General features: G+C 64.5%; 123 protein-coding genes and 2 tRNA genes. 73 read left to right on the top strand and 52 right to left on the bottom strand.

The genetic code is table 11. The annotated features are described in order from the left end of the window. Both H7828_RS18950 and H7828_RS18955 read right to left on the bottom strand, forming a co-directional pair. Positions 1-231, bottom strand: a 231-nt coding sequence (locus H7828_RS18950; protein ID WP_226782640.1) for a DUF1153 domain-containing protein, incomplete at its 3' end; no start/stop codon positions are given. Positions 232-502: 271 nt separating this feature from the next. After that, entirely contained in the window at positions 503-2,356 is a 1,854-nt protein-coding gene (locus tag H7828_RS18955; RefSeq protein WP_226782641.1) for an ATP-binding protein, read from the bottom strand. A gap of 487 nt (positions 2,357-2,843) precedes the next feature. Between H7828_RS18955 and H7828_RS18960 the strand changes: the two genes are divergently transcribed. After that, positions 2,844-3,746, top strand: a complete 903-nt coding sequence (locus H7828_RS18960; RefSeq protein ID WP_226782642.1) for a retron St85 family effector protein — start codon at positions 2,844-2,846, stop codon at positions 3,744-3,746. Beyond that, on the top strand, positions 3,736-4,668 hold the full coding sequence (locus H7828_RS18965) for a retron St85 family RNA-directed DNA polymerase (RefSeq protein ID WP_226782643.1): 933 nt from the start codon (positions 3,736-3,738) through the stop codon (positions 4,666-4,668). The genes H7828_RS18960 and H7828_RS18965 overlap by 11 nt, the downstream gene beginning before the upstream one ends. 80 nt (positions 4,669-4,748) lie before the next feature. Here H7828_RS18965 and H7828_RS18970 read toward each other — a convergent pair whose 3' ends face one another. Further along, complete coding sequence (locus H7828_RS18970; RefSeq protein WP_226782644.1) at positions 4,749-5,315, bottom strand: type IV secretion system protein; 567 nt, start codon at positions 5,313-5,315, stop codon at positions 4,749-4,751. Between the two features lie 147 nt (positions 5,316-5,462). Further along, positions 5,463-5,552, bottom strand: a tRNA-Ser gene (locus H7828_RS18975). 715 nt (positions 5,553-6,267) lie between these two features. Between H7828_RS18975 and H7828_RS18980 the strand changes: the two genes are divergently transcribed. From H7828_RS18980 to H7828_RS19025, 10 genes are all read left to right on the top strand, one after another. Then, positions 6,268-7,239, top strand: a complete 972-nt coding sequence (locus H7828_RS18980; protein WP_226782645.1) for an ABC transporter substrate-binding protein — start codon at positions 6,268-6,270, stop codon at positions 7,237-7,239. 72 nt (positions 7,240-7,311) lie between these two features. Continuing rightward, positions 7,312-8,277, top strand: coding sequence for an ABC transporter substrate-binding protein (locus tag H7828_RS18985; RefSeq protein ID WP_226782646.1), 966 nt, complete (start codon positions 7,312-7,314; stop codon positions 8,275-8,277). A gap of 111 nt (positions 8,278-8,388) precedes the next feature. Beyond that, the gene (locus tag H7828_RS18990) at positions 8,389-9,423 is read left to right on the top strand and encodes an ABC transporter permease (protein WP_226782647.1); all 1,035 of its coding nucleotides are present in this window, start codon (positions 8,389-8,391) and stop codon (positions 9,421-9,423) included. Positions 9,424-9,433: 10 nt separating this feature from the next. Continuing rightward, the gene (locus tag H7828_RS18995; protein WP_226782648.1) at positions 9,434-10,498 is read left to right on the top strand and encodes a quaternary amine ABC transporter ATP-binding protein; all 1,065 of its coding nucleotides are present in this window, start codon (positions 9,434-9,436) and stop codon (positions 10,496-10,498) included. A gap of 171 nt (positions 10,499-10,669) precedes the next feature. Continuing rightward, positions 10,670-11,401: a FadR/GntR family transcriptional regulator gene (locus tag H7828_RS19000; RefSeq protein ID WP_226782649.1), complete on the top strand. Its 732-nt coding sequence runs from the start codon at positions 10,670-10,672 to the stop codon at positions 11,399-11,401. Continuing rightward, positions 11,385-12,542, top strand: coding sequence for an aminotransferase class I/II-fold pyridoxal phosphate-dependent enzyme (locus H7828_RS19005; protein ID WP_226782650.1), 1,158 nt, complete (start codon positions 11,385-11,387; stop codon positions 12,540-12,542). The genes H7828_RS19000 and H7828_RS19005 overlap by 17 nt, the downstream gene beginning before the upstream one ends. 36 nt (positions 12,543-12,578) lie before the next feature. After that, positions 12,579-13,841 carry an ABC transporter substrate-binding protein gene (locus H7828_RS19010; RefSeq protein ID WP_226782651.1) on the top strand — a complete coding sequence of 421 codons (1,263 nt, stop codon included), beginning with the start codon at positions 12,579-12,581 and terminating at the stop codon, positions 13,839-13,841. Continuing rightward, the gene (locus tag H7828_RS19015) at positions 13,838-14,776 is read left to right on the top strand and encodes a carbohydrate ABC transporter permease (RefSeq protein WP_226782652.1); all 939 of its coding nucleotides are present in this window, start codon (positions 13,838-13,840) and stop codon (positions 14,774-14,776) included. The genes H7828_RS19010 and H7828_RS19015 overlap by 4 nt, the downstream gene beginning before the upstream one ends. 1 nt (position 14,777) lies before the next feature. Next, a complete protein-coding gene (locus H7828_RS19020) occupies positions 14,778-15,620 on the top strand; it encodes a carbohydrate ABC transporter permease (protein WP_226782653.1) in 843 nt (280 codons plus the stop codon). Between the two features lie 9 nt (positions 15,621-15,629). Then, positions 15,630-16,691 carry an ABC transporter ATP-binding protein gene (locus H7828_RS19025; protein WP_226782654.1) on the top strand — a complete coding sequence of 354 codons (1,062 nt, stop codon included), beginning with the start codon at positions 15,630-15,632 and terminating at the stop codon, positions 16,689-16,691. Positions 16,692-16,728: 37 nt separating this feature from the next. On the opposite strand, the gene H7828_RS19030 is transcribed toward H7828_RS19025, so the two are convergent. The 4 genes from H7828_RS19030 to H7828_RS19045 are packed head-to-tail and all read right to left on the bottom strand — an operon-like array spanning position 16,729 to position 20,504. Continuing rightward, positions 16,729-17,790: a D-TA family PLP-dependent enzyme gene (locus H7828_RS19030; RefSeq protein ID WP_226782655.1), complete on the bottom strand. Its 1,062-nt coding sequence runs from the start codon at positions 17,788-17,790 to the stop codon at positions 16,729-16,731. Further along, positions 17,791-18,684, bottom strand: coding sequence for a MurR/RpiR family transcriptional regulator (locus tag H7828_RS19035; RefSeq protein ID WP_226782656.1), 894 nt, complete (start codon positions 18,682-18,684; stop codon positions 17,791-17,793). Further along, on the bottom strand, positions 18,681-19,745 hold the full coding sequence (locus H7828_RS19040) for an ABC transporter ATP-binding protein (RefSeq protein ID WP_226782657.1): 1,065 nt from the start codon (positions 19,743-19,745) through the stop codon (positions 18,681-18,683). Before H7828_RS19040 ends, H7828_RS19035 begins: the two co-directional genes overlap by 4 nt. Then, on the bottom strand, positions 19,746-20,504 hold the full coding sequence (locus H7828_RS19045) for an SDR family oxidoreductase (protein WP_226782658.1): 759 nt from the start codon (positions 20,502-20,504) through the stop codon (positions 19,746-19,748). It lies immediately after the preceding gene. Positions 20,505-20,689: 185 nt separating this feature from the next. On the opposite strand from H7828_RS19045, the gene H7828_RS19050 reads away from it, so the two are divergent. The 6 genes from H7828_RS19050 to H7828_RS19075 are packed head-to-tail and all read left to right on the top strand — an operon-like array spanning position 20,690 to position 26,047. Further along, positions 20,690-21,919: an ABC transporter substrate-binding protein gene (locus H7828_RS19050; protein WP_226782659.1), complete on the top strand. Its 1,230-nt coding sequence runs from the start codon at positions 20,690-20,692 to the stop codon at positions 21,917-21,919. 47 nt (positions 21,920-21,966) lie between these two features. After that, on the top strand, positions 21,967-22,842 hold the full coding sequence (locus tag H7828_RS19055; RefSeq protein WP_226782660.1) for a carbohydrate ABC transporter permease: 876 nt from the start codon (positions 21,967-21,969) through the stop codon (positions 22,840-22,842). Further along, a complete protein-coding gene (locus H7828_RS19060) occupies positions 22,839-23,663 on the top strand; it encodes a carbohydrate ABC transporter permease (RefSeq protein ID WP_226782661.1) in 825 nt (274 codons plus the stop codon). Before H7828_RS19055 ends, H7828_RS19060 begins: the two co-directional genes overlap by 4 nt. Positions 23,664-23,682: 19 nt before the next feature. Further along, positions 23,683-24,045 carry a RidA family protein gene (locus H7828_RS19065; RefSeq protein ID WP_226782662.1) on the top strand — a complete coding sequence of 121 codons (363 nt, stop codon included), beginning with the start codon at positions 23,683-23,685 and terminating at the stop codon, positions 24,043-24,045. A gap of 4 nt (positions 24,046-24,049) precedes the next feature. Continuing rightward, positions 24,050-25,294: an amidohydrolase/deacetylase family metallohydrolase gene (locus H7828_RS19070; RefSeq protein WP_226782663.1), complete on the top strand. Its 1,245-nt coding sequence runs from the start codon at positions 24,050-24,052 to the stop codon at positions 25,292-25,294. A 21-nt stretch (positions 25,295-25,315) separates the two neighbouring features. Next, a complete protein-coding gene (locus H7828_RS19075) occupies positions 25,316-26,047 on the top strand; it encodes a heparan-alpha-glucosaminide N-acetyltransferase (RefSeq protein ID WP_226782664.1) in 732 nt (243 codons plus the stop codon). A gap of 10 nt (positions 26,048-26,057) precedes the next feature. Here the strand turns inward: H7828_RS19075 and H7828_RS19080 are convergent, their stop codons facing one another. Next, positions 26,058-26,741, bottom strand: coding sequence for a DUF938 domain-containing protein (locus H7828_RS19080; protein ID WP_226782665.1), 684 nt, complete (start codon positions 26,739-26,741; stop codon positions 26,058-26,060). Between the two features lie 22 nt (positions 26,742-26,763). Next, positions 26,764-27,315, bottom strand: a complete 552-nt coding sequence (infC, locus tag H7828_RS19085; RefSeq protein ID WP_226782666.1) for a translation initiation factor IF-3 — start codon at positions 27,313-27,315, stop codon at positions 26,764-26,766. A gap of 177 nt (positions 27,316-27,492) precedes the next feature. Here infC and H7828_RS19090 point away from each other — a divergent pair, with 177 nt between their 5' ends. Continuing rightward, the gene (locus tag H7828_RS19090) at positions 27,493-28,326 is read left to right on the top strand and encodes a hypothetical protein (RefSeq protein WP_226782667.1); all 834 of its coding nucleotides are present in this window, start codon (positions 27,493-27,495) and stop codon (positions 28,324-28,326) included. Positions 28,327-28,377: 51 nt separating this feature from the next. Here the strand turns inward: H7828_RS19090 and H7828_RS19095 are convergent, their stop codons facing one another. From H7828_RS19095 to cysG, 6 genes are all read right to left on the bottom strand, one after another. After that, positions 28,378-29,217, bottom strand: a complete 840-nt coding sequence (locus H7828_RS19095) for a ferredoxin--NADP reductase (RefSeq protein ID WP_226782668.1) — start codon at positions 29,215-29,217, stop codon at positions 28,378-28,380. Positions 29,218-29,294: 77 nt separating this feature from the next. Beyond that, positions 29,295-29,711, bottom strand: a complete 417-nt coding sequence (locus H7828_RS19100) for a DUF934 domain-containing protein (protein WP_226782669.1) — start codon at positions 29,709-29,711, stop codon at positions 29,295-29,297. Positions 29,712-29,785: 74 nt separating this feature from the next. After that, the gene (locus H7828_RS19105; protein ID WP_226782670.1) at positions 29,786-30,523 is read right to left on the bottom strand and encodes a phosphoadenylyl-sulfate reductase; all 738 of its coding nucleotides are present in this window, start codon (positions 30,521-30,523) and stop codon (positions 29,786-29,788) included. Continuing rightward, entirely contained in the window at positions 30,513-32,177 is a 1,665-nt protein-coding gene (locus H7828_RS19110) for a nitrite/sulfite reductase (protein ID WP_226782761.1), read from the bottom strand. The genes H7828_RS19105 and H7828_RS19110 overlap by 11 nt, the downstream gene beginning before the upstream one ends. Next, positions 32,177-32,476: a DUF2849 domain-containing protein gene (locus H7828_RS19115; RefSeq protein WP_226782671.1), complete on the bottom strand. Its 300-nt coding sequence runs from the start codon at positions 32,474-32,476 to the stop codon at positions 32,177-32,179. Before H7828_RS19115 ends, H7828_RS19110 begins: the two co-directional genes overlap by 1 nt. Next, positions 32,473-33,873, bottom strand: coding sequence for a siroheme synthase CysG (gene cysG / locus H7828_RS19120; RefSeq protein ID WP_226782672.1), 1,401 nt, complete (start codon positions 33,871-33,873; stop codon positions 32,473-32,475). Before cysG ends, H7828_RS19115 begins: the two co-directional genes overlap by 4 nt. 136 nt (positions 33,874-34,009) lie before the next feature. Here cysG and H7828_RS19125 point away from each other — a divergent pair, with 136 nt between their 5' ends. Continuing rightward, positions 34,010-34,471: an Lrp/AsnC family transcriptional regulator gene (locus tag H7828_RS19125; protein ID WP_226782673.1), complete on the top strand. Its 462-nt coding sequence runs from the start codon at positions 34,010-34,012 to the stop codon at positions 34,469-34,471. Between the two features lie 46 nt (positions 34,472-34,517). Here the strand turns inward: H7828_RS19125 and H7828_RS19130 are convergent, their stop codons facing one another. Beyond that, a complete protein-coding gene (locus tag H7828_RS19130) occupies positions 34,518-35,699 on the bottom strand; it encodes a cytochrome P450 (protein WP_226782674.1) in 1,182 nt (393 codons plus the stop codon). 97 nt (positions 35,700-35,796) lie between these two features. Between H7828_RS19130 and mnmH the strand changes: the two genes are divergently transcribed. Further along, a complete protein-coding gene (gene mnmH / locus H7828_RS19135; protein ID WP_226782675.1) occupies positions 35,797-36,855 on the top strand; it encodes a tRNA 2-selenouridine(34) synthase MnmH in 1,059 nt (352 codons plus the stop codon). Here the strand turns inward: mnmH and selD are convergent. The 3 genes from selD to H7828_RS19150 all read right to left on the bottom strand — a co-directional run bounded on the left by selD (position 36,842) and on the right by H7828_RS19150 (position 40,281). Continuing rightward, positions 36,842-39,034, bottom strand: coding sequence for a selenide, water dikinase SelD (gene selD / locus H7828_RS19140; protein ID WP_226782676.1), 2,193 nt, complete (start codon positions 39,032-39,034; stop codon positions 36,842-36,844). The genes mnmH and selD overlap by 14 nt on opposite strands. A 104-nt stretch (positions 39,035-39,138) precedes the next feature. After that, positions 39,139-39,579 (bottom strand): hypothetical protein, encoded by a 441-nt coding sequence (locus H7828_RS19145; protein WP_226782677.1) that lies wholly within the window; start codon positions 39,577-39,579, stop codon positions 39,139-39,141. Positions 39,580-39,660: 81 nt separating this feature from the next. Next, complete coding sequence (locus H7828_RS19150; RefSeq protein ID WP_226782678.1) at positions 39,661-40,281, bottom strand: TetR family transcriptional regulator C-terminal domain-containing protein; 621 nt, start codon at positions 40,279-40,281, stop codon at positions 39,661-39,663. A gap of 143 nt (positions 40,282-40,424) precedes the next feature. On the opposite strand from H7828_RS19150, the gene H7828_RS19155 reads away from it, so the two are divergent. From H7828_RS19155 to H7828_RS19190, 8 genes are all read left to right on the top strand, one after another. Next, a complete protein-coding gene (locus H7828_RS19155; protein ID WP_226782679.1) occupies positions 40,425-41,690 on the top strand; it encodes a Zn-dependent hydrolase in 1,266 nt (421 codons plus the stop codon). Positions 41,691-41,701: 11 nt separating this feature from the next. Further along, positions 41,702-41,953 (top strand): SH2 domain-containing protein, encoded by a 252-nt coding sequence (locus H7828_RS19160; RefSeq protein WP_226782680.1) that lies wholly within the window; start codon positions 41,702-41,704, stop codon positions 41,951-41,953. 99 nt (positions 41,954-42,052) lie between these two features. Beyond that, positions 42,053-43,510, top strand: a complete 1,458-nt coding sequence (gene hydA / locus H7828_RS19165) for a dihydropyrimidinase (protein ID WP_226782681.1) — start codon at positions 42,053-42,055, stop codon at positions 43,508-43,510. Continuing rightward, complete coding sequence (locus tag H7828_RS19170) at positions 43,510-44,298, top strand: ABC transporter ATP-binding protein (protein WP_226782682.1); 789 nt, start codon at positions 43,510-43,512, stop codon at positions 44,296-44,298. The genes hydA and H7828_RS19170 overlap by 1 nt, the downstream gene beginning before the upstream one ends. A 12-nt stretch (positions 44,299-44,310) precedes the next feature. Further along, positions 44,311-45,183, top strand: a complete 873-nt coding sequence (locus H7828_RS19175; protein WP_226782683.1) for an ABC transporter permease — start codon at positions 44,311-44,313, stop codon at positions 45,181-45,183. An 82-nt stretch (positions 45,184-45,265) separates the two neighbouring features. Continuing rightward, on the top strand, positions 45,266-46,198 hold the full coding sequence (locus tag H7828_RS19180; RefSeq protein ID WP_226782684.1) for an ABC transporter permease: 933 nt from the start codon (positions 45,266-45,268) through the stop codon (positions 46,196-46,198). 23 nt (positions 46,199-46,221) lie between these two features. Continuing rightward, positions 46,222-47,202 (top strand): ABC transporter substrate-binding protein, encoded by a 981-nt coding sequence (locus H7828_RS19185; protein ID WP_226782685.1) that lies wholly within the window; start codon positions 46,222-46,224, stop codon positions 47,200-47,202. Between the two features lie 116 nt (positions 47,203-47,318). After that, positions 47,319-47,996, top strand: a complete 678-nt coding sequence (locus H7828_RS19190) for a DUF2270 domain-containing protein (protein ID WP_226782686.1) — start codon at positions 47,319-47,321, stop codon at positions 47,994-47,996. Between the two features lie 32 nt (positions 47,997-48,028). On the opposite strand, the gene acs is transcribed toward H7828_RS19190, so the two are convergent. The 6 genes from acs to H7828_RS19220 all read right to left on the bottom strand — a co-directional run bounded on the left by acs (position 48,029) and on the right by H7828_RS19220 (position 55,366). After that, entirely contained in the window at positions 48,029-49,978 is a 1,950-nt protein-coding gene (acs, locus tag H7828_RS19195; RefSeq protein ID WP_226782687.1) for an acetate--CoA ligase, read from the bottom strand. Positions 49,979-50,003: 25 nt separating this feature from the next. Further along, a complete protein-coding gene (locus H7828_RS19200) occupies positions 50,004-50,753 on the bottom strand; it encodes an ABC transporter ATP-binding protein (protein ID WP_226782688.1) in 750 nt (249 codons plus the stop codon). 147 nt (positions 50,754-50,900) lie between these two features. Continuing rightward, positions 50,901-51,659 (bottom strand): ABC transporter ATP-binding protein, encoded by a 759-nt coding sequence (locus H7828_RS19205; RefSeq protein ID WP_226782689.1) that lies wholly within the window; start codon positions 51,657-51,659, stop codon positions 50,901-50,903. 10 nt (positions 51,660-51,669) lie between these two features. Continuing rightward, on the bottom strand, positions 51,670-52,866 hold the full coding sequence (locus H7828_RS19210) for a branched-chain amino acid ABC transporter permease (protein WP_226782690.1): 1,197 nt from the start codon (positions 52,864-52,866) through the stop codon (positions 51,670-51,672). Positions 52,867-52,869: 3 nt separating this feature from the next. Next, positions 52,870-53,901 carry a branched-chain amino acid ABC transporter permease gene (locus H7828_RS19215; protein ID WP_226782691.1) on the bottom strand — a complete coding sequence of 344 codons (1,032 nt, stop codon included), beginning with the start codon at positions 53,899-53,901 and terminating at the stop codon, positions 52,870-52,872. Between the two features lie 106 nt (positions 53,902-54,007). Next, the gene (locus H7828_RS19220; RefSeq protein ID WP_226782692.1) at positions 54,008-55,366 is read right to left on the bottom strand and encodes a substrate-binding protein; all 1,359 of its coding nucleotides are present in this window, start codon (positions 55,364-55,366) and stop codon (positions 54,008-54,010) included. Positions 55,367-55,580: 214 nt separating this feature from the next. Between H7828_RS19220 and H7828_RS19225 the strand changes: the two genes are divergently transcribed. From H7828_RS19225 to H7828_RS19245, 5 genes are all read left to right on the top strand, one after another. After that, entirely contained in the window at positions 55,581-56,861 is a 1,281-nt protein-coding gene (locus tag H7828_RS19225; protein ID WP_226782693.1) for a helix-turn-helix transcriptional regulator, read from the top strand. 112 nt (positions 56,862-56,973) lie between these two features. Next, positions 56,974-57,357 carry a response regulator transcription factor gene (locus H7828_RS19230; protein ID WP_226782694.1) on the top strand — a complete coding sequence of 128 codons (384 nt, stop codon included), beginning with the start codon at positions 56,974-56,976 and terminating at the stop codon, positions 57,355-57,357. Then, entirely contained in the window at positions 57,354-57,644 is a 291-nt protein-coding gene (locus tag H7828_RS19235; RefSeq protein ID WP_226782695.1) for a hypothetical protein, read from the top strand. Before H7828_RS19230 ends, H7828_RS19235 begins: the two co-directional genes overlap by 4 nt. Continuing rightward, entirely contained in the window at positions 57,644-60,337 is a 2,694-nt protein-coding gene (locus tag H7828_RS19240; protein WP_226782696.1) for an ATP-binding protein, read from the top strand. The genes H7828_RS19235 and H7828_RS19240 overlap by 1 nt, the downstream gene beginning before the upstream one ends. 146 nt (positions 60,338-60,483) lie before the next feature. Continuing rightward, positions 60,484-61,362 carry a FliM/FliN family flagellar motor switch protein gene (locus H7828_RS19245; protein ID WP_226782697.1) on the top strand — a complete coding sequence of 293 codons (879 nt, stop codon included), beginning with the start codon at positions 60,484-60,486 and terminating at the stop codon, positions 61,360-61,362. A gap of 31 nt (positions 61,363-61,393) precedes the next feature. Here H7828_RS19245 and H7828_RS19250 read toward each other — a convergent pair whose 3' ends face one another. Genes H7828_RS19250 through H7828_RS19265 form a run of 4 tightly spaced genes read right to left on the bottom strand, consistent with a single transcriptional unit; the run spans position 61,394 to position 63,553 of the window. Continuing rightward, positions 61,394-61,819: a protein tyrosine phosphatase family protein gene (locus H7828_RS19250; RefSeq protein WP_226782698.1), complete on the bottom strand. Its 426-nt coding sequence runs from the start codon at positions 61,817-61,819 to the stop codon at positions 61,394-61,396. 8 nt (positions 61,820-61,827) lie between these two features. Further along, positions 61,828-62,259 (bottom strand): DUF6691 family protein, encoded by a 432-nt coding sequence (locus H7828_RS19255; RefSeq protein WP_226782699.1) that lies wholly within the window; start codon positions 62,257-62,259, stop codon positions 61,828-61,830. Continuing rightward, positions 62,259-62,684 carry a YeeE/YedE family protein gene (locus H7828_RS19260; protein WP_226782700.1) on the bottom strand — a complete coding sequence of 142 codons (426 nt, stop codon included), beginning with the start codon at positions 62,682-62,684 and terminating at the stop codon, positions 62,259-62,261. Before H7828_RS19260 ends, H7828_RS19255 begins: the two co-directional genes overlap by 1 nt. Before the next feature lie 8 nt (positions 62,685-62,692). Beyond that, entirely contained in the window at positions 62,693-63,553 is an 861-nt protein-coding gene (locus tag H7828_RS19265; protein WP_226782701.1) for an MBL fold metallo-hydrolase, read from the bottom strand. Positions 63,554-63,643: 90 nt separating this feature from the next. On the opposite strand from H7828_RS19265, the gene H7828_RS19270 reads away from it, so the two are divergent. Then, entirely contained in the window at positions 63,644-63,955 is a 312-nt protein-coding gene (locus tag H7828_RS19270; protein WP_226782702.1) for an ArsR/SmtB family transcription factor, read from the top strand. Between the two features lie 128 nt (positions 63,956-64,083). Next, positions 64,084-64,281 carry a hypothetical protein gene (locus H7828_RS19275; protein ID WP_226782703.1) on the top strand — a complete coding sequence of 66 codons (198 nt, stop codon included), beginning with the start codon at positions 64,084-64,086 and terminating at the stop codon, positions 64,279-64,281. Positions 64,282-64,286: 5 nt separating this feature from the next. On the opposite strand, the gene H7828_RS19280 is transcribed toward H7828_RS19275, so the two are convergent. Next, positions 64,287-65,522 carry an acyl-CoA dehydrogenase family protein gene (locus tag H7828_RS19280; protein WP_226782704.1) on the bottom strand — a complete coding sequence of 412 codons (1,236 nt, stop codon included), beginning with the start codon at positions 65,520-65,522 and terminating at the stop codon, positions 64,287-64,289. Here H7828_RS19280 and H7828_RS19285 point away from each other — a divergent pair, their 5' ends adjacent. Then, positions 65,523-66,656, top strand: a complete 1,134-nt coding sequence (locus tag H7828_RS19285) for a phosphotransferase (RefSeq protein ID WP_226782705.1) — start codon at positions 65,523-65,525, stop codon at positions 66,654-66,656. It begins immediately after the preceding gene. Positions 66,657-66,659: 3 nt separating this feature from the next. Beyond that, entirely contained in the window at positions 66,660-68,684 is a 2,025-nt protein-coding gene (locus H7828_RS19290) for a 3-hydroxyacyl-CoA dehydrogenase NAD-binding domain-containing protein (protein ID WP_226782706.1), read from the top strand. Here H7828_RS19290 and H7828_RS19295 read toward each other — a convergent pair. After that, entirely contained in the window at positions 68,681-68,896 is a 216-nt protein-coding gene (locus H7828_RS19295) for a hypothetical protein (protein ID WP_226782707.1), read from the bottom strand. The genes H7828_RS19290 and H7828_RS19295 overlap by 4 nt on opposite strands. Before the next feature lie 135 nt (positions 68,897-69,031). Between H7828_RS19295 and H7828_RS19300 the strand changes: the two genes are divergently transcribed. Beyond that, positions 69,032-69,310 carry a DUF2312 domain-containing protein gene (locus H7828_RS19300; protein ID WP_226782708.1) on the top strand — a complete coding sequence of 93 codons (279 nt, stop codon included), beginning with the start codon at positions 69,032-69,034 and terminating at the stop codon, positions 69,308-69,310. Positions 69,311-69,361: 51 nt separating this feature from the next. Here H7828_RS19300 and H7828_RS19305 read toward each other — a convergent pair whose 3' ends face one another. After that, entirely contained in the window at positions 69,362-70,240 is an 879-nt protein-coding gene (locus H7828_RS19305) for a hypothetical protein (protein ID WP_226782709.1), read from the bottom strand. Positions 70,241-70,350: 110 nt separating this feature from the next. Here H7828_RS19305 and H7828_RS19310 point away from each other — a divergent pair, with 110 nt between their 5' ends. Next, positions 70,351-72,015, top strand: coding sequence for an ABC transporter permease (locus H7828_RS19310; protein ID WP_226782710.1), 1,665 nt, complete (start codon positions 70,351-70,353; stop codon positions 72,013-72,015). 52 nt (positions 72,016-72,067) lie between these two features. Here the strand turns inward: H7828_RS19310 and H7828_RS19315 are convergent, their stop codons facing one another. Both H7828_RS19315 and H7828_RS19320 read right to left on the bottom strand, forming a co-directional pair. Then, on the bottom strand, positions 72,068-72,535 hold the full coding sequence (locus H7828_RS19315) for a disulfide bond formation protein B (protein WP_226782711.1): 468 nt from the start codon (positions 72,533-72,535) through the stop codon (positions 72,068-72,070). Next, a complete protein-coding gene (locus tag H7828_RS19320; RefSeq protein ID WP_226782712.1) occupies positions 72,532-73,110 on the bottom strand; it encodes a YqaA family protein in 579 nt (192 codons plus the stop codon). Before H7828_RS19320 ends, H7828_RS19315 begins: the two co-directional genes overlap by 4 nt. A gap of 131 nt (positions 73,111-73,241) precedes the next feature. Here H7828_RS19320 and ypfJ point away from each other — a divergent pair, with 131 nt between their 5' ends. Both ypfJ and H7828_RS19330 read left to right on the top strand, forming a co-directional pair. Beyond that, positions 73,242-74,087 (top strand): KPN_02809 family neutral zinc metallopeptidase, encoded by an 846-nt coding sequence (gene ypfJ / locus H7828_RS19325; protein WP_226782713.1) that lies wholly within the window; start codon positions 73,242-73,244, stop codon positions 74,085-74,087. A 76-nt stretch (positions 74,088-74,163) separates the two neighbouring features. Beyond that, positions 74,164-74,247: transfer RNA gene (locus H7828_RS19330), tRNA-Leu, on the top strand. A 115-nt stretch (positions 74,248-74,362) separates the two neighbouring features. On the opposite strand, the gene H7828_RS22950 is transcribed toward H7828_RS19330, so the two are convergent. The 17 genes from H7828_RS22950 to H7828_RS19415 form a co-directional block, all read right to left on the bottom strand. Then, positions 74,363-75,382 (bottom strand): site-specific integrase, encoded by a 1,020-nt coding sequence (locus H7828_RS22950; RefSeq protein WP_226782714.1) that lies wholly within the window; start codon positions 75,380-75,382, stop codon positions 74,363-74,365. Further along, positions 75,379-75,585 (bottom strand): hypothetical protein, encoded by a 207-nt coding sequence (locus tag H7828_RS19340; RefSeq protein ID WP_226782715.1) that lies wholly within the window; start codon positions 75,583-75,585, stop codon positions 75,379-75,381. The genes H7828_RS22950 and H7828_RS19340 overlap by 4 nt, the downstream gene beginning before the upstream one ends. Before the next feature lie 38 nt (positions 75,586-75,623). Continuing rightward, positions 75,624-76,001: a hypothetical protein gene (locus H7828_RS19345; RefSeq protein WP_226782716.1), complete on the bottom strand. Its 378-nt coding sequence runs from the start codon at positions 75,999-76,001 to the stop codon at positions 75,624-75,626. After that, the gene (locus tag H7828_RS19350) at positions 75,998-76,402 is read right to left on the bottom strand and encodes a hypothetical protein (protein WP_226782717.1); all 405 of its coding nucleotides are present in this window, start codon (positions 76,400-76,402) and stop codon (positions 75,998-76,000) included. Before H7828_RS19350 ends, H7828_RS19345 begins: the two co-directional genes overlap by 4 nt. Then, positions 76,399-77,076, bottom strand: a complete 678-nt coding sequence (locus H7828_RS19355; RefSeq protein ID WP_226782718.1) for a hypothetical protein — start codon at positions 77,074-77,076, stop codon at positions 76,399-76,401. Before H7828_RS19355 ends, H7828_RS19350 begins: the two co-directional genes overlap by 4 nt. Next, positions 77,076-78,143 carry a phage Gp37/Gp68 family protein gene (locus tag H7828_RS19360; protein WP_226782719.1) on the bottom strand — a complete coding sequence of 356 codons (1,068 nt, stop codon included), beginning with the start codon at positions 78,141-78,143 and terminating at the stop codon, positions 77,076-77,078. Before H7828_RS19360 ends, H7828_RS19355 begins: the two co-directional genes overlap by 1 nt. A 209-nt stretch (positions 78,144-78,352) precedes the next feature. After that, entirely contained in the window at positions 78,353-78,502 is a 150-nt protein-coding gene (locus H7828_RS19365) for a hypothetical protein (RefSeq protein WP_226782720.1), read from the bottom strand. After that, the gene (locus H7828_RS19370; RefSeq protein ID WP_226782721.1) at positions 78,499-78,648 is read right to left on the bottom strand and encodes a hypothetical protein; all 150 of its coding nucleotides are present in this window, start codon (positions 78,646-78,648) and stop codon (positions 78,499-78,501) included. Before H7828_RS19370 ends, H7828_RS19365 begins: the two co-directional genes overlap by 4 nt. A gap of 5 nt (positions 78,649-78,653) precedes the next feature. Next, positions 78,654-78,920, bottom strand: coding sequence for a hypothetical protein (locus H7828_RS19375; protein WP_226782722.1), 267 nt, complete (start codon positions 78,918-78,920; stop codon positions 78,654-78,656). Between the two features lie 95 nt (positions 78,921-79,015). Beyond that, positions 79,016-79,450 (bottom strand): hypothetical protein, encoded by a 435-nt coding sequence (locus H7828_RS19380; RefSeq protein WP_226782723.1) that lies wholly within the window; start codon positions 79,448-79,450, stop codon positions 79,016-79,018. A 76-nt stretch (positions 79,451-79,526) separates the two neighbouring features. Further along, positions 79,527-79,781, bottom strand: coding sequence for a hypothetical protein (locus tag H7828_RS19385; RefSeq protein ID WP_226782724.1), 255 nt, complete (start codon positions 79,779-79,781; stop codon positions 79,527-79,529). Continuing rightward, positions 79,778-80,125: a hypothetical protein gene (locus H7828_RS19390; protein ID WP_226782725.1), complete on the bottom strand. Its 348-nt coding sequence runs from the start codon at positions 80,123-80,125 to the stop codon at positions 79,778-79,780. Before H7828_RS19390 ends, H7828_RS19385 begins: the two co-directional genes overlap by 4 nt. Continuing rightward, entirely contained in the window at positions 80,122-80,406 is a 285-nt protein-coding gene (locus tag H7828_RS19395; protein WP_226782726.1) for a hypothetical protein, read from the bottom strand. The genes H7828_RS19390 and H7828_RS19395 overlap by 4 nt, the downstream gene beginning before the upstream one ends. A gap of 292 nt (positions 80,407-80,698) precedes the next feature. Continuing rightward, entirely contained in the window at positions 80,699-81,046 is a 348-nt protein-coding gene (locus H7828_RS19400; RefSeq protein ID WP_226782727.1) for a hypothetical protein, read from the bottom strand. Beyond that, complete coding sequence (locus H7828_RS19405; protein ID WP_226782728.1) at positions 81,036-81,323, bottom strand: hypothetical protein; 288 nt, start codon at positions 81,321-81,323, stop codon at positions 81,036-81,038. Before H7828_RS19405 ends, H7828_RS19400 begins: the two co-directional genes overlap by 11 nt. A 37-nt stretch (positions 81,324-81,360) precedes the next feature. Beyond that, complete coding sequence (locus H7828_RS19410; protein ID WP_226782729.1) at positions 81,361-81,654, bottom strand: hypothetical protein; 294 nt, start codon at positions 81,652-81,654, stop codon at positions 81,361-81,363. Then, positions 81,645-82,349: a helix-turn-helix domain-containing protein gene (locus H7828_RS19415; protein ID WP_226782730.1), complete on the bottom strand. Its 705-nt coding sequence runs from the start codon at positions 82,347-82,349 to the stop codon at positions 81,645-81,647. The genes H7828_RS19410 and H7828_RS19415 overlap by 10 nt, the downstream gene beginning before the upstream one ends. A gap of 90 nt (positions 82,350-82,439) precedes the next feature. Between H7828_RS19415 and H7828_RS19420 the strand changes: the two genes are divergently transcribed. The 31 genes from H7828_RS19420 to H7828_RS19570 all read left to right on the top strand — a co-directional run. Continuing rightward, complete coding sequence (locus H7828_RS19420; RefSeq protein WP_226782731.1) at positions 82,440-82,652, top strand: hypothetical protein; 213 nt, start codon at positions 82,440-82,442, stop codon at positions 82,650-82,652. Between the two features lie 71 nt (positions 82,653-82,723). After that, on the top strand, positions 82,724-83,008 hold the full coding sequence (locus H7828_RS19425) for a hypothetical protein (protein ID WP_226782732.1): 285 nt from the start codon (positions 82,724-82,726) through the stop codon (positions 83,006-83,008). Between the two features lie 151 nt (positions 83,009-83,159). Further along, entirely contained in the window at positions 83,160-83,336 is a 177-nt protein-coding gene (locus tag H7828_RS19430; protein ID WP_226782733.1) for a hypothetical protein, read from the top strand. Beyond that, positions 83,333-83,506, top strand: a complete 174-nt coding sequence (locus tag H7828_RS19435) for a hypothetical protein (protein ID WP_226782734.1) — start codon at positions 83,333-83,335, stop codon at positions 83,504-83,506. Before H7828_RS19430 ends, H7828_RS19435 begins: the two co-directional genes overlap by 4 nt. Next, a complete protein-coding gene (locus H7828_RS19440) occupies positions 83,503-83,745 on the top strand; it encodes a hypothetical protein (RefSeq protein WP_226782735.1) in 243 nt (80 codons plus the stop codon). The genes H7828_RS19435 and H7828_RS19440 overlap by 4 nt, the downstream gene beginning before the upstream one ends. Continuing rightward, a complete protein-coding gene (locus tag H7828_RS19445) occupies positions 83,745-84,428 on the top strand; it encodes a helix-turn-helix domain-containing protein (protein WP_226782736.1) in 684 nt (227 codons plus the stop codon). Before H7828_RS19440 ends, H7828_RS19445 begins: the two co-directional genes overlap by 1 nt. After that, positions 84,425-85,111: a hypothetical protein gene (locus H7828_RS19450; protein WP_226782737.1), complete on the top strand. Its 687-nt coding sequence runs from the start codon at positions 84,425-84,427 to the stop codon at positions 85,109-85,111. Before H7828_RS19445 ends, H7828_RS19450 begins: the two co-directional genes overlap by 4 nt. Positions 85,112-85,371: 260 nt before the next feature. Then, complete coding sequence (locus H7828_RS19455) at positions 85,372-85,668, top strand: hypothetical protein (RefSeq protein ID WP_226782738.1); 297 nt, start codon at positions 85,372-85,374, stop codon at positions 85,666-85,668. Between the two features lie 225 nt (positions 85,669-85,893). Next, the gene (locus tag H7828_RS19460) at positions 85,894-86,532 is read left to right on the top strand and encodes a hypothetical protein (protein WP_226782739.1); all 639 of its coding nucleotides are present in this window, start codon (positions 85,894-85,896) and stop codon (positions 86,530-86,532) included. A 183-nt stretch (positions 86,533-86,715) separates the two neighbouring features. After that, on the top strand, positions 86,716-87,312 hold the full coding sequence (locus tag H7828_RS19465) for a hypothetical protein (protein WP_226782740.1): 597 nt from the start codon (positions 86,716-86,718) through the stop codon (positions 87,310-87,312). A 5-nt stretch (positions 87,313-87,317) separates the two neighbouring features. Next, a complete protein-coding gene (locus H7828_RS19470) occupies positions 87,318-87,929 on the top strand; it encodes a transcription termination/antitermination NusG family protein (RefSeq protein ID WP_226782762.1) in 612 nt (203 codons plus the stop codon). Positions 87,930-88,163: 234 nt separating this feature from the next. Further along, positions 88,164-88,517: an HNH endonuclease gene (locus H7828_RS19475; RefSeq protein WP_226782741.1), complete on the top strand. Its 354-nt coding sequence runs from the start codon at positions 88,164-88,166 to the stop codon at positions 88,515-88,517. 94 nt (positions 88,518-88,611) lie between these two features. Then, positions 88,612-89,106, top strand: a complete 495-nt coding sequence (locus H7828_RS19480) for a resolvase (protein ID WP_226782742.1) — start codon at positions 88,612-88,614, stop codon at positions 89,104-89,106. After that, entirely contained in the window at positions 89,090-90,814 is a 1,725-nt protein-coding gene (locus H7828_RS19485) for a terminase large subunit (RefSeq protein WP_226782743.1), read from the top strand. The genes H7828_RS19480 and H7828_RS19485 overlap by 17 nt, the downstream gene beginning before the upstream one ends. After that, positions 90,814-92,124: a phage portal protein gene (locus H7828_RS19490; protein WP_226782744.1), complete on the top strand. Its 1,311-nt coding sequence runs from the start codon at positions 90,814-90,816 to the stop codon at positions 92,122-92,124. Before H7828_RS19485 ends, H7828_RS19490 begins: the two co-directional genes overlap by 1 nt. Continuing rightward, positions 92,114-93,034, top strand: a complete 921-nt coding sequence (locus tag H7828_RS19495; protein WP_226782745.1) for a S49 family peptidase — start codon at positions 92,114-92,116, stop codon at positions 93,032-93,034. The genes H7828_RS19490 and H7828_RS19495 overlap by 11 nt, the downstream gene beginning before the upstream one ends. Positions 93,035-93,553: 519 nt before the next feature. Continuing rightward, positions 93,554-94,831: a phage major capsid protein gene (locus H7828_RS19500; protein ID WP_226782746.1), complete on the top strand. Its 1,278-nt coding sequence runs from the start codon at positions 93,554-93,556 to the stop codon at positions 94,829-94,831. Positions 94,832-94,892: 61 nt separating this feature from the next. Further along, complete coding sequence (locus H7828_RS19505) at positions 94,893-95,354, top strand: hypothetical protein (RefSeq protein ID WP_226782747.1); 462 nt, start codon at positions 94,893-94,895, stop codon at positions 95,352-95,354. A 50-nt stretch (positions 95,355-95,404) separates the two neighbouring features. Then, positions 95,405-95,758, top strand: coding sequence for a hypothetical protein (locus H7828_RS19510; protein WP_226782748.1), 354 nt, complete (start codon positions 95,405-95,407; stop codon positions 95,756-95,758). 11 nt (positions 95,759-95,769) lie between these two features. Next, on the top strand, positions 95,770-96,336 hold the full coding sequence (locus tag H7828_RS19515; protein WP_226782749.1) for a head-tail connector protein: 567 nt from the start codon (positions 95,770-95,772) through the stop codon (positions 96,334-96,336). 2 nt (positions 96,337-96,338) lie between these two features. Next, positions 96,339-96,677: a phage head closure protein gene (locus H7828_RS19520; RefSeq protein WP_226782750.1), complete on the top strand. Its 339-nt coding sequence runs from the start codon at positions 96,339-96,341 to the stop codon at positions 96,675-96,677. A 50-nt stretch (positions 96,678-96,727) separates the two neighbouring features. Continuing rightward, the gene (locus tag H7828_RS19525) at positions 96,728-97,075 is read left to right on the top strand and encodes a hypothetical protein (RefSeq protein ID WP_226782751.1); all 348 of its coding nucleotides are present in this window, start codon (positions 96,728-96,730) and stop codon (positions 97,073-97,075) included. After that, positions 97,068-97,481 (top strand): DUF3168 domain-containing protein, encoded by a 414-nt coding sequence (locus tag H7828_RS19530; RefSeq protein ID WP_226782752.1) that lies wholly within the window; start codon positions 97,068-97,070, stop codon positions 97,479-97,481. The genes H7828_RS19525 and H7828_RS19530 overlap by 8 nt, the downstream gene beginning before the upstream one ends. 56 nt (positions 97,482-97,537) lie before the next feature. Continuing rightward, complete coding sequence (locus H7828_RS19535) at positions 97,538-97,984, top strand: phage major tail protein, TP901-1 family (protein WP_226782753.1); 447 nt, start codon at positions 97,538-97,540, stop codon at positions 97,982-97,984. Beyond that, on the top strand, positions 97,984-98,439 hold the full coding sequence (locus tag H7828_RS19540) for a GTA-gp10 family protein (protein WP_226782754.1): 456 nt from the start codon (positions 97,984-97,986) through the stop codon (positions 98,437-98,439). The genes H7828_RS19535 and H7828_RS19540 overlap by 1 nt, the downstream gene beginning before the upstream one ends. 105 nt (positions 98,440-98,544) lie before the next feature. After that, a complete protein-coding gene (locus H7828_RS19545; protein WP_226782755.1) occupies positions 98,545-100,890 on the top strand; it encodes a hypothetical protein in 2,346 nt (781 codons plus the stop codon). Continuing rightward, positions 100,890-101,585, top strand: coding sequence for a hypothetical protein (locus H7828_RS19550; RefSeq protein ID WP_226782756.1), 696 nt, complete (start codon positions 100,890-100,892; stop codon positions 101,583-101,585). Before H7828_RS19545 ends, H7828_RS19550 begins: the two co-directional genes overlap by 1 nt. Further along, positions 101,582-102,265, top strand: coding sequence for a hypothetical protein (locus H7828_RS19555; RefSeq protein WP_226782757.1), 684 nt, complete (start codon positions 101,582-101,584; stop codon positions 102,263-102,265). The genes H7828_RS19550 and H7828_RS19555 overlap by 4 nt, the downstream gene beginning before the upstream one ends. Then, positions 102,234-102,632, top strand: coding sequence for a DUF6950 family protein (locus H7828_RS19560; RefSeq protein ID WP_425354961.1), 399 nt, complete (start codon positions 102,234-102,236; stop codon positions 102,630-102,632). The genes H7828_RS19555 and H7828_RS19560 overlap by 32 nt, the downstream gene beginning before the upstream one ends. Beyond that, complete coding sequence (locus H7828_RS19565) at positions 102,629-104,890, top strand: phage tail protein (protein WP_226782759.1); 2,262 nt, start codon at positions 102,629-102,631, stop codon at positions 104,888-104,890. Before H7828_RS19560 ends, H7828_RS19565 begins: the two co-directional genes overlap by 4 nt. A 13-nt stretch (positions 104,891-104,903) precedes the next feature. Beyond that, positions 104,904-107,448, top strand: a 2,545-nt coding sequence (locus H7828_RS19570) for a sialate O-acetylesterase (RefSeq protein WP_226782760.1), incomplete at its 3' end; no start/stop codon positions are given.

Genomic DNA, 107,448 nt, shown 5'->3' on the forward strand with positions numbered 1-107,448 from the left:
GGCTTCCTGCAGGTCCCGGAGCTGCTTCTCGTATTGCTCGCGGATATCGAGCGGGTTGGCGCGCAGCGAGTTCTCCATGCCGCGCTTCGCTTCCTCGACCCAGCCCTCGATCTCGGAGGGCGTCAGGTCAAAGGACCGGCTCGCCTCCGACACGGTCGTCTTGCCTTGGATGATCTCGATGACGAGCGCCGTCTTACGCTTCGCCGTCCACCGTTTGATGCTGTCGTCCATCGTCATACTCATCGCTACGTTCTCCCTTGTAGCATGAGCAGGTTTTCACTGGGTCGATACATGCAAGTTCATCTACCAAATTCGCTATCTCAGGATTCTTGGGGCCGTACATTGGCCAATCATGCAGTTCATGGATGTCAGGGTGAGTAGGTGCTTTCACTGCTTCTATCCCTTAGAACAGCTTGGCCTGAACGATCTGCCGGTAAGTTTTCGTAATCTCGCACACCGATTTCTGATCTCTAAATTGAACCATTTAGAAAGATAAGTCTCACTATTGCAAACGATGACGCACAATTTCTGAGATATCCCTAAACCACCCAACTACCTCGCCCTCTGGATCAATTTCTTGCAGCATCGTGGAATCCATGGCCCTAGCAGCTTCAAGATTCAAACGCCGCTTAGCGCTTCCTTGCCCCATATCCAGAATGCCAGGCGTCTGCTTACTCGCATCGCTGACCAGTCTCGGGATATCATCGAAGTCAGAAACAGCGACATCCACCTGCAAGGCAGTCTGGATGGCAGTTCGGTGAATATAGTTTTCTGTTTCCCTCTTTCGCGTCAGTCTAGCGGTGTTTTCGTTGTCGCCGCCATTTACCTCGTCGACGTGGTCTTGATACTTCGGGTGATCATCAGGGCCACAATCTCGGTCAAAGATATGATATTCAACGCATCCGAGCGCTTGTAAATACTTCTTCGAAACCCAGTGCTTTAGGTCGGCTCCGCCCATAGGAACCACGGCGACATTCGGGGACGCCATCAAGTCTATGACATCAGCGTCCAAGTTGGAAACTGCTGGATATATGTTTTCAAAGAAGTTGACGTCATTCGGACCCTCAACCATCACCAATACAACGACTCTACTGTCAGGAAGAACGCCGAGCTCTGCGGCTATTCTATCTAAAAGAGGACCGGCATCCGCCCCGCCTTCATTTACCTCTTGGATGTCTGGGCAGGCACCGGCACCATCTTTTGTGACCAATTTTAACGACGCGGCGGGAAGATTTTGAGCTACCAGGGGCGAATGCGTGGTCAAAACTACCTGGGAGTTTCCAGCCATGGCCAAGCGTTTGAAGCTCTCTAAGAGAAGCCTCTGGTTTGCGGGGTGTTGGGAGCTTTCGGGCTCTTCAAATGCATATATGATACTTCGTCCATCCTCTGCGGCACGGCGCTCAGCCTCTGCGCGGAAGAAATTTAGTAGAACCAACCTTTTGGTCCCAGAACCTCGCTTGTTGAACGGAACATTACTGTCAGTTTTGAGTGTTGTCCGAAATCCATCCCACTTAGGGTGCCCGGAAACGTCTGGGGTCAGCCCAACTGCAAGGTCCGGCGCCATCTCCTGGAGCTTTTCCAAAGTCCGTGTCACCAGTGCAGTCGCCCTAGCTTCTACCTCTTGAACAATTCTCCCTATTTCCTCTTCCCTCTCGGCAATCGCTATTTTCGCTGCTGCAGCGAGCGGGTCACGAGCTTCGCTGTCCTGATCTGAGCTAGGCCGATCAACTTTGAAAAGGCAAAAATAGGGGATGTGTGATTTCAACTGATCCCAAATCTTTTTGGCGTCGTCTGTTGATATTGGAACCAATGCCGGTTGCATTGGTGCAGCGGCAAAATGGTCAAAGATTGCCCTCCGCCATGGAGGATTCTTGATGCGCTCCGCTGCGGGTATACTGTCTTCTAATCCGAGGTCGCGGCCGAGCTGTCTAAGCTGAGCTTGTTTCAGCAGTATCGGGTGATCAATCCCCTCAGCTTCGGGTGATTTTGTATCGATAAAAATCTCAGCAGTTTTTCCAGGGGTGTACACCTTGACCATGCGTAAAACAGGTTCGGCGCCTTCAATCTCCAATAAAAGGCGCTCGTCCTCGAGCGTTGTCTCGGAGGTCGCGTCTAAGGTGATCAAATCTGGGAAGTCTCGAAACTCAGCGGTAAGAGTGGCCTTCTCAAACCCGTCCAGAACACAAAGATCATCCTTGTGAAGCTTCTCAGAGCTAAAAAACAGCTCCAGCGCGTCCATCAGCGATGATTTCCCTGCATCATTTCGCCCCACAAAAGTGGTCAAATCTTCGAACTTTACTCGCCTCAGTTCTCGATAACCTCGGAAACCGGTGATTTCAAACGCCACTAACTTCATAATATCTCACTAAACTGGCCCTGGGTGCTGTGCAGGATGGACGGCTTACCCAACCAGTCAAGGCCAAAGTGAGGCGAACTCCTTGCCAGGGATTGCGTGCCGCTAACATCTCCTACGATGGGCCGGACGAGAATTATCAAGCTGGTGTGTCCTCGCTGTCCTGCGGGAAAAATTTTTCTGCTTGGTCTTCAATGCTCCCTGCCGCCTGGGCGACAACCGTTGTTACTGCGCAGGGGCATGGCATCTACTCGGTCGGCTCACGGCAGAACAGTAGCGAAAAAATCGTTGGCGACTCTGTACTTCCGTGCTAGTCGGTAGGCTCTCTTAGCTGGGTTCTAGCAAGCGAGAACTCTACGCCGGGTGTTTAGCCAGGCTGAATTGAATTGGACGCTTTCGGGCGCCGGCTTCGGCCTTCGAAGTCGAGCCCGGCTGCGCTCGGTCTCGACTTCGAAGGCCGAAGCCGGCCGCTTAAGTAAGGGAATGGAACTTGACGCACCCGATTATTGCAAAGGAACATGCTTCCTTGCGGAGTCGGGTGCTCAAGCTTCTAAAGGAAGGGTATCTTTACCCTGGCCGAAGCAATATTATATTTGTCTGCGGCGGCAATAATGCCGATCATATGCGGCCTCGGTTTACGGATTATTGCGTCAAGAATGAATCGGAATATTTACTTTTTCAGCCAGAGTACGCAATTGATTTTGCTCACTCACTCAGCGATGAACCATTCAACCTGAGTTCTTTTGAAAAAGTTATTGGGCAGCTATCTCTGGCGATTGTGATCTTCCCAGAAGCTCCAGGATCTTTCGCGGAGGCTGGCTTTTTCTCAGCATTTGAGGATCTTGCAGTAAAGAGCTTGCTTATACTGGATCAGGATCGCCTAGATCAAGATTCTTTTTTATCCATTGGTCCTGGCAAGCTTATCGGCGATAAAACTCGATACCATCCCCAGATTCAAATGAAGTATTCGTCGCCGGATTTCGCTCTGATCTTGAAGAGGATAACGGAGCGGGATAAAGTGTCGAGGAGGAAGAAGTTCCCCGACACGACATGGTCGAAGACTAGCTACTTTGATAAGTTTTCAATCGTTTACTGCATTTACAACATGCTTGAAGTGTCGACCATCGAGGATGTCTTTTATATTTGCAAAGGCCTGTTTTCTGGAAGATCGGACATCTCGCAAATACGAGAAATATCGTCCATCTTGCTCGGTGCTGGCCTCATTTTCTCGCACGGTGATGCGGGAGAGTTCTCCGCGACCGGGATTGATCGCATTAATTGCGCAACTCGAGATGGGTACAATGAGGAAAGAAACTCCATAAAAGTCGAAGTTCTTAGCCTTCTCACGGAGTCGGGCACGGTAACACTCGGAGACCCAAGCAATGTTGCGTGAAGTCTTGGCGGAAAAATCTGGAATATCTCCGAAGCGTTTGCAGTTTATACAAGAGAACGCCTCGAGGATGTATAAAGTCTACCCTATATCAAAGAGGGATGGGACTGACAGAATAATTTCGCAACCTACTCCCGAACTAAAAGCTCTTCAGAGATGGCTTTCCCGCGGAATCTTCCAGCGGTTACCCGTAAGTTCTTGCGCGATGGCGTACAAGAAGGGAGCGTCAATTCGGGAGAATGCGAAGGCGCACGTCAAAACGTCTTTTACCCTTCACTTGGATTTCGAGGACTTTTTCCCCTCATTCTCAACCGATCATATAATTCGATATCTTTCGGAGAATACCAAACTGAACTCGGACGATATTCAATTCTGTTCGGATGTGGTTTGCCGGCATGGACGACTTACGATTGGCGCCCCTTCTTCACCTGCTGTCACTAATGCCTTGATGCATTCATTCGATCTACAGGTTGATAGTTGGTGCAGTGGGAGGGGGCTTGTCTACACAAGGTATGCAGATGACATTAATATCTCATCTGCCGGCTCAGGGTCTTTGGGCGATGTGGAAGGATTTATATCTGCAACTGCCAAGGACTTTAAATATGCAAGCCTTACTATCAATGGAAAGAAAACGGCCTATTTGTCAAAAAAATACCGACGGTCGATTACAGGTATAAATGTCACTCCCGAGGGTTGCATATCCATCGGTCGAGCCAGAAAGCGCGAGATAAAGTCACTTGTTCATAGCTTCAAGCTGGGCAGCTTGGAGCCCGAACTGCTTTGGAAGCTAGGAGGCCTCATAGCTTTCGCGCACGATGTAGAGCCAGATTTCGTTGTTTCTCTAAAAAAGAAATATGGCTCGGCCACCGTGGAGGCCATCCTTCATCAGAAGACGCCGCGGGGTTTGCGGGGGCCGAAAGAATGAAGTTGAGTGAGCATCTTGCAAGTCGGCTAATTCGAACGGGTTGCCGGGGGGGGTAAAAATTGCGGCAGAGATGGTGGCCGTTAGAGTTTCTTTTCTCGACTCTTCAAGCGTTCCGCTCGTTCTATTCGGCGCTGCATGGTTGCTCCTGTACCGCTCCCTTGGCGCGTGCTCTGGGTTGCAGTTTGAGTATCTTTTTCGCTGAGCGTGGGCCTATCAACTGATTTCCTTTGGTGCGTTGCACTGGTGGCTGCGGAGCTCTGCCTCTGTGCGCTGCGCTGTGGCAAGGCCCGCTGAATGTTGCCAGTCACCGTAGATGCGGCCCAACCTGCTTGCAGGTTTCCGGATAGCATCGGTACGATAAACGGAATGGCGACAACCATAGCGAGAGATAGGATCACGACACCAAGGAACGGAACCATCTTGCCAGCCTTGTCGGCAGTGTCTACCGCCCCAAGATCACTGACCAAAAGTGTAACCAAGCCGAAGACCATCGAAAATACCCCGGCGATGACGACCGGGTAGAGGGCGAAGCTTGCCAGCGAGGATACCCAGCGGTGGAAGTAGTCCTTGGTCACGTCGAACATCGAACAAAGGATCATTATCGGCGCCAGGTCGAATCCATTCCCCAGCACTACTAGCTCAGACATTTCCATACCACCTTTCATACCACGCACCGAACAGAACCGAGCGCAATCGAAGTGAAACGAACGCAATCAACGAACGAGAATAAGCGCATAAGTCCATAGACTTATACGCTATCAAGCGCCCCAGAGCCATTCAATGAAAATGGTAGGTGGCGGAGACGAAGGGATTCGAACCCTCGAGACGGTTTCCCGCCTACTCCCTTAGCAGGGGAGCGCCTTCGACCACTCGGCCACGTCTCCGTCGACCCGTTTAGAGGGGAGGGGGAGGAGAGACAAGAGGAAAAACCGCCCGTTTTGTCCTTTGCGTCGGAGACCGGATCATTGGGCCGGTTCATCGTGATGGGCGTTGTGATGCCGGATGGACGGCGGTTGTGGATCGAGGTTGCCTTGGGGCGGCAATGCGGCCGCGGACGGCGCGCGCCGCACGTGTTGCGCATGCACGCCTTGGCGCGACCGGCAAGGAGCGGGCGTTTCGCGATGCCCGGGGTGAAAGGGCGTGTTTTGATCTCGTGCAACGCGCCGGCGACCGCCTGATACCTGACTTGATCGGAGACTGGCGGGCGGCCGGCACGGGTTCTGTCGTCGGACGGGATCGCCGATCAGGGCGTGCCGAGAGGACAAAATATCCGCCCTCGTACTGGCCGGGGCGGTGCGGGCCATGGTTGTCGCACGACAGGCGGGCGGGCAGGGTAGGGGCGCCGATCCTGACCGCGGGCCGCGTGGTTTCCGTAGGGGCAGGCCGGCATTCGGTTGCATTTGAGGGTCAACCTAGTAAGTTATCGCGAAAGCAACAGTCGAAGGGTGGCGTCATCTTTTTGTTCCGTACGATCAAAACACCGGTTCATTGTGGTCCTGCGAAGGGCAACCCGACGTTCTCCACCCGACCCGTGCTTTCCCGCTAGATCCCGAAAACCGGGATCGCGCCGAACCGATCCGAAGAACAGGAGTATACGACATGAAACGCTATATCGTGAGCGCGGCACTTGCTGCCGTCATCGCCCCCGGAGCCGCCCTGGCTGCGGATGACTGTGGTGAAATCACCATTGCCGAAATGAACTGGGCCTCGGCCGGGGTGGTTGTGGCCGTCTCGAACTTCCTGCTTGAGCAGGGCTATGGCTGCGACGTGACGATCGTTCCGTCCGACACGACGCCCGCCGTCACCTCGCTGTCCGAGAACAACGAACCCGATATCGTGCCCGAGATGTGGCCGAACTCGGCGGGCGACGCCTACAAGAAGATCAAGGCCGACGGCAAGATCGTCGAACTGACCAGCGTTCTTGATCCCGGCGGTGTCGAGGGTTGGTGGATTCCGACCTACCTTGCCGAAGAGCACCCCGAGTTGAAGACCATCGAGGGCGTGATGGCCAACCCCGAGCTGGTGGGCGGCATGTTCAACAACTGTCCCGATGGCTGGGGCTGCCGCATCGTCAACGACAACCTGATCCGCGCGATGGATCTGGAAGGGGCCGGCATCGAGGTGTTCAACCACGGTTCGGGCGAAACGCTGGCCACCTCCATGGCTTCGGCCGTCGAGAGCAAGGAACCCTGGTTCGGCTACTACTGGGGCCCGACGACCCCCCTGGGCAAGTTCGACATGACGAAGGTGAGCCTGGGTGAAGAGGATGAGGCGGCGCAGAAGGCCAACCAGAACGCCGATTCGCCCGATGCCGCCGTGACCGAATTTGCCACGGCCCCCGTTCTGACCGTCGTGACCAAGGATTTCCAGGAGGCCCATCCCGAGGTCGCCGATCTGATGTCGAACATCCAGTTCAAGACCGACGAGATGAGCGGGCTTCTGGCCTGGATGGACGAGAACAACGCCAGCAGCGAAGAGGCGGCCGTCTACTTCCTCCAGAACAACAAGGACGTCTGGAAGGAATGGCTGAACGATGACGCGCGCGAGAACCTCTCGGCGCTGTTGAAGTAAGACCAAGGGGGCAGAGCCGCGCCGGCTCTGCCCCGCCTCACCATGAAAACAAGAAACAAGAAGAGACATGGCATGAAAAAGACTGCTTTCGCGGCCCTGATCGGCGCCGCTCTTCCCACGGCATCGCTTGCTGATTGCGGCGACGTTTCCATCACCGAGATGACCTTTGCCTCGGCGATCATCACCACCGAAATTTCGACCTTCCTGATGGAGCAGGGGTATGGCTGCAACGTCACCCGTGTGCCCTCGGACACCATTCCGGCGCTGACGTCGCTGTCGGAGAACAACGAACCCGACATCGTGACCGAACTCTGGATCAACTCTGCCGGCAGCGGCTATGACAAGCTGAAGGACGAGGGCGTGATCGAGGACATGGCCGAGGTTCTTGATCCCGGCGGAGTCGAGGCATGGTGGATTCCGACCTACCTTGCCGAGGAACACCCCGAACTGAAGACCATCCAGGGCATCGTGGAAAACCCCGACCTGGTGGGCAACCGGTTCAACAACTGCCCCGATGGCGGCTGGGTCTGCGGCATCATCAACCGCAACATCGCCCGTTCCTACGGGCTTGAGGAGGCGGGGATCGAGATCTTCGATCACGGTTCGGGCGAAACCCTGGCTGCATCGCTGGCCTCGGCCTATGAGGCGCGCGAACCCTGGTTCGGCTATTACTGGGAACCGACGGCGATCATGGGCCGCTTCGACATGACCATGGTCGATATCGGCCCGGTCGACCTGGAGGCGCACGAGGCCAACCTTGACCCCGACGTGGTCGACCCCAAGCCAAGCGCCTATCCCCCGAGCCTGGTCTACACGGTGGCCACCACGGCCTTTACCGAACGCGAACCCGAAGTGGCCGAGCTGATCCGCAACATCAGCTTTCCCACCGACGAGATGAGCGCACTTCTGGCCTGGAAGGGCGAAAACAACGCCACGACCGAGGAAGCGGCGGTATATTTCCTTCAGAACAACAAGGACGTCTGGTCGAACTGGATCAGCGACGAGGCGCGCGAGCGTCTTGCCAACATTCTGAAGTAGAAGAGATGAAAATCAAGCAACGGCGCGGTGCGGAAGAATGCGCCGTGCCGTTGCGTTTTTAGTGCTGGAGATTTGACAGAGGGGCCATCAAGCGCCCCGAAAGAGGGACGGATGGCAACCTACGATTTCATATTCGACAACCTTGGCCTGCGCGATTGGTGCGGCGACGGTGGCGCTGATGGCGGACCGATGTCCATGGCCGACCTGATGAACCAGACAAGCGGCGAAGAGGCGACGGTTTCGGCCTGGGATACGCCCTTCCCGTCGCTGGACAACCTGCACGACGCCTGCGAGGCGATCCCGCAGTCGCGCGATCTGACCAGCGGGCTGGAGCGTGGATTTCTCGACATCAAGGACAGTCTGAAGGTGGTGGTCGATCCGCTGACCCAGCCGCTGAGCTGGGCGCTGAACGAAATGCTATGGCTGATGCAGTCGATCCCCTGGTGGATCATGATTCCGCTGCTGATGCTGATTTCCTACGCCGTGGGCCGGTCGCTGAAGCTGGTGGCGCTGGTCGCCATCTGTTTCGGATTTCTCGCCTTTGTCGATTACTATGACTACACCATGCAGACGCTGGCGATCATATTCGTCTGCGCCTTCATATGCGTTCTGTTCGGGGTGCCCATCGGCATCGCCATGTCGCGCAGCGACCGCACGCAGCGGGTGATGATCCCGATCCTCGACATGCTGCAGACCCTGCCGCCCTTCGTCTACCTGATCCCGCTGATCTTCCTGTTCTCGGTGACCGAGCCGAAACTCTACGGCATCGCGATCATTCTTTATGCCATCGTGCCGGTGATCCGCCTGACCGACTTGGGCATCCGCCTTGTCGATCAGGACGTGATCGAGGCGGCCGATGCCTTCGGCATGACCGACCGGCAAAAGCTGTTCGGCGTTCAGATTCCGCTGGCCTTGCCCAACATCATGGCCGGTGTGAACCAGACCATCATGATGAGCCTTGCCATGGTCGTCATCGCGTCGCTGGTCTCGGCGCCGGGGCTGGGCGTGCTGGTGCTGCGCGGTATCCGCAGTCTTGAACTGGGTGTCGGTCTGCTTTCGGGGCTGGGGATCGTGCTCTTGGCGATCATCCTTGACCGGGTGACCAAGGCGGCGCTTGCCCGCATCAACGCCAGCCAGTCGAAATAAGGGGACGGACATGACAAACGACATCAAGATCTCGATCCGCAACCTTTACAAGATCTTCGGCGACGATCCTCAGAACGCGCTGGAACATGTCCGTCAGGGCATGGGCAAGACTGAGCTTCTGGCCCAGCACAACCACGTTCTGGGCCTGAACGACATCAACGTCGACATGCCCGCCGGCAAGACGACGGTGATCATGGGGCTTTCGGGGTCGGGCAAATCGACCCTGATCCGCCACCTGAACCGCCTGATCGACCCGACAGCGGGCGAGGTGCTGGTGGATGGCGACGATATCCTGTCCTACAACGCCAAGCAGCTGCGCGACCTGCGCCAGCACCGCATGTCGATGGTGTTTCAGAAGTTCGCGCTGTTTCCGCACCGCACCGTTCTGGAGAACACCGGCCTGGCCCCCTCGGTCGAGGGCAAGGGCAAGTCGAAGTACGCCGACGAGGCGCGCAAGTGGCTGGCCCGCGTCGGGCTCGAGGGGCAGGACGACCAGTATCCTCACCAGCTTTCGGGCGGGATGCAGCAGCGGGTGGGCATCGCCCGGGCGCTGACCAGCAACTCGGACATCATGCTGATGGACGAGGCGTTCTCGGCGCTTGATCCGCTGATCCGCACCGACATGCAGAACCTGCTGATCGAATTGCAGGCCGAGTTGCAGAAAACCGTCGTCTTCATCACCCACGATCTGGACGAGGCCCTGAAGCTGGCCGATCACCTTGTGATCCTGAAGGACGGTTTCATCGTCCAGCAGGGCGAGCCGCAGCACATTCTGCTGAACCCGGCCGACCCCTACATCGAAGACTTCGTGGCCGACATCAACCGCGCCCGTGTGCTTCGCGTGCGGTCGGTGATGCGCAAGACCACGGATGCGGCAGGCGATGTCAGCGGCGAGGTCGATCACGACGATACGCTGGAATCGGTGATCGAAGCGTCGGGCGGTGACACCACCAACCGGTACCGCGTGATGAAGAACGGCGAACAGGTGGGCATGCTGGAGATGCTGGACCTGGTGCGCGCCCTGGTGCCCCAGGGCGGCTCGGGCGATCCTGAATCGGCCCGGCGCACCGGCTGATCCGCTCGGCAGACAAGCAAGACGACGAAAGGCCCCGCATCGGAATGGATGCGGGGCCTCTTCGTTTCCGAGGCTGCGGGGCGCCCGGAACTATGTCTGACAAAGTTGTGGAATTATGTCTGACATAACGCTAGCCTGATCCCGGGAATCGCCGGAAAGAAGGGGCGCGGGGTGCCGGATCAGGCTGTGACGGAAAAGACCAGGGCGCGCGGCAAGGCCGGCAAGGGCACGCACCCCAAGGACGTGACCGAGGCGCTGATCGCCCTGATCGACACGCTTCAGATCGGCGTGGGGGAAAGGCTCCCGCCCGAAATCTCGCTTGCGCAACGTCTGAACGTCGGCCGCTCGACCGTGCGCGAGGCGCTGAAGGCCTGGCAGAACATGGGCATCGTCGTGCGCAACAAGGGGGCTGGGACCACGCTGATGGTCGATGTCTCGCACTCGATCCACGTTCCGCTGACGCTGAAGCTCGAGGCTGAAAGCCTGCTGCGAACCCAGGGCGTGCGGATGCCGCTTGAGATCGAGGCGGTGCGCCTTGCCGCCATCAACGCCAGCGACGAACAGCGCCGCCGCATCGTCGATCTGGGCGAGGCGGTGATTGCCACCTGCGCCGCCGGCGAAGACTGGCGCGATGCCGATGCCGCCTTTCATGGCGCGATCCACGATGCCTCGGGCAATCCGCTGTTCGGGCAGTTGATCGCGCAGATCCAGATGGCCTTCCGCCAGGTTTACGAGGCGCCTCTGGGCCAGCCGCAACTGGGCGAGCGCAGCATTCCCATGCACCGCGACCTGGCCCGCGCCATAGCCGAGCGTGACACGGAAACCGCCGTGCGCGTTACCCGCGACATCATGAACATCGTCGAGACCGAAATCAGGACCGTCATCCATGGCACGCAATGCTGACCCGTCACTTGAAACCCTGCTGAGCATGCCCTTCGGGGGCGATGCCGGATCGGTGATGCCGCCGATCTATCAAAGCTCGTTGTTTACCTTCGACAATTACCAGGCTTTCGAAGACCGCATGTCGGGCGCATCCGACACGGCGCTTTACACCCGGGTGCAGAACCCCACCGTTGCCGCGTTCGAAGGGATGATGGTCAAGGCCGAAAAGGGCGCGGCGGCGGTCGGCTTTGCCTCGGGGATGGCAGCAATCTCGTCTACCGTGCTGGCCTTCGTGAAGCCGGGCGACAGGGTGGCCTGCGTCGAGCACGTCTATCCCGACGCCTATCGCCTTTTCGAACGGATGCTGCGCCCTTTTGGAATCTCGGTCGAATACCATTCCATCGCGGCCTTCGAGCAAGATCCCGACCTGCTGAAGGGCGTGACGCTGGCCTATCTGGAAAGCCCGAATTCGGTGATGTTCCAGCCGATGAACCTGCCGGCGGTGGCCGAACATGCGCGCCGCCACGGCACGCTGACCGTGATCGACAATTCCTGGGCCTCGCCCGCGTTCCAGAACCCGCTGGCCCTGGGCATCGACATCGTTGTGCATTCGGCGTCGAAATACATCTCGGGCCATTCCGATACGGTGGCCGGTGTGGCGGTGTCCAGCGCCGAACATATCGCCCGCATCCGCGATCTGACGCTGCCCCTGCTGGGGGGCAAGCTGGCGCCGTTCGAGGCTTGGCTGCTGATCCGCGGCCTGCGCACCCTGGGCGCGCGGATGCGCCAGCACGAGGCGACGGCGAACACCTTTGTCGACCGGCTGTCCGCCTTGCCGCAGGTCTTGCGCGTCAATTCGCCCGGGCCGAACGCGGTGCCGGGGCTGACCGGGCGTTCAGGCCTGATGTCGATCGAGATGCGCGAAGATGTGGATGTGCGCGTTCTCAGCGATGCACTGACCCACTTTGCCCTCGGCGTCAGCTGGGGGGGCTTTGAAAGCCTGATCCTGCCGGCCCGCGTGGGGCTGGCCCAGGCGGGCGAACAGAATTCCATGCAACGTTTCGGCGTCCCCTCAAACCTCGTGCGCATCAGCCTGGGGTTGGAGAACGCAGAAGATCTCTGGGCCGATTTCGAACAGGCCCTGAGCAAAAGCGCCGCCTGAAAACGGGCGGCACATCAAAACCAACAGGAGGTTCCCTTGAAAAAACTGTTTTACGGAATGACGGCGGCGGCGGCCCTGATGTCGTCCACCGCATGGGCCGACACGCAGCTGAAACTGGTCGAGGTCATCACAAGCCCCGAGCGTACCGAAACCCTTCAGGCCATGGTCGATAAATTCGAGGCGCAGAACGAAGGCGTCACGGTCGAAATCGTATCGCTTCCCTGGGGGCAGGCCTTCGAGAAGTTCGCCACCATGGTCGCGGGCGGCGATGAGCCCGACGTGGTGGAAATGCCCGACCGCTGGCTGGCGCTTTATGCCGGTGCGGGCAAGCTGATGAACCTTGAGGACAAGATCAAGGAGTGGGAGCACGGCGCCACCCTGACCCAGAAGTCGCTGGACATGGGGCGCTATGCCGGTGGCACCGCCTATGAAATTCCCTACGGCTTCTACCTGCGGGCGATGTTCTACAACAAGAAGCTGCTGGCCGAGGCCGGTGTCGACGGCCCGCCCGCGACCATGGAAGAGTTCATGGAAGCCTCGCGCAAGGTGTCGGAACTGCCGGGCAAGTCGGGCTATTGCCTGCGCGGCGGTCCCGGTGGTCTGAACGGCTGGATCATGATGGCCGCCACGATGAACGGCACCAACGAATTCTTCACCGAGGATGGCCAAAGCCGCCTGAACGAACCCGGCTCGGTCGAGGGCATCCAGTTCCTGATCGACATGTATCAGAAGGGCTATGCCCCCAAGGATTCGGTCAACTGGGGCTTCAACGAAATCGTCGCCGGTTTCTATTCGGGCACCTGCGCCTTCCTGGATCAGGACCCCGACGCCCTGATCGCCGTGGCCGAGCGCATGCCGGCCGAGGATTTCGCCGTCGCACCCATGCCCGTCGGCCCGGCCGGCAAGGCCTTTCCGACCATCGGCTATGCCGGCTGGTCGGTGTTCGAATCCTCCGAGCACAAGGACGCGGCCTGGGATCTGACGGCCTTCCTGTCGTCGCCCGAAAACAACAAGACCTGGGCCAAGCGGGTGGGTGTTATCCCGATTCACGAAGGTGCCGACCAGGACCCCTATTTCCAGACCGAGCAGTTCAGCGGCTGGTTCGAGGAACTGAACGGCGATGCCTATGTGCCCACCATCATGCCCACCTATCTTGAGCAATTCGGCTATTTCGCCGACTCCATCGCGCTGGAATCCAGCCAGGAGGCGCTGTTGGGCGACCGCTCTGCGCAGGATGTGGCCGATGAATGGGCCGCCTTCCTGACCGAGGAATACGCAAACTGGAAAGCCGCGCAGTGACCCTGCGCGCGCAACACGCACCTCTGCCCGGCAAGAAGGGCCGGGCAGAGGGCACCTTCTATTGGCGCTATGTCATGGAGCCGTGGTTGTACCTCTCGCCCGCGATCATCCTGATCGGTCTGGTGATGCTGGTCCCGCTGGCCATCGGCATCAGCTATTCGTTTCAGTCGATCGAGCTGCTGCGCCCGATGAACACCGGCTGGGTCGGGTTCGAGAATTACGGCGACCTGGTCGAGGACCGCAAGTTCTGGAAATCCCTGCGCAATACCCTGTGGTGGACCTTCGGTTCGGTCGGCTTCCAGTTCGCGCTTGGGCTGGGGTTGGCGCTGCTGCTGAACACGCAGTTCTACGGCAAACGCCTGATCCAGCCGCTGGTCTTCCTGCCCTGGGCCGTTCCCACGTTCCTGTCGGCGCTGACTTGGGCCTGGCTGTTCAACCCGGTGATCGGGCCGCTGCCCCACTGGCTGGCCGCCCTCGGGGTGCTGTCGGAACCCTACAACATCCTGGGCGATCCCGACCTGGCGATGTGGGGGCCGATTGCCGCCAACGTCTGGTACGGCGTGCCGTTCTTTGCCATCACCCTGCTGGCCGCGCTGCAATCCATCCCGGGCGAGCTTTACGAGGCCGCCGAGATCGACGGCGCCACCGGATGGCAGTGTTTCACCAAGATCACCCTACCGTTCCTGGCACCGATGATCGCCATCACCGTGATGCTGCGCACCATCTGGATCGCCAATTTCGCCGACCTGATCTTTGTCATGACAGGGGGCGGACCGGCCAATTCGACGCAGATCCTGTCATCCTACATCTTCACCACGGCGTTCCGCAAACTCGACTTCGGCTATGCCTCGACCATCGCGGTGGCGCTGTTGTTCTTCCTGCTCATCTTTGCCGCGATCCTTCTGGCGATCCGGCGCAAACTGGTGCGGATCTGACATGGCTGTACTTCGCAAACCCTCACCTTTGCGCGTGGCCGGAAAGTATGGCGCGCTGGCCTTCTACGTCGCCTTCGCGCTGTTCCCGCTCTATTGGCTGCTGAAGATCGCGCTGACGCCCGATCAGCTGATCTACAGCGAGGGAACAAAGCTCTGGCCGGGGGCGGCCACCTTGGAAAACTTCCGCATCGTGCTGTTCCAGTCCGATTTCCTGGCCTATTTCCGCAACTCGGTCTTCGTGTCGCTGACCACTGCGGCGGCCACGACCCTGATTGCGGCGGGGGCGGGATATGCCTTTTCGCGCTTCCACTTCCGTGGCAAACGGGCCCTGGTGGCGGTGATGCTGGTGACGCAGATGTTTCCGCTGCTGATGATCATCGCCCCGATCTACAAGATCGTGGCGGCCATCGGGCTGCTGAATTCTCTGACCAGCCTCATCATCGTCTATACCGCCTTCAACATCCCCTTCGCCACCTTCCTGATGCAGTCCTTCTTCGACGGCATCCCGAAAGACCTGGAAGAGGCGGCGATGATGGATGGCTGCACCCGGTTCCAGGCACTGCGCAAGGTGATCGTGCCGCTGACCCTGCCGGGGCTGGGCGCGACGCTGGGCTTTGTCTTCACCGCAGCCTGGAGCGAGCTTTTGTTCGCGCTGATGCTGATCAATTCCAACGACACGATGACCTTCCCGGTGGGTCTGTTGACCTTCGTGTCGAAATTCTCGGTCGATTGGGGGCAGATGATGGCGGCGGGCGTTCTTGCGCTGGTGCCAAGCTGTCTCTTCTTCGTGTTCATCCAACGGTATCTCGTCCAGGGGCTGACCTCGGGCGCGGTCAAGGGATAGGGGGCCGCCATGGCGCGTATCGCTCTGAAAGACGTTTACAAGAAATACGGCGCGGTCGAGGTTCTGCGCGACATCGACCTCGACATTGCCGATGGCGAATTCATCGTGCTGGTGGGGCCTTCGGGCTGTGGGAAATCCACGCTTCTGCGGATGATCGCGGGGCTGGAGCCGATCACCGGCGGCGAATTCACCATCGACGGCGAAAGGATGAACGAAATCGCCCCGCGCGACCGCGACATCGCCATGGTGTTTCAATCCTACGCGCTTTACCCGCATATGGACGTGGGGCGGAACATGGGGTTCTCCATGGAGATCCGCCGCTCTCCGGCCGCCGATCGGACCGAGCGGGTGGCAGGCGCGGCCCGCACCCTGGGGCTGGATCGTCTGCTTGATCGCCTGCCCAAGGCCCTGTCGGGGGGCCAGCGCCAGAGGGTGGCCATGGGGCGCGCGATCATCCGCGATCCGCGCGCCTTCCTCTTTGACGAACCGCTGTCCAACCTCGATGCCGCGCTACGGGTCGAAATGCGGCTTGAGATCGCGCGACTGCACCAGAGGCTGGCCGCGACGATGATCTATGTCACCCACGACCAGGTCGAGGCGCTAACGCTGGCCGACCGGATCGTCGTGCTGGAGGGCGGGATCATCCAGCAGGTCGGCACCCCGCTTGACCTATACGAACGTCCGGCGAACCGCTTTGTCGCACAGTTCATCGGCTCGCCCACCATGAACATCCTGCCTGCCGAACGGTCGGACAATGGCATTGCCATCAGGGGCGGCCCGACGCTGGATCTGCCGGGCATCGGCGGCACGGGCGAAGTGGCCAACCTTGGGGTGCGGCCCGAACATATCGACATCACGGCGCCGGGGCAGGGTGATCTGACCGGCGTTGCCGACGTGGTCGAACACCTCGGGTCGGATACGAACATCTATGTCGATGTGCAGGGGGTTGGCCCGGTGATGGTGCGCGCCCGTGGCAACGTGCCGGTGAAACCCCGTGAATCCGTGGGTCTGCGGCTGTTGCGCGAACATGCCCATGTCTTTGCCAGCGATGGCGTGGCGCTGCGGGCCTAGGGGGCGACCGGCCCCTTCGGGCCGGTCAGATCGCGGCTCAGCGCACCTTGCCGCGCGCTTCGATCGGCATCGCCTCGGGCGCCTGACCGTCGCGCAGGAACCACACCTCGTCAAACAGGTTCGAGATGATGCAGACGTGGTTCGGGATGACGCGCACCAGTTCGCCCACCCGGGGCGTTTCGCTGTCCTGTCCCAGGTCGATCACGCCGTGTTCCTCGCTTAGCGAGGTGATGATGGCGTCGGGGTATTCCACGATATGGCCATGGCCCGGCGCGGCGCAGGTATCGGCGGCCAGCGCCTTTGACCCGGCGTCGATCACCGCGCGCCGCCCCGTCGGGCGGCTGACCACGGTGGCCAGAACCGAGAGCGCGCAATCCTCCAGCGTGCCATGGCCAAAGCCCACCTGCATCCGGTCGGAATAGATATAGGTGCCGGGGCGGTATTCGGTCACCGTGGGAGCGTGGGGCCCGGAATAGAGGCTGGGCGTGCCGCCGCTGGTGATGGTGGGCGGGGCAAGGCCCGCTTCGCCCAGGGCGCGGGCCAGTTCGGCCAGCAGGGCCTCGGGCGCGGCGGGGTCGCCCTTGGGCGGATAGGTCATGATGCCCGCGAAATAGAGCCCCGGCGCCGCGGCGATCTGGCGGGCCAGCGCGACTGCCTCATCCGGGGTCTGGACGCCGCACCGCTGGGCGCCGGTTTCGCATTCGACAAACACCCTCAGCGGATGGGCGGAGTCGGTGAAGGCCCCGGCATAGCCTTCGATGGTGGCGGCGCTGTCGGCCACCACGGCAAGGGTGATCCGGTCGTGCAGGGCGCGCAGGCGCGCCAGCTTGCGTTCGCCGATGATGTTGTAGGTGATCAGGATGTCGCGCAGCCCCGCATCGGCCATCACCTCGGCCTCGCCGATCTTCTGGCAGTTGATCCCGATGGCCCCCAGCTCCTCGGCCTTCTTTGCGAAATAAGGAAGCTTGTGCGTCTTGATATGGGGGCGCAGGGCGAAGCCGTGCTTGTCGGCATGGGCCTGGGCGCGGGCAAGGTTGGCTTCGGCCTTGGCCACGTCGACAAGAACGGCCGGGGTGTCGGGCAGGGGATGTTGCGTCATTCAGTCACCTATGGGGTTCGCCGGATCGGTAATCTCGGTGGTTACAAGGCTGCGCCGCACCCGGCGCAGGGATTCAAGGGCCGTGGGGCCGATGGCCTCGGCGGTGGCCATGGCCAGCACGTCGATGCAGGCCAACAAGGCATAGCGCGACGACGAGGGCTTATAAAGGTTGTTGTCCTCTTCGAAGACCAGCGGCAGGTGGTGATCGGCGGCCTTCGCGATGGGTGTGTCGGGCGGGGCGACGGCGATGGTGGTTGCGCCGTACTGTCGGCCGATGGCCACGGCATCCAGCACCGAACGCACCCGCCCCGACAGCGAAAAGGCGACGATCACGGTGCGGTGGTCGGCGAGAGAGGCGCTCATCCTTTGCAATTGCGGATCGACATAGGCATTGGCCTGGAGGTTCAGCCGGAACAGCCGGTTCTGCAGCTCGGTCGCCGCCATCGACGACGAACCGCCCGTCCCATAGCTCATCACCTGGCGCGAGTGGGCGAGCTTTTCGGCCAGGGGCGCGATGTCAAGTTCGGCCAGGGCGAGGCTGATCAGGTCAAGGGCCGCGTGGGCGCGCGCGCAGATCGTCGTCAGGGTGGTGGCGGCACCGGCTGGAGGGCTTTCGGCGGGGCGCAGGTAGGCGCCGGTGATGGCCAGCGCCTGGGCCAGATGCGCCTTCATCTCGCGGCTGGAGCTGAACCCCAGCGCCCGCGACAGGCGCGAGACCGTCGGTTCGCTGACGCCGGCCTTCGCGGCCAGTGCGCCAGCGGTGGCATGGGTGGCGAATTGCAGATCGCCCATGATGGCATCGATCAGGCGCACTTCGGCCGCGTTGCCGTGTTCGGCCCGTGCCTTCAGTCGCCCGATGATATCGATCCGGGCATCTGCCTGATCGGGAGTCATGACGAAAGGCGTCCGCCATCCTTCCGCTCGAACACATGCAGCGCCTCGGGGTCGACCGACAGGCGCAGGGTGTCGCCGGGTTTCACGCTCAGCCGTTCACGGAACACGCAGCGCACGGTCTGACCCTCGATCGTGCCGTAAACGTGGGTTTCGGCGCCGGTGGGTTCGATCACGTCGATGGACAGGGTCAGGGGGCCGTCCGGGTCGATGCGGTGGCGCTCGGGGCGGATACCTACCTTCACCGGTTCGCGCTGCACGTTGCGCAGACGCGGGCAGGGCAGGGCGGCGCCACTGGCAAAGGTAAGGGAAGGGCCGTCAGGATCGTACTCGGCATCGAGAAAATCCATCGCGGGCGAACCCAGGAAACCGGCCACGAACATGTTGGCCGGCCGGTCGTAAAGTTCCAGCGGCGCGCCTTCCTGTTCGATCTTGCCGCCGTTCATCACCACGATCCGGTCGGCCATTGTCATCGCTTCGATCTGGTCGTGGGTGACATAGACGGTGGTGGTGCGGAACTTCTGGTGCAGGGCCTTGATTTCGGTGCGCATTTCAAGCCGCAGCTTGGCATCGAGGTTCGACAGCGGTTCGTCGAACAGAAATACTTGCGGATCGCGCACGATGGACCGGCCCATGGCGACCCTCTGGCGCTGACCGCCCGAAAGCTGGCCCGGCAACCGGTCAAGATAGGCGCCCAGGTTCACCACATCGGCGGCGCGGTCCACCTTCTGTTGCGTGGCATCGGGGCTTTCGCCGCGAATGCGCGGGCCAAAGCCGATGTTCTTGCCCACGTTCATGTGCGGAAACAGGGCATAGGATTGAAACACCATGGCGATGTCGCGCTTTTGCGGCGGTATCGCATTGGCGCGTGTGCCGCCGATCAGAAGGTCACCGGCGGAAATGTCCTCAAGCCCCGCGATCATCCGCAAGAGCGTGGACTTGCCACAGCCCGATGGTCCCACCAGCACGACGAATTCACCATCCGCCACCGAAAGGGAAATGTCGTTCAGAACCTTGAGCGCGCCATAGCTCTTGGAGATCCGGGCAAGTTCAAGCTGAGCCATTCAGGCCTCCAGTATCTTTTTCAGGAAGGGAAGGTTGCCCGCCGAGATCCCGCCATCGACGTTCAGCGTGGTTCCGGTGATCCCCCCGGCCAGGGGCGAGGCCAGGAAGGCGACGGCATTGGCCACCTCTTGCGGTGTCACCATGCGCCCCAGCGGGTAAAGTTCGCGGACCGATTCCAGCACGCGGGGGTTGTTTTCAATCCGGTGGGTCCAGGCGTTGGTGTGAACCGACCCCGGAATCACGGCGTTTGCGCGAATGCCGTGAATGCCTTCTTCCACCGCGATGGCGCGCATCCAGGCGTTGAGCCCGGCCTTGGCGGCCGAATAGGCCGGGTTGCCGTAATGGGCCAGCGCATTGACCGACGAGACGAAGACGAAGGCGCCGCCCGTCTTGCGCAGCGACGGCAGGAACAGGCGGCTGAGCGTTGCGGCGCCCGTCAGGTTCTGTGCCAGTTCGGTATCGAAGGCGGCATCGTCCACGTCGGCCATGGTTTCGGCCCTGGTGATGCCTGCGTTGCTGATGATCGCGGCGGGGGGCGGGCCATCGCGCAGGATGGCGCTGATCGCCTCGCCCATGGCGGCGCGGTCGGTCAGGTCGAAGACGCTGGGCCGGACATCCGGCAGGCTGGCCAACCCTTCGGCGTCGCGGTCACAGGCGACGATATCGGCGCCCAGCTCTTGAAATCGGGCGACAAGGGCCCGCCCGATGCCGCCAGCGGCGCCCGTTATAACGATAGTCTGCCCTGAAAAATCCAACATGCCCCGTCTTTCCGCAAGTCCCGCAACCCGTGGTCGCCGTTATCGGGAAGGTTGACAGCGCATATGAAAGTTGTCAACATTTCTGACCAGAGGCCGCTTAAAACTTGCCATACCTGAAATTTTCTTTCTTCAAGGTGCAGAAGGTGAGACAGGCTTCGACAACTGGTCCAACCCGGAGTTAACACATGAAAATGCCGACCCGTACCGCCGCCAGCGCCCTCGCGCTGATTCTCGGAACCGCCGGTTTCGCCGCCGCCGAGGACGTTCGCGTCACCGTGGCCGAATACAGCTCGCTCACCGGGCCGTATTTCGAAGAAGCCGCCGCCGCCTTCGAAGAGCAGAACCCTGATATCGACATCCAGATCGAAGTGGTGCCGTGGGATGTGCTGCTTCAGAAGCTGACGACCGACATCTCGGGCAACGCCAATGCGGACCTGTCGATCATCGGCACCCGCTGGCTGCTGGATTTCGTCGATTCCGGCATCGCGGCACCGCTTGATGAATTCATGGACGACGAATTCAAGGGCCGCTTCTTCGAGGCCTTCCTGTCGCCCTCGATGATGGACGGCAAGACCTACGGCCTGCCGGTGGCCGCCTCGGCGCGGGCGATGTATTACAACAAGGACCTGTTCGAACAGGCCGGCATCGAAACGCCCCCCAAAACCTGGGAAGAGCTGAGCGCCGCCGCCGAGAAGATCGCCGCCCTTGGCGATGAGACCTACGGCTTTGGCCTGCAGGGCAAGGAGATCGAGACCGACGTTTATTTCTACTACGGTTTCTGGTCGAACGGTGGCGAACTGATCGAGGAAGATGGCACCTCGGGCCTGGATACCCAGGCGGCCTATGACGCCGCGGCCATGTACAAGTCGATGATCGACAGCGGGCTGACCCAACCCGGCGTCACGTCATACAGCCGCGAGGACGTGCAGAACCTGTTCAAGCAGGGACGCGTCGGCATGATGATCACCGCGCCCTTCCTGGCCACCCAGATCGCCAACGAGGTGCCTGACCTGAACTATGGCGTCACGGCCATCCCCTCGGGCCCCGACGGTGCACGCGGCACCTATGGCGTGACCGACTCGATCATCATGTTCGAGAATTCCGAACATAAAGAGGCGGCCTGGAAGTTCCTCGACACGCTGTTCAGCCAGGAATGGCGTTCGCGCTTCACCGGCGGCGAAGGCTTCCTGCCCGTGCAGGGTGCCGTGGCCGATGAGCCGGCCTTTGCCGACAACGAGGTGCTGAAGGAATTCACCAACCTGCTGCCCGACGCCCGCTTTGCGCCGGTCATCCCGGGCTGGGAAGAAATCGCCGACATCACGTCTTCGGCCATCCAGACGATCTATCTGGGTGAGGGCGAGATCGAGCCGACGCTGAACGACGCGGCGGCCCGTATCAACGACATCCTTAAGTAAAGATTGGCGGCGGCGGTCCTTTCGGGGGCCGCCGCCGATCATTGCCCATGAAACGCTCAGCGCTGACAAACCCCTATATCCTGATCCTGCCGGGTGTTCTTCTGGCCGGGTTCATCGTGATCTGGCCGCTGGTGCAGATCACCGAGATCGCGGTAAGCGAGGTCAACCGCTTCGGCCAATTGCGTGGTTTCGCCGGCCTTGAGAATTTCGTCGCCGTCGTGACCGACCCGGCCTTTTTGGGGGCCTGCTGGCGCACCTTCATCTGGACCGTGGCCATCGTCGTCGGGTCGATCGCCGTGTCCATGCCCGTCGCGCTGATCCTGAACGAGGATTTCCATGGCCGCGGCATCGCGCGGATCATCATGATGCTGCCCTGGGCCGTGTCGCTGACCATGACGGCGATCATCTGGCGTTGGGCGCTGAACGGCGAAAGCGGGATGCTGAACTCGGCGCTCAAGGCGCTTGGCGTGATCGACACCAACATCCAGTGGCTGGCGCAAAGTTCGACCGCCTTTCCGATGCAGATCATGATCGGCATCCTTGTGACCATGCCCTTCACCACCACCATTTTCCTTGGCGGGCTGTCGTCGATCCCCGATGACCTGAACGAGGCGGCACAGCTTGAAGGCGCAAGCCCCTGGCAGGTGTTTCGCGAAATCACCCTGCCGCTGATGCGCCCCTTCCTGAACATCGCCGTGGTGATGAACACGATCTATGTGTTCAACTCCTTCCCCATCATCTGGGCCACCACCCAGGGCGGGCCGGCCAACAGCACCGACATTCTGGTCACGCACCTCTACAAGGTGGGGTTCCGGTTCGGCAAACTGGGGGATGCGGCCGCGCTGTCGCTGATGATGTTCGCGGCGCTGCTGGTGCTGACCCTGATCTATGTCCGCCTGGCCATGCGCGAGGACAAGTCATGACCCGCAAGATGCGCCGCACCATCTGGTCCTGGTTGGCCCTCTCGCCGCTGATCGTGCTGATCCTCTTTCCCTTCGCGGTCATGTTCATCACGGCCGTGAAGCCGGCGGAAGAGGCGCTGCAATCCACCTGGTGGCCCAGCACCTTCCAGTGGTCGAACTTCATCAAGATGTGGGGCAACACCAACTTCGGCCCCGCACTGTTCAACTCGGTCTATGTCGCCGTCGCCTCGACCCTGCTGGCCATGGTGGTTTCGGTGCCTGCCGCCTACGGACTCAGCCGGTATCGGTTCAAGGGGCGGGGGGCGGTTCAGCAGTTCCTGCTGGTCAGCCAGATGCTGTCGCCCATCGTGCTGGTGATCGGGCTGTTCCGCCTGGTGGCCTGGCTGGGGCTGCTGGATTCGGTGGAATCGGTGATCTTCGTCTATGCCGCCTTCGCCGTCGCCTTTTCGGTCTGGATGCTGCAAAGCTATTTCTCCACCATCCCCGCCGACCTGGAAGAGGCCGCCTGGATCGAGGGGGCGTCGCCCTGGCAGGCGCTGATCCGGGTTTTCCTGCCCCTGGCCCTCCCGGCAATGACGGTGACGGCGATCTTTTCGTTCATCAACGCCTGGAACGAATTCGTCATCGCCCTGACCATGCTGCGCAGCCAGGAAAGTTACACCCTGCCGATCCAGATTTTCTCGCTTGTTGCCGGGCGCTATACCATCGAATGGGAACTGGTGATGGCCGCGACCCTCGTGGCGACGGTGCCTGTGGCCGTTCTCTTTGCCTGGCTGCAACGCTATCTCATCCGGGGGCTTGCCCTCGGGGCCGTGAAATAACACTGAAAAAGGAAAGCCAATGACCAAGATCTGTTACGGAACCTCGCATGTGCCCCTGTCGCCCGCCGTTCGGGCCGGTGACTATGTCTATGTCTCGGGGCAGGTGCCCGTCGAGGATGGCAAGATCGTCGGCGACGACGTGGGCACCCAGACCCGCAAGGTTCTGGAGAACATCGGCAAGGTTCTGGAAACCGCCGGTTGCGAAATGTCGGACATCATCAAGACGACCGTCTGGCTGAAACATGCCGAGGATTTCAAGGAGTTCAACGCCGCCTACGCCGAATCCTTCCCTTCGGATCCGCCCGCCCGTTCCACCGCGGAAAGCCGGCTGATGATCGACATCCGCGTCGAGATCGAGGCCATCGCCTACAAACCGCTCTAGCACGATGACATTCGATCTACTGGTCCGGGGCGGTCGCCTGGTCGACCCGGCCACCGGCACCGATGGCCCGCGCGACATCGCCATCACCGGCGACAGGATCGCGGCCATCGACAGCGACATTCCATCCGACCGCGCCCGCAGGGTGATCGACGCCGGGGGGGCCATCGTCACCCCCGGGCTTATCGACATGCACAGCCATGTCTATTGGGGCGGCACGCCTCTTGGTGTCGATCCCGACCTGATCGCGGCGCAAAGCGGCACGACGACATTCGTTGATGCCGGAAGCGCGGGGGCGGGCAATTTCCTCGGGTTTCGCCGCCATGTGATCGAACGCAGCAAGGTGCGCATCATCGCTTACCTCAACATTTCGTTCGGGGGGATCTTCGGCTTCTCCAACAAGGTGATGGTGGGCGAATGCGGCGATCTTGCCCTTCTCGACCCGCGCGAGGCCGTAGCCTGCGGGCGCGATCACGCCGACATGATCGTCGGGGTCAAGGTGCGCTCTGGGCGGATTGCCGGGGGCAACAGCGGCATCGCGCCGGTGGATATCGCTGTCGAGGCGGCGGACCGCCTGCACCTGCCGGTCATGGCCCATATCGACGAACCGCCCCCCGGGCGGCTTGAGGTGCTGTCGCGGATGCGTCAGGGCGATGTTCTGACCCACTGCTGTCGTCCGTTCCCCAACTCGGCGCTTCTGGGCAATGGCCATATCCGGGGCGACATGTTCGCGGCCCGCGAAAGGGGCGTGCTGTTCGATCTGGGCCATGGCGCGGGGTCCTTCGATTTCAGCGTGGCGCAGAAGATGATCGCCGAGGGCTTCGTGCCCGACATGATCAGCAGCGATGTGCATCTGTTCAACATCCACGGCCCGGCCTTCGATCTGCTGGTCTGCATGTCGAAGATGATGGCGCTGGGGCTGTCCCTTGGCGATGCCCTGCGCGGCGCCACGGTTGGCCCGGCCAAGGCAATAGGCCGCCCCGAACTGGGAACGCTGGCGGTGGGCGGCCCGGCCGACGTGGCCGTGCTGCGCGAAAAGGCCGGCGATTGCCGCTTCCGCGATTCCACCGGTGCGCTGATGCAGGCCACAAGAATCCTTGTCTCGGACGGGATCGTCGCGGGCGGAACCTGGCAAGCGAACGAGGCGAAGACCTGTGATGCGCGCGACCTGTCCTCGGGGCCGTCGCCCCATGCCAACCACGCCGCGGCGCTGGCGGCACATTTCGGGCGGCCCTGCTGTGGCGGCGCCTGAAAACAGACCGGCCCTCACCGCGTGACAAAGGGGGCCGGTACACAGGCGCGCATTCCCGCCATCGACATCGCCCGTACCCTGGCGATCCTGGGGATGGTCGCCTTCCACTTTACCCGCGATCTCGAGATTTTCGGGCTAATCGCGCCCGGCACCACATTGCAGGGGGGCTGGGCGGCTTTCGCGCGTCTGGTGGCCGGATCGTTCCTGTTTCTGGTGGGGGTCAGCCTTGTCTTGGCCCATGGCAGGGGCATCCGCTGGCCGGTGTTCTGGCGCCGCTTCGCGATAGTGGCAGGCGCGGCGCTGGCCATCACCCTTGTCACGGCTGTCTTCGCGCCGGGGCAGTTCATCTATTTCGGCATCCTGCATGCCATCGCACTCAGCAGCGTGATTGCGCTGCCCTTCCTGCGCTGGCCGCCGATCTGGGCGGCGCTGGCAGGGGTGGGCCTTCTGGTTCTGCACCTGGCGGTCGATCCCGCGCCGTTCTCGACCCCCTGGCTGGGCTGGACGGGGCTAAGCGACAGGGTGCGCCCCGCGCTCGACTTTCTGCCCTTGCTACCCTGGCTGGCACCCTGTCTGCTGGGGGTTGCGGCGGGCCGCTGGGCCGTGCCGCTTCTGCCCCACCGCCATGCGCCCGCCACACCGATAACCCGCGCCCTGGCCTGGCCGGGCCGTCACAGCCTTGCGATCTACCTTCTGCATCAGCCGGTTCTGGTGGGGCTGCTGTGGGTGTTCGTTCAGCTTGCGGGCCGCTGAACACGCGGCGTCAGGCAGGCTTGCGGAACAGGATCAACTGGTTGTTGGCCGGCATGGCCACCTGGGCGGCCAGGGTCAGGCCGTGTTCGCCCGCAAGGCGGCGCAACGTGCCCACCTCGCGCAGGCCCCAATCGGGATTGTCGGCGCGCAGGCCGGCATCAAAGGCGGCATTGCCCGGGGCGGTGGGCTGTCCTTCCTCAAGGAAGGGGCCGTAGAAGATCAGCAATCCATCGGGCGCAAGAACGCTGGCCGATCCGGCGACGATCCCGCGCATCACCGCAGGCGGCGCAATGTGGATGACGTTCATCGACAGCACCGCCCGAAGCGGACCAAGGGCGCGCACCCCGGGCAGGGCGGCCCAATCCTCCCCGGCATCCAGCGCGATGGGCGCGCGTTCGGGCGCGCGCAGTTCCGCCGCCCAGGCCCGGGCCGAGGCGCGGTGCCCCCCGTCCGGGTCCGACGGCCACCAGGCCAGGCCCGGAAAGGCCAGGGCAAAGCCCGCCGCATGCTGCCCGGTGCCACAGCCGATCTCCAGAACCGCGCCACGGCACCCGGCAAGCCAGGGCACCAGCGCGGCCAGGACCGGCGGAAAATTCCGGGCGAAAACAGGGGAAAACAGCCGCCCGTCCGGTGCACTTGCGGCGTTGTCGGGGGAATAGCGCGCCGTGTGGCGCGAGGGGGGCGCGGCGGTCATGCCGCCGCACCCGGGTATCGTATCACTTGAGCGGACCAATCAGCATGACCATCTGGCGGCCTTCCATCTTCGGGAAGTTCTCGACCTTGCCGATTTCCTTGGTGTCTTCGGCCACCCGCTCCAGAAGCTCGCGGCCAAGGTTCTGGTGGGCCATCTCGCGGCCACGGAAACGCAGCGTGATCTTCACCTTGTCCCCGGCCTCGAGAAACTTGACCACGTTGCGCATCTTCACATCGTAATCGTGGGAATCGGTGTTCGGGCGGAACTTGATTTCCTTGATCTCGATGGTCTTCTGCTTCTTGCGGGCTTCGCTTTCACGTTTCTGCTGTTCGTACTTGAACTTGCCGAAATCCATGATCTTGACGACGGGCGGCGAAGCGTTGGGCGAAATCTCCACCAGGTCCAGCCCGGCAGCTTCGGCCAGGGCCATGCCGCGCTCGGGGCTGACAACACCGATGTTTTCACCTTCGGCCCCGATCAGCCGGATGTCGGAGCCCCGGATGCGTTCGTTGACACGAGGGCCGGTGTCACGCACGGGCGGGGCGTTATGAGGTCTGCGAGCGATGATGGTCATCCTTGTTCTGTTGCATATGGCGGAAAATAGCCGTCGCAGCCCCCCGGTTCAAGCCGCCATCGGCATATTGGGGGCGTTTGGCACATTTCTACTTGAGCGTGTCTATGGCATGGAACATACGGCAGGCCAAGCGGGTTCCCTCGCATTGAGCTGCCCGGAAATTCCAAGGAGACTGCAATGATCACTCGTCTGACAACCACCGCCGCGCTGGTTGCCATCGCCATGACCGTATCGGCCTGCCAAGAGGAAGAGACGCCCGAACCCGAAGAAACGGGCGCCGCCGTGGTCCAGCCCGACCCGCTCAAGGCCGAGAACGAAGCCGCCGAAGCCGAAAAGGCCGCGGCCGAGGCGCAGGCGAAAGAGAAGGAAGAGGCCGACAAGCTGGCCGCCGAGGAAGCCGCCCGCGCCGCCGCCGAAGAGGAAGAGCGCCTGGCAAAGGAAGAGAACGAGCGTCTCGCCGCCGAACTGGCCGCGAAGATGGCCGAAGAGGAAGCCGCACTGAAGGCCGAGCAGGAAGCCGCCATCGCCGCCGAGGACGAGGCGAAGATCGCCGCCGATGCCGAAAAGGCCGCGGCCGAGGCTGAAGCAGCCGCCGCTGCCGCCGAGGAAGCACAAGCCGAAGCCGAGGCTGCCGCGCCGGTCGAAACCGAAGCCGAGGCCGCCGAAGACGCGGCAAGCGAGGCACGCACCGCCGAAACCGCTCCGACCCCCGCCACCGAGGAAGCCGATACCGCATCGACGCAAGAGGCGCCGGCCGAAGAGGCAACGCAGGAAGCGGCAGCCGATACCGCGCCCGAGGGCGCCGAAGCCGCGACCGACGCGCCCCTGGCCCAGCTTCTGACCGTGGAGGGCTTTGACTACGAAGCCGTCAAGACGGCCATTGATGGTTCGCAACTGGGTGAGGCTGAAAAGGTCGCCCTCAAGGGCGGGTTGGACGGCGCGAAGAACAATCCCGCGCTGCTGAAGGCGATCCTCGATCAATTGCGCACCGCGCTTGGCGTCGAAGAATAAGCGCCGACAGAACAGGGGCCGTCGCGCAGATGCGCGGCGGCCCCATTTTTCTCAGCCGACGAAGGCCTTCTCGACCACGTATTCCGCCGGATCGCTGTTGGCCCCCTCGCGCAGGCCGAAGCCTTCGAGGATTTCTTTCATGTCGGTGTTCAGCCCCATCGACCCGCAAACCATCGCCCGGTCGGTCTGGGCCGACATGGGCATGATTCCCAGATCGGTGAAAATCTCGCCCGAGCGCAAAAGGTCGGTCACCCGGCCCATCTTCGCGCTCGTCTCGCGGGTGGTGGTTGGGTAATAGCGCAGCTTGTTCAGCGCATCGCCCAGAAGTTCCTGCATCATCTCGTCGGATTTCACCGTCTCGACCAGCTGCCGCCCGTACTCCAGTTCGGCCACATCGCGGCAGGTATGGGTGAGGATGATCTCGTCGTAATCCTCATAGGTCTGCGGTTCGCGGATCAGGCTGGCAAAGGGCGCGATCCCGGTGCCGGTGGAAAAGAACCACAGCCGCTTGCCCGGAAGCAGCGCATCATGCACCAGTGTGCCCACCGGCTTGGGGCGCAGGATGATCTGCTCGCCCGGCTGGATATGCTGCAACCGGCTGGTCAGCGGGCCGTCCTGCACCTTGATGGAATAGAACTCCAGCTCGTCGTCCCAGGCAGGGCTGGCGATGGAATAGGCCCGCAAAAGCGGCTTCTGGCGCCCGGTCTTGGGGTCAGGGTCGCCCATCAGCCCGATCATGACGAATTCGCCGGACCGGAACCGCAGGCTGGCCGGCCGGGTCACCCGAAAGGAAAACAGGCGGTCGGTCCAGTGCTTCACGCTGGTCACGGTCTGCGCATCGGGCAGGGTGGGGGTGGCTTTTTCGGTTGTCACGGTCACATGCTCGTTCATCGGCGTCAGACGGGCAGTTTCGCCCGCTCCTTCGTTAGCATTCAAATGATAGGGCGGAAACCCCGCTCTTGCGCGTTTCAGCCGCGCAGGCGCGCCTGGTAGTCGCTGTTTTGCCAGGCGGCCCGTGCCTGCCATTGCTCCACGGGCTGGCGCGCGGCAAGGGCACTGTCGATCTGCACCTCGTCAAAACCCGACCGCCGCGCCATGGCATATTGGTCGGCAATCACATGGCCCCGCGCCCGCAGCCGCCCCCGGTATCCCAGAAGCCGCAGCCGTCGCGCAATGGAAAAACCGCGCCCATCGGCAAAGCCCGGAAAATCGACCCGGATCAGCGAGATCCGCTCGAAAAGCCCCACCAGCGCGGCCGGATCGGCGTCGGGGCCAAGATCCACGGCAAAGCCCGCGTCATTGGCCGGAAGCGCCCCCAGCTCGCAATATCCCCCGGTCCAGTCGTCGGTCCCGAACCCGCTGTCGGTCACAATCACATCGCTCATACCTGCTCCGTTCCCCGGCTCTTTCTTGCCAAAAATACTCAAATCCCACCGCCGCGTCGGGCGATGCCGCCACTTCAGGCGCGCACCATCCGCCCATCGACGAAATGGATGCCGCATTCGTCCTTTGCCTTGCCGCGCCAGCGTCCGGCGCGTTCGTCCTCGCCGGGGGCGACACGGGTGGTGCAGGGCTTGCACCCGATCGAGCGGAACCCGTCCGCCACCAGAGGATGACGGGGCAGGCGATTGTTGACGATATAGTCCTGCACATCGTTGCGGTCCCAGTGGGCCAGGGGGTTCACCTTGATCCGCGCCGTGCCGTCCCCCTCGGCCTCGAAGAACTCCAGCGCCTGGCGCGTGGCCCCCTGATAGCGCTTGCGCCCGGTGATCCAGCCGTCGAAAGGCTCCAGCGCCCGCAACAGAGGCTCGGTCTTGCGCAGGGCACAGCAGGCGTCGGGGTTGGACTGATGCAGCATCGCCTCGCCGTCGCGCAGGAAGGTGCGGTCGCGGTCAGGGCGTTCGATCCGCACATCCGTCAGGCCCAGCGTTTCGCTCAGTTCGGCCTGATAGGCGAGGGTTTCATCGAACAGCATCTCGGTGTCGAGGAAGATCACCGGCACCGTGCGGTCGATCACGCTGAGCATATGCAGCAGGGCAACCGATTCCGCCCCGAAGGACGACACCATGGCGATGCGCCCCACCTGGGGGTCGCGCAGGGCATGTTCCAGAACCACGGTGGCCGCGTGATGGGCATGGCGGCGGTTCAACTCGGCAACCCGCTGCTCCAGCGGCGGCAGTGCAAATTCAAGCGGCATCGGCCCGAGCCTCCGGGTAAAGCGTGGCCTTGAACGGGCCAAGGCCCAGCCGCCGATAGCATTGCAGGAAGGTCTCGCCCGCATCCTCGCGCAGCTCGAGATAGCCCTTCACCAGTCGCTCGATGGCGGGCACGATCTCGTCCGCCGAAAATCCGGGACCGGCACGTTCGCCGATCACGGTGGTTTCGGTGCCGTCGCCGCCCAGGGTGATCTGGTAATTCTCCACCCCGGCGCGATCCAGCCCCAGGATGCCGATGTGGCCGACGTGGTGATGGCCGCAGGCGTTGATGCAGCCCGAGATCTTGATCTTCAGCGGCCCCACCTCGTGCTCCATCTTCAACTCGTCAAAGCGCAGGGCGATCTCCTGCGCGATGGGGATCGAACGCGCGGTGGCCAGGGCGCAGTAATCCATGCCGGGGCAGGCGATGATGTCGGAAATCAGCCCGATGTTCGCGGTGGCCAGGCCTGCGTCTTTCAGGGCGGCATGGACGGCGGGCAGATCGCCCATGGGCACATGCGGCAGGATCACGTTCTGTTCGTGGCTGATGCGCAGCTCGTCATAGCCATGGCGCTCGGCCAGGTCAGCCATGAGCCGCATCTGCGCCGATGTGGCGTCGCCCGGCGTGGCGCCGTGCTTCTTCAGGGAAATCGACACGATGGCATGATCGTCGCGCCGGTGCGCGGCCAGGTTGGTATCGGCCCAGGACCGGAACACTGGGTCACTGTTGCGCGCGGCCTCGAAAGCGTCGCGCGATGACGGACGGAAGGACGGAAGAGCGAATGACCTCTCGATCTCGCGCAGCATCCGCTGGTCGACACCGCTGAACTGCGGGCGGATCAGGGCGAAACGCTCGTTCACCTGGTCGCGGATCGCGTCGATGCCGTTCTCGTGGACGGTGATCTTGACCCGCGCCTTGTACTTGTTGTCGCGCCGGCCCAGCACGTTGTAGACGCTGACGATCGCCTCGCAATAGGGCAGCAGGTCGGCCGCGGGCAGGAAATCGGTCAGAACCTTGCCCACCATGGGCGTGCGGCCCAGGCCACCGCCGATGATCACCCGATACCCGATCTCGCCATCGCGCCGCAGGATCTGGATGCCGATGTCATGGCTGCGGATCACGGCACGGTCGGCCTCGGCGCCGGTGACGGCGATCTTGAACTTGCGGGGCAGGAACTGGAACTCGGGGTGGTCGGTCGACCACTGGCGCAGCAGTTCGGCCACCGGGCGCGGATCGGCCACCTCGTCGGCGGCGGCGCCGGCGAAATGGTCTGCCGTCACGTTGCGGATCGTGTTGCCGCTGGTCTGGATGGCGTGCATCCCGACATCGGCCAGGGCGTCCAGGATATCGGGCACGTCCTTCAGGGCGGGCCAGTTGTACTGGATGTTCTGGCGGGTGGTGAAGTGGCCATAGCCCTTGTCCCAGCGGTCGGCGATCATCGCCAACTGCCGCATCTTGCGCGAATCCAGCGTGCCATAGGGGATCGCCACCCGCAGCATGTAGGCATGAAGTTGCAGGTACAGCCCGTTCATCAGGCGCAGCGGGCGGAATTCATCCTCGGTCAGGCTGCCGTCGATCCGGCGTTCCACCTGGCCGCGGAACTGCGCCACGCGGCCACGCACGAAGGCTTCGTCGAAGTCGTTGTAGTGGTACATCATGCCACCTCCTGCTTGCCATGAGCATAGTTGCTGGGGCCGCGGGTGCGGAAGGCCTCGCGGAAATGCACCGGCTCGGGGCCGCGTTCGCCCGGTTTCGCATCGGCCAGGTAGGCGCCGACGGCGACCGAATCCTGGGACAGGGCGTGCAGCAGGCGCAACTGGCCATGGGCCTCGTCCTCGATCAGTTCGGCCTCGCGGATGTCGCGGGTCCAGCGGTCATCCTCGGTCAGCCAGATGGCATCGCCCTCGATCAGGGCATTGGCGGTGACGACCTTGGGGGTGAATTGGCGGCTCATAGGGCGGCCTCCTGTTTGGGCAGGGTTTGCAGGCTGGCCCGCGCCGCACGGGGCGCCAGGCCGAAAAGGGTCAGGGCGGGGCCGCTCAGCCCCGCGTTGGTCAGGGTCGGCTCAAGCTGGCCAAGGGTGGTGTCCAGAACGCGGGCATCGGGGCGCGAGGCATTCTCGACCACCGTCACCGGTGTCGCGGGGCTGGCGCCATGCATCAGAAGGCGCCCCTGGATGAACCGAGCCGCGCGCTTGCCCATATAGATCGCCGCCACCTCGCCGGGGCGGGCCAGTGCGGCCCAGTCGTGATCGGCAAAGCCCTGCATGTCGTGGCCGGTGATGAAGCGCACGGCACCGTTGCGCCCCCGCTTGGTCAGGCTTTGCCCGATCCCGGCGACAGCAGCGCTGGCGGCGGTGATGCCCGGCACCACCGACCAGTCCAGCCCGGCGGCATCGCAGGCCTCGATCTCTTCGTCCAGACGCCCGAATACGGTGGGATCGCCCGACTTCAGCCGCACCACATGGGCTCCTTCGCGGCCATGGGCGACGATCAGCGCGTTGATATCCTCCTGCGCCATCGCCTTGCCAAAGCCCTCCTTGCCGGCATCCAGCAGCACCGCCTCGCGGCGCGCCAGTTCCAGGATCTCGGGGGTGACCAGGCGGTCGTGGATCACCACGTCGGCCTCGTGCAGGGCGCGGCGGGCCTTCAGGGTCAGAAGCTCGGGGTCGCCCGGCCCGGCGCCGACGAATTCCACCCGCCCGGCCCGGGGGGCAGTGTTTAGGTGATCCTCCAGCAGGCCGTCCAGCGCGGGGCGCAGGGCAGGGGCGCCGCCTTCGGCCATGGCCCGGGGGCCGGCGTTGAAATAGTAATCCGACCAGAAGGCCCGGCGCCTGGCTCCGAAGGGCAGGGCATCGACGCGGGCACGAAACACCTTGCCGATCCGCGCCAGCGTTCCGAGCACCGAGGGCAGGCGATCTTCCAGATCCTTCTTGATCGCCCGTGCCAGAACGGGCGCGGCGCCCTCGGTGCCGATGGCCACCACCACCGGATCGCGGTCGACGATGGCGGGGGTGATGAAATCGCTGTCCTGAAGATTGTCGACCAAGTTGACCAGCGCGCCATCGCGCCGGGCCAGGGCCGACACGCGGGCATCCTCGGCGTCATCCTCGTTCGCCGCATAGAACAGCGCGGCACCGGCGGCATCCCCCGCCTGCATGGCGCGGGGCGTCAGCGCCAGCCGCCCGGCGGCGGCCCAGTCGCGGATTTCGGGGGCGGGATCGTCGCTGAAGACGGTGATCTGCGCCTCGGTCTTCAGAAGCAGGCGCAGCTTGGCCAGCGCGGCCTCACCCCCGCCCGACAGGGCGATCGGGCGGCCGGCGACGGCTAGAAAGATCGGAAAATGCTTCATGGCTCGGGCTCCGCTGTGTTGCCCTTGATGTAGAACATTGTTCCTGATTGGCGCCATATGTCGTTGCAAATAAGGACATATGTTCGTACTGTCAGCGAAAATATAACATCTGTTCGCAAAATCGGGGGAAAAGCGAATGTCTGTCCGTATCGACGAAATGGATCGGAAAATCCTTTCGGTCCTGCAACAGGATGCCAGCCAATCCCTTGACGATATCGCCCGTACCATCGGGTCGTCCAAGACGCCGGTCTGGAACCGAATCCGCAAGATGCGCGAGGCGGGGGTGATCGGGCAGTACAGCGTTCAGCTCGACGCCGAGGCGCTGGGGTTCGAGGCCTGTTTCTTCGTGCTGATCCGCACCTCCGAGCATGAGGCCGAATGGCAGGCGCGGTTCCTCTCGGCCCTGCGCGCCCGCCCCGAGGTGCAGGAGGCGCACCGCCTGGCGGGCGATATCGACTACATCCTGAAGGTGCGCGTCAAGAACGCCCGCGCCTATGACCTGTTCTACCAGGCGCTGATCTCGGAGGTGCGGATCCACAACGTCACCGCGCTCCTCTCCATGGAAGAGCTGAAATCGACGGCCATGCTGCCGCTGTAGCCGCCGGCATCATCTTTGGTCTTCAAATATCCACTGCGCAGGGCCGTCAGCCGGGCAGGACATCAAGGCGGCGCAATCCGTGGAAATGATAGATATTCCCGAACTGCGGCGCTCCCTCCAGCTTCAGCCCGGGGTGGCGCGCGAAAAGCGCTGCCAGCGCGATGCGCAGTTCCAGCCGCGCCAGCGGTGCCCCCACGCAGAAATGCGCCCCCGCCCCGAACGAGGTATGGGCCGGTCCGCTGCGGCCCGGGCGGAAGCTGTCGGGCTGGTCATAGACCGCAGGGTCGCGGTTGGCCGCCGCCAGAACACAGGCCACCTCGTCGCCGCGTTTGAAGGTATGGCCCTCAAGCGTCACGTCCTCATAGGCCCAGCGGGTAAAGATGTGCAGCGGCGGATCGAACCGCAGGATCTCCTCGACGGTCTTGTCGACCATCCCCGGCGCCAGCAGATCGGGCGAGGCACCCTGCTCCAGAAGGCATTTCACCCCGTTGCCCATGCTGTGCACCGTCGCCTCGTGGCCCGCGTTCAGCAGCAGGATGCAGGTGGTGATCAATTCGTCGGTGCTCAGCCGTTCACCGTCTTCCTCGGCGGCGATCAGGTGGGTGATCAGGTCGTCGGCGGGCCGGCTGCGGCGTTCCTTCACATAGTCGCGCAGGAAGGCCGAGAATTCGCGCGCGGCGGTGTTGGCGGCCACCTCCATCTCTTGCGTGCGCCCGGCCTGGTACATGCCCACCATGGCATTCGACCAGGCCAGAAGCTCGGGCGCCATGGAATCGGGCACGCCAAGAAGGCGGGCGATCACGATCACCGGCACCTGTTGGGCATAGGCGCCCAAAAGCTCGACCCTGTCGTCGAAGCCGTCGATCAGGGCGTGGCAAAGCTGCTCGATCTCGGGGGCCAGGGCGGCGATGCGGCGGCTGGTGAAGGCGCGCAGGACCAGACCGCGCAACCGGGTGTGGCGCGGCGCCTCAAGCTCCAGCATCGAATGCGCCTCGACCCCGTAAAAATCGGTGGTGTGGGAGGCGGGCGGCTTTGCCATTTCGCCCGGAACCTCGCGCCCCAGCCTGCGGTCACGCAACAGGGCGCTGACCGCCGCATGGCTGGTGGCGGCCACAAAGCCGTAATCGGCCCACCGAAACAGCCCGCCATCGGCGCGGGCCTGTTCGTAGAACGGATAGGGGTTCTGGACGAAGGCGGGATCGGTGGGCGATTGATGCAGCGTTTTCATGACGCTTTGCCTAATCCGAACACGGGCGCGCGGCAAGGCAAAGCGGCTTTGTGCAACTCGCCCTGTTCAGCCGCGGCGCTTGGCGCTAACAGGGGGCATGGTCTATGCAATCAACAGTTTTCAGGACTGCCTGTCGCACGGTTATGACACCGTGATCGACGTGCGCGCGCCTGCCGAATTTGCCGAAGATCACATGCCCGGCGCCATCAGCCTGCCGGTGCTGGACGATGCCGAACGCGCCCGCGTCGGCACCATCTACAAGCAGGACAATCCGTTTTCGGCCCGCAAGATCGGCGCGGCGCTGGTTGCCCGCAACGCCGCCCGCCACATCGAGGGGCCCCTGGCCCATCACGACGGGGGCTGGCGGCCTCTGGTCTATTGCTGGCGCGGCGGGCAGCGCAGCAATTCCTTCGCCTCGATTCTGGCGCAGATTGGCTGGCGGGTCGATGTTATCGACGGCGGCTATCGCAGTTTCCGGCGGGCGGTGAACGCGCTGTTGTATGAAACCCCGATGCCGGTGCAGGTGGTTCTGCTGGACGGCAACACCGGCACCGCCAAGACCGAGCTTTTGCACATGGTGGCGGCGCGGGGCGGGCAGATCCTGGACCTTGAGGGGCTGGCCAACCATCGCGGTTCGGTCTTCGGGGCGATGGGGCAGCAACCGGCGCAGAAGGCCTTTGAAACGGCGCTGGCCGAACGGATCAATGCGCTGGACCCGACGCGCCCGGTTCTGATCGAGGCCGAGTCGAGCAAGGTGGGCGCGCGCGTCGTGCCGCCGTCGCTTTGGGCGGCCATGCGCGCCGCGCCCCGCATCACCATCGAGGCGCCGGTGGATCAGCGCGCGCGCTACCTGGTGGCGGCCTATGGTGACGTGATCGCCGATGCCACGCGGCTGAACGGCGTGCTGGCGGCGCTGCGCCCGCATCAGGGCGCGGCGCGGATCGAACATTGGCAGGCGCTGGCCGGGTCGGGGGCCTATCTTGACCTGGCCGAGGAACTGATCCTTCATCACTATGATCCGCGCTATGGGCGCCAGCGGGGCGCGGCCGGGTTGCGCGGAACCGTCACGCCGGGCACGCTTGATCGCGAAGGGCTGAACCGCGCGGCCGACCGGATCGCCGCGCTGTTGATGCAGGAGCCTGTCAGCGCAGGCTGATATGGGGCGCGCCCTCGGTCATCTCTCCGATCCGCGCGGCGTGAAAGCCGCTTTCGCGCAGGTTTCGCACCACCTTTTCGGCCGTTTCGGGGGCCACCGCGGCCAGCAGCCCGCCTGCGGTCTGCGGATCGAACAGCAGGGCGGCCAGGGGCGCATCGCCATCCATGGTCATGCGCGCTGCAAGGGTGGCATTGCTGGCGTAGAGTGTCGACCGGTGGCCCGACTGCGACAGGGCCAGCGCGCCCTCCAGCAGGGGAATGCCGGACAGGTTCAGCCGCGCCGCAAGGCCCGCCGCATCGCAGATGCCCATCAGGTGTCCGGCCAGGCCAAATCCGGTCACATCCGTCATGGCATGGGCGGCTGACAGCATCTGCGCCGCGCCGAACTGCGATTGCGTCATCGCAGCGATGGCCCCGGCCACCCAGGGCCCCCGCGCCCCCAGCGCCATGTCGGCGGCCATGATCACGCCGGTGCCGATCGGCTTGGTGAGGATCAGGGCATCGCCGGGCTGCGCGCCCGAAAGGCGCACCGGGTTCTGCGCAAGCCCGGTGACGGTGAACCCGATGCTGAGCGCATCGCCGATCAGGGTGTGGCCGCCGACGATACTGGCCCCGGCTTCGGCCATGACGGCATCGGCGCCTGCCATGATCTCGGCCATCATCCTCTGGTGCAGGCTGGCGCTTGCGCGCGGCAGGATGATCGTCGCCAGGGCCGCCTGCGCGGTGGCGCCCATGGCAAAGACATCGCCCAGGGCATGGTTGGCGGCGATCCGCGCCATGACATGGGGATCATCGACCATCGCGCGCAGGTGATCGGTGCTGATCACCTGGTTCTGCCCGTTCATCGTCAGCACGGCGGCATCGTCCATGGGCGTCGTGCTGACATCGGCGCGGCTGCGCGGGGGCAGGGCGGCAAGCGCCTGGGCCAGGGTGTCGCGGCCCAGCTTCGATCCGCAGCCGCCGCACATGGGCTTGCCGCCTGCCAAGGCCTCGTCCACTCCGTCGGCGCGGGGGCTTGGCAGTTTCGGCGCGGTCATAGCCGGCAGATCGGCCAGCTTTTCCATGAATGCGCGGTCGATACGGTCTTTCCAGCGCCAGAGCAGCGCGCCTTCCAGCCGCAGGCCGAACTTGTCGGCCACGGCGCTGCGGTCTCCGGTCGAGATCAGCTTGAGGTAATCGCGCTGGGGGCGATAGCGGCGAAACGCGCCGCCCCCGACGGCGGCCCGCAGGTTGGCGGCCAGCACCGGCGCCTGGCGCACGGCGAAAACCCCGGCCTTGGGGCGCGGCGCGTGGTCCATGTGGGCGCAATCGCCCACCGCGAAGACCGATGCATCGCCGACACTGCGCAGGCTGTCATCGACGCGCACGAACCCCTCGTGCAGGGCAAGCCCGGTTTCGGCCAGCCATGCATGGGGTTTCGCACCCGCCGCCCCGACGACGAAACCGGCGGGCAGGACCGTGTCGCCTTCCAGGACGATCCCCACGTTCGTGATGCGCTTCACCTCAGTCCGTTCGTGCAGGGTGACGCCCATGGTGTCGAGCCGCTGGCGCAGGGCGCGCGCCGCACCCCGGCCGATGCCGCGCAGGGCGTCGGCGCTGTCCACGGCCCGGACCGGAACGGCCTGCCCTGCGGCCTTGCGCGCGCCATGGGCCATGGCCATGGCCAGCTCCACCCCCGCAACGCCTGCGCCGATCACCGCCAGCCCGGAGGCCGCCAACCCGGGCTCCTGCCGCAGCCTGTCCAGATGCGCGGCCCATGCGGTGGCGAACCGGCCCAGGGGTTTGGCGGGGATCGCGTGATCGTCGAACCCGGGCAGGGCGGGCATGTCGGAATGGATGCCGATGTCGATCGAGGCCACGTCGTAGGCGATCTGGCCGCGCCCGGTAATGGTGACGGTCTTTTCCGTGGTATCCATCGCCTCGGCCATCCCGAGGATGATCCGCGCGCCCGCGAACCGGGCCAGGCGCATGAGGTCGATCTCAAGCGTATCGCGCCCGTAGTGTCCGGCGACGAAACCGGGCAGCATGCCGGTATAGGGCGCGGTCGGGCCGGGGTTGATGACGGTCAGCCGCACACCGGGCAGCGGGTTCATTCCCCAGTTGCGCAAGACCAGAGCATGGGCATGGCCGCCCCCGATCAGCACGATGTCACGGGTCAGGGGAAGGGGCGGCATGTGCATGGCAGGAACTCGCTTTCGGGACGGCCCTTGGTTAAGGGCGCGCACCGCGAAAGGCGAGAGGCGACTGAATGGCCCACGCCGAATTGACCGTGGCGCCGGGCGGTTCAGGTCAGCATGTCGAGCCTTTCACGATCACGTTCTGCCACCGGCGCAACCACCGTCAGCCCGTGATAGAGGGGCGAAGACGGCGAAGCGCCATGGTTGCCGCTGTCATCGCGCGGGGTGGCCGGTGTGGTCACGGCCCAGATGTCAGCGCGCATCTTTTCCAGCGGAGTCTTGTCGAAGGTCGGGCGCGGCCCGGTCAGAACAGTCTCGGGCGTGTCGGGCCATACGGCCGCATCGGCGGGGTGCGAAGCTGTGGCGGCCGAGGTGCCATCGCCCGCCGCAGCGCCCAGAACCGGGCGCAGGGTCAGCGTGGGCGGCGCGCCCGAAGATGTGTGGCCCTCGACGACCTGACGCGCGCGCAGGGCGCTTTGGGCATCGGCGGCGGGTGGGGCTATGCCGGGCACATGGGGGCCGGCAAGGGGCGCAAGGGGCGGCAGCATCTGAAACCTCCTTCACGAAAGGCATATCAGGTCTCCCACCAAGGCTACGCCGCAAATCTTAACGGATCGTGAACCCCTGCGTCACCCCCGCGGCGTCAGGGCGCTGCGATAGAAGGCGGTCAGGAAATCCGCCGCCTCATCGAAATGGCCGTCGCCCTGCGGGCGAAGGATGCCGCGCACCTGCACGTCGAAATCGGCATAGTGCTGGGTCGTCGCCCAGATCGAGAAGATCAGGTGGCGCGGCTCGATCGGGGCCAACCGTCCGGCGGCCTGCCACTGCGCGATCAACGCCGACTTCTCCTCGACCAGGGCGCGCAGATCGCCTTCGATCTCGTCCATGATCCGGGGCGCGCCCTGAAGGATCTCGTTTGCGAACAGCCGGCTTTCGCGCGGGTAAAGCCGTGACATCTCAAGCTTTCGCAGGACATAGGCGACGATTTCGTCAATCGGGTCGCCGTCGCTGTCCAGCCGGCGCAGCGGATCGAGCCAGTTTGTCATCAGCCCCGCCAGAAGCGAGGCGTGGATCGCCTCTTTCGACGGAAAGTAATAAAGTAGGTTGGGCTTGGAGAGCCCGGCCCCCCGCGCGATCCGGTCCAAAGTCGCGCCGCGATAGCCCAGCGTCGAAAACACATCCAGCGCCGCCTCAAGGATGCGGGCGGTGTTTTCTTTCTGGATGCGCGTTTGCGAGGCAGGTGTGGGCATGAGGCAGGCAATTTCATCCGTTGGGCGGCATCGCGGGCGCAGGGGCGCGAATTCCTTGACTGCCTTGAAGGCTCTGCTAGCGTGATCCTGACCGGTTGGTCAAACTATTCCAAGCCACGCGCCGCAGAACAACAGGAGTCTCCATGCCCTCAACTGCCTCTGCCCCCGGTGACAACCTCGCGATCAACGGCCAGCGTCTTTGGGACAGTTTGATGGAAATGGCAAAGATCGGCCCCGGGGTGGCGGGGGGAAACAACCGCCAGACCCTGACCGACGAAGACGGTGAAGGCCGAGCCCTGTTCCAGAAGTGGTGTGAGGCGGCGGGCTGCACCATGGGGCTGGACCAGATGGGCAACATGTTCGCCCGCCGCGAGGGCGAGGACAGCGAGGCGCTGCCCGTCTACGTGGGCAGCCACCTGGATACCCAGCCCACCGGCGGCAAGTATGACGGGGTGCTGGGCGTTCTGGGCGGTCTGGAAATCATCCGCACGCTGAACGATCTGGGCATCCACACGAAGCACCCCATCGTCGTGACCAATTTCACCAACGAGGAAGGCACGCGCTTTGCCCCGGCAATGCTGGCCTCGGGTGTCTTTGCCGGCGTTCACACCCAGGACTGGGCCTATTCAAGAACCGACGCCAAGGGTTTGAAATTCGGTGATGAATTGCAGCGCATCGGCTGGCGGGGGGATGAGGAAACCGGCGCGCGCAAAATGCACGCCTTCTTCGAACTGCACATCGAACAGGGCCCCATCCTGGAAGCCGAGCAAAAACAGATCGGCGTCGTGACCCATGGCCAGGGGCTGAGCTGGACCCAGGTGACGATCACCGGCAAGGAAAGCCACACGGGATCAACCCCCATGCCCCTGCGCCGCAACGCGGGTCTGGCCATGGCGCGGGTGCTTGAACTGGTGGACGAAATCGCTTGGAGCCACAAGCCCCACGCCGTGGGTGCGGCCGGGCACATCGAGATTTTTCCCAACAGTCGTAACGTGATACCGGGCAAAGCCGTGTTCACGGTCGATCTGCGCTCGCCCGATCTGGCGGTGATCGAGGATATGGAGGAGCGGCTGAAGGAGGGCGCGCAGAAGATCTGTGACGACATGGGCCTTTCCGTTGAATTCGAGAAGGTGGGCGGTTTTGATCCGGTGGAATTCGACGCGGACTGCGTCGGCGCCGTGCGCCGCGCCGCCAAACGTCTTGGGCTGAGCCATATGGACCTGATCTCGGGCGCGGGCCATGATGCCTGCTGGATCAACCGCGTGGCGCCCGCGGCCATGGTGATGTGCCCCTGCGTTGACGGTCTGAGCCATAACGAAGCCGAGGAAATCTCGCAGGAATGGGCCGCTGCCGGGGCGAATGTCCTGTTTCATGCGGTGGTCGAAACGGCGGGGATAGTAGATCAATGAGAGGATGCAAGATGCTGAAGAATATCGGATTTATAGGATTGGGGCTGGCGTTGGCCGGCTGCGTTGAAACGGGGCCCGCCGTCGGTCCGCAGGGGCTGCGCGATGTGTCGCCCGCCGCCCTGGCCGCGCTGCCGCCGGGCATCGACCAGTCGTTCCTGATCCGCGATTCCAACGGCTGCTACGGCCTTGCCGTCGAAAAGACCGAGCCCCAGCGCGGCGTCGCGCTTCTGGATGCCAGCGGCAAGCAGGTCTGCGACGTCTGAATGCCGTCGGGTCGGAAAAAATAAAATAAAATAAAGAAAGGCGTTCGGTGGCAAAGTTCATTGGACGTCTCAAGATGCGGACAGGGAAAGGAACTTTCGATGCCATCCACGGTGATCAGGAACGGAACGGTGGTGACGGCCGATCTCAGCTATGAGGCTGATGTGCTTGTCGAAAACGGCGTGATCACCGGGATCGGCAAGGGGCTTTCGGGCGATACCGAACTGGATGCGACGGGATGCTACGTGATGCCCGGCGGCATCGATCCGCACACGCACCTGGAAATGCCCTTCATGGGCACTTATTCCGCCGATGATTTCGAATCCGGCACCCGTGCCGCGCTGGCCGGTGGCACGACCATGGTGGTGGATTTCGCGCTGCCCAGCCCGGGTCAGGGGCTGCTGGACGCGATCCAGATGTGGGACAACAAATCCACCCGGGCCAACTGCGACTACAGCTTCCACATGGCCATCACCTGGTGGAGCGAGCAGGTGTTCAACGAGATGGAAGCCGTAGTGCGCGACAAGGGCATCAATACTTTCAAGCACTTCATGGCCTACAAGGGCGCGCTGATGGTGAACGACGACGAGATGTTCGCGTCGTTCCAGCGCTGTGCCGAACTGGGCGCGATGCCGCTGGTACACGCCGAGAACGGCGATGTCGTGGCCGATCTTCAGGCGCGGCTTATGGCGACGGGCAACAACGGCCCCGAGGCGCACGCCTATTCCCGGCCCCCCGCGGTCGAGGGTGAGGCGACGAACCGCGCCATCATGATTGCCGACATGGCAGGCGTGCCGCTTTATGTCGTCCATACCTCCTGCGAGGAAAGCCACGAGGCGATCCGCCGTGCCCGCCAGCAGGGAAAAAGGGTTTATGGCGAACCGCTTATCCAGCACCTGACGCTGGATGACAGCGAATATACCCACCCCGATTGGGACCATGCCGCGCGCCGCGTCATGAGCCCGCCGTTCCGCAACAAGCAGCATCAGGACAGCCTCTGGGCCGGGCTGCAATCGGGGTCGCTTTCTGTGGTGGCCACCGATCATTGCGCCTTCACGACGGAACAGAAGCGCACCGGGGTGGGGGATTTCACCAAGATTCCCAATGGAACAGGTGGGTTGGAAGACAGGATGCCGATGCTCTGGACCCATGGGGTTGCCACCGGGCGTCTTACCATGAACGAATTCGTTGCCGTCACTTCAACGAACATCGCCAAGATATTGAATTGCTATCCGAAAAAGGGCGCGGTCCTTGTCGGGTCGGATGCCGATCTGGTGGTCTGGGATCCGAAGAAAAGCAAGACGATCAGCGCCGATAGTCAGCAATCCTCCATTGATTACAATGTCTTCGAGGGTAAAGATGTCACCGGGCTTCCGCGCTTTACGCTCAGTCGGGGCAAGGTGGTGGTGCACGACGGCGAGATCCGCACCGAAGAGGGCCACGGCAAGTTCGTCAAGCGTGATCCGCTGACGGCAGTGGGCAAGGCGCTTTCCACCTGGAAAGAACTGACCGCCCCCCGCAAGGTGGAACGTTCGGGCATTCCGGCAAGCGGCGTGTGATGGACGACCAGAACAAGGTTATCGCGGCCAGAAACCTGGACCTGGTGTTCCCGACATCGGACGGGGATGTGCACGCGCTGAGCAATGTCGATCTTGAGGTGAACAAGGGCGATTTCGTCAGTTTCATCGGGCCTTCGGGCTGTGGCAAGACGACCTTCCTGCGCTGCATCGCGGGGCTTGAAACGGCGACGGGCGGCACACTGTCCGTCAACGGGATGAGCCCGGAAGAGGCAAGGAATGCAAGGGCTTATGGCTATGTCTTCCAGGCGGCGGGGCTTTATCCCTGGCGTACCATCGGCAAGAACATTCAACTGCCGCTCGAGATCATGGGGTTTGACCGGGAAGAGCGCGAAAGCCGCATGAAGCGCGTTCTGCAACTTGTTGATCTGGAAGGATTCGACGGCAAATATCCCTGGCAGCTCAGCGGCGGGATGCAGCAGCGCGCGAGCATCGCCCGCGCCCTGGCCTTTGACGCCGATATCCTGCTGATGGACGAACCCTTCGGCGCTCTGGATGAAATCGTGCGCGACCATCTGAACGAACAACTGCTGAAGCTTTGGGCGCGGACCGAGAAGACGATCTGCTTTGTCACCCATTCGATCCCCGAGGCGGTCTATCTCAGCACCCGCATCGTGGTGATGAGCCCGCGACCGGGGCGGATCACCGAGGTGATCGAAAGCCCGCTGCCGCGCGACAGACCGCTGGATATCCGCGACAGCGCCGCCTTCATCGAGATCGCCCACCGCGTGCGCGAGGGCCTGCGCGCCGGGCATGGCGATGATGTCTGACCGGGGCGCGCCATGAGGTGGTTCAGGCTTCGCGCCGTTCCGGTGATCAGCGTGCTTCTGGCGCTGATCGTGGTTTGGTATGTCGCGGCCGTCTGGATGAACAGCCAATGGACGCTGGACCAGGCGGCGCGGGCCGAAACGACGCCCGGTTTCACCGAGATCGTCAAGGACACCATGGTGCAGGAGCGCCCGAAGCTGCCCGCACCCCATCAGGTCGCGGTGAGCTTTTACGACCTGGTGTTCGACAAGAAGGTCACCTCGAAACGCTCGCTGGTCTATCATGCCTGGGTGACGCTGAGCGCGACATTGTTCGGCTTTGCGATCGGCACCGGCCTTGGCATCGCGCTGGCGCTGGGGATCGTGCACAACCGCGCCATGGACATGAGCGTGATGCCCTGGGCCATCGCGAGCCAGACGATCCCGATCCTGGCCATCGCGCCGATGATCATCGTCGTCCTGAATTCCATCGGGATCACCGGATTGGTGCCCAAGGCCGTGATCAGCGCCTATCTGTCGTTCTTTCCGGTGGTCGTGGGCATGGTGGCGGGGCTGCGCAGCCCCGATGCGATGCAACTTGACCTGATGAAGACCTATAACGCCTCGGCCACTCAGGTCTTGTTCAAGTTGCGGCTGCCGGCCTCGATGCCATTTCTTTTCGCGTCGTTGAAGGTGGGGATCGCGGCGGCCCTGGTGGGGGCCGTGGTGGGCGAACTGCCGGTGCAGCAGGGGGGCCTCGGCGCGCGTCTGCTGGGCGGGTCCTATTACGGCCAGACGATCCAGATGTGGGCGGCGCTGTTCATGGCGGCGATCCTGGCGGCGGTGCTGGTGTTCATCGTGGCCCGGGTCGAGGCCGGGGTGCTGAAACGCATGGGGATGGCGCGATGACGCGGGCGGTGCAGGGGGGCGCTGCCCCCGTCGCCTGCGGCGACTCCCCCGGGATATTTGCAGACCAAAGATGGGGGCGAAGATGAGCGCCATCGATGACAGCGGCACAGGGGGAATGTCCGCACCGCGCTGGCGGCTTTTCGCGCCGATCCTTCTGATCCTCGCCGCCGGTGCGGTGAATTGGCGGGCCGGGGTGATCGTGGCGCTTTGGCTGCTGGCCTGGTCGATCAACCTGGTGCTGGCCCGTCGTGGCGGACAGGCGCGGCGCATACTGGTGCCGGTCATCTTCGGGCTGAGCGTCCTTCTGATCTGGGAACTGGCGGTGCGGTTCTTTGCCGTGCCCGGTGTCATCCTGCCGCCGCCCAGTGCGATTGCCGATCGTATTGCCGCCTCGCTTCCCATTCTCTGGGGCGATTTCGTGCAGACCGTCATCAAGGGCGCGCTGAGTGGCTATGTCATGGGCTGTGGTGCGGCGGTTGCGGTGGCGGTTCTGATCGACAGATCGCCGTTCCTGCAACGCGGGCTGTTGCCGGTGGCGAACTTTGCCGCCGCGCTGCCCATTGTCGGGACCGCGCCGATCCTGGTGATGTGGTTCGGCTTCGATTGGCACAGCAAGGCGGCGGTGGTGATCGTGATGGTGTTCTTCCCCATGCTGGTCAACACCATGGCCGGTCTGCAATCGGCCGAGGCGATGCAGCGCGACCTGATGCGCACCTATGGGGCCGGTTATTGGCAGACCCTGGTCAAGCTTCGCTTTCCCGCCGCCATGCCCTTCATGTTCAACGGGCTGAAGATCTGTACCACCCTGGCGCTGATCGGCGCTATCGTGGCCGAGTTCTTCGGTTCTCCGGTGCGGGGCATGGGGTTTCGCATCTCGACCGAGGTGGGGCGACTGGGCCTTGACATGGTCTGGGCGGAAATCACCGTCGCCGCCCTGGCCGGTTCGGCATTCTACGGGCTGGTGGCGATGATCGAACGGGGGGTGACCTTCTGGCACCCGTCGCAAAGGCGTTAACAATAATGAAAGGGGAGTTTGTCATGAAGAAACTGATCACGGGGGCGGTTGCCCTTGGGCTGGGCGGCAGCGCCGCCTGGGCCGAAGACCTGACGCTGCAACTGAAGTGGGTGACCCAGGCGCAATTCGGCGGCTATTATGTTGCTCTGGAAAAGGGCTTTTACGAGGATGAGGGGCTGAATGTCACGATCCGGCCCGGCGGCCCCGACATTGCCCCGACCCAGGTGATTGCCGGGGGTGGTGCCGATGTGGTGGTCGAATGGATGCCCGCCGCCCTTTCGGCCCGCGAGAAGGGCCTGCCGCTGGTCAATATCGCCCAGCCCTACAAAAGTTCGGGGATGATGCTGACCTGCCTGAAGGAAACCGGTGTCAAATCCCCCGAGGATTTCCCGGGCCGCACCCTTGGCGTCTGGTTCTTCGGCAACGAATTTCCCTTCCTGTCGTGGATGAGCCAGCTTGGCATCCCCACCGAGGGCGGCGAGGATGGGGTCGAGGTTCTGAAGCAGGGCTTCAACGTCGATCCGCTGTTGCAGAAGCAGGCCGACTGCATCTCGACCATGACTTACAATGAATACTGGCAGGTCATCGATGCCGGGATCACCGAAGATCAGCTGGTGACCTTCAAGTACGAGGACCAGGGCGTCGCGACGCTGGAAGACGGCCTTTATGTGCTGGAAGACCGCCTGGCCGACCCGGCCTTTAAGGAGACGCTGGCCAAGTTCGTGCGCGCCAGCATGAAGGGGTGGAAATACGCCGAGGAAAACAGCGACGAGGCGGCCGAGATCGTTCTGGAATACGACGAGACCGGTGCGCAGACCGAGAAGCACCAGAAGCGCATGATGTCGGAGGTGGCCAAGCTGACCGCCGGCAGCGACGGAACGCTGGACGAGGCCGACTATGAGCGGACGGTGCAATCGCTGTTGTCGGGCGGATCGGACCCGGTCATCACGAAAGAGCCCGAGGGCGCCTGGACCCATGAGATCACGGATATGGCGCTGAACTGAGGCGCATCCGAAACGGGGGCCGGGCCCCCATGCCATTGCAAGGCGCGCCCGTATCCCGGGCGCGCCTTCGCTGCCCGCGCCACTTCTGCGTCGGGGACAAGGGGAGGAGAGATCGCATGTCGGTTGGCGACCTGCAGGAACGCAAGAAACTGGACGCGGCCGAGATTGGCGCCATCGCCCATCTTTACCGGGGTGAGGTCTATCGTTCGACCATCTGGCGCACCCGCCTGGATACCACCACCAATTGGTCGGTCGTGACCCTGGGGATCGCGCTGTCGCTGACCTTTTCGGCGCCCGAGGCTTCGGCTTTGCCGCTGATCCTGGTGGGGGTGCTGATCATGTTCTTCCTGATGCAGGAGGCGCGGCGTTATCGCTATTTCAACGTCTGGCGGGCGCGGTGCCGCTGGATGGAGGTGCATTTCTTCGCCCCCATGCTGCACGATGGCGATCTGCACATGGAGGACGGCTGGCAAAGGATCCTGGCCGAGGATTACTGGAAGCCGCGCTATCATGTATCGATGTGGGTGGCGATCGGGCGGCGCATCAGGCGCAACTATTTCTGGATCCTGCTGATCCAGAGTGCCGCCTACATGGGCAAGCTGATCGTCCATCCCGGGCCGCTGACATCGGCCGAACAGCTATACGAAAGGGCCGCCATCGGGCCGGTGAACGGCATCTACGTGCTGGCCGCCGGAGCCTTTTACTGCGCCGTCTGGGGGGCAATTGCGCTCTGGAGCTGGAACGACGACGCAAGGCGCGCCCGGCGCAGCCCCGAACGTTCAAGCATGGGCTGACATCCGCAAAGGTTGCGGATGCCAGCGATCTTTCAGTCCCGGTTCATCCGGTTCTCGATCAGCTCGTCCACCACCGAAGGATCGGCCAGGGTCGAGGTGTCGCCCAGCGAGCCGTGGTCGTTCTCGGCGATCTTGCGCAGGATGCGGCGCATGATCTTGCCCGACCGGGTTTTCGGCAGGCCGGGCGCCCATTGGATCAGGTCGGGCTTGGCTATGGGGCCGATTTCGCGGCGCACCCAGGTTTCCAGGGTCTTGCGCAACTCGTCGCTGGGGTCGACGCCGTTCATCAGGGTCACATAGGCATAGATGCCCTGGCCCTTGATCTTGTGCGGGTAGCCGACCACCGCCGCCTCGGCCACGGTTTCATGGGCGACAAGGGCCGATTCCACCTCGGCCGTGCCCATGCGGTGGCCCGAGACGTTGATCACGTCATCCACGCGGCCGGTAATCCAGTAATAGCCGTCAGCGTCACGCTTGCAGCCGTCTCCGGTGAAGTAATACCCCTTGTAGTCCGAGAAATAGGTCTTCTCGAACCTTTCGTGGTCGCCATAGACGGTGCGCATCTGGGCGGGCCAGCTGCCCTTGATGCACAGCACGCCCTCGGCCGGATTGTCGTGAATCTCCTCACCGCTGGTGGGTTCCAGGATGACGGGTTCGATCCCGAAGAAGGGCAGGGTCGCGCTTCCGGGCTTGGTGGCGGTGGCACCGGGCAGCGGGGTGAGCATGTGACCGCCGGTCTCCGTCTGCCACCAGGTATCGACGATGGGGCAACGCCCGCCGCCGACAACCTCGTTGTACCAGTTCCAGGCCTCGGGGTTGATGGGTTCGCCCACGGTGCCTAGCAGCTTCAGCGACGACAGATCGTATTTGCTGACGTGTTCATTGCCTTGGCCCATCAGCGCGCGGATCGCGGTGGGGGCGGTGTAGAACTGGTTGACCTTGTGCTTTTCGCAGATGGCCCAGAACCGCCCGGCATCGGGCCAGGTGGGAACGCCTTCGAACATCAGGGTCGTGGCGCCGTTTGCGAGGGGGCCGTAGATGATATAGCTGTGCCCGGTGACCCAACCGACATCGGCCGTGCACCAGAACACGTCGCCGTCGTGATAATCGAAGGTATATTGGTGGGTCATGGCGGCATAGACCAGATAGCCGCCGCTGGTATGCACGACGCCCTTGGGCTGACCGGTCGATCCCGAGGTGTAGAGGATGAACAGCGGGTCTTCGGCGTTCACCTCGACGGGCGGGCAATCGGCGCTGACCTTCTCCTCAAGCTCGTGCAGCCAGTGATCATGCTCGCTGCGCCATGCGATCTGCTGACCGGTGCGCTTGACCACCAGGCAATCGACATCGTGCATGACGTTGATCATCGCCTGGTTGACGTTGTCCTTCAGGTTGGTGGTGCGCCCGCCACGCGGTGCGCCGTCGGCGGTGATCACGACCTTGGCCTGGCAGCCGGAAATCCGCGCGGCCAGGGCATCGGGTGAAAAGCCGGCGAAGACCACGGAATGCACGGCGCCGATGCGCGCGCAGGCCAGCATGGCATAGGCCGCCTCGGGGATCATCGGCATGTAGATGATCACGCGATCACCCTTTTTCACGCGCAGTTCCTTCAGGACGTTGGCGAACTTGCTGACCTTTTCGTGCAGTTCGCGAAAGGTGATGTGCTGGGCCTCGTCCTCGGGCGAATCCGGCTCCCAGATGATGGCGGTCTGGTCGGCGCGCTCGGCAAGGTGGCGGTCGATGCAGTTGGCGGCGACGTTCAGGCCGCCATCATCGAACCACTTGATCGACACGTCACCGGGGGCGAAGCTGACGTTTTTCACCGTTGTGAAGGGCGTCATCCAGTCGATCCGCTTGCCGTGTTCGGCCCAGAATGCCTCGGGGTCCGCGATGCTGGCCTTGTACATCTCATCGTATTTCGCATGGTCGGCATGGGCCTTGGCGGCGAAATCTGCGGTCGGCGGATAGGTGGTATCTGTCATGTCTTCCGTCCCTGGTGGTCTTGGCTCAGATGGCCAGATATTCGGCGCGCAGCTTTTCGTTTTCAAGCACTTCCATGGCCGAGCCGTCAAAGACGACAGAGCCTGTATCAAGGATCACGGCGCGATCTGCAAGTTTCAGGGCGGCGACGGCGTTCTGTTCGACGATCACCGTGGTGATCCCTTGGTCGCGGATGATGCCCAGCGTCTTGGCGATCTCCTGCACGATGACGGGGGCCAGGCCCTCGTAGGGTTCGTCCAGCAAAAGCACCTTGATGTCGCGGCACAGGGCGCGGGCGATGGCCAGCATCTGCTGTTCGCCCCCCGACAGGGTGATGCCGTCCTGCTTGCGCCGCTCGCCCAGGCGCGGGAACAGGTCATAGACCCGGTCGATCGACCAGCCGATGGGCGGTGCGATTTGTGCCAGCTTCAGGTTTTCCTCGACGGTCAGGCCGGGGATGATGCGCCGGTCCTCGGGCACCAGTGCGATTCCGTTGGCGCTTGCGTCATGGCTGCGCATCTTGTGCAGGGGTTGATGATCCAGCCAGATTTCGCCCTTGGTCAGGGTCGGGTTGTCCAGCCGGGCAATGGTGCGCAGGGTGCTTGTCTTTCCCGCACCGTTGCGCCCCAGCAGCGCCAGGATCTCACCCTCGCGGATGTCGAAGCTGACACCCTGCACGATGTAGCTTTCGCCATAATAGGCGTGGATGTCCCAGACCGAGAGGTAGGCCGGATGGGTCGCGGCGTTGTTGGCGTGCTTGTTGAAGGGGGCGTTCATCTGAGTTCTGTCTCCGGCAACCTCTGCAACCGACTGGTCAGAGTGCAAAGGGCGGTCCCCGGCCGCCGGGTGGGGGTAAAGCCCCCGCCCGGGGGGGCGGTCGGGGGCTGCCCGGCGTTGCCGCCGGGCGGGGCATTGTGGCAGACGCTAGTGCGCCGCCTCGCCAAGATAGGCCTCTTTCACCTTGGGATGGCCCTTGATGTTCTCGGGGGTATCTTCGACCAGCGGCGTGCCCTGGGCCAGCACCGTGATCCGTTCGGCAAGCGAGAAGACGACGTGCATGTCATGTTCGATGATGCACATGGTGATCGGGCGCGATGCCTTGATTTCCTTCAGCAGGTCGATGGTGTTGTTGGTGTCGGCCCGGGCCATCCCGGCGGTGGGTTCGTCCAGCAACAGAAGCTTGGGTTGCTGGCATAGACACATCGCCATTTCCAGCCGCCGCTTGTCGCCTCGCGAAAGAGAACCGGCGTGCGCGTCGCGCTTTTCCAGCATCTTCACGTCGGCCAGCATGGCCTCGGCGGCCTCCACGATGTCGGTCTCGCGCCTCACGGATTCGATGGCGTGCATGCGGAATGCGCCGTCACGCTTGGCGAAGATCGGGATCATCACGTTTTCGAACACCGTCAGGTCGCCGAAGATTTCCGGTGTCTGGAACACCCGCGAAATGCCCATCTGGTTGATCTCGTGCGGCTTGCGGCCCAGCACGCTTTGCCCGTCGAACATGACGCTGCCGGTATCCGGGATCAGCTTGCCGATCAGGCAGTTCAGCAGGGTGGATTTGCCCGCCCCGTTCGGGCCGATGATGGCATGGACGGTGTTTTCCATGACGTTGAGGTTCACGTTGTCCAGCGCCTTCAGCCCGCCGAACCGTTTGCCCACGTTCTTGACTTCGAGAATTCCCATGCTGGCGTCCTTATTCGGCGGGTTGCTTGCGGGTGGCGCTGTCGTCGGCGGGGGCCTTGCGACGGAACAATCCGCCGATCTTCTGGCCGCCCTGCACAAGGCCACCGGGCAGGAAGATGACCACCAGCATGAAAAGCAGGCCCAGGGTCAGGTGCCAGCCCTTGCCGATGAAGGGATGAACGATGAAGACCACGACATCCTCAAGCCCGTCGGGCATGAAACCGAACCACTGGTGCAGCACCGTGTCGTTGATCTTCGAGAAGATGTTCTCGAAATACTTGATGAAGCCCGCGCCCAGAACCGGCCCGATCAGCGTGCCCGCACCGCCGAGGATGGTCATCAGCACGACTTCGCCACTGGCGGTCCACTGCATCCGCTCGGCGCCCGCCAGCGGGTCCATCGCCACCATCAGGCCACCGGCCAGCCCGGCATACATCCCCGAGATCACGAAAGCGGCCAGCATGTAGGGCTTGAGGTTCAGACCCGTGTAGGACATCCGCTGCTGGTTCGATTTCACCGCCCGCAGCATCAGCCCGAAGGGCGAGCGGAAGATGCGGATCGCCAGGTAGAAGGCCAGGACCAGCACGACGGCCGACAGGTAATAGCCGACGTTGAAGGTGAACTGCCAACCGCCCAGCACCAGATCGTAACTGGCGCGCATCGACGCCCCGAAGAGGTGTGGTGCGGGGATCGTCCCGTCCACCTGCGTCACGCCCAGCACCCGCGGATCGTCCAGCGACAGTTGCAGCCCGGTTTCCCCGTTGGTCAGCGGCGTCAGCACCGAATAGGCCAGCGCAAAGGACATCTGCGCAAAGGCCAGCGTCAGGATCGAAAAGTAGATCCCCGAGCGGCGCAGAGACACATAGCCCACGATCACCGAGAACAGCCCCGCCACGATCACCGACAACAGGATCGCCGGCACGACGTTCATGGTCAGCAGCTTCAGCATCCACACCCCGGCATAGGACCCGACCCCCAGGAAGGCCGCGTGGCCGAAGGACAGGTATCCGGTCAGACCGAAGAGGATGTTGAACCCGATGGCGAAGATCCCGAAGATCACGAAGCGTTGCATCAGGTCGGGATAGCCGGCGTTGAACTGCGCCATCGCGCTGTTGACCGGAAAGGGATTGAGGATGAAGGGCGCCAGCATCGTCATTGCGACGACGATCAGCAGCAGCCTGAAATCCTTGGCCTGAAGTCCCAGCATTGATTATTCCTCCATCACGCCCCTGCGGCCCATCAGGCCGCGCGGGCGGGTCAGCAGCACGACGATGGCCACAAGGTAGATGATGATTTGATTGATCCCCGGGATCAGCGACGTCATGACCGGCATCGAGGCAAAGCTTTCGAGGATGCCCAGAAGGAAGCCCGCCAGCACCGCACCGGGCAGCGACCCCATGCCGCCGACGACGACCACGACAAAGCTGAGCACGAGGAAATCCATGCCCATGTGATAGTTGGGCGAATTGATCGGGGTATACATCACTCCGGCCAGCCCCGCGACACAGGCCGCGATGGCGAACATGATCGTGAACCGCTTGTCGATGTTGATGCCCAGAAGGCCCACGGTTTCACGGTCGGCCATGCCGGCGCGGACGACCATCCCGAAGGTGGTGAATTGCAGAAAGCCGAAGACGGCGGTGATCAGCACCAGCGCGAAGGCGAAATAGACCATCCGCCAATAGGGATAGATGATCGCGTTCGCCTCGAACCCCAGAAGCACGCCGAAATCGAACGATCCGCGGAACACCTCGGGCGCGGGGGTGGGAATGGGATTGGCGCCGTAGAAATACTTGATCACCTCCTGCAGCACGATCGCAAGGCCGAAGGTCACCAGGATCTGGTCGGCATGGGGGCGCTTGTAGAAATGCTTGATCAGCCCGCGCTCCATGATGAACCCCACGGCGACCATGATCGGGATGGCAAACAGGATCGCCAGCGGCACCGACCAGTCGATGATGAAGGCGCCTGCCGTCTCTCCGAACCATTCGTTGACGTACAGCACATCGTCGAACTTGGGATTGCCGAGGAAATCGGTTCCGGTCGGTTCGGCCGAGGGATGGGACAGCGACAGAAGACGGCTGAGCGTCACCGCGCAGAAGGCGCCGATCATGAAGATCGCGCCATGGGCGAAGTTGACCACGCCCAGCGTGCCGAAGATCAGGGTCAGGCCAAGGGCGATCAGCGCATAGGCCGATCCCTTGTCCAGGCCGTTGAGGATTTGCAGAAGGATGGCGTCCATGGGCGGGCCTCGTGTCGATGGGGCGGGCGCGGCTTGCGCTCACCCGGCACGGTGGATGGATTGGGGGTGGGGTGGGGCAGGCCGATGGCCCGCCCCGGTTTACGGCTCAGGCGCCGGGGTTGCAGGCACCCAGTTCGCCACCGGCGAACATTTCGTGATCGGGTGCATAGGTCACCTGATCCACCGGCGTCACCTCGACGATCTCCACTAGGTGGAATTCGTCCTCGGGGTTTTCGGCCCCCTTCACCACCAGCACATCCTTGAAACACTGGTGATCGTCGGCGCGGTACAGGGTCGGGCCGTTGCCCAGGCCGTCGAATTCGAAGCCGGCCAGGGCCTCGCCCACGGCGCAGGGGTTGAACGAACCGGCCCGGTTGACGGCATCGGCATAAAGCAGCGTCTGCGCGTAACAGGTGTGGGCCGCCTGGCTGGGCGGGAAGCCGTACTTGGTCCCGAAGGACTTGACGAAGGCGGCGGTGCCCTCATCGCCCAGCTTCCAGTCCCAGTTCTGCGAACCGACGATGCCCTTGATGTTCTGACCGGCACCCTTGGCCATCAGCTCGGAGTACAGCGGCACGACGATTTCGAAGTTCTTGCCGTTCACCTGCTTTTCACGCAGGCCGAACTGAACCGCGTTGGTCAGCGAGTTCACCATGTTCCCGCCGTAGTGGTTGAGCACGAGGACATCGGCGCCCGAGTTCAGGACCGGCGCGATATAGGACGAGAAGTCGGTGCTGGCCAGCGGGGTCAGCACGTTGTTGACGGTCTTCCAGCCCAGGGCCTCGGTCGCGGCCTGGATCGACGCCTGCTGTGTCCAGCCCCAGGTATAGTCGGCGGTCAGGTGATAGGCGTTGCGGTCGTCGCCATAAAGCTTGCTCAGCACCGGTGCCAGCGCGGCGGCCGACATGTAGGCGTTGAAGAAGTGGCGGAAACCGTTGGCCTTCTTGTCCTTGCCGGTGGTGTCATTCGAATGGGTCAGACCGGCCATGAAGATCACGCCCGCCTCCTGGCAGAGCGACTGCACGGCCACGGCCACGCCCGAGGACGAACCGCCCGAGATCATGATCGCGCCGTCCTTTTCGATCATCGACTTGGCCGATGCGCGGGCGGCGTCCGATTTGGTCTGGGTGTCGCCGGTGACGAAGTTCACCTTCTTGCCCATGATGCCGTTGCCTTCCAGCGTCTTGGAGCTGAAGGTCTGCATCATCCCGCCGTCGCCACCGCCGTTCAGGTGTTCGACCGCCAGTTCGAAGGCGCGCAGTTCATCCATGCCCTCGTCGGCATAGGGGCCCGATTGCGGCACGTTGAAGCCAAGGGTCACGCTGTCGCCCTGGGGCGCGTTGGTGAAACCGGAGTGGGCATCGGCCCAGACGGCCCCGGTAAAGATGGTGGGCAGGGCCAGGCCCGCACCCGCCCCGGCGCCCGTTTTCATCAGGCCGCGGCGTGTAAAGTTCGATTTCGTCATGAAGTCCTCCCTTTGGTCGTTGCCCGCTGCGGTTTGCCGCCGGGGCGCGTTCCTTTACAGAACTGTGGCGATCATGCGCCCAAGCGGAAAACGCCGCAACAAATGCTTCATTTGCAACGAAAAAACTGTAAAGTAATGAACAGGCCGCTTGAATAGACTGTAAAGTTATTATCGACGCGGTGCAGAAAGCTATTGGAACGACAGGGTTTTCGCGATGTCGCGCACGGGAATGACAGGCAGCCGGATCCGCGCGCGGCGCCTTGATCTGGACATGCGGCAAAGCGAACTGGCCGATCGGATGGGGATTTCGGCCTCCTATCTCAACCTGATCGAACACAACCGCCGCCCCATCGCGGGCAAGCTGCTGACCGCCGCCGCCCGCGCCCTGGGGGTGGACAGCGCGATGCTGGCGCGCGGGGCCGAGGCGGCGCTTCTGGACGGGCTGCGCGATGCCCTGGCACAGGGCGCGGGGGCCGGGCCCGACATGCAGCGGGCCGAGGAATTCGCCGGCCGCTTTCCCGACTGGGCGGCCCTTGCCGTGGCCCAGGCCCGGCGCATCGCGGCGCTGCAACGCACGGTCGAAACCCTGAACGACAGGATGACCCACGATCCCTTCCTTTCGGCCGCGCTGCACGATGTGCTTTCCACCGTCACCGCGATCCGCAGCACCAGCGCGATCCTGGCCGACGATGGCGACATCGACGCCGAATGGCAGGCCCGGTTCCACCGCAACCTTTTCGAGGACAGTCAGCGCCTCGCCGAAAGCGCCCAGGGTCTTGTCGGCTATCTCGACGCGGGGGGGCAGGCCGACACCGCCCTGGCCACCCCGCAGGAAGAGTTGGAGGGCTGGCTGGCCGGGCAGGGCTATCACCTGGCCGCGCTTGAAACCGGGGATAAGATTGAACTGCCCGAGGTCAGCGGTTCGGCCCGGCAGTTGATCGCGGCCTATGCAGACCAGTATCGCGCCGACGCCCGCGCCCTGCCGCTGGCGGATCTGCGCCGCGCCATCGCCAGACTGGGCCACGATCCGGCCCGCCTGGCCGATCACTTTGCCACCGACCTGCACCGGGTCTTTCGCCGTCTCGCGGCCCTGCCCGAAGGTATCGCCGGGCGGCCCGTGGGGCTGGTGGTATGCGACGGGTCGGGCACGCTGACCTTTCGCAAGCCTGTCGATGGCTTTGCCTTGCCCCGTTTCGGCGCCGCCTGTCCGCTCTGGCCGCTTTACGTTGCCTTGTCGCGCCCCCATGCCAGGGTGCGCCAGCTTGTCGAACAGGCCGGGCAGATGCGCCCCCGGTTCACCATCTTCGCCGAGGCCGTCCATCGCCACCGCGGCGGCTTTGACGACACGCCGGTGCTTACGGCGGCCATGCTGATCCTGCCCCATGACGGCGGCGGCGAGGGCGCGGCGCGGCCTGTCGGTACCTCTTGCCGGATCTGTCCGCGCCCGTCCTGCCCGGCGCGGCGCGAACCCGCCATCGTCGCCCTACAATCCTGAATGCCCCAAAGGCATCGGTCGACGACCCCGCCACAGGCTTTGACGCACCGCGGCCCCGGTGCCATACTGCGCGCGATCAAGGCCAAGAGGCCGGTCGCAGCGGGGGGAACGGATGATCAAGCGCGTGCTGCTGATCGAGGACGAGCCGAACATCATCGAAGCCGTGCGATACATCCTGTCGCGCGACGGCTGGGCGGTCGATACCCATGCCGACGGGGCATCCGCCATGGCGGCGGTGCTGCGCCGGGTGCCGGATGTGATTGTCCTCGATGCCATGCTGCCCGGCCGCTCGGGCTTTGACATCCTGCGCGATCTGCGCGCCCACGCCGACCCCGCGATTGCGGCCATTCCCGTGCTGATGCTGACCGCGCGCGGCCAGCAGAAGGACCGCGACATGGCCGAACGCTCGGGCGCGAACCGCTTCATGACCAAGCCGTTTTCAAACGCCGAGATGCTGGCCTGCGTGCAATCGCTTCTCGCGGCGCCGACCCCATGATGGGGCAGCCGCCCCGCGACGGGGCACCGCCCGAAGGCCTGGCCTATCGCCGTCGCCGCCTGACCGATGCGGCGCGGCTTCTGCCCATGGTGGGGGCCTTTGCGGTGTTCCTGCCGGTGCTCTGGGCGGGGCGCGACAGCCCAACGCCCGACCCGGCGGGCACGGCGGCGGGGGGGCTTTACGTCTTCGGCGTCTGGACCCTGCTGATCCTTGCGGCGGCGGCCCTGTCGCGGCCGTTGGCGCGGGGTGACGGCTCCGGGGCGGGCCACGGGCCGGACCGCCCCTGATGCTGACCTTCAACACGCTGGCGCTGGCCTGCGGGCTTTACGTCGCCGCGCTGTTCCTCATCGCCTTCATGGCCGAGCGTCGGGCCGAGAGGGGGCGGCTGGGCATCCTGCGCTCGCCGCTGGTCTATACCCTGTCGCTTTCGATCTACTGCACCGCCTGGACCTTTTACGGCGCGGTGGGCTATGCGGCGCGTTCGGGGCTGGAGTTCGTGACCATCTACCTTGGTCCGACCCTGATGATCGTCGGCTGGTGGGCGATGCTGCGCAAGCTGGTGCGCATCGGGCGCACCCAGAGGATCACCTCGATCGCCGACCTGATTTCGTCGCGCTATGGCAAATCCACCTCGCTGGGGGTGCTGGTCACGGTGCTGGCGGTGGTGTTCACCACGCCCTATATCGCGCTTCAGCTGCAATCGGTCACCCTGTCGTTTTCGGTCTTTGCCGAAAGCACGCCCGACGCGCCGGGCGATGCCCGCGCCACGGCGCTGTGGGTGGCGGCGGGGCTGGCGGTGTTCACCATCCTGTTCGGCACCCGCAACCTTGATATCGACGAACGCCACCACGGCATCGTCACCGCCATCGCGGTCGAGGCGGTGGTGAAACTGGTGGCAATCCTGGCGGTCGGGGTCTTCGTCGTCTGGGGCGTGGCTGGCGGGCCGAGCGAGGTGTTCCGCATGACCGAGGCAAGCCCCATCGCGCGCTGGCAGATGGACCAGAGCCGTTGGCTGACGCTGACCTTCCTGTCGGCCGTCGCCTTCGTCTGCCTGCCGCGCATGTTCCAGGTGCTGGTGGTGGAAAACTCCGACGAACGCCACCTGGCCACCGCCTCATGGGCCTTCCCGCTCTATCTTTTCCTGATGAGCCTGTTCGTCATCCCCATTGCCGTCGTCGGGCTGGCCGTCCTGCCCGAGGGGTCGAACCCTGATCTTTATGTGCTGACGGTGCCGCTTGCCTTCGATCAGGACGCCCTGGCGATGCTGGTCTTCCTGGGCGGTTTCTCCTCGGCGACATCCATGGTCATTGTCGCCTCCATCGCCCTGGCCACCATGGTCAGCAACCATATCGTCATGCCGATCTGGCTGAGCGCACGGCGCGGCGGTGCAACCGTTTCGGGCGATGTGCGCAACGTGGTGCTGCGCTCGCGACGCATTGCCATCGTCGGCGTGCTGGCGCTGGCCTATCTCTACTATGCCATGTCGGGGGGCGGTGCGGCGCTGGCGGCCATCGGGCTGATCGCCTTCGTCGGCGTGGCGCAGATTCTGCCGGCGCTGCTGGGGGGCATTTTCTGGCGCGGTGCCACGCGGACCGGCGCGGCCGGAGGGCTGATCGCGGGCTTTGCGATCTGGGCGTGGACGCTGCTTGTCCCGGGCATCGGGGAAGGGGCGCTGATGTCGCAGACGCTTTTGGCCGAGGGGCCGTTCGGCATCGGCTGGCTGCGCCCCCAGGCCCTGTTCGGGATCGGCGGGATCGACCCGGTGGTGCATTCGGCGCTTTGGTCCTTGGCGGTGAACACGCTGCTTTTTGCCGGGCTTTCACTGGTGGGGCTGCCCGGTGCCGTCGAACGGTTGCAGGGCGCCGAATTCGTCGACATCTTCCGCTATTCCGGCAATGCGCGCGGCTGGTCCCCCGCCACGGTCGAGGCCGAGGATCTGCTGATGATGTCGCAACGCATCCTTGGCGCCTCCGAGGCCCAGGCCCTGTTCCAGGCGGCGGCCCGGGGGCAGGGGAAAGAGGGCTATCTGCCCGACACCACCAGCGAATTCCTTGAGCGGCTGGAGCGTGAACTTGCCGGTTCGGTGGGCGCGGCCACGGCCCATGCGATGATGGGCCAGATCACCGGCGGCACGGCGGTGTCGGTGGAAGACCTGATGCGCGTGGCCGATGAAACCGCGCAGATCATGGAATATTCCAGCCGGCTGGAAGCGAAATCCGAGGAACTGGGCCGCACCGCGCGCCAGCTTCGCGAGGCGAACGAGAAGCTGACCGCGCTGAGCGTGCAGAAGGATGCCTTTCTCAGCCAGATCAGCCACGAGTTGCGCACGCCCATGACCTCGATCCGCGCCTTTTCGGAAATCCTGCGCGACGGCGGCGACATGGCGCCCGAAACGCGCGCCCGCTATTCCACCATCATCCACGACGAGGCCCGCCGCCTGACCCGGCTGCTGGACGATCTTCTCGATCTCAGCGTGCTGGAGAGCGGGCAGGTGACGCTGCATCGCCAGATCGCGATCCTTGGCGACATCCTCGATCATGCGGTCGCCGCGACCGAAAACGCCGACAGCCGCTTGCGCATCCTGCGCACCACGGGCGACGAACGGCTGGTGCTTCACACCGATACCGACCGCCTGTCGCAGGTCTTCATCAACCTGATTTCGAACGCGCAGAAATACTGCGACGCCGAACAGCCCGAGTTGCGGATCGCGGTGCGCGACGATCCCGAGGGGCCGATCCTGGATTTCATCGACAACGGCAGCGGGATTCCGAAGGAAAACCAATCGATCATCTTCGAAAAGTTCTTTCGCGTCGGCGATACCCGCGCGGCGGGCGGCGCGGGCCTGGGCCTGGCCATCTGCCGCGAGATCACGGCGCGCCTAGGCGGACAGCTCAGCTATCTGCCGGGGCAGGGTGGCGCGGCCTTTCGCGTGGCTCTACCGCCCCGATTGCGCCAGCCAGCCCAGGGCGCGGCCGAATAATCCGCCGATCTTCAGGAATTGGTAACCCGGGTTTGCGATCAAGACCCGAGTGCAGTCAGAAGGTTTGCAGGATGAACGTGGGCGCGCCCCCAACAGCGTTGCGGCGAAAACTCGGGGCGGGCCGGCCCCCCGAAAGGGTGCAGGCCATGACGCTGGATCGCGCCTGGCGGCTGGCGCTGGTCCATGGCCTGTCGGAAACTGCCGGTCTTGACGTGGTCATGGGCAATCACGCCGTGCGCCCGGTCGATCCGCCCGCCTTTGCCGACCTGATGGAGGATGGCGACCTGGCGATCCTGCTTGAGGGGGTGAACGGCTTTGGCGTTGCGCTTCTTGATGTGCAACTGATGGCGGCGCTGATCGAGGCCCAGACCATGGGCCGGGTGCTGGGCCGCCCGGCCACGCCGCGCCGCCCCACACCCACCGACGGGGCCATGATGGCCGACCCGCTCGACCGTGTTCTGGCCCTGTTCGAAACCCATGGCGAAGGGTTGCCCGGGGCGCTGACCTGCCAGGGCATGCGTTTTGCCACCCTGCTAACCGAAGGGCGGCAGATCATGCTGTCCCTGCCCGACGAAGCCCACATCCTGACCGAGATCACCCTTGCCCTGGGCGACGGCAAGCGTGAGGGGCGCCTGCGCCTGATCCTGCCGGAAAAGCTGCCGGTGCGCGACGACACGCAAGGCGGGCCAGACCCGGACTGGCACCGGGGGATCGAAAGCAACCTGATGGCGGCACGCGCGCAGCTTTCGGCGGTGCTGACCCGGCTGCACCTGCCGATCGAACAGGTGACGGAGTGGCAGGTGGGCACCCTTGTGCCGCTGACGGCGAAATCCCTGACCCAGATCGCCCTGACCAGCTGCACCGGTACGATCCTGGCGCAGGGGCGGCTGGGGCAGGTGGCCGGGGGCAAGGCGGTGATGCTGGACGGGCTGACCCACCCCGGCGAAAGCGGGGCGCCGCCCGACGATCAGGGCCCGAAAATCGGTGCGCTGATGACGGGCAAGGCGCCCTTTGCGGGGCAGTGACATGGGCCAGCAGGCCCCGCCTCGGGGTGGTTCAGCCCCGCGCGGCCGCTTCGATCTGGGCGCGCAGCGGGTTCAGGTCGTAACCGCCGCGGGCGGCGGCGGCGATCAGATCATCGGGGGCGGCCTCGGCGGCCTGGCTCAGCGCCCAGACGACCGACGAGCGCATCCCAGAACGGCAATAGGCGAACACCGGCCCTTCGGAGTCGGCCACTGCGGACCGCTGAACCGCGATGTTGTCGTTGCTCATCGCGCCGCTGATCACCGGGTTGTAGGTGAATTTCAGACCTGCCGCATCGGCCGCCTGGGCCATCACGACGCTGCTTTCGCCCGGGCCGGTCTCTTCATCCGGGCGGTTGCAGATGACAGAGGTGAAACCGGCCTTTTTCAGGGCGGCCATGTCATCGGGTTCGATCTGCCCGGCAACGGCGTAGTCGTCGGTCAAGGTGTTGATCTGCATCGGTATCCTCATTCGGCTGGTGTGGGTGTTGAAAGGCGGGCGCGCAGGTGCGGCGCGGCCCACATACCCAAGGCCATCGCGGCGATAAAGACAAGCCCGCCCAGGCCATTGAAGGTGGAAGCGGCCAGCGCCGGACCGGGGCAGAGGCCCGAAAGCCCCCAGCCCATGCCGAACATCACCGACCCCAGGATCAGGTTGCGCCCCAGCTTCTGTTCGGGCGCTGCGGGAAAGCTGCCGCCCAGCGCGGGGCGGCGGCTCCGGGTCATCATCCAGGCCAGGGCCATGGGCAGGATCGCGCCGCCCATGACGAAGGCCAGCGTCGGGTCCCAAGCGCCGAAGAAATCAAGCCAACCGCGCACCTTCGCGGTATCCACCATGCCGGAAACCAGAAGGCCGGTCCCGAACAGCGCGCCCGAGATTGCAGCAAAGACAAGGCGCATCAGATCACCCCCAGAAGATGGCGGAACAGCACGACAGAAACGGCCCCCGCCCCGATATAGATGCAGGTGGCCACGATCCCGCGCAGGGACAGGCGCGAAATTCCGCAAACCCCATGCCCCGAGGTGCAGCCATTGGCCAACCGCGTGCCAAGCCCCACCAGCAGGCCGGCCCCGATCAGAACCGCGAAATTGCCTGTCAGATGCGTGTCGGGCGCACCCGTCACCAGCACGATCAGGGCGGGCAGGCCGATCAGCCCCGCCAGAAAGGCCAGCCTTTCGCGCGCCTGCGCCCCGGCCGATCCGTCGATCAACCCGCCGACGATCCCCGAGGCACCCATGATCCGCCCGTTCACCAAGAGGTAAAGCGCCCCCGCACATCCGATCAGCCCGCCGCCAAGCAGGCCCAGTATCCAGTCTTGTGGCATATCCGTTCCTAGAGTTTGTTGAGCGGCAGTTTCAGCATGACATCGCCCTTTGCATCGGGCGGCGGCATCTGACCGGCGCGCATGTTGATCTGAAGCGAGGGCAGGATCAGCTTGGGCATGCCCAGTGTCGCGTCACGCTCCTGCCGCATCCTGACGAAATCGGCGCCGCTGCGCCCGGCCAGGTGCACGTTCTTTTGCTTCTGCGCGCCGACGGTGGTTTCCCAGGCGTATTCCTCGCGTCCGGGGGCCTTGTAATCGTGGCAGACGAAGATTCGGGTGTCGTCGGGCAGGGCCAGGATCTTCTGGATCGAATCGAACAGCACCTCGGCCGAGCCGCCGGGAAAATCGCAGCGCGCCGTGCCGAAGTCGGGCATGAACAGCGTGTCGCCCACGAAGGCCGCGTCTCCGATCACATAGGTCAGGCAGGCAGGCGTGTGGCCGGGCGTGTGCAGGACATCGCCGCGCAACTGCCCGATGTGAAAGCTGTCGCCATCCTTGAACAGCGCGTCGAACTGCGAACCGTCGCGCTGAAACTCGGTGCCTTCGTTGAAAACCTTGCCGAAGGTATCCTGCACCACGGTGATCCGGTCGCCGATGCCGATCTTGCCGCCCAGCCGCTGTTGCAGGTAGGGCGCGGCCGAAAGGTGATCGGCGTGGACATGGGATTCGAGGATCCATTCCACCCGCAGCCCTTCGGATTCGACATGGGCGATGATCCGGTCGGCCGAGGCGGTATCGGTGCGCCCCGAGGCATGGTCGAAATCAAGGACGGAATCGATGATCGCGGCGGAATCGCCCGCCGGGTCGCGCACGACGTAGGAGATGGTGTTGGTGGCTTCGTCGAAAAAGGCTGTAACCTGCGGCTGCATGGCGTGGCTCCCTCTGGTTTCCCCTAGTGTAGGGGTGGCGGTGATATATTGCAATCTTGATATGTTTGTGACGCCGCGCTAGAAGGGGGCATGACCCAGACCGCCCCCGATCTTGTCGAAATGGCCGATGCCGCCCAGCAGGCCGCCGCCGCCATGCGCGCCCTGTCCAATCCTTCGCGGCTTTTGATCCTGTGCAAGCTGGTCGAGGGGCCGGCCAGTGTCGGGACGCTGGAACAGGCGCTGGGGCTGGGGCAGGCCTATGTTTCACAGCAACTGGCCCGCCTGCGCCAGGATGGCGTGGTCGGCGCCACCCGCAAGGGGCGGACGGTGGTCTATGCGCTGAAAGACCCGCGCATCACGCCGGTGCTGATCGCGCTTCATTCCGCCTATTGCCCCCGCTGATCGTGAATTTCACACCAGCGTCACACAACCTGTGGTAGAGTTGACCTTGCGGAAGGCTGTTGCCCCCAAGGGAACGGCCAGGGAACGCCGCACCGGGAAATTGCCACAGCCACAAAGGGGGAAATGCCATGCTGGAATCACGTGCCGCAACCGTCGAACGCCTGTTCACCGACATTGCCCAATCGCGGGATACGGGGCAGGGTTTGCGCCGGCGCATCGCTTCGCTGCGGGCCTGCGGGCTTGCCTCACCGTCCGAAATCGCGCGGCTGGAACGGGCACTGGAAACCCGCCAGTCCGAGGACATGTGGGACAACGTGCCCGTCTGAACCGGTCAGATTTTCTGCTGGGTGTGGCGGCGCAGCTCGGCCCGGGCCACCTGGCGGCGATGCACGGCGTCGGGCCCGTCGGCCAGGCGCAGGGTGCGCAGGTTGCACCACTGACGGGCCAGGGGGGTATCCTGTGATATCCCCTCGGCGCCGTACATCTGCACCGCCTGATCGGTGATCTTCAGGGCGATCGTCGGCGCCACCACCTTGATCTGCGAAATCCAGGGGGCGGCGGCGCGGGGGTCGCCCTGATCCATCATCCAGGCCGCCTTGAGACACAGCAGACGCGCCTGTTCGATCTCCATCCGCGCCTCGGCGATGTGATCGAAATTCGCGCCAAGCTGGGCCAGCGGCTTGCCGAAAGCCTCGCGCGCAAGCGAGCGGCGGCACATGAGCTCCAGCGCACGCTCGGCCTGGCCGATGGCCCGCATGCAGTGATGGATGCGCCCCGGCCCAAGCCGCCCCTGTGCAATCTCGAACCCCCGCCCGAGGCCAAGCAGCAGGTTTTCCCTTGGCACCCGCACATCGGTGAATCGGATGTGGTAATGCCCGTGGGGCGCGTCGTCGTGGCCATAAACCTGCATCGGGCGCAGTTTCTCGATGCCGGGGCTGTCGGCAGGCACCACGATCATCGAATGGCGCTGGTGTTTCGGGGCGTCGTCGCCTGCCGTGCGCACCATGACGATATAGACCGCACAGCGCGGATCGCCCGCGCCGGTCGCCCACCATTTTTCGCCATTCAGAACATAGCAGTCACCCTCGGCCACGCAGGACATGGCGATATTGGTGGCGTCGGAACTGGCGACATCGGGTTCTGTCATCAGATAGGCGCTTCGGATGTCGCCGTTCAGAAGGGGGGCAAGCCAGCGCTCCTTCATCTGTGCCGTGCCGTGGCGTTCGAAAACCTCCATGTTGCCGGTGTCGGGGGCATTGCAATTGAAGACCTCGGCAGCAAGATGGGATTTGCCCATCTCCTCGGCCAGATAGGCATATTCGACGGTGGACAGGCCCAGCCCCCGGTCGCTGTCGGTCAGCCAGAAGTTCCACAATCCCCGCTCTTTCGCGCGGGCCTTCAGCCCCTCCAGAATCTCGGTCTGGCGCGGGGTGAACTGCCAGCGGTCGCCCACCTGAACCTCGGCCAGGTATTCGGCATCAAGGGGCGCGATGTCGTCGCGCACCATGTCGCGCACCGCCGACAACAGGGGCGCGAGGCGTTCGGTGGGGCCAAGGGACATGGTCATGTGTCGAACCTTCTGCTGGGTTTGCGCATCCTGACCGCAACGGCGGGCGGGATCAATCGAGGGATTGCGTCGCGGGGCGGTGCCGCTACTAATTGCGCCATGACCGCAAGCCATCCCTCCACCCCCGAAGACCTGGGCGACTGGATCGCCGCCGAGATGCCGCAGATCGGACAGGTGCGCCGGATCGTGAAATTCCCCGATGGGCAATCGAACCCCACCTACCGGATCGAGGCCGAAGGCGGGCGGTTCGTGCTGCGGGCCAAGCCGCCGGGCGACTTGCTGAAATCGGCGCATATGGTCGACCGGGAGTATCGCGTGATGGCCGCTTTGGCGCAAACCGATGTGCCGGTGCCGCCCATGCTGCGCCTTATGCCGGACGGGGCGCCGCCTCTGGGGCGGGCGTTTTTCATCATGGGCCATCTTGACGGGCGCATCTTCTGGGACCCGGCGCTTCCCGACCTGAAGAGCGAGGAGCGCGGCGCGATCTTCGATGCCATGAACGATGTGCTGGCGCGCCTGCACAGTGTCGATCCGGTGGATATCGGGCTTGGTGATTACGGTCGGCCGGGCAACTATTTCGCCCGCCAGACCGATCTCTGGGCCCGCCAATACGCCGCCAGCGCGATTGAACCGCTGCCCGACATGGCGCATCTGGCGCAGTGGTTGCAGGATGAATTGCCGCCCGATGACGGGCAGGTGGCGCTGGTGCATGGCGATTACCGGATGGACAACATGATCTTCGCCCCCGATGCCCCCCGCGTCATCGGTCTGCTCGACTGGGAGCTGAGCACGCTGGGCCACCCGCTTGCGGACCTGGCCTATCAATGCATGCAATGGCGGCTGCCCCATGATGGCGGAATGCGCGGGCTTGGCGGGCTGAACCGGCACGATCTGGGCCTGCCGGACGAGGCCGACTATGTCGCGGCCTATTGCAAACGGCGCGGCCTTGGCCCTATCGACAACTGGACCTTCTATCTGGCCTTTTCCTTTTTCCGGCTGGCGGCCATTCTGGAAGGCGTGGTGGCGCGGGCGCGGTCGGGCAATGCGTCTAATCCCGCGACGGCGAAACTTTATGCCGGGTCGATCCCGGTTCTGGCGCAGATGGCGGCGCGGCTGACGCGCGAAGGGGCTTAGGCGATGCAGATCGACATGGAACGACAGGGCGATGTGGCGGTGATCCGGTTTGCCAACCCGCCGCTGAACGCCCTGGACAAGGCGACGCGCGGCGCGCTGAAGGCGGCGCTGGACGATGCCCTGTCCATCGCCGAGGTGCGCGCCATCGTCCTTGCCGCCCGTGGCGACGATTTCTGCGCCGGCAGCGACGAAACCACGGGCGGCGCGGCGCCCAGCCTGGGCGATCTGTGCCTTGCCATCGAGGGCGCGCAAAAGCCGGTGATCGCGGCGCTTTCCGGCGCGGTTCTGGGCGATGGCATCGACCTGGCGGCGGCCTGTCACTATCGCGTCGGGCGCCGCGATCTGCGGCTGGGGGCGCCGGGCATCCGGCTGGGCCTGCCGCCCTCGGGCGGGGCGACCCAGCGGTTGCCGCGCCTTGTGGGGGGCGGCGCGGCGCTGTCGCTGCTGCTGGGGGGCAGGGCGCGCCCCGCGATGGAGGGGTTTCTGGATGCGCCCCTGGCCGAGGATGCCGTCTCGGCCGCGCTGGCCATGGCGGCCCGTCATCTGGCCCCGCGCCCGACCGCGACGCGCAGCCAGGCCAGGGGCGATTTCATGGGGTTCATGAAGGCGGTGGCCAAGGCCCGCGCCGCCAGCGAAGGATCACCGCTGGACGCACCCGAGCGGATCATCGCCTGTGTCGAAGGTGCGCTGATCCTGCCCTTCGAAACCGGGTTGGAGATGGAGCAGGCCGCCTATGCCGATTGCCTCGCGGATCCGGCGGGCCAGGCCCTGCGCCACATGGCCCGGGCCGAGGTTGCGGCCGCCCGCTGGCCGCTGGCCACTGGCGGGCGGGCGCGCACCGTCGCGCGTGTGGCGATCACCGGCGGCACCGCGCGGGCAGGGGAACTGGCGCTGGTCTGTCTTGATGCCGGGCTTGAGGTACTGCTGGTGGAACTGGAGCCCGAGGGCCAGGCGGCGGTTCTGGAACGGCTGCTGGATCTTTATGACGATGCCGTGGCCCGGGGCACCCTGGGCGAGAAGGAACGCGATGCACGCCTTCTGCGGGTTCAGCCCGAGGCCACCTTCGACGACCTGGGCAGCGTTGACGTGATATGGGAGGCGGGGCCGGACGATCCGGTGCTCAAGCGCGAGATCTGGTCGGCCATCGGCCTTCTGGCGCGCCCCGGCGCCCTGCTTCTGGCGGCGGGCGACGTGATCGCGCCCGAAACGCTGGCCGAACTGGCCGAACGCCCCGAAGACCTGATCGGCGTGCAGATGCCCGGCCCGGCCCACCTGGCCAGCCTGGCCGAGCTTCTGCCACCGCCGCACTGTTCGCCCGATACCGTCGCCACCGCGCTGTCGCTGATGCGCCGGCTGCATCGTCAGCCCGTGCTGGGCATCGCCGCGCCGGGCGGCCTGGTGCAACACCTGACCCAGACCCTGCAACAGGCGATCGAGGCGCTGCTGATCGGCGGGCACAGCGGTGAAACCATCGACCAGGCGCTGAGCGATTACGGCTTCCGGCGGGCGCATTGCATCCTGATGGACGCCCGGGGGCTTGACCATCTGCTGGCCCACCGCCAGGCCCTGCGCGGCGACGACAGCCCGCAGATGGCGCTTCTGGATGCATTGGTCGACAGCGGGCTGACGGGCCGCGCGGCGGGGGCCGGACTGTTCACCTGGCGCGATGGCGCGCCCGAGGACGAACCCCCCGAAAGCCGCGCGGTGATGGAGGCGCTGGCCCAGTCCGGCGTGCCCTGCGCCAGGGACGTGACGCGCGCCGATATCGCCCATCTCTGCGCTGCGGCCCTGGCCAACGCGGGGGCGGCCCTGCTGGACGCCGGCGCCGTTGCCCATGCCGCAACCATCGACGTGGCCGCCGTTCACGCGCTTGGCTTTCCGCGTTGGCGGGGCGGGCCGATGATGGCCGCCGACAGCCGCGGCCTTGTCCGGGTCGAACGTGACATTGCCGCCATCGGCTCCGACACGCCGGTTTCGCCGCTGTTTTCCGATTGCATCAAGAACGGCAGGGCGCTGGCGGGCCGCTAGGCCAGGAAGATCCCGACAACCACCAGCATCAGCCCCAGCACCGACAACAAGAGCGCGCCCATGTTCACCGCCATCAGCTTTTGCAGGCGGGCGCGCATCTCGGCGTCTTCGGCGCCCGAGCGGCGGATGCGCACCGCGCTGACGATGCACCAGATCAGGCCGCAGAGCCCGACCAGGGATAGGGCCGCGCCGCTCCAGATTACGCTGTCCATGGGGTTCCTTTCGCTCTGGCTGTTGCGCAATCCCCTAGACGATCCGCCGAATGCACGCAATCGCGCCGTCGGACTTGCGGCGATGGCGACTGAAAGCTAGTCATCTGGCAAAACCACAATATCAAGAGGCCCAAGATGAGCGACATGCCCCCCCCCGAAACCTCCGGCCCCGACAGCAACTACCGCGTGACGGCGGACGAACTGCGCCAGTTCATCGAACGTTTCGAGCGGCTGGAGCAGGAAAAGAAGGACATCACGGAAGCCCAGAAAGAGGTGATGGCCGAGGCAAAGGGCCGTGGCTATGACACCAAGGTCATGCGCAAGATCATCGCCCTGCGCAAGCGCGACAAGGACGACATCGCCGAGGAAGAGGCGGTTCTGGAAATGTACATGGAAGCCCTTGGCATGGCCTGAGGCGATGCGCCGCGCCGGGGCATTCCTGCGCGGCGCGGTGACCGTCCCGCGCTACGGTATCAGCAGGCGGACGCCGGGCAGGGCCTCGATCAGGTCCAGATCCTGTTCATAGGTTTCGGTCATCCGCGCGGCAAGCTCGGGTGTCCAGCCGGGAAGGTCCAGCACCTCGTCCAGCTCATCCTCGACGGCGAACTTGGACAGGAAGGCACCTATCACCCGGCGGCGCGTCATGTCGTTCGCTGGGGGATGCGCCTTCGTATAGGCGCGCAGGCGGCGCAGCCCTTCGGGCGTGATGATCTCGCGCAGCATGTCGAACCCGCCGTGCAGCCCGGCCTCTTCACTGACGCCCCCGACACTGCGCATGATCTCTCCCCACAAAAGCGGCGTATCCTCGTGCGCCCAGACGGTCAGCGGGCAATCGGGGCAGGCGGCGCGGATGTCGCGCACGGTATCCGACCAACGCAGCGCCAGCGGATCGACCCCGGCGATGAAATCACCGAAGGCGTCGGGGCCCTTGTGCAGGTGATGATACAGCGCCGGTACCCAGGTGGCCGGATTGCGCACCGACAGGAACAGGGCCATGGGGCTGTCGGGAAAGATGTTGCGCAGCCAGGCCGCCTTGTGCGCCTTGGGATAGATCCGGTTTTCGGCAAGGCTGGCGGCAGGCATCGAGATGAAGCTGGGGTTGGACAGCACCAGGCGCTCGGGCTCGTCCGACTCAAGCACCGTTTCCAGAACCACGTCGCGGGTATCGGCGCTGGCGGGCGCGCCGCGCAGCTTCAGCATCACCTCCTGCAACACATCGCGATAGCGTCCGGGCCCCGGCACCGCCACGCCAAGTTCGCCAAGGGGGCCGCGATTGCGCAGCAAGGACCGCAGCAACCGATCGGAATCGGTGAAATGCGCGCCCAGATGTAATGCAACGTCCATGTCTCTCCTGACGGTTGCCGATTTCTCTCCGGGGCCGCCCCACCGGCCTGCGAAATACTATAAGCCCTTTGATGGACAGTTAAACTGCAATTCAGTAAAGCGGCGGGGCAATGACCGATCAAAACACTCAGACACCCCGTTGGCTGGCGGGCCTGCGCAGGCGCCCCGACCCGTGGTCGGCGGGCGCCATGGCCATCGCGGCCCTCGTGCTTCTGCCCATCGTCGCCGTCATGGTCCTGGCCCTTCACCCGGCCGAGAACATCTGGCCGCACCTGATTGCCACCACGCTGCCGCGGTATTTCGGCAATACCGTCATTCTGATGGTGGGCACCGGCGCGCTGGCGGGCGCCGTGGGGGCGGGGGCGGCCTGGCTGGTGGTGATGTACCGCTTTCCGGGAGTGCGCTGGCTGGAATGGCTGCTGCTCCTGCCGCTGGCGATCCCGGCCTATGTCAGCGCCTATGCGCTGGTCGATTTCCTGGAATACGCGGGCCCCGTGCAGACGGGGCTGCGTGCGCTCATGGGCTGGCAGTCGGCGCAGGATTACCTGTTTCCCCCGATCCGTTCGCGTGGCGCGGCGATCCTGGTTCTGGCGGCCTCGCTCTATCCCTATGTCTACCTGATGGCACGCACCGGGCTGCGCGAACAGTCGGGCTGTTCCTACGAGGTGGCGCGCGCCCTTGGTGCCGGTCCCTTCGCACGGTTCTGGCGGGTGGGCCTGCCCCTGACCCGCCCGGCCATCGCGGCGGGCATGGCCATCGTGATGATGGAAACCGTGAACGATTTTGGCGTGGTCGAGTATTTCTCGGTCCAGACCCTGACCACCGGCATCTTCACCGTCTGGCTTGAAACCGGCAATGCGGGGGGGGCGGCTCAGATCGCCTGCGTGATCCTGGCCCTCGTGCTCAGCCTCGTGGCGCTTGAGAAGGTCTCGCGCCGCAACTCCCGCTTTCACCGCCTGTCACGCCACACCCGCCGGGTCGAACGGATGCCCCTTGCCGGCTGGCGCGGCTGGCTGGCCACGGCGGCCTGTGGGCTTCCCTTTGCGGTGGGCTTCGTCCTGCCGGTGGCGGTGATCACGGCCCATGCCATCGAAAAGCCCGAGCGCTGGTTCGACCCCGACCTGGGGCTGGCGCTGTGGCATACCCTGGCCACGGGCGGCGCGGCGGCGGTGTTGACGGTCATGGCGGCGCTGTTCATGGTCTACGGCGTGCGGCTGACGGGGCGGGCATTGCCCCGTCTGGTCCTGCCGGTGACGACCATCGGCTATGCCGCGCCGGGCGCCGTGCTGGGGCTGGGCATCATGATTCCTCTGGCGGCCTTCGACAACAGGCTGGCCGACGGCATCCTGGCGCTGACCGGCTTCGATCCGGGGCTGATGCTGACCGGCACTGCCTCGGCCATCGTCTTTGCCTATGTCGTGCGCTTCTTCGCCATCGCCCAGGGGGCGGCGGATGCGGCCATGGGGCGCGTATCGCCCAGCCTGCCGATGGCGGCGCGCGCCCTTGGCCAGACAGCGGGCGGCACCCTGCGCGCGGTCTATCTGCCGCTGATCCGCGGATCGGTGGGCACCGCGCTGCTGCTGGTCTTCGTGGATTGCGTCAAGGAACTGCCCGCGACGCTGCTGTTGCGGCCCTTCAACTACAACACCCTGGCCACCCGCGTGCACGAACAGGCCTCGCTGGAACGTATCGGCGAAGCCTCGCCTGCCGCCCTTCTGGTGATCGCGGTGGGGCTGGCCGCTGTGGCGATCCTGGCGCGCGCCAACCGGGGCTGAGGCGGGCGAACCCGCCCCCTCTTTCTTGCTTCAAATACTCAATTCCGCCGCTTCAGCGGGCGGGGCGGGTTGCGGCGGCGATCCACAGCGCCACCAGTGCGAACGACAGAAGCGCGTTCCAACCGGCCATGGAAAGGCCGAAAAGCTGCCAGACGATTTCATCGCACATCACCAGGGTTTCGGGGATGTCGGTCGACAGAAGATCACTGCCCGACAGGCCTGAAAGGCTCGACCCACCCCCGGTGCAGGAACTGGGGCCGGGCCAGAACTTCCACTCGACCCCGGCATGAAACACGCCGATGGCGGCCGTGGCGAAGGCCGCCAGCGCGCCCAGAACCGCGACCACGGCGCGTGGCCAGAGATAGCCCACCACCCCCAGCACGATCGCGATGGCATGGGGCCAGCGCTGCCAGAGACACATGGTGCAGGGCGCATAGCCAAGGCTCTGGAACAGGAAGGCGCCGCCCAGCAGAAGGGCGGATCCGCCCGCGGCCATCAGGATAAGGTGTCGTCTGTTCATAGGAATTTCACCAGGTAGAAGCTGCCCAGCAGCACGATGACAAAAAGCGAGAACATCAGCCCCAGCCGCCGTTCGATGAAATCGCGGATCGGCGCGCCGAATTTCCACAGAAGCGCGGCAACGATGAAAAACCGCAACCCCCGCGACACGATGCTGGCAACGATGAACACCGGCAAGGACAGGGCAGTGCTGCCCGAAAGGATGGTGATGACCTTGAAGGGGAAAGGCGTGACCCCGGCGATCAGGACCGCCCAGGCGCCCCAGGCGTTGTAGCGCGCCGAGAAGTCGTCGAAATAGACATCCTTGCCGTAGAACTCCAGCACCGGCCGCCCGACGCTTTCAAACAGGCCCGCCCCGATCCAATAGCCCAGAAGCCCGCCCAGCACCGAAGCCACCAGCGCAATGCCGGCAATCAGCCAGGCCCGCGAGGGGCGCGCCAGGATCATCGGGATCATCAGGACATCGGGCGGGATCGGAAAGACCGAGCTTTCCAGGAAGGCCACGATGGCCAGCGCCCAGAGCGCATGGCGGCTTTCGGCAAGGCCCAGCACCCAAGTGTACAGCGATCTCAGCATTCGGCGCGGCCCCGGCATGATTTTCGCCCCTTGCACCACGCAGGGCGGGCGGCGTCAACTGCGCCGATGACGCGGAACGGATTGCCCTTGTCGGGGGTTGCGATAGGATCGGGACAAACGGAGGACAGCCGATGCAATGGCGGGGACGACGCACAAGTCGCAACATCGAGGACCGGCGGCGCATGTCGGGCGGCAAGGCGGCAGGCGGAATCGGCGGGCTTGGCCTGATCGCGGTTCTTGCCATCGGGTATTTCCTTGGCATCGACGTGACCCCGCTTTTGCAGGGCGCCGCGCCGGTCCAGCAGGGCGGGGGTGAGATTACTCGCGCCGACGAAGAGGCGGCCGAGTTCGTGTCGGTCACCCTGGCCGACACCGAAGAGGTCTGGGCCGAGCTGTTCCGCGCCCAGGTGGGCGAGGCCTATCAGCCGGCCACGCTGGTTCTGTTCAAGGGCGTCACCCAAAGCCCCTGTGGCGGTGCCTCGGGCGCGACGGGGCCCTTCTACTGCCCGTCCGACAAGAAGGCCTATATCGACACCGCCTTCTTCACCACGCTGTCGCAGCGCCTTGGCGCGGGGGGCGATTTTGCCGCCGCCTACGTGGTGGCCCATGAGATCGCCCACCATGTGCAGAACGAACTGGGCATCCTGGGGCAGGCCAACCGCATGCGCGCCCAGGCCAGCGAGGCACAGAGCAACGCGATCTCGGTCCGGGTCGAGCTTCAGGCCGATTGCTATGCCGGGATCTGGGCCCGCCATGCGGATCGGAAGTTCGACAGCCTCGACCCCGGTGACGTGGCCGAGGCGATGAACGCCGCCAAGCAGATCGGCGACGATACCCTGCAACGCAACGCCGGGCGCGTTCCCGCGCCCCATACCTTTACCCATGGCACCTCGGAACAGCGGCAACGCTGGTTCGAACGCGGGTTCGAAAGCGGCGACATGACGCAATGCGATACTTTCAGCGCCAACAGGCTGTGAGCATGCGTTTTTCCCTTTTCCCCGGCGCGCGTGCGCTGTAAACCGCCCCTGTCCGATGGTGCAGCACCGCGCCCGGGCCCGAGTGGCGGAATGGTAGACGCAGGGGATTCAAAATCCCCCGCCGCAAGGCGTGCCGGTTCGAGTCCGGCCTCGGGTACCATTTGATTTCATTGCGAAAATTGTGGGGGTTTTTGATTTCCTCACAACCTCTGACCTCCATTTGTAGCACAGGCTGTAGCACGTTCTTGTTCCGGCCCTGTTCTGTTCCAGGGCGATCACTTTCGTTTTTCCTGGGCTTGTTTCGATAGCTTTTTACGATTCGCGCGGCTTCGGTATTTCTGGACCATCTCCAGCGTCTTGTGTCCGGTGACGGCCTGGATCTCGGCGTCGGAGCATCCGGCCTCGGCCAGGGCGACAGCCGCGGTGAAGCGCCAACCGTGCATGACGTAGGGCCGCGCCCTGTCGCCCAAGGTATCGCGCACCCGGCGGAACGCTTTCTCGACGGCATCATACCCCAACGGCTCGGTCAGGTTCTTGGCCAGGATGTAGCGGCCCGACCGGGGCAGGGTGGCAAGGTAGCGGCGCAGGGCGGGCGGGCAGAACACCCACAAACGTTCGTTGGTCTTGTCCTGCTGGACGGCCATGTATTCGCCGTCAAAGTGTTCCCACATCATGCCCGCCAAATCACCGGGGCGCTGACCGGTGCCTGTACCAAGATGGAATGCCGTCAGCGCCACAGGTTCATCGGTGCAGGCCTTCAGCCATGCCGTTTGCAGCCATGTCGGCCACGGCTCCCATCCCTTCTGGGCGCCGAACAGCTTGATCCCATCGGCGGGATTGTCCTTGATCCAGTCCAGTTCCTTGCGGGCATAGTTCAGCAGGATGCGCAGCACCTGCACGTTGAGGTCAGCCTTGCGCGGCCTGTCCTGGTACTTTTCATGGATCGCGCGCACCTGAGCCCGCGTCACCTTGCGCACGTCCTTGTCGCCGTTCTTGGCGAGCAGGTCCTCGATCACTGGATCGTATTTTCGGCGGGTGCCCTGGGCCAGTGCGCGATAGCGCCGGGTCGCACGGTAGGAGGCCACCAGCGCCGCCCAGCTGGTGCGCGGCACCTCCTTCAGCACCGGCGCGGTGCCGCCCCGGATCGCCCAATAGGCGGTGTCAAACTCGGGGCTGTCCTCGGTGCCGGGCAGAGGGAGGTATCGGTTGCGCAGCTTGCCGTTCTCGCGCCACTGCAGGCGATAACACAGCTTGCCGCGCACGGTGACGACATAGGGCTTGCGCTGTTTCCTCACAGTTCCAGATCCTCTTTCGGCTTCGGTGCGTGACCCCTCATGATGGCCTCGACCGTCGCCATTTCCCAGCGCTCATATCCGTGCAGGCGGATCGGCGGGGGCAGGGCGCCGGCCGCCACCAGCGCCCGAAACTCTGCCGGGCGCATATCCAGCAGCCGTGCCGCCGTCCTGTCGCTTGCAAAGAGTGGTTGCTGCGCGCCCATGGGTCAGTCCTTCCGTTGATTGCGAGTGTTCGGCATGGTCAGTTGTCCTCGCCGAGGAAGACCAGGACGCGCCGGAAGGCTTCGGGTTCGGTGTCTCGGATTGTGTCGATCAGCCGCCTTTGCCGCGAAGCGTGAAGCTCCTCCTTGCGGCGACGGTTGATCTGCCCTCGCTTGGTCTGAACGATGGTGAGGGCGGCCTTCTTCCACCGCAGCGCGGATCTGGTGCGGATCTTCAGCCTTGCGTCGGCGCAGCCGAATTCCTCCATTTCCTCCAGCCGGGTTTCGATGGCCGTTACCGCCTTGCAGAGATAGGCAAAGGCATCGTCGCAATCGTCCTCGGTCCGGATGTCGTCGACCGTCCAGCCCGGGGCGATCTCAACGATGGGAATCTCGATCTCGTCCGCGTGGGTGGTCATTGTGTGCCCCTCTGCTGCGCCAGGTAACGCCGATAGTCGGGGTCGTGGTGGTCGGGCAGCAAAGCGGCGCTAGCGATCTTCTGGCACTCGGCAAGGCTCTGGTTCAGCCTGATCCGTTCCAGTGCGTCCCGCATCTCATCGCGCTCGGCGCGAAGGTGTCCTATGGCCTCGGCGTCCGCTTGGGCGGCAGTGCGTAGTTGATCGCGCTCAATCATCAGGGCCCGGATGGCATTGGCTGTCGTCAGCGCAGATTGCGAGGAATGAAACCACGCGAGCGATGCGTCTGTTCTGCCCGTGTCTTTGTGGGCTTGGAGGATCATATGGCATTCCGCCGCCTTTTCGGTGCGCTCGGCAATGATTTCGTTGATCGCCGCTGCGCTGGTGTCTGGTGTCGTGGTCATGCTGCTATCCTCTCTCTCGCGTAGTCGCCCCACTGTTCAGCGGCGGCGTTCATCATCCCCGGATAGGACCGGCTGCGCAGGCGGGCGCGATCCGGGCCGGGGGTCATGCGGTGCACGGCGTTCCAAGCCTTCCATTCGTCGCTGTCGCGTTCTGGTTCCGGCAGGCGGTCCGTCTCGGACAGCGCGGGCAGGCCGCGCAGATACCAGCCGGTGTTCTTGTAGGCCGGTTCGCCGAACCAGAAGGGTTGGACCATCTGCGGTTTCGGCAGGTCGGGCGGCATCCGGTCGCGCGCCAGGTCGTTCATCTCGGGGTTCTCGATGGCAACCCGTTCGATTGGTGCCGCCCAGCAGGCGGTGAAAATTGACACGCCCTCTTCGAACTCGGCCCGCATGTCGGCCCAGGTGCGCCCCTGCGGCAGTTGCTTGGGCGGGGTCCATTTGCCGGGGCCGGACATCCACCGCCGCCCCGATCGGCAAAGCCGGGTGCAGGGTGGGTGCATCACGGCCAGCAGATCCCAGCCATCCTCCAGGATTCCATCGCGGATGTCGCATCGGATGTGCCGGTTGCTGCCGTCCTCGGCGGCCTCGATGTCGCAGGACCAGACATCATGGCCCCGCGCGGCAAAGGCGCGCCGGGCGATGCCGCTGGTTTCGCAGCCGATCAGGATGCGCATCACAGCACCCCGCCCGGCATCTGGTCCCAGGTGCGGCCGTCCAGCAGGCGCCCGGCAACTTTCTTGCCGACGCATTCGAGAGCTGCGGACCCGCCGAAAAGATCAATCATGCGCGGGTAGTGGTGGGTTCTGGTAACGTACTTTCCGCCCGCGTCGGCAATAGCATATTTCCCGGGTCTGCCGCTTGGCTTTGGTCGGGCTAGCGCCCATTCCCCCCATTGCTTGAAGAAAAACGGCACCCCGGCGGCAACGCACTGATCGCGGATCGAGCGCGCCCAGTCGGGATGCATCGGGCGGGCGTTCGGGCCGCTTTCGCCGCCGGTGATGATCCAGTTAACGCGGGGGCGAACGCCGTGCGACGAGCCTCCCCCGGCTTCGGCGCTGAAATCGGCAGCCCAGTAAATCTCGCGTAGCCATGGCACCATATCCACCGGCCCCAACAGCGGTTCCGCGCTCACGAAGCGCACCGCCGCCGGGGTGGCCAGCAGGTCAGGGATGCGTTCGTCGGCGCGGGTCTGATCCTCGGCAGAGACGCCGAGCCAGACGTTGGGGAGGGGCCATTCGCGGGCATGAATATTGGGCTTGTCGAACACCACCGGGCAGCTGGAGCCAGGCTTCTCGATTTCACTCTGGAAGGCGAGATTGAAGGCGCTGTGGCCCAAGCGTCCCGTTGGGCGGCAACGCATATATTCCCGCATCCGATCCGCCCGCTTGGTCAGCACCTGGAACGTGTGCTGCGGACACATCGCCATGACGGCGAACACGCGGTCAATCCAGTCGTCAGGCACATCCTCGTGGAACAGGTCGCCCATGCTGTTGACGAAATACATCGTCGGCGTGCGGCGTTTCAGCGGGGCCATGAGAGCGGGTTCGTGCAGGTGCACCTTGCCGGTCCAGACCGACCCGCCCTTCGTCCAGCGGGTCAGGCCGTGGTATTGCGGTGTGCCGGGGTTCGACCCCATGCGCCAGGCCGCTTTCATCGCATAGCAGTTGGTGCAGCCGGGGCTGACCACGCTGCACCCCACGATGGGATTCCAGGTCGCCTCGGTCCATTCGATCCGGGTCATTGGCGCTTACCTTTTCGGAGGTGGAGGGGATGTTGGTGCGGAAGCCTGGATCGTCAGGGGGCCGTGGGTCACGTCGGCTTGGCGTCTCCATGGGCCGCAACGCCCGCAGATGCACTCAAGGCGCCAGCGCACGCGAAACAATCCGACGGCACGCCACTCCATGAAGTCACCGCAGATGCAGCGTGGGCTTTCTATCCATCCGGCTGAGGTCATTGGCGCGGCTCGCACATCGGGGCCGGGTCGTCGTCCCGTGCCGAAAGTTTGTGCTGATCGGCGCCCGGTTTCTGATCGCGGCTGGCAGCGCGCAGGGTGGTGACGATGGCCCGCTCGGCGGGCGTCATGGGGCGGAGGCCGATCATTTGTGCAATCCTTCCTGGTTGGCGGCTTCGTCCTTCGTGGCGGGGCGGGCGAGGCCGTGGGTCTTGCAATAGGCGGCCCAGCCGGTGGGGGTGTGGGCGCGGTAGAAGCCGGTTTTGGCCCATGGGGTGGCATTGGTCTTGGCCATGCGGGTTACTCCGTTGTCGGGGCTGCCAGGTCGATCCGGCGGCGGTGGTGGGCGTAGGTCAGGAAGTCGGGGCGGTGGGCCGGATCGATCCGGCTCCAGGCGATGAACAGGTCTTCGTTGTGGCTGCGCTGGCGTTCGGCGGTTTCGCGCAGGTGCAGGCCCAGGACGGCATGGGCCTCGTTGAAGGCATAGGCCTCGACCAGCTGCAGGACGGCATGCTGCACCTCGCGCTCGCGCGGGCTGGCCTCGGGGAGGGCGGGTGCTTCGGGCATCGGCCAAACCTGTCGGGGCGGATTTTGAAAAGTGCGGGCCGGGGGAGGGTCCGGCCCGCAAGGTGGCCGCCGGGAGGATGGTGGCGGCGTGGCAATCAGGCGCGCGGCGCGAGATGGTCCATTGCCGGGCGCGGGGGCAGGGACATGAGGCGCTGGCGGGCCAGCATCACGTGGTCGAACCGGGCCGAGCGGGTGAGGATGGTTTCGCAGGCGTCGCGCTGTGCTCTGCTGGCCGCGTAGGGGCGGGTGAGCGTGGCCATGGCACGGCGGATGGCGCGCTGGCGCAGCAGCTCGGCCCGGGCGGCGGTGAGCCAGCGGGTGCAGGCCTCGGGCAGGGTGGGGGCCTCGGCTGTCGCGCCCAGGGCCTCGATCATCGTGAGGGGCGGGGCGCCGGTGGCGCCGCAGCGGCCCCGGGCGGCGATGGTGCCGTGGGCATTGGCGGTGTCGGTGACCAGCTGCTGGCGGGCCTCGGGGCCCAGGCGCGCGGCGGCATCGAGGATGGCGGTGAGGCGGTGGATTTCCGGGGTCATAACAGGTTCCTCAGGACGAAAAGGGCGGTGATGATGACGGCGACAAGCTGGATCAGCAGGGCGATTTCCTGGGCGTTCATGGGGAGTTCGCTTCGTCGCGCATGGGGCGGCGGTTCCAGTCGCCCGACGACAGGCTGCACAAGTCGCTGTTCAACCTGTCGATCGCCTTCTGCGTGGCGTTCAACCGGTTCAGCGCGTCGGTTTCGGCAGACCGGGCGGCTTGGGCATCGGCGGCCCGGGCATCGAGGGTTTCCTGATCCTTGACCAGCTGCGCGATGGCCTCGGACAGTTCGGCAGCCACCGCGCCGAGGCTGCGTTTCGCATCGTTCATGATGCTGCTCCTGCGGGTTCGCTGTATTTCAGGGCCATGGCCTTGGTCAGGGTGCTGAGCGCGGTGTCGTGGCGGCGCTGTACCGCGCGGCGGTCGCCTTCGGGCGTTGCGCTATCGCATTCGATGATGTCGGCCGTGGCGCGCAGGAGGTCGGCGGTGGCGGCGCTGTTCAGCGGTTCCAGCGTTGCGGCAAGGGCGGTGATCGCCGTTGCGATGTGGCATTCCGGGGCGGCGCCTGTTTCGAAGGACATCCGGTTGAGCGCATCGCCCAGCTGTCGGGTGATGACACGGATCAGCCGATCGCGGTCTTCGCCCGTGGGGCACTGGATGGGTTTCAGCATCACGCTGCCCTCCGGCCCGGTTGGGCGATGGTCAGGGAGATCGCGCCGTCGAGGAATGCGGCGGCGGCGCTGGCGCAGGCGGTCAGCTGCCCCGAGAGCCGGGTCTGATCGACCCGCCACTCCATCCGCTCATAGGCTTCGTCGCGCAGGCGGTTCAGGATGAAGGGCTGAACCCCGAGATCGGCCAGGACGGACAGGCGGGTCGCGATCTGATCGGCAGCGGGCGCCAGGGAGGCGGTGTCGATCAGGTCGCGGGCCGGGGGTGGGCAGGGTGTGGGGTGCATCGGGTTGACTCCATCGGTGAGGATGGGCCAATTCATTATAGGGATACTTCCCCATGTCAATCAAAAATCGGGAAAAATCCCCACTTTTGAATACGCCGATTGATTCGGGCGGGCATGTTGCGGTGGGCGGATCGCGCCTGTCACAAAGAAAAAACCCGCCATAGGCGGGCTAAGCTTGGGCGCTCTGAAAATCTCGCGGCGAAATCGGGACGATGCCCGCCTTCAAAGTCATCTACAGTGATGAACTGCGCACCTGTTGGCCGACATTCTGTAGCGCCAGCGCAGAGCGGGCCTAAGGGGCTACTGTCGGTGCTATGAGGGATAGGGCGCGGGGGCCCCAAATGGCCGCCGCCATCAAGGCTCCGGTCACAACAAACACAATCTTTGCCATGCCCCATTCGGTAGGAAGCTTCGAAATATCCCGGCTCAAGTCGTCGAAACGTTTCTCGACATGATCAAACCTGACCGCAAATTCGCGTTCAAGTCCTGTGACTTTGGCTTCAAGCAGGGCGAGGCGTGTTTCCATGCCATCAGATGTGCCACCGCCGCCACCGCTTTTCAAGTCCGCAAGCGACGTGCGTTCTACTCGCTCCATATCCTGCGGTCCAATCAGCCTTGGGTATTGTCCGTCATTCGGCATCTTCGTGACCGTCCGTCTTTATCTTGCTTTCGATATCGTCGCGGAAAGCGAAAAGCCTATCAAAACGAGCCTGTGCTTCGCGGATCTCTTCAGGTTTTCCGGACTTTAGCGATAGCGCGATATCGGCAACGACCAGATCATTGTTCGCCAAGGCCTTGAGCCAGCGCCCTATGATCATTTGTCGCTCAAAGGCATCTTCGGTCCAGCTCTCCAAAACGCTAATGCGCTTCTGGAGAACGAGGATTTCTTCATGCAGCTTGGCGATTTCGTCGGTCATCACAGGTCGTCCCCGACCGTGAATATTGGCTGTGCCATCATTTGACATCCCCTCGCGGAGATCCTGATTTCGGCACGCAGAGATACAGATAGTTTATTACGGGCGCAGCAAGGCCGCTTGCGGCCCGGGTCATGCTCTGTGCTTCGGCGCGCTTTCCGTCCTGGGCGCAAATGCGGTCTGCTTCGGCCTGCGCCTCTTCGGAAAAGAAGTCATAGCCCATTTGCTGAATCGTCACGGTCTGCCCGTTGAAGGCCGCGACTGCCGGCGGCGCCTCGCAGCCAGCGCTAAGGCTGACCAATGCGGTGAGGGACGATAGGCGTATCAGGAACATGGCTTCCCCTTCTTTCTTTGCAGCGCCTCGTGCGCAGATAGGTCGATACGAATTGCGAAGGCGGCCTGCTGGTGCATCAGGATCGGCGCGGCCCAGTTGATGGTGCAATCGTACATCGGCGGGTGATCGGCGTGGAAGCTGACCAAGTCGAATAGGCCCTCGGGTTGGCCTTCGCGGCGGCGCACCAGTTTCACCCAAGCCATGCCGTCGGCATCTTCGACCACGCAGCGGGTGCCGATGGCTTCGGACGGTACACCCATGGCAGGGCGGGAATAGAACAGCAGATCGCCGTCGAGATAGGCGGGTTCCATGGAGTTGCCGCAGACCTCGACGCAGGCGAGGCCTTTCGGCGAAAGTTGCGGGGGGCAGGCGACATGATAGAGGCCGTCGCCCTTGGGATAGGAATCGTTCAGAGGCACGCGGGCCCCTGCGCCCACGCGACCGACAACGGCGATAGGATGCGATGTGCGGGAAGGGCTCCCGCGATATTCGATGATGTCGCTGATTGAGAGCCCCAGAAGGTCCGCAATCTTTTGTGCATTGATGGTTTTTGGTGAGCTGGCAGGGTTGGACTGAAGATCGCGAATAAAGGACTCGCTGAGGCCAGCGGCCTTCGACAGCGGTGCGGGCTTGAGCTTCCGTTCCTTCAGCAGTCGCAGAAGGCCAGCAACAAAGGGATCATCGTATTCAGTCATGACGCGGCATATTGGCCTTTCGGCTCTCCGCGGGTGAACCGAGAAATTTCCCCTTGCTAAAATCGGGAAAGTTCCCCATTTCTAATGGCCATGGAACAACTGATCGACGAAATCGAAGGCTATGCCGCCGCTGTGAACCGCTCGCCCGAGGTGATCCTGAGGGCCGCGATCAGTGCCAGTTGGTCGCAATGGGGCAAGTGGAAGGCCGGAACATCCAGCCCGACCATGCGCGTCGTCGACCGCATCCGCGCCTACATGGCCGAGAACCCCGCGCCCGCCGAACAGGAAAGGGGCGCAGCATGAGTGCCGCGCCCCGGTCCGCCTTTCCCTTAATAGCTTCGTTTGATCCCTCACAGGTCAAACATGAGGGCGAGATGCGGAAAAATCTTTCACAAAATCACCGGCGGGCCGATTTTCTGGATTCCCGCCACAAGACACGGTCGCGCAAGGCCTTTGCCGCCATGCTGTGGCGCGCCTTCCCGGGCGACAGTGAGCGCGAGGTGGCGCGGATCGGCGCGCCGGTCCTGGGCGTGTCGGAACGCCAGGTGATCAACTGGCTGCGCTGCGACAACGATGCGGGCGTGTCCTATGTCTTTGCCGTCATGGCGCTGGCCGGTGTCGGTTGGGCGCTGGACCCGATCCGCGGGAGGGCCGCGTGATGCTGGGGCGGATGCGGCTTTACGTGCTGAGCCTGTGGTTCGTGTCGTGGTCGGAAATGGCCGAGCGCCGCCGCGCGCTGTGGGAACGCCGGGGGGATCGCTGGCGGACCCGATCGGAAAAATTTTTCCAAAGGGTGAAGGGGGGCCGGGAATGAGGCTAGTCGCGCATCTATGGTGGCGGTCGTGTGGTCGCTATTGGGCGCTGCGCTATCTGCGCGCGCTGGGACGGGCCGATACCATCCCGCAATACACCCGCGCGGCCCGTCTGCGCCAGCGGTCCGAGGCCTGTTTCGCCCGGGCCGACCGGATCAAGGGGGCGCGGGCATGATCCTGACGATTGTCCTGTGCATGGCCTGGACGCCCGATGCCTGCATTGCGGTGCAGACCCTGGTCGTGCGCCATCCCGTCTGGTTGGCCGCGCCCTGCATCGCCTTCGTGCCCGAGCATCTGCGCCCCCGTGTGCAGTCCTGCACCAAGGTGCGCGAGGTGGCGGCATGAGCGGTCATGGTGGCGGCCACTGGGAGGGCGGGCGCGTGGGCGTCGTGCGGCGCAGTGCGCTGACCGATCCGCGCAACCCCTTCTGCGAAACCCACCTGCGCCGGGTCTGCGGGGCCTGTCCGCATTTTTCCGGCGAGCGGATCGAGGACGTGGGCATCTGCGGCAAGGGCCATGGCACCGTGTCGGGGCGCAGCGATGCGCGCGACTGCATGTTCTGGGAACGGAAGGTGGCGCGGTGATGGGACGGCACGATTTTCAGGCGGTAGAGCGGCGCGAGGCGCAGGAACGCGTTCCCGCGCCGCCCTGCCTGACACGGCGCGGCGGTGGAATTGGGGACGCCGCCGCGCCGATGCACAAGGCCGAAGCCCGGGATGTGGCGCACCTGGACGCCGAGGAACGCGGGTTCATCGGGCGGCTTCTGGCCGAGGGCTGGTCGATGGCGCGCATCGCGCGGGCCACGGGGCGCAGCCGCCCGACCTTGTACAATGTGCTGGCCGGGGATGCCCGGGTGCAGGCCCTTCGCGCCGAGCGGGGCGCGCCCCTGCCCAAGGTGGCGGCGGCTGTGGCGCCGGCGCAATATGACGATATCGACGTCGAGGCCGCAGCTTGTCGCCGCATGTGGTGCGCCCTGCTGGTGGACCAGTTGCGGCTGGCCTGCGGCGGTGCCGATCGCGCCCCGTCGCGGCGGGCGACGGGCGCAAATCAGCGGGCGCGCGACGATGCCGCCCGCTGGCTGCTGGGGCGCGATTGCCGGATGGTTTGCGATCTAATCGGGCTGCACCACGCCGCCCTATGCGCGCGGCTGCGCGCCGGTTCGATCAATGCGGCCGACGTGGCGCTGCGCGTTCAGGTGCGCGCCTCAGGTACCCCCGGCCATCGGACCAATGGGACCGCCATCAGCGGCGCCGAGGTGGCGGGATGAGCCAGAACCGCAGCAGTGCCGTGATGCAGCAGCGCCGCGAGGCGCATGACAGCCTGGACGATTTCCCGACGCCGCCCTGGGCCACCCGCGCGCTTTGCGAATGGCTGGCGCAGCATGGGGCGCTGCCCGCCCACCTGACCTGCCGGGAACCGGCGGCAAACCGTGGTCACATGGTGGCCCCACTGAAGGAGGTCTTCGCCTCGGTCGAGGCGTCGGACGTGCATGATTACGGCGCGGGGTTTCCCCTTGCCGATTACCTCATGGGCGCGGTCGGCCAGGTGGATTGGACCATCACCAACCCGCCATTCCGCCTGGCGCAACCCTTCATCCAGCAGGCCCTGCGCAGCAGCAGGTGCGGGGTCGCGATGATCTTGCGCACCGCGTTTCTGGAGGGCGTGGGCCGCCACCGCGACCTGTTCAGCGTCACCCCGCCCACCGACATCCTGCAGTTCTCCGAACGCGTGGTGATGCACAGGGGGCGCCTGTCGGCCAAGGGCAGCTCGGCCACGGCCTATTGCTGGGTCGTCTGGCGCAAGACGGTGGTGCAGGGGCGAACCGCCTTTCGCTGGATCGCACCCTGCCGCGCGCGGCTTGAACGGGCAGGGGATTACCCGCCTGAAGCCAATCCCGCCCCGCCGCCGCCCGAGGGCGCGCTTCTGTTCCCATCCGAAAGGAAAAGCTGATGTCTTTCAAACCTGCTCCTCCGCCGCCCAGCCTGCAAGCCGCCGGTTCCGGTGTCAGCTGCTATGTCAGACAACTGAAGGCTGGGCCCGTTCTTTGCTTCAGTCTGAACAAGGCTGTTCAAGAGCGCGCCTTCGGTGGCCCGATCGCAGGCAAGCATCTGTCGGTCGGAATCGGCGAGGATGAAGATGCCGGCAGGGTGCGTATCGCCCTGGACCCCAAGGGGCCGGTTGGGGTCGGAAAGGCTCTGAAGCACACAACGATGTTCCGTATCGGATGTTGGCCGGGCATCCCCACAACGGCCCGGCCGACCCGGATCTGCGAGGTGATCGAGATCGGTGAGGGCTTTGTCGTGGTGCGGATGCCCTTTGGCCAGCCTGCGCCCGGTCAGGCCGCGCCCGCGAAGCCTGCGGCCGAGAAACCGGCCCCAGCACAGGCCGCCGCCGCTGACCCGGCGTCGGAGTTCGGTCTGCGCAAGGATCCTCCGGTCGAGCGCAAGCCATCGCGCGCGGCCCAGATCGCGGCGCAGGCGGCGGCGATGCAGAAAGCCGCAAGATGAGCGCCACGCTGACCGTCTGCGCGATGGACGACATGCTTGCCGAGGGGGGTGCGGAATGAAGTGGGTCGCCATGTATCTGTGTGACCTGGCCCTGTCGATTGCAGCGGGCTGGGCACTTGTGGTCTGGTGGGTCGATTTGGCGACCTGGCCCCAAGAGCAGCGATATACTGCGGCTGTCGTGACGGCGATCGCATTTCTGCTCTTGCGCCATGTGAGGGCCGACCGATGACCCGCGCTGCCCCCATATCGCTGATCGATGCCGAGGACCTGCCGGAATATCCGCTTGGCCCCGATGACCGGATCGACAGCCACAATTTCATCGCGTGGTTTCACCGCCGCTGGCTGTCGTCGGAGATGCGCCTGAAAGGCACCGAGTCGGCCCGCGCGATCTATTTCGACCTGATCTGTCTGTCCCAGGACCAGACGCCGGTGGGCACCTTGCCCGACGACATGGAGCAGCTGGCCAAGCTGGCGATGGTCGAGGAAAGCCGGTTCCGCCGCATGTGCGAGGGGCCGTTCGGCCCGCTGCACCGCTGGACCCGGTGCCGCTGCGACGGGCAGGTGCGCCTGATGCATCATAGCGTCACGCAGATGGTTCTGGACGCCTTCGGGCGCAAGCAGGACAACCGCGCGCGCAACGAGGCCGCAAATGCCAAGAAGCGCATCCAGCGGCTGCGCACCACCCTGGCGGGTTACAACGCCCAGCTGGCCAAGAACGATGCTGCCGTGCTCTGGATGGACGGCTGGCTGGTCGAGAACGGGTGCCAGTACCGCGACGCCAAATGGCACGAACGCGCCATCGGTGCATGGTCGAACCACATGTTCGACATGGGGCGGAAAGGGCGGCAAACCGTTGAATCCTGACATCTGATCGAACTGTCCGAAAGTGTCGCGGGGACACTTCGGGACAGTCTCGGGACACTTCCAGACTGTCCCGCACGACAGGGACAGGGACAGGGAAATGAAAAGACAGACGGACAGGCCCGCGACACTTCGGGCCGGATCTGTGGACGAAACCGGGGCAAGGCTGAGAAAAAGGGGCAAGGGATGAACGAACAGGAACAGAAGGCGGGCGAGGCGCGGGTGCAGGCCTTGCTGATCGAACACCTCGATCGGGTCGGCTTCGGGCGGCCCGGGTCGATGTCGGTGGCGCAGTTCACGGCGATGCGCGCCGAGCTTTGCGCGCGGCTGGCCTACATGTCGGCCCAGGGGCTGGCGGCGCTGGCCGAGGTCATGGAAGGGCGGGGCGGCGGTTCGGCGCGCGACCGCTTCCCGATCCTGCCGGTCGTGATTGCAGAGGCCAACAATATCGAACAGCCGCCCGAGGATGCCTCGCCCCTCATGCGGGCGGTGTTCGCCCATGCCACGGGCGAGGCGGCGCTGCGCGACGGTTGGGCGCCCGAACTGCTGTTGCACCTGCGCGCGAACCGCAAGTGGCCCGGGTCGTTCATCCTCGGCAAGGTACAGGAGGCCGCGCGTCCGGCCGTGCGCCGCATGTTCGACTTGGAGCGCCGTCTGGCCGATGGTGCGGTGCTCGGGGCCGAGGATCAGGCATGGCACCATCGCCGCACCCGCGCCCTGGCCCGCGCCCGGCTGGCGCGTGACCTGGGGCTGGCCGAGGCGGGAAAGGCGGTGGCGGGGTGAGCCGGATGTCGTCTTTCGCCATCGGTGACATGGTCACCCCCGCGCCCGCCGCTGCGGCCCTGTCGCTGGGCGGGGCGCGGGAATGGTATGCCCTGCTGTGCCAGCCCCAGCGCGAAGAAGCCGCCGAACGCTGGTTGGCCCTGCGTGGTGTCTATGCCTTCCACCCGGTGTTGCGGCGCAAGCAGAGGGTGCGGGGCCATCTGCGCGAATACACCCGCCGCTATCTGCCGGGCTATGTCTTCGCGCGCTTCGATGGCGCGCCTCGTCCCCATGCGGTGCTGGCTTGTCCCTTCATCACCGGCGCGCTGTGCGGCTCCTTCGGCCACTGGGGGCGGCTGGATGCGGGGCGGCTTGCTTCGCTTCATGCAATGCGGGCCGTGGATGAGGCGAAGGAGGCGCAGCGTCGGTCCGAGAAGGCGCGCCGCGTTGCCGCCGCCCGCCTGCGCCCCGGCGACCGGGCGCTGTTCCGGTCAGGGCCGATGGCGGGCCAGCACTGCGAGGTGGTCGCCCTGACCGCTGCCGATGGGGTGCAGGTGCGCCTGACGCTTCTGGGCGGGGTGGTAGCGGCGCAGGCGGACACAGCGGATCTGGTGAAGCTGCGCGACAAGGATGCTTGACAGGAGTCGCGGGCTGCCCCTAGTTTGCCCGCGAAGAGCCTCATGCCCATGCCATGCACCCCAGGAGGGTGCGACAGGCGCGGGCGGCTGGGCGGTTGGCGTCGGTTCATAGGTCCGATGCACCACGCCTTCACTGTGTCCCGAGATACCCGAGCGCGCCCGCCGACAGGCGCGATAACCCATGGTCAGCTGCAGCGGCGGGGCGGCTGACCTATTCCTTTCGAGAGGTGTGCCATGGTCCGGTTGTCAAAGCTGCAGCCGGCCATCGGCGCTCTGGCCTCGCCGGTCGAGCGGTTGGCGCCGCAGGTCGATGCGTCGCGTAAGGAACGGCATGCGTGGCGCGCCTGGTACGGCACGGCGGCCTGGCAGCGGCTGCGCTGGTCTGTTCTCGTCGCGGCGCGCTTCACCTGCGTTCGATGCGGTCAGGTGATGAGCGATACAGCGATGCTGGTGGCCGATCACAAGGTCGCGCATCGCGGCGACCGGGCGCTGTTCTGGGACCGCGCCAACCTGCAATGCATGTGCAAGCCGTGCCACGACGGCGCGAAGCAGCGCGAAGAGACGGCGGCGCGCGGGCTCGGGATCTGACCGAGGGGAGGGGGGGGTAGATCCCCACAGCCCCGCCAGGCCCCAGACCGCACTCCTCTCTCACGCGTGGAATTTTTTTGGGGGAGATGGAATTTTGGAGGACGTTGATCTGTTCGGGAACCCGACGCCGAAGGGGAAAGGCGAGCGTGGTCGCCCTGCGTTTGTGGTGACGGAAAAAGATCGCAACAAAGTCAAGATGTTGCTGGCGCTAGGTTGGAGCAATACCCGCGTTGCCAATGCGCTGGTCAACCCCAGCACCGGTCGGCCCGTCTCGCTGGCGACGCTCAAGCGGTATTTTAGAGCCGAGCTGAAGGAGCGCGAGAGGATGCGCGACCGTCTGGATGCGCGGCTTCTGGAGATGGCGATGGAGATGGCGACGGCGGGCAACGTCGCAGCACTGAAGGAGTTTATTCGGATGATCGAGAAGTCGGACCTGATGAACGTCCGCGTGGCGATCGACGAGGCCCAGGCAGAAGAGGAAAGACCAAAGCGGTTGGGCAAAAAGGAGATGGCCCAACGTGACGCCGAGGCCACCGGAGATTCCGGCGATTGGGGCAGTGACCTGAGGTTCGATGGTCGCGCAAACTGAGGTTTCGTCGCTGGGCGGGGCGGCGCCGGGATGGAAAACGGCGCTGCCCGACTGGGAACGACGAATCCGCGAGCGGCTGTCGCTGATCCCCAAGCTGCCCCTGTTCGATGCCGTGGCACAGAAGGCCCTGCGGATCTTCAAGAGGTTGCGGGTTCCCGACATCATGGGAACGCCGACCTATGGCGCGGCTTGCGAAGAGTGGGTCTTTGACCTGGTGCGCGTGGTCTTCGGCAGCTACGACCCCGCCACCAAGCGACGGATGATCCGTGAGTTCTTCCTTCTGGTGCCGAAGAAGAACGGCAAATCGTCGATTGCGGCCGCGATCATGGTCACGGCGATCATCATGAACGAAAGGCCCGAGGCGGAACTTCTGCTGATCGCGCCGACCAAGACCATCGCATCGATTTCGTTCAAGCAGGCGAAGGGGATCATCCGTCACGACGCCGAACTGACCAAGCTGTTCCATCTTCAGGACCACCTGAAGAAGATCACCCACCGCATTTCGCTGGCCGAGATCGTGATCAAGGCGGCGGATACCGATGCGATCACCGGGGGCAAGGCGACCTTCACGCTGATCGACGAAACGCACGAATTCGCCACGAAGTCGAAGGCGGCGGATGTCTTTACCGAGGTGCGCGGCGCCCTTGCCGCGCGCCCCGACGGGTTCCTGATGCAGATCACGACCCAGAGCAAATCGCCACCCGCTGGCGTGTTCAAGGCCGAACTGGAAAAGGCCCGGGCCGTTCGGGACGGCAAACTGGACCTGCCGGTTCTAGCGGTGCTCTACGAGCTGCCGCTGAAGATGGCGAAGGATGGCGGGTGGAAGGACCCGGCCACCTGGCCGATGGTCAATCCGAACCTCGGAGTGTCGGTCGATCCGGCCTATCTGGCCGATGAACTGACGGCAAAGGAGAAGGACGGCGCCGCCGCACTTGCGCTGTTGGCAAGCCAGCACTTCAACGTCGAGATCGGCGCGGCGCTGATGGGCAAATGGATCGGGTCGCGGCATTGGCCGAAGGCCGGCGATGACAAGCTGACCCTCGATCGCCTGATCGAGCGGTCCGAAGTGGCGGTCGTGGGGGTCGACGGGGGCGGCCTGGACGATCTTCTGGGGATTGCGGTGCTGGGGCGGGACCGGGCCAGCAAGGAATGGCTGCATTGGGGGCATGCCTGGGCGCATACCGAGGTGCTGGAAACGCGCAAGGAAATTGCCCCGCGGCTTATGGATTTTGCCGAGGCGGGGGATCTGACGATCCTCGAACCCGACGATCCGCGTGGCGACGTCGTGGGGGTGGCCGACTATGCCGAGCAGGTCTTCACCGCCAATCTTCTGCCCGCGTCGGGGGCGGTTGGGCTCGATCCTTTCGGGATCAGTGCCATCGTCGATGAGCTGGCCCTGCGCGGGATCGGAAACGACAGGCTGAAGGCAATCGGCCAAGGTGCGCAGCTGTCCCCGGCCATCTGGGGGCTGGAGCGCAAGCTGAAGGACGGCACGTTCCGGCACGGGGCGCGCCCGATGATGGATTGGGTTCTGGGAAATGCGAAAAGCGAACAGAGAGGCAGTGCGGTGATCATCACGAAAGCGGCATCCGGCAAGGCAAAGATCGATCCGCTGATCGCGGCGCTGAATGCCTTCATGCTCATGCGACTGAACCCGGTCGCGGCGGTGGCAAGCCTGTCGATCCCTGCCGATTACGAGGTGGCGTGATGGGCCTGCTTTCGATGTTCAGCGGTGCTGTGCGGGCCGATGTCGACCCGTCAGCGCGCGCGAGAAACCCCGCCGATGATTTCTGGTATGGCCCGGCGGGGCGGGCAACGGCGGCCGGGGTGACCGTGACGGTCGAGCGGGCCCGGACCGTGCCGGTGGTGCGCGACTGCCTTGAGGTGCTGAGCAAGACGGTGGCCAGCCTGGCTCTTGGGGTTTTCGAGCGGCAGGACGACGACAGCCGTGTTCGCCGTGGCGATCACCCCATCGCGCGTCTTCTTCGCAACCCAAACCCGCGCGAGACCTCTTTCGAGTTCTTGGCGAACATGGTTGACGATCTGGCGGCCGAGGGGGTCTTCCTCGCCGAGCGCGTCAACCAGGGCGAGGCCAACGAGCGCCTGTGGCGCATCGCCCCGCAGCATTTCGATGTCGAGGAACTTCCCGACCGGGGGTTGCGGTTCCGGGTGCGCGAACCGAATAAGCCCGAACGGGTCCTGCTGGACGAAGAGGTCTGGTACATCCCCCTGCCGCCGGTGTGTGACACGCGCCGGGGCCGATCCCCGATCCTGAAGGACGGGGTCGAGGCCATCGGCGCGGCGCTGGCATTGCAACGCTATGCCAACAGCTTCTTCTCGAACGACGCGACCCCGCCGATCCTGTTCCGGCACAAGGGTAATTTCGCCGACAAGGAGAGCAAGGAGAACTTCCTGCGGGCCTGGCAGCGAGCCCTGACCGGCCGCAACCGCCACAAGCCTGGCGTCCTGGAATACGACATGACGGTCGAGCAGCTGGCCCATTCGAACGAACAGGCGCAGTTCCTGGAAACGCGCAAGGAGCTTTGGCTGGACATTTCACGGCTCTGGCGCATCCCGCCCCACAAGGTGGGCATCCTGGACAAGGCCACCTTCAGCAACATCGAGGAACAGTCGCTGGACTTCGTGATCGGCACCCTCGGGCCATGGCTGGAGATGATCGAGGGCAGCGTGAACAAGCACCTGCTGAACGGCGAGGAGCGGTTCTACTTCGAGTTCAACGTCGACAGCCTTCTGCGCGGCGATATCGAAAGCCGGTTCCAGGCCTATGCGCTTGGGCGCAACTGGGGCTGGTTGTCGGTGAATGAGATCCGCCGCCGCGAAAATCTGAACGGGATCGGCCCCGAAGGCGACCGGTTCATGGAGCCGCTGAACATGGCGCCGGTCGGCAACGTGGGACGCGAACGGAAAGAGGCCAGCGACGCGATCGCGTTCCTGCGCCAGAGCGTGGCCCGCAACGGCGGACGGCCCAACCTGAAGGTGATCAAGAATGCCGCATGAAATCGACCGCATCCTGCGTATGGCCGGGCAGGGAACCTGGTTCATCCACCCGGCCAAGGCCGAACAGATCGTGGCGGCGCTTGCCCTGCGCGCCCAGGCCGGGCCGCGTGACGACGCTGCCTTCCCCGGCACCACGCCAGTAGCACTGAACGGTGAGGCGCGTGGCGATCAGCGGCTGGTGCGGGTGCTGCGCCTGCATGGTTCGATCCTGCCGCGGGCCAACATGATGACCGACTTTTCCGGCGGCGTGGCCATGGAGCGGTTCCAGGCGGCGTTTCGCGCGGCGGCCGACGATCAGGCCTGCAGCGCCATCGTGATCGACATCGACAGCCCGGGGGGACAGGTGGGGCTGGTGCCGGAAACGGCGGCGATGATCCGCGCGGCGAAGCGTTCGGACAGGCCGATCATTGCCGTGGCCAATACCCTTGCGGCCAGCGCCGCCTACTGGATCGCCAGCGCCTGCGACGAGATCGTGGTCACGCCATCGGGGGAGGTGGGGTCGATTGGCGTCTACTGCATCCACCAGGAGATCAGCGAAAAGCTGGCGATGGAAGGGATCGCCGTGACCATGATTTCCAGCGGCCCCCGGAAAACCGAGGGCAATCCCTTTGCGCCCCTCGATGAACCCGCCCGGGCAGCCATCGCGGCGGATGGCGCGGCCTTCTACGACATGTTCACCAAGGATGTCGCCAAGGCGCGGGGCGTTCCGGTTTCCGTGGTGCGGGCCGATCCCGAGACGGCAGAGCGCCATATGGGCGGCGGGCGCTGCTATGGCGCCCAGATGGCCGTGAAGCTTGGCATGGCCGACCGGGTGGCAACGCTGGATGAAACCCTTCAGCGGCTGGTCAAGGGCGGCCGGTCCGGGGCGCGTCGCGCCTCGATCGAGCGGCGGCGACTTTCCCTGATCTAGAGAAAGTTTGTGATTGCAAAGATTTGGAGCTTATTCAGACGATGGTGACAAAGCAAGAAAATGGCGAGACGAATCTGTTTGGGGAAGTGATCATTCCAGACTGCATCATGCGGGCGATGAGGGGAGAGAGCGTAGCCATTGTCTGTCGTTCTCGCTTCGAAGCAAAGCGCATGTCAAAGGCATTCTTCCATCGACATCGCCTTCAATTGGAAGCGCACTTCGTGTTGCGTGGGGCATCGCTTGATCATTCCTCCGGCGGCGGAGTCGAGTTCTGTTGGTTGGAATGCCAAACGGGCCGTCGGGCGGACGATTTCGATCACCGACAGTTCTTATTGTGACTCGGTGCGATCAACAGACGGCTTGTATTGTTCAGGCTGCGGAAGGGCTCAACCCGGTCCGCACTTCTTTGCCGTCATCTGAATAGCGACCTCTAGACCCCCCTGTTGGGACTGCGATGTGGCGCGCGCCGGGCGTGTCGCACCAATCGACGACGGCCCGGCATCATCGAAAGGAAGAAAGATGAACAAACTTGCGGAGCTGAAGAAGGCGCTTGCGGCGCTGAAAGGCAAGGGCGTCGCCCTTCTGGACCGGGCCGATGCCGAGGACCGGGATCTGACCGAAGCCGAAGAGGCGCAGTATTCGGAGATCGAGGATCAGATCGCCGAGAAACAGGCCGAGATCCAGAAGGCCGAAGCGCAGGCCGAACGGCGCCGTTCCATGGACGCGCTTTCTCCCGCCCTGTCGAACACCGTCAATGATCCCAACCCCGCCACCACCGGCGGCTTCAAGGGGCTGGCCGAGTTCGCCTCGGCGGTGCGCGGTGCCTCGCGCATGGGCGGACCGGTGGATGCGCGTCTTCACCAACTGGCGGCGCCCGCCGGAACCCATATCGGCGGTGCCGCGACGGGTGAAGGTTTCGAGGTGCCCGCCGATTACCGCGATGCCATCTTCGAGGTGGTTTCCGATCTGGACGAGTTCGGGCCACTTGTGGACGAAGAGCCCACCGACAAGCGCGAGGTGAAGGCGCTGGCCGATGAATCCACGCCCTGGGGTGGTGGCGGTGTCCAGGCCAACTGGCGCGGCGAGGGGCAGAAGATGGACCCCAGCAAGATGCTGACCGAGCAGCGCACCGTGCCGCTCCATGAGCTTTACGCCTTCGTCCTGGCGACCGAAGAGCTTCTGGAGGATGCGCCGCGCCTGGAGTCGCGCCTGACCCGCAAGGCCGGTGAGGCCATTTCCTGGAAGCGCAACAGTTCGATGGTCTACGGCACCGGGGTGAACCAGCCCCTGGGCTGGATGATCGGCAACGCGCTTGTCAGCGTGGCCAAGGAAAGCGGGCAGGCGGCCGATACCATCCAGACCGAGAACGTTCTGAACATGTTCTCGCGCCTGCTGCGCATCCCGGGGGACAAGCCGTTCTGGATGGCGAATTCGGACACCCTGCCGCAGCTGATGACCATGAAGGTCGGTGACACGCCGATCTGGATGCCGCCCAACGGGCTTGTCGATGCGCCGGGCGGAATGTTGCTGGGTCTGCCGATCAAGCTGAGCGAGCACGCCAAGAGCCTGGGGGACAAGGGCGATCTCCAACTGCTTTCGCCCAAGGGTTATTACGCGCTGCGCCGCCAGAACGGCCCGAAGTATGCCCGGTCGATGCATCTGTATTTCGACTATGCGATCGAGGCCTTCCGCTGGACGTTCCGCTTCGGCGGCCAGCCGCACCTTTCGGCGCCGGTGACCCCCGCCCATGGGGCGAACACGAAGTCGCACTTCGTGGCCCTGGCCGAGCGCGCCTGAAACTGACGGCCTCGCCCCGGTTCGGGGGCGGGGCACCAACCCCTGAACATGGAGTAAGACGATGAGCAACAAGACCGTTGCCCTGGCCACGACCCTTGGTGTCCTGGCCTCGATCGACCCGGACGCCTATGCCGCCGGGACGGTGACCACCGCCTGGGTGCCCTGCGCCCAGTGGCAGACCTACATGGCCGTCATTTCGGCGGGCGATCTGGGGGCTTCGGCCACGGTCGACGCCAAGATCGAGCAGGCGCAGGACGCCAGCGGGACCGGCGCGAAGGATCTGGCCGGCGCCGAGATCACACAGCTGACCCAGGCGGGCAGCGACAGCAACACCCAGGCGATCATTTCCTTCTCGGCGGCTGATCTCGACATGGAGAATGCCTTCGGCTTCGTTCGCGTATCGCTGACGGTTGCCGCGGCTACCAGTGATGCTGGTGCGATCCTGCTGGGCGACGGCTGTCGCTATGGCCCGGCGTCGGAACACGATGCTGCCAGCGTTGGCGAGATCGTTATCGTCGCCTGATCCTCGGTGCGCCTGCAGGCGCACCGTCACCACTTCAACGGGAGACCGACATGACCAAGAGCAAGAAGCCGACGGAAAAGGATAAGGCTGCGGAAGCCGAGGCGGCAGCGGAAAAGCCGCAGGAGGCTGTGCCCGAGGCGGCAGAGGACAAGCCGCAGGAGGCTGTGCCCGAGGCGGCAGAGGACAAGCCGCAGGAGGCTGTGCCCGAGGCAGCGTCGGAGATTTCGCTGGCCAAAGCGGCAGGCCCTGACGAGGTATTGGTGCAGTTCGTGACCGATTACACCGTGGACGATGAGCGGCGGGGCACGGCGCGGGAAGAGCGCTATCGCCGGGATCAGACCGTCGTGGTCTCGGAAGCCTCGGCGCGGCACTTCGAGGCGCGCGGCGCCGCCGTTCGCCTGTAAGGGGACCGGGCTTGAGCGTCGTCGTGATCACCCCGCCTGCCGCAGAGCCGGTCGACCTCGACCGCATGAAGGCCCATTGCCGGGTCGAGGGCACGGACGAGGATGACCTGATCCCGGTCTATATCGCGGCGGCGCGGGCGGCGGTCGAAGCCTATACCCGCCGTCGCCTGGTGACCCAGCAGCTGAAACTGCTGTGCCCGGGCTTCGGTGGCTGCATCGAACTGCCTTGCGCGCCCGTCCAGACGGTTGATCGCATCACCTATCTGGACGCGGACGGGGATGAGCAGGAGTTGGATGAAGCATTGTGGCGATTGGTGCGGTCGGGCGGGCCGGTGCGGATCGTTCCGGCGGATGGCGCGACCTGGCCGATCACCTCAGGCGGTGTGGATGCCGTCGGGGTGGAATTCACGGCGGGCTATGGCAATGCTTCGGCGGTGCCGGCGGACTTGGTGATCGCCGTGCTGCTGATCGCGGGACAGTTCTATGAGAACCGCGAAGATGCCGTCGCAGGTCTGTCGGTGATCCCGTTGCCCATGGGCGCGCGGGACCTGATGAAACCCCATATTTTCTGGGTCTGACGATGGCCCGAGGGGGATCGTTCAGGGACAGGGTCACCGTCCAACGTCAATTGGAATCGGTGGACGCCTATGGAAACGTTCGCGGCGACTGGGCCGATCTTGGCGCCTTCTGGGCCGATGTCCGCGTTGTTCCCGGCAGGGAGCGGATTGCGAGCGGGGCGGTCGAGGCGACGGCCACGGCCACCCTCCGGCTTCGGGTTTCGACTGCCGCTCGGGCCATTACGGCGGCTGACCGTTTCCTGTGCCGTGGGGAGGTCTGGAACATCCGCAACGAGCCGGTGGTGATGGGCGCGCGGCGCGAGTTGATTGAATTCACATGCGAGACGGGGGGGGCCACCTGATGGGATTGTCAAAACAGGGTTTTCGTCGGGTCGAGACGATGATGCAGAAGATGCCGGAAACGACCGCGCGCCACCTCGGGGCGGCAAACCGCGACAATGGCGAGTTGGTTCTGCAGGTCGCGCGGGTCCTGGTGCCTGTCGGCGCGACCGGCAAGACCAAGGCGGCCATCAAGGGCAGGCGCGAGGGTGAGCATGGCTATCTGATGGATTTCGGCCCGCTGTCATCGATCCTCGAAGGTGGCACGAAAGAGCGCGTGAACAAGGCCGGAAAATCGTCTGGCAAGGGGCCCAAGCGACCCTTCGTCAATCCGGCGCTGAAGGCGACGGACCGCAAGCGGCGGGCGCGGGCCAACAAGGCCCTGCGTGACGCCATAAAGGAGGCCGGGGGCAATGGCTGACGGTTATGCCCTGGCGCTTCAGGCAGGGATCGTGGCGGCGCTGAAGGCGGATGGCGGGGTAACGGCGTTGGTGGGGGATCGCGTTTATGACGAGCCACCGAAGAAGCCGACGTTTCCCTATATCAGGGTGGGCAACATCGAACCCCGCCCGCTGCGCACGGATTGCGGTGCGGCCGCAGATGTGGCGCTGGGGCTCGAGGTCTACAGCCGTCCGAAATCCGGGCGTGTCGAATGCACCCGCATTGCCGAGGCCGTGGTCGCGGCGCTGGACGAACGGGAATCCAGTGTCGTGGTCGTGGGTTTTGACCTCGTGTCGCTGCAGTGGATGACCCAGACCGTGGGGCGCGACAGCGACGGTGAAAGTTACCTGGCGATCATCGCATTTTCCGCCCTGATCGACGGATGAGCCCTATCGGCGCATTGGGCCGCGCAGATATCAATTTTTCATGAAGGAGCCTGACAATGGCAAAGCAAAAGGGCCGCGCCCTTCTGGTGAAGATCGGTGACGGTGCGGAGACGGAGGCCTTCGACGTGCTTTGTGGCCTGACCACCAAGACGTTGACGCTGAACGCGAACTCCTACGACGTGACGACGCCGAACTGCACGACGCCGGGCGGGCAGCTTTGGGCAGAGTTGCAGACCGGCATCCGGTCGGTTGCGGTGTCGGGAAACGGCTATTTCGAGGACAGCACCACCGAAGAGCGGTTGCGGTCGGCCTTCATGGGCACCGGTGTCAGCGATACCGCCGATGCCATCGCGAACTTTGAGGTCATCGTTCCGAGTTTCGGGACCTTTTCGGGGGCGTTTCACATCAACAGTATGGAATTTGGCGGCGAACAGGAGAATGGCGTCACCTATTCCCTTTCGCTGTCCTCCAGCGGCGTGATCGGCTTCACGGCGGCCAGCTGATGGCGATCACGGCACAGCCGCCACGCGGCGGGATCGTGGCGCAGGTGGGGGGGCGATCCTACCCGATGGTTCTGCGCAACGCCGAGATCGAGCGGTTCGAAACCCATCACGGCATCGGCATCTTCGAGATGCTGGACCGGATGATCGATCGATCCGAAGCGCCCCAGGCCCGGCACGTCAGGGACCTGGTGGCGCTGGGGCTGGCGGGGGGCGGTATGCCGGATCGCGCCGCCGATGACATTGTTTCCGAGCTTGGTCCGTCGTGGAACTTCGCCCTGCGCCAGGTCGCCCACGACCTGGTGACGGTCGCGTTCCTGCCCGAGAAGCCGGAAAAAAAAAGCGCCGCAGCTGGATCGCGGCGCAAGGGTCGCGCGAAAGCGACGCCTGGGACGTCCCGGAAAGAATCCGGGGCGTTGTCGGAGCGGGGCTCAGCCCCGCCGACGTCCGGGAAATGATCCCGCGCGACCTGGTGCTGTTCATCGATGGATGGAACCGGTCGCAGGGTTCGGGCGAGCCGGACGCGCCCACTGCCGATGAATTCGCTGACCTTGTGAGGCAATATGGATGACGACATCACCCAACGGATCAAGATCCTTCTGGACCTGGAAAACGAGGCACACGACAAGGCCGTGAAACGTTCGGCCAGGGAGATCGCCCAGCTTGAAAAGCAGTATGATCCTTTGTCCCGTGCGGTGATCAAGCTGGAGCAGGAAGAGCGCAAGCTGGCGCGGGCGCTGGAAAAGGGAACCATCGATCAGGGGCGGCACAACCAGCTTCTGCGCCAGGCGCAGGATCAGTACCGCAAGACCGAAGCGGCCATCGAAAGCGCCAATGCCGCCATTGCGCGCCAGCAGGTGCAGGTGCGGGGTCTGGGCGCCGCTTTTCAACGCAATCGTGGTGCTGTGCAGCAGCTGGGCTACCAGGTGGGCGACTTCGCGGTGCAGGTACAGGGTGGCACCTCGGCCGTCACCGCCTTTACGCAGCAGGGATCACAGATGCTGGGGGCGTTCGGCCCGATGGGGGCGGTGCTGGGCGCCGTCCTGGCGGTGGGTGTTCCGCTGGCCGCTGCGTTGTGGAATGCGGCCGATGCCTCCGAAGAGGCAAAGGAGAAGGCGAAGTCGTTCTCCGACATCCTGAACGACACCAAGGCGGCCATCGCGAGTTCAGGCGATGCTGCAACGCTTGCCTCGGCCGAGGGATATGAGAACCTTTCCGAAATGTTCGGGACCGTGTCCGAGAAGGTGCGCGAACTGGCGCGCGAGCTGGCCTCGATCGAGAAGCGCGCGGCGACGTTGAGCCTTGGAAAACTGATCGACACCAGTCTTGGCGATCAGTTCAAGGCGGAAATCGAGGCCGTGATCGGAGATTTCGGTTCGTCGTTTCTCTGGGCTGGTGAGGCGGAGGCCCAAGCTCGGATTGATCATATGACCCGCCTGATCGCCGATGCAGAAGCCGACATTGCCACCCGACAGCGCGCGGGTCAGGGCATGTTTGTCACCGAAGGTGAAATCGAGCTGTTGGCACAGATGCGGGAGGAACTGGCGGCCCTGCAGGGTGATGTCGCCGGCATAGGCAGCCTGGCCGATCGTTTGGGAATGGACCCTGAGGCATTGATCCTGCTGAACGATGCGATGACCCGGCTTGAAGATGCCCGCGCGGCGCAGAACTTCGGCGATATCGCGGATGCGATCAGCGATATCCGCGAAACCCTGCAGTCGGCGGGTGTCGAGATGTCCGATGGTGTCCTCGACAACCTGACGCTGGCCGAGGCCGAGGCGCGCAAGTTCGCCCACCAACTGGAAATCTCCGACAATGCCGTCGAAGGTATCGGGGCAACCGATATTGCCAGCGGCATCGCGGCAGGTGTCGATGAGGCTGTCAGGCTGGCCGAATACATGGGCATTGCCCTCGGGTTGGCTCAGCGTATCGAACGTATGGGTCCCCAGGGGCTGCCCCGCGCGCCGGGCAAGGTCTATTCCGGCCGGGGTGGGGACCCGCGAAACATGGGCGGGTCTTCGCTGGATTGGCAAGTTCGGCAGGCCGACGATTTCCTGGCGAACTGGACGCCACCAAAGCCCGGGCGCGGTGGGCGGGGTCGCGGCGGTCGCGGTGGTGGCGGGCGTGGTGGCGGTGCCACATTCGACCCGCTGGACGCCGGGCGCGACCAGGCAGAGAAGCTGCGCCAGCAGATCCAGCTGATCGGAGAGACCGAAGCGCGCACCGCTGCACTGACGGCCCAGTGGTCCCTGCTGTCCGCCGCGAAGAAGAAGGGGATCGATCTGGATCGGGTGCAGGGCGAAACCGGCGAGACCGTGCGCCAGCAGATCGAACGCCAGGCAGCCGCAATCGGCGATCTGACCCAGCAGTACGACCAGGCAAAGGACCGTGCCGAGTTTTTCGAACAGGCGCAGGATTCTCTGCAGGACGGGTTCCTTGATGCCATCGTGAGCGGCAAGGACCTGGGAGGGGTGCTGGAAGACCTGGCGCGATCCTTTGCGCGGGCGGCGCTTGAGGCGTCGTTGTTCGGCACCGGCCCCTTTGCCGGTGGCAGTGGTGGCGGCGGGGGTCTGCTTGGAGGTCTCTTCAAAGGGGTTTTCGGCGGGTTTCGCGCGGAAGGCGGCGGCGTGTCCGCGGGCAAGTCCTATGTCGTGGGCGAACGCGGCCCCGAGTTGTTCACCCCGGCCAGCGCCGGGGCGATCACGCCGAACCACCAGATGGGCGGCACCGGCGGCGTCGTCATGGGCGAGATCGGCGTCACCGTCGACGATGACGGCAAGCTCCAGGCCTATGTGAAGCGTATGGGGGTGCAGGCCGCACAGCGCGGCGCAGTCAGCGCTGTGAACACGGTGCGCCGCAACTTCGGCAGCTACCAGCAGGAGATGAGCGCCAGCGGAGGCATGGTCTGATGCCGATCGTGCCGAGGATCTACACCTGGCGGCGCGAACTTGTGCCCACGGATCAGGTCTTCATGGCCGGGGGTACTTCGGTCGATGGTGGCATGACGCTGGGCGGCGCGCTGGTGCAAAGCCCGGAGCCCGGTGGCCGTGCCACCCTGATCATGGGGTTTGGCCTGCTGGCCCGGCGTGCGAACCTGGCTGCCAGCTGGACCTACAGCCGTGCGATGAATGGCGCGGTCTTCAGCATCCCCATCCGCTGCACCGACCAGCTGGTGGACCGTAAGGGCCTGTTGCCGCCCGCCACCGATGGCATTCCCTGGAGCGAGGGGCAGCCTTGGGGGAACGGCGAGAACTGGGGGTGGAATCCGACCGCGCCCCTGGTGGCGTCTGCTGGGCGGGGAACGGTCGAAGTGGTGACCGACCTTTCGGCCTACGGGCCGGTCCTTCAGGTGGGGCATGTGATCGGCTTTAGTGTCGATGGCGTCGATTCCGCCCATATCGTCATGGATATCGACTATGACGGCGACACGGCGACGATCGCAATACAGCCGCCGTTGCGCCGCGCGGTGACGGAAGATGTCCGCCTGCGCTTCCGCCCCTCGATGCTGGCCACCTGCCGAAACCCCGCCGAGTTCGCGGCGCCCTTCGGTCTGGGGCGGTTCACGCGGCCTGGATCGGCCCGTTTCGTCGAGGCGCTGATATGAGTGCCTTTTCCGATTTCATCCTGGAACAGACCGGAACCGCGAGTGATGCCTTCGACATCAAAGTCGTCGTGCGCCGCTGCTTCTTCTATGATTTCGACGGCTATCCGCTACGGCTTTGGGATGGGCAAGGGGTGCTGACGACGACGATGGGTGTCGGTGGCGCGGTGGAAACCCCCGCGGGAACACTGGCCAGCAATGAATGGATCGGCACCATTGATGGCGATGGTACGAACCGGCATCAATCGCCCGCGGTCTCGGACCAGCGCGACGGCATCTCGCCGCGCCTCGAGTTCACGATCCCCTTTATCGACGCCGCGACCTATGCCGCGCTGAAGGCCGACCAGGACCGCGCGCGGGGCCGGTCGATCACCGTCTATCGTGCCGCCTTCCGGCCTGGCGAAGGCATCGCGCCGCAAACGCCCATCGCCTTCAGCTATCGCCTCTCGATGAAGGGCGTTTCCTTTTCGCGGATGGTCAGTGGCGAACCGGGTGATGAGCGGCTGGTCTACTCGGCTACCGTGCTGGCGCGCGGCGCGGGCGAGGGGCGCAGCCTGTCGCCGCGCGGTACTTATACCGACACGTCGCAACGCGAGCGCGCCCGCCTGCTGGGCGTGGCCAGCGACAGCGGCTGTTCCTTCGTCGCGGCCAATGCGCAGAGGACCTACCGTGCGGGCGGCTGAGACCCGCGCGCTGTGGCGGGCTTCGCAGTTCGCCTGGGGGCGGACGGATTGCCTGATGGCGCTGAGTGATCACGTTCTCAGACTGACCGGGCGCGATCCCGCAGAGCCCTGGCGCGGCGCCTATGACGATGAGGTGGGCGCCCGCGCGATCTACGATGCCCATGGAGGGGTGATGAACCTTGTCAGCTACGCGATGGATCGTATCGGCTTGCCGGTCGGCGCGCCCTGCGACGGCGCTGCCCTCATCTGCGAACTGGGCGGGCAGCAGATCGGCGGGGCAATGGACGGAACCAGAGTGATATTCATGGCCGAGGGGCGGGGGGTGGTGCGCTGCCGTGCGCCCATCCTGCGGGCGTGGCCGCTGTGAGGATCCGCTGCGCCCTGCTGCTGTGCACGGCCCTGCTGATGCCGGTGCCGGCCTCGGCCGCCCCGGTGGCTGGCCTGTTCCTTGGCTTGCAGGTGGGGTTCAGCGGCGTGGCCCTGGGGGTGACGGCATCGACCGCCTTCACCATCGGGTATACCGTCGGGGCGTTCTTCAGCACCACGCTGGGGTCCCTCCTGCTGAATGCGGGGCTGAACCTTGCCATCGCGGCGTTGACCCGCCCCTCGGCCCCGACCATCGAGGCGGCGCGCGTCACATCGCGCAACGTGGATTCGCCGCGCTGGCAGGCCGGGGGGCCGGTCATGGTCGGCGGCGCGAATGGTCCCTTTGGCGAACATGACGCGGACGGGAATTTCTGGTTCATCACGGCCCATGCGGATGCCGAGATGACGGGTGAACCGACCTACATGCTGGACAATATCGCGGTCACGCTCAGCGATGGCACCGACGGGTTCACGGCGGGCGATGTCCTGACCGATGAATTCTGCCTGACCGAGGAGAATGATCCCTACGAGGGCAGCGGGACGAAGGTTCCACAATTCCGCCTTTACACGGTGACCCCGACAGCGGCGCAGGTCTATGGCGACCTGCCCGAGGATTTCACCGACGCTTTCCCGAACCTGCCGTCGGACTTCCGCCTGGCGGGCGTGGCCTTCACCATCATGCGGTGCAGCGCCGTTGCGCTGGAACATTACAGCAAGGTCTATCGCTGGCGGGGCTCCTTCAGCCTGGGCGAGCCCGCGGTGGCGGTCTATGCGAATTTCAACCGGATGTACGATCCGCGCAACGGCGATCACGATATCGGCGATCCGGCCACATGGACCCCATCGGATGGCAATCCCGCCATCGTCTGGGCGTGGTTTCGCACCTCGCCCTTCGGGCGCAACCGGCCCATGGGCGAAGTGAACTGGGCGCGGGTGGCCCAGCAGGCCGACCTTTGCGACCAGACCGTGCTGGACCGGACGGCCAGCCCGATCCCGCGTTATCGCTGCGGCGTGGCCTTCCCGGACAACAAGCCGCGCGCCGAGTGCGAGGCAGAACTGCTGCTGACCTGCGATGGATTCGTGGTCTACGACGATGAGGGGCGCGCCTGGCCACGGGTCGGTGTCTACGAGGTGCCCGGGCTGACCTTCTCGGCGGCCCGTGATGTTCTGTCCGAACAGGTGCAGGTGGTGGATGATGGCGAGACGGCCGTCGATGGCGTGGTGGTGAATTACATCTCGCCCCATCACGGATATACCAAGCAGCCCTGCGCGCCCTGGCGCAACACGGCCTACTATGACGGTACGCGCGAGCCGAACTACCTGACGCTCGATATCCTGGGGTGCCAGAGCCACAACCAGGCAGTGCGCCTTGCCAAGGCGATCGGGCTGCGCTCGGCTGCGACGCAACGGGTGGGGCTGGGCGTCACCATCAAGGGTATCCTGGCGGCCGGTGAGCGTGTCATCAATCTTGATCTCGATGACGAGGTGCAGGGCGAATACGAGATCGTCACGCCGGTCGAGCAGGACCCCACGGGCATGGCCGCAAGTTTTGCCGTCGTGCCGATGCAGTCCGACCGGTTCGATCTTGGCGCAGGCGAGGAAGGTCCGCCCCCGGCTTTGACGCCCGCGCTCGATATCGATGACACGATAGAGATTGCCGCCAACGTGGTGGTGACCGCCGTGCCAGTCGCAACCTCGGGTGGGGCTGCGGTGCGGCTTGAGGCGACCTTCGACGATCCGGCGCGGGTCGACCGGATTTTCCGGTTCCGTTACCGGACGGGAACGACGGCCCATGAGTATTTCGTGAGCGACATGGAAGAGGGGCAGGCCCGATCCGCGGTGGTGGATGACGGCCTGGTTTACCGGGTGTCCTGGCAGACGATCACGGCAGGCGGGCGCGCCACCGACTGGTCAGACGAACGCGACACGCCGGAATTCGTGGACGTGATCGCCACGGCCGACCCGACGGCGCCCGCCGATCTTCTGGCCTTCGCGGCGGCCGATGGCGTGGGTGAAAGCGAAATCACCTTCGAAACCGCGAACGATGCAGCGCTGGTTGCCGTCAGCATCTACCGGGGCACCACTCCGGTCTTCGGAGATGCCTCCCTTGTCACGACCCGCATCGTCGGGGCGAACAGCACACAATCCATCGTGATCGGGGGCCTGTCCGCCGGCACGCATTATTTCTGGGCCACGCCGATCAACGGATCGGGCGTTGCCGGGACGGCAGCCGGGCCGGACACCGCCACAATCACCTGAAAAAGAGGCCGACATGCCAATTTCCAAATCGCTTCAGGCGATCCTTGAAGGGTCGCCGGTTGATCCGACCTATCGTCCTGTCGCGTCCGAGCTGCGGCGAAAGCTGGAGGAGATCCAGCTTGTCGCCTCGCTGTCGGGCCTGTCGTATTTCGTCGATGAATTCGATGATCTTCCGGGGGGCACCGAGGGGCAGTTGGCCGTCGTGCTTTCCGATCCCGACGCAGCGAAGAGTGGCGTCTACCTCAAGGGCGCCGCGGTCTGGACGAAGACCTCGCAACTGCCCGAAGGCTTCGTCGATGCGCTTGGAGCGCTTGCCGAGTTGGCCACCGAGCGGGCGCAGCGCATTCAGGGCGACAACCTGGAACGTGCAGCGCGCCAGGCTGCGGACGAAACGCTGGACGGAAGGATTGCGGTCGAGACCGGCGAGCGACGGACAGCCGACGCCACGTTGGCCAACCTGATCGCCGCCGACGGTGGCCTCTATCTTTCCACTGCCGCCGGATTGGCGGCAACGACCGATGGGCAGGCCTTTATCGTCTTCGAGGATGGTGCGACCGATGTCTATCAGAACGACGCCGGGGTGGCCGTGCTGCAGGGGTCGTTCGCGTCGGTGAACGGGCTTGTCGCCGCCGGATACAAGCCCCGCGCCAGCGAACCGGTCCACGATGGCCTCAAGATGCGCATCGGGGGAAAGTGGTATTCCCCCGATTGGATCGTGCAGGTCGGCGCCGGGCAATCCAACAGGAAAGGCAACAACAACGCGACGACGGGCGATCTGACCGGCTCTGGCGAGGTCTGGGCCTGGAACGGCACGGCGTGGGTTGAGGCGGCGCTTGGCGCGGAGCCGTTCAATGCGAGCGCCCCGACAGTCAACAGCATCGACTTTCATCAGGCCCACAGAATTTCGGTGGCCACTGGCCGACCGGTTGCGATGATCCTGCATGCGGTGCCGGGGTCGGGCATTGCCACTTGGCTGCCCTCGGTTCCGGGCGCCAACTGGACGGCGCTTGACGACAAGGTGGGCGAGGCGCTGACGGCGGGGTCCGGCATCCTCTGGGGCAGGGACAGCGTTGACCTGTTCGGGTGGTCGCAGGGCGAGAACGAATTCGACCTTGCGCCGCTCTATACCCTGTCCCAGGACCGCTATCCTGACCTGATCACGGGCGCGCAGGGGGCATCCTGGGCCGGGTCCGACATGGTCTTTGTCGCGACCGAAATCCTCGATCAGGCGAGCGGCGGGACCGCCTACCGCGCAAACGAGGAATGGGCCAAGGTGGTCGACAGCGGGAAGTTCCCGCGCGTCTATCTCGCTTCGTCCTGGGGTCTGACCTCGACCGGTATGGACGTGGGGCAGCAGGTGCATTTCAGCGGTGCAAGTCTGCAGGAGCTGGGGCATCGCAGCGCCGACATCTACCTTGGCAAATCGGCCGGCGTCACCTCGGCATCGGTCTACCGTGCTGCCGATGCCGCCGGGCAACTGGTCTGGAAGGAGCGCCCCTATACCCGGCTCCTCTCCCTGTCCCTGGATGCCAGCGACACCTACAATCAGGCGCTGACCGTCACCACCCCGGCAAACGGTGTGGGGGTGGTTTTCGAGGTCGACGATGTGCGCACCGAAGTGGTGTCGGCCGGCGGAAACGCCACGCTGATCCATGACAGCGCCACCCCGTCCAACGTGGTGATCTGGTATCCGGCAGACGCCATGCGCGATCAGCCGCCCTCGTTCTCCTCGGTCGCCGCCACGGGCGAGGGGAAGATCCGGGCGGTGGTTCCCAACCCCCTGGCGTCGCTCGAAACCCTTTACCTGGCCAACCATCCGGTCCGCGGGCGCATGATCGCCGCCGATCTGCCACGAAGCCTGACGACGCTGCGTATCCAGGATGCGCCGGGCGTCATCTGGACGGATTTCGTTGCCGCTGACCTGCCGCCGAACCTGTCGCTGCTGAACCTCAACGACAGCCTTGTGCCTGCCGATGTGCAGGCCGCGATCACCGCCGAAAACGCCGCGCGGGGCGGGGCGATCGATGTGCAGAGCCTTGGCGTTTCGGCGGGGTTCACGCCGCCCCAGCACTTTGCCACAATCACCACCCTGACGGCCGCCCTTGGTAAGGGGCTGGTCTTGCCCGAGGGCGCGCCGGTCACCGTGGGCGACAGCGCCAAGGGCAGCGCGCGGGTGCTCATCAAGGACAGCACTGCCCCGGCGATCAGCGGCTTCGCCCCGGCGGGGTTCCGGCCAGCGGCGGGGATGGCGCGGCCCGAGAACTTCGGCGTTGTCGGCGCCAATGACACTGCGGCGCTGACCTCATTTGAAAGCTACCGCAGCGCCGCGAACGAACGGGTCATCCATGTCTCGACCAGCGGCACCGGATCGGGTGCAACCGCTGGATCACCTGCCGATCTGAGCGGTGCCATCCGCTTGGTCAGGGCGCTCATGCTGGTCTCCGAAAACACCACCTTCACCCTGCAGCTGGCGGCGGGCACCCATACGCCCGCGACGCGCCAGACGCTGGATGACCTGGAGTGGTCGTTCGGATCGAACCAACTGAAGATCCTCGGGG

This window comes from Oceaniglobus trochenteri, assembly GCF_020529025.1.
GTDB lineage: Bacteria > Pseudomonadota > Alphaproteobacteria > Rhodobacterales > Rhodobacteraceae > Oceaniglobus > Oceaniglobus trochenteri.

What these genes read in the sequence shown, in the direction of transcription:
- H7828_RS18955 (WP_226782641.1), bottom strand. Translation starts at nt 2,356, where the DNA reads ATGAAGTTAGTGGCGTTTGAAATCACCGGTTTCCGAGGTTATCGAGAA.
- H7828_RS18965 (WP_226782643.1), top strand. Translation starts at nt 3,736, where the DNA reads ATGTTGCGTGAAGTCTTGGCGGAAAAATCTGGAATATCTCCGAAGCGT.
- H7828_RS18970 (WP_226782644.1), bottom strand. Translation starts at nt 5,315, where the DNA reads ATGTCTGAGCTAGTAGTGCTGGGGAATGGATTCGACCTGGCGCCGATA.
- H7828_RS18980 (WP_226782645.1), top strand. Translation starts at nt 6,268, where the DNA reads ATGAAACGCTATATCGTGAGCGCGGCACTTGCTGCCGTCATCGCCCCC.
- H7828_RS18985 (WP_226782646.1), top strand. Translation starts at nt 7,312, where the DNA reads ATGAAAAAGACTGCTTTCGCGGCCCTGATCGGCGCCGCTCTTCCCACG.
- H7828_RS18990 (WP_226782647.1), top strand. Translation starts at nt 8,389, where the DNA reads ATGGCAACCTACGATTTCATATTCGACAACCTTGGCCTGCGCGATTGG.
- H7828_RS18995 (WP_226782648.1), top strand. Translation starts at nt 9,434, where the DNA reads ATGACAAACGACATCAAGATCTCGATCCGCAACCTTTACAAGATCTTC.
- H7828_RS19005 (WP_226782650.1), top strand. Translation starts at nt 11,385, where the DNA reads ATGGCACGCAATGCTGACCCGTCACTTGAAACCCTGCTGAGCATGCCC.
- H7828_RS19020 (WP_226782653.1), top strand. Translation starts at nt 14,778, where the DNA reads ATGGCTGTACTTCGCAAACCCTCACCTTTGCGCGTGGCCGGAAAGTAT.
- H7828_RS19025 (WP_226782654.1), top strand. Translation starts at nt 15,630, where the DNA reads ATGGCGCGTATCGCTCTGAAAGACGTTTACAAGAAATACGGCGCGGTC.
- H7828_RS19030 (WP_226782655.1), bottom strand. Translation starts at nt 17,790, where the DNA reads ATGACGCAACATCCCCTGCCCGACACCCCGGCCGTTCTTGTCGACGTG.
- H7828_RS19035 (WP_226782656.1), bottom strand. Translation starts at nt 18,684, where the DNA reads ATGACTCCCGATCAGGCAGATGCCCGGATCGATATCATCGGGCGACTG.
- H7828_RS19040 (WP_226782657.1), bottom strand. Translation starts at nt 19,745, where the DNA reads ATGGCTCAGCTTGAACTTGCCCGGATCTCCAAGAGCTATGGCGCGCTC.
- H7828_RS19045 (WP_226782658.1), bottom strand. Translation starts at nt 20,504, where the DNA reads ATGTTGGATTTTTCAGGGCAGACTATCGTTATAACGGGCGCCGCTGGC.
- H7828_RS19050 (WP_226782659.1), top strand. Translation starts at nt 20,690, where the DNA reads ATGAAAATGCCGACCCGTACCGCCGCCAGCGCCCTCGCGCTGATTCTC.
- H7828_RS19055 (WP_226782660.1), top strand. Translation starts at nt 21,967, where the DNA reads ATGAAACGCTCAGCGCTGACAAACCCCTATATCCTGATCCTGCCGGGT.
- H7828_RS19060 (WP_226782661.1), top strand. Translation starts at nt 22,839, where the DNA reads ATGACCCGCAAGATGCGCCGCACCATCTGGTCCTGGTTGGCCCTCTCG.
- H7828_RS19065 (WP_226782662.1), top strand. Translation starts at nt 23,683, where the DNA reads ATGACCAAGATCTGTTACGGAACCTCGCATGTGCCCCTGTCGCCCGCC.
- H7828_RS19070 (WP_226782663.1), top strand. Translation starts at nt 24,050, where the DNA reads ATGACATTCGATCTACTGGTCCGGGGCGGTCGCCTGGTCGACCCGGCC.
- H7828_RS19080 (WP_226782665.1), bottom strand. Translation starts at nt 26,741, where the DNA reads ATGACCGCCGCGCCCCCCTCGCGCCACACGGCGCGCTATTCCCCCGAC.
- infC (WP_226782666.1), bottom strand. Translation starts at nt 27,315, where the DNA reads ATGACCATCATCGCTCGCAGACCTCATAACGCCCCGCCCGTGCGTGAC.
- H7828_RS19090 (WP_226782667.1), top strand. Translation starts at nt 27,493, where the DNA reads ATGATCACTCGTCTGACAACCACCGCCGCGCTGGTTGCCATCGCCATG.
- H7828_RS19095 (WP_226782668.1), bottom strand. Translation starts at nt 29,217, where the DNA reads ATGAACGAGCATGTGACCGTGACAACCGAAAAAGCCACCCCCACCCTG.
- H7828_RS19100 (WP_226782669.1), bottom strand. Translation starts at nt 29,711, where the DNA reads ATGAGCGATGTGATTGTGACCGACAGCGGGTTCGGGACCGACGACTGG.
- H7828_RS19105 (WP_226782670.1), bottom strand. Translation starts at nt 30,523, where the DNA reads ATGCCGCTTGAATTTGCACTGCCGCCGCTGGAGCAGCGGGTTGCCGAG.
- H7828_RS19110 (WP_226782761.1), bottom strand. Translation starts at nt 32,177, where the DNA reads ATGTACCACTACAACGACTTCGACGAAGCCTTCGTGCGTGGCCGCGTG.
- H7828_RS19115 (WP_226782671.1), bottom strand. Translation starts at nt 32,476, where the DNA reads ATGAGCCGCCAATTCACCCCCAAGGTCGTCACCGCCAATGCCCTGATC.
- cysG (WP_226782672.1), bottom strand. Translation starts at nt 33,873, where the DNA reads ATGAAGCATTTTCCGATCTTTCTAGCCGTCGCCGGCCGCCCGATCGCC.
- H7828_RS19125 (WP_226782673.1), top strand. Translation starts at nt 34,010, where the DNA reads ATGTCTGTCCGTATCGACGAAATGGATCGGAAAATCCTTTCGGTCCTG.
- H7828_RS19130 (WP_226782674.1), bottom strand. Translation starts at nt 35,699, where the DNA reads ATGAAAACGCTGCATCAATCGCCCACCGATCCCGCCTTCGTCCAGAAC.
- mnmH (WP_226782675.1), top strand. Translation starts at nt 35,797, where the DNA reads ATGGTCTATGCAATCAACAGTTTTCAGGACTGCCTGTCGCACGGTTAT.
- selD (WP_226782676.1), bottom strand. Translation starts at nt 39,034, where the DNA reads ATGCACATGCCGCCCCTTCCCCTGACCCGTGACATCGTGCTGATCGGG.
- H7828_RS19145 (WP_226782677.1), bottom strand. Translation starts at nt 39,579, where the DNA reads ATGCTGCCGCCCCTTGCGCCCCTTGCCGGCCCCCATGTGCCCGGCATA.
- H7828_RS19150 (WP_226782678.1), bottom strand. Translation starts at nt 40,281, where the DNA reads ATGCCCACACCTGCCTCGCAAACGCGCATCCAGAAAGAAAACACCGCC.
- H7828_RS19155 (WP_226782679.1), top strand. Translation starts at nt 40,425, where the DNA reads ATGCCCTCAACTGCCTCTGCCCCCGGTGACAACCTCGCGATCAACGGC.
- H7828_RS19160 (WP_226782680.1), top strand. Translation starts at nt 41,702, where the DNA reads ATGCTGAAGAATATCGGATTTATAGGATTGGGGCTGGCGTTGGCCGGC.
- hydA (WP_226782681.1), top strand. Translation starts at nt 42,053, where the DNA reads ATGCCATCCACGGTGATCAGGAACGGAACGGTGGTGACGGCCGATCTC.
- H7828_RS19170 (WP_226782682.1), top strand. Translation starts at nt 43,510, where the DNA reads ATGGACGACCAGAACAAGGTTATCGCGGCCAGAAACCTGGACCTGGTG.
- H7828_RS19175 (WP_226782683.1), top strand. Translation starts at nt 44,311, where the DNA reads ATGAGGTGGTTCAGGCTTCGCGCCGTTCCGGTGATCAGCGTGCTTCTG.
- H7828_RS19180 (WP_226782684.1), top strand. Translation starts at nt 45,266, where the DNA reads ATGAGCGCCATCGATGACAGCGGCACAGGGGGAATGTCCGCACCGCGC.
- H7828_RS19185 (WP_226782685.1), top strand. Translation starts at nt 46,222, where the DNA reads ATGAAGAAACTGATCACGGGGGCGGTTGCCCTTGGGCTGGGCGGCAGC.
- H7828_RS19190 (WP_226782686.1), top strand. Translation starts at nt 47,319, where the DNA reads ATGTCGGTTGGCGACCTGCAGGAACGCAAGAAACTGGACGCGGCCGAG.
- acs (WP_226782687.1), bottom strand. Translation starts at nt 49,978, where the DNA reads ATGACAGATACCACCTATCCGCCGACCGCAGATTTCGCCGCCAAGGCC.
- H7828_RS19200 (WP_226782688.1), bottom strand. Translation starts at nt 50,753, where the DNA reads ATGAACGCCCCCTTCAACAAGCACGCCAACAACGCCGCGACCCATCCG.
- H7828_RS19205 (WP_226782689.1), bottom strand. Translation starts at nt 51,659, where the DNA reads ATGGGAATTCTCGAAGTCAAGAACGTGGGCAAACGGTTCGGCGGGCTG.
- H7828_RS19210 (WP_226782690.1), bottom strand. Translation starts at nt 52,866, where the DNA reads ATGCTGGGACTTCAGGCCAAGGATTTCAGGCTGCTGCTGATCGTCGTC.
- H7828_RS19215 (WP_226782691.1), bottom strand. Translation starts at nt 53,901, where the DNA reads ATGGACGCCATCCTTCTGCAAATCCTCAACGGCCTGGACAAGGGATCG.
- H7828_RS19220 (WP_226782692.1), bottom strand. Translation starts at nt 55,366, where the DNA reads ATGACGAAATCGAACTTTACACGCCGCGGCCTGATGAAAACGGGCGCC.
- H7828_RS19225 (WP_226782693.1), top strand. Translation starts at nt 55,581, where the DNA reads ATGTCGCGCACGGGAATGACAGGCAGCCGGATCCGCGCGCGGCGCCTT.
- H7828_RS19230 (WP_226782694.1), top strand. Translation starts at nt 56,974, where the DNA reads ATGATCAAGCGCGTGCTGCTGATCGAGGACGAGCCGAACATCATCGAA.
- H7828_RS19235 (WP_226782695.1), top strand. Translation starts at nt 57,354, where the DNA reads ATGATGGGGCAGCCGCCCCGCGACGGGGCACCGCCCGAAGGCCTGGCC.
- H7828_RS19240 (WP_226782696.1), top strand. Translation starts at nt 57,644, where the DNA reads ATGCTGACCTTCAACACGCTGGCGCTGGCCTGCGGGCTTTACGTCGCC.
- H7828_RS19245 (WP_226782697.1), top strand. Translation starts at nt 60,484, where the DNA reads ATGACGCTGGATCGCGCCTGGCGGCTGGCGCTGGTCCATGGCCTGTCG.
- H7828_RS19250 (WP_226782698.1), bottom strand. Translation starts at nt 61,819, where the DNA reads ATGCAGATCAACACCTTGACCGACGACTACGCCGTTGCCGGGCAGATC.
- H7828_RS19255 (WP_226782699.1), bottom strand. Translation starts at nt 62,259, where the DNA reads ATGCGCCTTGTCTTTGCTGCAATCTCGGGCGCGCTGTTCGGGACCGGC.
- H7828_RS19260 (WP_226782700.1), bottom strand. Translation starts at nt 62,684, where the DNA reads ATGCCACAAGACTGGATACTGGGCCTGCTTGGCGGCGGGCTGATCGGA.
- H7828_RS19265 (WP_226782701.1), bottom strand. Translation starts at nt 63,553, where the DNA reads ATGCAGCCGCAGGTTACAGCCTTTTTCGACGAAGCCACCAACACCATC.
- H7828_RS19270 (WP_226782702.1), top strand. Translation starts at nt 63,644, where the DNA reads ATGACCCAGACCGCCCCCGATCTTGTCGAAATGGCCGATGCCGCCCAG.
- H7828_RS19275 (WP_226782703.1), top strand. Translation starts at nt 64,084, where the DNA reads ATGCTGGAATCACGTGCCGCAACCGTCGAACGCCTGTTCACCGACATT.
- H7828_RS19280 (WP_226782704.1), bottom strand. Translation starts at nt 65,522, where the DNA reads ATGACCATGTCCCTTGGCCCCACCGAACGCCTCGCGCCCCTGTTGTCG.
- H7828_RS19290 (WP_226782706.1), top strand. Translation starts at nt 66,660, where the DNA reads ATGCAGATCGACATGGAACGACAGGGCGATGTGGCGGTGATCCGGTTT.
- H7828_RS19295 (WP_226782707.1), bottom strand. Translation starts at nt 68,896, where the DNA reads ATGGACAGCGTAATCTGGAGCGGCGCGGCCCTATCCCTGGTCGGGCTC.
- H7828_RS19300 (WP_226782708.1), top strand. Translation starts at nt 69,032, where the DNA reads ATGAGCGACATGCCCCCCCCCGAAACCTCCGGCCCCGACAGCAACTAC.
- H7828_RS19305 (WP_226782709.1), bottom strand. Translation starts at nt 70,240, where the DNA reads ATGGACGTTGCATTACATCTGGGCGCGCATTTCACCGATTCCGATCGG.
- H7828_RS19310 (WP_226782710.1), top strand. Translation starts at nt 70,351, where the DNA reads ATGACCGATCAAAACACTCAGACACCCCGTTGGCTGGCGGGCCTGCGC.
- H7828_RS19315 (WP_226782711.1), bottom strand. Translation starts at nt 72,535, where the DNA reads ATGAACAGACGACACCTTATCCTGATGGCCGCGGGCGGATCCGCCCTT.
- H7828_RS19320 (WP_226782712.1), bottom strand. Translation starts at nt 73,110, where the DNA reads ATGCTGAGATCGCTGTACACTTGGGTGCTGGGCCTTGCCGAAAGCCGC.
- ypfJ (WP_226782713.1), top strand. Translation starts at nt 73,242, where the DNA reads ATGCAATGGCGGGGACGACGCACAAGTCGCAACATCGAGGACCGGCGG.
- H7828_RS19340 (WP_226782715.1), bottom strand. Translation starts at nt 75,585, where the DNA reads ATGGGCGCGCAGCAACCACTCTTTGCAAGCGACAGGACGGCGGCACGG.
- H7828_RS19345 (WP_226782716.1), bottom strand. Translation starts at nt 76,001, where the DNA reads ATGACCACCCACGCGGACGAGATCGAGATTCCCATCGTTGAGATCGCC.
- H7828_RS19350 (WP_226782717.1), bottom strand. Translation starts at nt 76,402, where the DNA reads ATGACCACGACACCAGACACCAGCGCAGCGGCGATCAACGAAATCATT.
- H7828_RS19355 (WP_226782718.1), bottom strand. Translation starts at nt 77,076, where the DNA reads ATGCGCATCCTGATCGGCTGCGAAACCAGCGGCATCGCCCGGCGCGCC.
- H7828_RS19360 (WP_226782719.1), bottom strand. Translation starts at nt 78,143, where the DNA reads ATGACCCGGATCGAATGGACCGAGGCGACCTGGAATCCCATCGTGGGG.
- H7828_RS19365 (WP_226782720.1), bottom strand. Translation starts at nt 78,502, where the DNA reads ATGATCGGCCTCCGCCCCATGACGCCCGCCGAGCGGGCCATCGTCACC.
- H7828_RS19370 (WP_226782721.1), bottom strand. Translation starts at nt 78,648, where the DNA reads ATGGCCAAGACCAATGCCACCCCATGGGCCAAAACCGGCTTCTACCGC.
- H7828_RS19375 (WP_226782722.1), bottom strand. Translation starts at nt 78,920, where the DNA reads ATGCCCGAAGCACCCGCCCTCCCCGAGGCCAGCCCGCGCGAGCGCGAG.
- H7828_RS19380 (WP_226782723.1), bottom strand. Translation starts at nt 79,450, where the DNA reads ATGACCCCGGAAATCCACCGCCTCACCGCCATCCTCGATGCCGCCGCG.
- H7828_RS19385 (WP_226782724.1), bottom strand. Translation starts at nt 79,781, where the DNA reads ATGAACGATGCGAAACGCAGCCTCGGCGCGGTGGCTGCCGAACTGTCC.
- H7828_RS19395 (WP_226782726.1), bottom strand. Translation starts at nt 80,406, where the DNA reads ATGCACCCCACACCCTGCCCACCCCCGGCCCGCGACCTGATCGACACC.
- H7828_RS19400 (WP_226782727.1), bottom strand. Translation starts at nt 81,046, where the DNA reads ATGCCGAATGACGGACAATACCCAAGGCTGATTGGACCGCAGGATATG.
- H7828_RS19405 (WP_226782728.1), bottom strand. Translation starts at nt 81,323, where the DNA reads ATGACCGACGAAATCGCCAAGCTGCATGAAGAAATCCTCGTTCTCCAG.
- H7828_RS19410 (WP_226782729.1), bottom strand. Translation starts at nt 81,654, where the DNA reads ATGTTCCTGATACGCCTATCGTCCCTCACCGCATTGGTCAGCCTTAGC.
- H7828_RS19415 (WP_226782730.1), bottom strand. Translation starts at nt 82,349, where the DNA reads ATGACTGAATACGATGATCCCTTTGTTGCTGGCCTTCTGCGACTGCTG.
- H7828_RS19420 (WP_226782731.1), top strand. Translation starts at nt 82,440, where the DNA reads ATGGAACAACTGATCGACGAAATCGAAGGCTATGCCGCCGCTGTGAAC.
- H7828_RS19425 (WP_226782732.1), top strand. Translation starts at nt 82,724, where the DNA reads ATGCGGAAAAATCTTTCACAAAATCACCGGCGGGCCGATTTTCTGGAT.
- H7828_RS19430 (WP_226782733.1), top strand. Translation starts at nt 83,160, where the DNA reads ATGAGGCTAGTCGCGCATCTATGGTGGCGGTCGTGTGGTCGCTATTGG.
- H7828_RS19435 (WP_226782734.1), top strand. Translation starts at nt 83,333, where the DNA reads ATGATCCTGACGATTGTCCTGTGCATGGCCTGGACGCCCGATGCCTGC.
- H7828_RS19440 (WP_226782735.1), top strand. Translation starts at nt 83,503, where the DNA reads ATGAGCGGTCATGGTGGCGGCCACTGGGAGGGCGGGCGCGTGGGCGTC.
- H7828_RS19445 (WP_226782736.1), top strand. Translation starts at nt 83,745, where the DNA reads ATGGGACGGCACGATTTTCAGGCGGTAGAGCGGCGCGAGGCGCAGGAA.
- H7828_RS19450 (WP_226782737.1), top strand. Translation starts at nt 84,425, where the DNA reads ATGAGCCAGAACCGCAGCAGTGCCGTGATGCAGCAGCGCCGCGAGGCG.
- H7828_RS19455 (WP_226782738.1), top strand. Translation starts at nt 85,372, where the DNA reads ATGTTCCGTATCGGATGTTGGCCGGGCATCCCCACAACGGCCCGGCCG.
- H7828_RS19460 (WP_226782739.1), top strand. Translation starts at nt 85,894, where the DNA reads ATGACCCGCGCTGCCCCCATATCGCTGATCGATGCCGAGGACCTGCCG.
- H7828_RS19465 (WP_226782740.1), top strand. Translation starts at nt 86,716, where the DNA reads ATGAACGAACAGGAACAGAAGGCGGGCGAGGCGCGGGTGCAGGCCTTG.
- H7828_RS19470 (WP_226782762.1), top strand. Translation starts at nt 87,318, where the DNA reads ATGTCGTCTTTCGCCATCGGTGACATGGTCACCCCCGCGCCCGCCGCT.
- H7828_RS19475 (WP_226782741.1), top strand. Translation starts at nt 88,164, where the DNA reads ATGGTCCGGTTGTCAAAGCTGCAGCCGGCCATCGGCGCTCTGGCCTCG.
- H7828_RS19485 (WP_226782743.1), top strand. Translation starts at nt 89,090, where the DNA reads ATGGTCGCGCAAACTGAGGTTTCGTCGCTGGGCGGGGCGGCGCCGGGA.
- H7828_RS19490 (WP_226782744.1), top strand. Translation starts at nt 90,814, where the DNA reads ATGGGCCTGCTTTCGATGTTCAGCGGTGCTGTGCGGGCCGATGTCGAC.
- H7828_RS19495 (WP_226782745.1), top strand. Translation starts at nt 92,114, where the DNA reads ATGCCGCATGAAATCGACCGCATCCTGCGTATGGCCGGGCAGGGAACC.
- H7828_RS19500 (WP_226782746.1), top strand. Translation starts at nt 93,554, where the DNA reads ATGAACAAACTTGCGGAGCTGAAGAAGGCGCTTGCGGCGCTGAAAGGC.
- H7828_RS19505 (WP_226782747.1), top strand. Translation starts at nt 94,893, where the DNA reads ATGAGCAACAAGACCGTTGCCCTGGCCACGACCCTTGGTGTCCTGGCC.
- H7828_RS19510 (WP_226782748.1), top strand. Translation starts at nt 95,405, where the DNA reads ATGACCAAGAGCAAGAAGCCGACGGAAAAGGATAAGGCTGCGGAAGCC.
- H7828_RS19520 (WP_226782750.1), top strand. Translation starts at nt 96,339, where the DNA reads ATGGCCCGAGGGGGATCGTTCAGGGACAGGGTCACCGTCCAACGTCAA.
- H7828_RS19525 (WP_226782751.1), top strand. Translation starts at nt 96,728, where the DNA reads ATGCCGGAAACGACCGCGCGCCACCTCGGGGCGGCAAACCGCGACAAT.
- H7828_RS19530 (WP_226782752.1), top strand. Translation starts at nt 97,068, where the DNA reads ATGGCTGACGGTTATGCCCTGGCGCTTCAGGCAGGGATCGTGGCGGCG.
- H7828_RS19535 (WP_226782753.1), top strand. Translation starts at nt 97,538, where the DNA reads ATGGCAAAGCAAAAGGGCCGCGCCCTTCTGGTGAAGATCGGTGACGGT.
- H7828_RS19540 (WP_226782754.1), top strand. Translation starts at nt 97,984, where the DNA reads ATGGCGATCACGGCACAGCCGCCACGCGGCGGGATCGTGGCGCAGGTG.
- H7828_RS19545 (WP_226782755.1), top strand. Translation starts at nt 98,545, where the DNA reads ATGGATGACGACATCACCCAACGGATCAAGATCCTTCTGGACCTGGAA.
- H7828_RS19550 (WP_226782756.1), top strand. Translation starts at nt 100,890, where the DNA reads ATGCCGATCGTGCCGAGGATCTACACCTGGCGGCGCGAACTTGTGCCC.
- H7828_RS19555 (WP_226782757.1), top strand. Translation starts at nt 101,582, where the DNA reads ATGAGTGCCTTTTCCGATTTCATCCTGGAACAGACCGGAACCGCGAGT.
- H7828_RS19560 (WP_425354961.1), top strand. Translation starts at nt 102,234, where the DNA reads ATGCGCAGAGGACCTACCGTGCGGGCGGCTGAGACCCGCGCGCTGTGG.